The organism is Paenibacillus sp. NPDC057934, assembly GCF_042887565.1.
GTDB lineage: Bacteria > Bacillota > Bacilli > Paenibacillales > Paenibacillaceae > Paenibacillus_AQ.
Window position 1 is genome coordinate 1 of record NZ_JBHVPB010000004.1, and the last position, 115,343, is coordinate 115,343.

At 43.8% G+C, this 115,343-nt stretch carries 87 protein-coding genes, 9 tRNA genes, 1 rRNA gene, 1 other RNA gene and 4 pseudogenes (1 of these 102 running past the window's edge); 91 read left to right on the forward strand and 11 right to left on the reverse strand.

Annotated elements, in window-relative coordinates; genetic code table 11:
• The 17 genes from ACFVRY_RS09980 to ACFVRY_RS10060 form a co-directional block, all read left to right on the forward strand.
• Positions 1–755, forward strand: a 23S ribosomal RNA gene (locus ACFVRY_RS09980); the annotation flags it as partial.
• 79 nt (positions 756–834) lie between these two features.
• A tRNA-Ser gene (locus ACFVRY_RS09985) sits at positions 835–926 on the forward strand.
• A 32-nt stretch (positions 927–958) separates the two neighbouring features.
• Positions 959–1,035 (forward strand) — tRNA-Met (locus ACFVRY_RS09990).
• 8 nt (positions 1,036–1,043) lie between these two features.
• Positions 1,044–1,119: transfer RNA gene (locus ACFVRY_RS09995), tRNA-Val, on the forward strand.
• Positions 1,120–1,147: 28 nt separating this feature from the next.
• Positions 1,148–1,223: transfer RNA gene (locus ACFVRY_RS10000), tRNA-Thr, on the forward strand.
• Positions 1,224–1,239: 16 nt separating this feature from the next.
• Positions 1,240–1,317: transfer RNA gene (locus ACFVRY_RS10005), tRNA-Asp, on the forward strand.
• 83 nt (positions 1,318–1,400) lie between these two features.
• Positions 1,401–1,473: transfer RNA gene (locus ACFVRY_RS10010), tRNA-Phe, on the forward strand.
• A gap of 12 nt (positions 1,474–1,485) precedes the next feature.
• A tRNA-Tyr gene (locus ACFVRY_RS10015) sits at positions 1,486–1,571 on the forward strand.
• A gap of 5 nt (positions 1,572–1,576) precedes the next feature.
• A tRNA-Lys gene (locus ACFVRY_RS10020) sits at positions 1,577–1,649 on the forward strand.
• Positions 1,650–1,802: 153 nt separating this feature from the next.
• Entirely contained in the window at positions 1,803–2,747 is a 945-nt protein-coding gene (locus tag ACFVRY_RS10025) for an NAD(P)/FAD-dependent oxidoreductase (protein WP_387499746.1), read from the forward strand.
• Positions 2,748–2,854: 107 nt separating this feature from the next.
• Entirely contained in the window at positions 2,855–3,949 is a 1,095-nt protein-coding gene (locus tag ACFVRY_RS10030) for a PucR family transcriptional regulator (protein ID WP_387499748.1), read from the forward strand.
• 109 nt (positions 3,950–4,058) lie between these two features.
• A complete protein-coding gene (locus ACFVRY_RS10035) occupies positions 4,059–5,180 on the forward strand; it encodes an ABC transporter ATP-binding protein (RefSeq protein WP_066375779.1) in 1,122 nt (373 codons plus the stop codon).
• 237 nt (positions 5,181–5,417) lie between these two features.
• Positions 5,418–6,356 (forward strand): HPr(Ser) kinase/phosphatase, encoded by a 939-nt coding sequence (gene hprK / locus ACFVRY_RS10040; protein WP_387499750.1) that lies wholly within the window; start codon positions 5,418–5,420, stop codon positions 6,354–6,356.
• 12 nt (positions 6,357–6,368) lie between these two features.
• Positions 6,369–7,400 (forward strand): prolipoprotein diacylglyceryl transferase, encoded by a 1,032-nt coding sequence (gene lgt, locus ACFVRY_RS10045; protein ID WP_387499752.1) that lies wholly within the window; start codon positions 6,369–6,371, stop codon positions 7,398–7,400.
• Between the two features lie 3 nt (positions 7,401–7,403).
• On the forward strand, positions 7,404–8,054 hold the full coding sequence (gene ppaX, locus ACFVRY_RS10050) for a pyrophosphatase PpaX (RefSeq protein WP_387499754.1): 651 nt from the start codon (positions 7,404–7,406) through the stop codon (positions 8,052–8,054).
• Between the two features lie 2 nt (positions 8,055–8,056).
• On the forward strand, positions 8,057–8,566 hold the full coding sequence (locus tag ACFVRY_RS10055; RefSeq protein WP_387499756.1) for an acyltransferase: 510 nt from the start codon (positions 8,057–8,059) through the stop codon (positions 8,564–8,566).
• Positions 8,567–8,675: 109 nt separating this feature from the next.
• Complete coding sequence (locus ACFVRY_RS10060) at positions 8,676–9,833, forward strand: acyltransferase (protein WP_387499758.1); 1,158 nt, start codon at positions 8,676–8,678, stop codon at positions 9,831–9,833.
• A 119-nt stretch (positions 9,834–9,952) separates the two neighbouring features.
• Here the strand turns inward: ACFVRY_RS10060 and gntK are convergent, their stop codons facing one another.
• A complete protein-coding gene (gene gntK / locus ACFVRY_RS10065) occupies positions 9,953–11,497 on the reverse strand; it encodes a gluconokinase (protein ID WP_387499760.1) in 1,545 nt (514 codons plus the stop codon).
• A gap of 434 nt (positions 11,498–11,931) precedes the next feature.
• Between gntK and ACFVRY_RS10070 the strand changes: the two genes are divergently transcribed.
• From ACFVRY_RS10070 to ACFVRY_RS10180, 23 genes and pseudogenes are all read left to right on the forward strand, one after another.
• Positions 11,932–13,137, forward strand: a complete 1,206-nt coding sequence (locus ACFVRY_RS10070; RefSeq protein ID WP_387499762.1) for an ATP phosphoribosyltransferase regulatory subunit — start codon at positions 11,932–11,934, stop codon at positions 13,135–13,137.
• 97 nt (positions 13,138–13,234) lie between these two features.
• On the forward strand, positions 13,235–13,894 hold the full coding sequence (gene hisG, locus ACFVRY_RS10075) for an ATP phosphoribosyltransferase (protein WP_387499764.1): 660 nt from the start codon (positions 13,235–13,237) through the stop codon (positions 13,892–13,894).
• A gap of 24 nt (positions 13,895–13,918) precedes the next feature.
• A complete protein-coding gene (gene hisD / locus ACFVRY_RS10080; RefSeq protein WP_387499767.1) occupies positions 13,919–15,229 on the forward strand; it encodes a histidinol dehydrogenase in 1,311 nt (436 codons plus the stop codon).
• Complete coding sequence (gene hisB, locus ACFVRY_RS10085; RefSeq protein ID WP_066375744.1) at positions 15,216–15,824, forward strand: imidazoleglycerol-phosphate dehydratase HisB; 609 nt, start codon at positions 15,216–15,218, stop codon at positions 15,822–15,824. Before hisD ends, hisB begins: the two co-directional genes overlap by 14 nt.
• Position 15,825: 1 nt before the next feature.
• Complete coding sequence (hisH, locus tag ACFVRY_RS10090; RefSeq protein ID WP_387499769.1) at positions 15,826–16,449, forward strand: imidazole glycerol phosphate synthase subunit HisH; 624 nt, start codon at positions 15,826–15,828, stop codon at positions 16,447–16,449.
• A gap of 90 nt (positions 16,450–16,539) precedes the next feature.
• Entirely contained in the window at positions 16,540–16,668 is a 129-nt protein-coding gene (locus ACFVRY_RS10095; RefSeq protein ID WP_387499771.1) for a hypothetical protein, read from the forward strand.
• A complete protein-coding gene (gene hisA, locus ACFVRY_RS10100) occupies positions 16,637–17,374 on the forward strand; it encodes a 1-(5-phosphoribosyl)-5-[(5-phosphoribosylamino)methylideneamino]imidazole-4-carboxamide isomerase (protein WP_387499773.1) in 738 nt (245 codons plus the stop codon). Before ACFVRY_RS10095 ends, hisA begins: the two co-directional genes overlap by 32 nt.
• Before the next feature lie 18 nt (positions 17,375–17,392).
• Positions 17,393–18,151 carry an imidazole glycerol phosphate synthase subunit HisF gene (hisF, locus tag ACFVRY_RS10105; RefSeq protein ID WP_066375724.1) on the forward strand — a complete coding sequence of 253 codons (759 nt, stop codon included), beginning with the start codon at positions 17,393–17,395 and terminating at the stop codon, positions 18,149–18,151.
• Positions 18,148–18,882 (forward strand): bifunctional phosphoribosyl-AMP cyclohydrolase/phosphoribosyl-ATP diphosphatase HisIE, encoded by a 735-nt coding sequence (hisIE, locus tag ACFVRY_RS10110; protein WP_387499776.1) that lies wholly within the window; start codon positions 18,148–18,150, stop codon positions 18,880–18,882. Before hisF ends, hisIE begins: the two co-directional genes overlap by 4 nt.
• Positions 18,883–18,896: 14 nt before the next feature.
• The gene (hisJ, locus tag ACFVRY_RS10115) at positions 18,897–19,724 is read left to right on the forward strand and encodes a histidinol-phosphatase HisJ (RefSeq protein ID WP_387499778.1); all 828 of its coding nucleotides are present in this window, start codon (positions 18,897–18,899) and stop codon (positions 19,722–19,724) included.
• Positions 19,725–19,749: 25 nt separating this feature from the next.
• Positions 19,750–20,700, forward strand: a complete 951-nt coding sequence (locus ACFVRY_RS10120; RefSeq protein WP_387499780.1) for a ribose-phosphate diphosphokinase — start codon at positions 19,750–19,752, stop codon at positions 20,698–20,700.
• Positions 20,701–20,963: 263 nt separating this feature from the next.
• The gene (locus tag ACFVRY_RS10125; RefSeq protein WP_387499782.1) at positions 20,964–22,706 is read left to right on the forward strand and encodes a tetratricopeptide repeat protein; all 1,743 of its coding nucleotides are present in this window, start codon (positions 20,964–20,966) and stop codon (positions 22,704–22,706) included.
• Between the two features lie 164 nt (positions 22,707–22,870).
• On the forward strand, positions 22,871–23,824 hold the full coding sequence (gene trxB / locus ACFVRY_RS10130) for a thioredoxin-disulfide reductase (protein ID WP_387499784.1): 954 nt from the start codon (positions 22,871–22,873) through the stop codon (positions 23,822–23,824).
• 109 nt (positions 23,825–23,933) lie between these two features.
• Positions 23,934–24,131 (forward strand): annotated as a pseudogene (locus ACFVRY_RS10135) (PAS domain-containing protein); the annotation flags it as partial.
• Between the two features lie 332 nt (positions 24,132–24,463).
• Positions 24,464–25,414: an ROK family glucokinase gene (locus tag ACFVRY_RS10140; RefSeq protein WP_387499786.1), complete on the forward strand. Its 951-nt coding sequence runs from the start codon at positions 24,464–24,466 to the stop codon at positions 25,412–25,414.
• A gap of 57 nt (positions 25,415–25,471) precedes the next feature.
• Positions 25,472–26,371: an RNase adapter RapZ gene (rapZ, locus tag ACFVRY_RS10145; RefSeq protein ID WP_066375696.1), complete on the forward strand. Its 900-nt coding sequence runs from the start codon at positions 25,472–25,474 to the stop codon at positions 26,369–26,371.
• Positions 26,372–26,428: 57 nt separating this feature from the next.
• Positions 26,429–27,397: a gluconeogenesis factor YvcK family protein gene (locus ACFVRY_RS10150; protein WP_387500475.1), complete on the forward strand. Its 969-nt coding sequence runs from the start codon at positions 26,429–26,431 to the stop codon at positions 27,395–27,397.
• A gap of 64 nt (positions 27,398–27,461) precedes the next feature.
• Positions 27,462–28,391, forward strand: coding sequence for a DNA-binding protein WhiA (gene whiA, locus ACFVRY_RS10155; RefSeq protein ID WP_387500476.1), 930 nt, complete (start codon positions 27,462–27,464; stop codon positions 28,389–28,391).
• 98 nt (positions 28,392–28,489) lie between these two features.
• On the forward strand, positions 28,490–28,759 hold the full coding sequence (locus ACFVRY_RS10160; protein ID WP_019914358.1) for an HPr family phosphocarrier protein: 270 nt from the start codon (positions 28,490–28,492) through the stop codon (positions 28,757–28,759).
• 114 nt (positions 28,760–28,873) lie between these two features.
• Positions 28,874–29,398, forward strand: coding sequence for a GNAT family N-acetyltransferase (locus tag ACFVRY_RS10165; protein WP_387499788.1), 525 nt, complete (start codon positions 28,874–28,876; stop codon positions 29,396–29,398).
• Positions 29,399–29,531: 133 nt separating this feature from the next.
• Entirely contained in the window at positions 29,532–30,287 is a 756-nt protein-coding gene (locus ACFVRY_RS10170; RefSeq protein WP_387499790.1) for an SIMPL domain-containing protein, read from the forward strand.
• Between the two features lie 263 nt (positions 30,288–30,550).
• A complete protein-coding gene (locus tag ACFVRY_RS10175) occupies positions 30,551–31,657 on the forward strand; it encodes a PdaC/SigV domain-containing protein (RefSeq protein ID WP_387499792.1) in 1,107 nt (368 codons plus the stop codon).
• Positions 31,658–31,741: 84 nt separating this feature from the next.
• Positions 31,742–32,380: a GDSL-type esterase/lipase family protein gene (locus tag ACFVRY_RS10180; protein ID WP_387499794.1), complete on the forward strand. Its 639-nt coding sequence runs from the start codon at positions 31,742–31,744 to the stop codon at positions 32,378–32,380.
• A 137-nt stretch (positions 32,381–32,517) separates the two neighbouring features.
• Here ACFVRY_RS10180 and clpP read toward each other — a convergent pair whose 3' ends face one another.
• Positions 32,518–33,114: an ATP-dependent Clp endopeptidase proteolytic subunit ClpP gene (gene clpP, locus ACFVRY_RS10185; protein WP_066375669.1), complete on the reverse strand. Its 597-nt coding sequence runs from the start codon at positions 33,112–33,114 to the stop codon at positions 32,518–32,520.
• Positions 33,115–33,304: 190 nt separating this feature from the next.
• Positions 33,305–33,379, reverse strand: a tRNA-Arg gene (locus tag ACFVRY_RS10190).
• A 321-nt stretch (positions 33,380–33,700) separates the two neighbouring features.
• Here ACFVRY_RS10190 and ACFVRY_RS10195 point away from each other — a divergent pair.
• The 10 genes from ACFVRY_RS10195 (at position 33,701) to ssrA (ending at position 45,812) form a co-directional block, all read left to right on the forward strand.
• Positions 33,701–34,753: a sugar-binding transcriptional regulator gene (locus ACFVRY_RS10195; RefSeq protein ID WP_387499797.1), complete on the forward strand. Its 1,053-nt coding sequence runs from the start codon at positions 33,701–33,703 to the stop codon at positions 34,751–34,753.
• 117 nt (positions 34,754–34,870) lie between these two features.
• Positions 34,871–35,881: a type I glyceraldehyde-3-phosphate dehydrogenase gene (gap, locus tag ACFVRY_RS10200; protein WP_066375662.1), complete on the forward strand. Its 1,011-nt coding sequence runs from the start codon at positions 34,871–34,873 to the stop codon at positions 35,879–35,881.
• A gap of 120 nt (positions 35,882–36,001) precedes the next feature.
• Positions 36,002–37,183, forward strand: coding sequence for a phosphoglycerate kinase (locus ACFVRY_RS10205; RefSeq protein ID WP_387499799.1), 1,182 nt, complete (start codon positions 36,002–36,004; stop codon positions 37,181–37,183).
• A 24-nt stretch (positions 37,184–37,207) separates the two neighbouring features.
• Positions 37,208–37,960 (forward strand): triose-phosphate isomerase, encoded by a 753-nt coding sequence (gene tpiA, locus ACFVRY_RS10210; RefSeq protein ID WP_066375656.1) that lies wholly within the window; start codon positions 37,208–37,210, stop codon positions 37,958–37,960.
• A 2-nt stretch (positions 37,961–37,962) separates the two neighbouring features.
• Positions 37,963–39,507, forward strand: coding sequence for a 2,3-bisphosphoglycerate-independent phosphoglycerate mutase (gpmI, locus tag ACFVRY_RS10215; RefSeq protein ID WP_387499802.1), 1,545 nt, complete (start codon positions 37,963–37,965; stop codon positions 39,505–39,507).
• Positions 39,508–39,579: 72 nt separating this feature from the next.
• The gene (gene eno, locus ACFVRY_RS10220; protein ID WP_066375644.1) at positions 39,580–40,866 is read left to right on the forward strand and encodes a phosphopyruvate hydratase; all 1,287 of its coding nucleotides are present in this window, start codon (positions 39,580–39,582) and stop codon (positions 40,864–40,866) included.
• 208 nt (positions 40,867–41,074) lie between these two features.
• The gene (gene secG / locus ACFVRY_RS10225; protein WP_387499804.1) at positions 41,075–41,308 is read left to right on the forward strand and encodes a preprotein translocase subunit SecG; all 234 of its coding nucleotides are present in this window, start codon (positions 41,075–41,077) and stop codon (positions 41,306–41,308) included.
• Positions 41,309–41,571: 263 nt separating this feature from the next.
• The gene (gene rnr, locus ACFVRY_RS10230; RefSeq protein WP_387499806.1) at positions 41,572–44,466 is read left to right on the forward strand and encodes a ribonuclease R; all 2,895 of its coding nucleotides are present in this window, start codon (positions 41,572–41,574) and stop codon (positions 44,464–44,466) included.
• A 307-nt stretch (positions 44,467–44,773) separates the two neighbouring features.
• Positions 44,774–45,253, forward strand: coding sequence for an SsrA-binding protein SmpB (gene smpB, locus ACFVRY_RS10235; protein WP_387499809.1), 480 nt, complete (start codon positions 44,774–44,776; stop codon positions 45,251–45,253).
• A 194-nt stretch (positions 45,254–45,447) separates the two neighbouring features.
• Positions 45,448–45,812, forward strand: a transfer-messenger RNA (tmRNA) gene (gene ssrA / locus ACFVRY_RS10240).
• 537 nt (positions 45,813–46,349) lie between these two features.
• Here the strand turns inward: ssrA and ACFVRY_RS10245 are convergent.
• Positions 46,350–46,664, reverse strand: a complete 315-nt coding sequence (locus tag ACFVRY_RS10245; protein WP_387499812.1) for a hypothetical protein — start codon at positions 46,662–46,664, stop codon at positions 46,350–46,352.
• Between the two features lie 229 nt (positions 46,665–46,893).
• Here ACFVRY_RS10245 and ACFVRY_RS10250 point away from each other — a divergent pair, with 229 nt between their 5' ends.
• From ACFVRY_RS10250 to radC, 6 genes are all read left to right on the forward strand, one after another.
• Positions 46,894–49,875 carry a UvrD-helicase domain-containing protein gene (locus ACFVRY_RS10250; RefSeq protein WP_387499814.1) on the forward strand — a complete coding sequence of 994 codons (2,982 nt, stop codon included), beginning with the start codon at positions 46,894–46,896 and terminating at the stop codon, positions 49,873–49,875.
• A 290-nt stretch (positions 49,876–50,165) separates the two neighbouring features.
• A complete protein-coding gene (locus ACFVRY_RS10255) occupies positions 50,166–51,299 on the forward strand; it encodes a site-specific integrase (RefSeq protein WP_387499816.1) in 1,134 nt (377 codons plus the stop codon).
• Positions 51,300–51,507: 208 nt separating this feature from the next.
• Positions 51,508–53,490: a GTPase gene (locus ACFVRY_RS10260; protein ID WP_387499818.1), complete on the forward strand. Its 1,983-nt coding sequence runs from the start codon at positions 51,508–51,510 to the stop codon at positions 53,488–53,490.
• A gap of 2 nt (positions 53,491–53,492) precedes the next feature.
• Positions 53,493–55,103, forward strand: a complete 1,611-nt coding sequence (locus tag ACFVRY_RS10265; protein ID WP_387499821.1) for a LeoA/HP0731 family dynamin-like GTPase — start codon at positions 53,493–53,495, stop codon at positions 55,101–55,103.
• A 175-nt stretch (positions 55,104–55,278) separates the two neighbouring features.
• Entirely contained in the window at positions 55,279–55,839 is a 561-nt protein-coding gene (locus ACFVRY_RS10270) for a hypothetical protein (protein WP_387499824.1), read from the forward strand.
• 400 nt (positions 55,840–56,239) lie between these two features.
• A complete protein-coding gene (gene radC / locus ACFVRY_RS10275) occupies positions 56,240–56,857 on the forward strand; it encodes a RadC family protein (protein WP_387499827.1) in 618 nt (205 codons plus the stop codon).
• On the opposite strand, the gene ACFVRY_RS10280 is transcribed toward radC, so the two are convergent.
• On the reverse strand, positions 56,854–57,195 hold the full coding sequence (locus tag ACFVRY_RS10280) for a helix-turn-helix domain-containing protein (protein ID WP_387499829.1): 342 nt from the start codon (positions 57,193–57,195) through the stop codon (positions 56,854–56,856). The genes radC and ACFVRY_RS10280 overlap by 4 nt on opposite strands.
• 339 nt (positions 57,196–57,534) lie before the next feature.
• On the opposite strand from ACFVRY_RS10280, the gene ACFVRY_RS10285 reads away from it, so the two are divergent.
• The 20 genes and pseudogenes from ACFVRY_RS10285 to ACFVRY_RS10375 all read left to right on the forward strand — a co-directional run bounded on the left by ACFVRY_RS10285 (position 57,535) and on the right by ACFVRY_RS10375 (position 88,230).
• Positions 57,535–59,040, forward strand: a complete 1,506-nt coding sequence (locus ACFVRY_RS10285; RefSeq protein WP_387499831.1) for a cell envelope integrity TolA family protein — start codon at positions 57,535–57,537, stop codon at positions 59,038–59,040.
• Between the two features lie 142 nt (positions 59,041–59,182).
• Complete coding sequence (locus tag ACFVRY_RS10290) at positions 59,183–60,058, forward strand: hypothetical protein (RefSeq protein ID WP_387499833.1); 876 nt, start codon at positions 59,183–59,185, stop codon at positions 60,056–60,058.
• 149 nt (positions 60,059–60,207) lie between these two features.
• The gene (locus tag ACFVRY_RS10295; RefSeq protein ID WP_387499835.1) at positions 60,208–61,785 is read left to right on the forward strand and encodes a hypothetical protein; all 1,578 of its coding nucleotides are present in this window, start codon (positions 60,208–60,210) and stop codon (positions 61,783–61,785) included.
• 179 nt (positions 61,786–61,964) lie between these two features.
• Positions 61,965–62,543 (forward strand): hypothetical protein, encoded by a 579-nt coding sequence (locus ACFVRY_RS10300; protein ID WP_387499837.1) that lies wholly within the window; start codon positions 61,965–61,967, stop codon positions 62,541–62,543.
• Positions 62,530–64,287, forward strand: a complete 1,758-nt coding sequence (locus tag ACFVRY_RS10305; protein WP_387499839.1) for a DNA primase family protein — start codon at positions 62,530–62,532, stop codon at positions 64,285–64,287. Before ACFVRY_RS10300 ends, ACFVRY_RS10305 begins: the two co-directional genes overlap by 14 nt.
• A 175-nt stretch (positions 64,288–64,462) precedes the next feature.
• Entirely contained in the window at positions 64,463–64,675 is a 213-nt protein-coding gene (locus tag ACFVRY_RS10310; RefSeq protein WP_387499841.1) for a helix-turn-helix transcriptional regulator, read from the forward strand.
• A 142-nt stretch (positions 64,676–64,817) separates the two neighbouring features.
• Positions 64,818–65,930 (forward strand): site-specific integrase, encoded by a 1,113-nt coding sequence (locus tag ACFVRY_RS10315; RefSeq protein WP_387499843.1) that lies wholly within the window; start codon positions 64,818–64,820, stop codon positions 65,928–65,930.
• A 185-nt stretch (positions 65,931–66,115) separates the two neighbouring features.
• Positions 66,116–66,718, forward strand: a complete 603-nt coding sequence (locus tag ACFVRY_RS10320) for a recombinase family protein (RefSeq protein ID WP_387499846.1) — start codon at positions 66,116–66,118, stop codon at positions 66,716–66,718.
• A gap of 212 nt (positions 66,719–66,930) precedes the next feature.
• Positions 66,931–67,215 (forward strand): hypothetical protein, encoded by a 285-nt coding sequence (locus ACFVRY_RS10325; RefSeq protein ID WP_387499849.1) that lies wholly within the window; start codon positions 66,931–66,933, stop codon positions 67,213–67,215.
• A 256-nt stretch (positions 67,216–67,471) separates the two neighbouring features.
• Complete coding sequence (locus ACFVRY_RS10330) at positions 67,472–67,942, forward strand: type II toxin-antitoxin system VapC family toxin (protein WP_387499851.1); 471 nt, start codon at positions 67,472–67,474, stop codon at positions 67,940–67,942.
• Between the two features lie 105 nt (positions 67,943–68,047).
• Entirely contained in the window at positions 68,048–70,561 is a 2,514-nt protein-coding gene (locus tag ACFVRY_RS10335) for a hypothetical protein (protein ID WP_387499853.1), read from the forward strand.
• Positions 70,562–72,060: 1,499 nt separating this feature from the next.
• Positions 72,061–72,315: pseudogene (locus ACFVRY_RS10340) on the forward strand (SMEK domain-containing protein); the annotation flags it as partial.
• A gap of 1,003 nt (positions 72,316–73,318) precedes the next feature.
• Positions 73,319–74,986: a hypothetical protein gene (locus ACFVRY_RS10345; protein ID WP_387499856.1), complete on the forward strand. Its 1,668-nt coding sequence runs from the start codon at positions 73,319–73,321 to the stop codon at positions 74,984–74,986.
• Positions 74,987–75,003: 17 nt separating this feature from the next.
• Positions 75,004–76,599, forward strand: coding sequence for a hypothetical protein (locus ACFVRY_RS10350; protein ID WP_387499859.1), 1,596 nt, complete (start codon positions 75,004–75,006; stop codon positions 76,597–76,599).
• Positions 76,592–81,733 carry an FtsK/SpoIIIE domain-containing protein gene (locus ACFVRY_RS10355; RefSeq protein ID WP_387499861.1) on the forward strand — a complete coding sequence of 1,714 codons (5,142 nt, stop codon included), beginning with the start codon at positions 76,592–76,594 and terminating at the stop codon, positions 81,731–81,733. The genes ACFVRY_RS10350 and ACFVRY_RS10355 overlap by 8 nt, the downstream gene beginning before the upstream one ends.
• Positions 81,730–82,602, forward strand: a complete 873-nt coding sequence (locus ACFVRY_RS10360) for a DUF4007 family protein (protein ID WP_387499863.1) — start codon at positions 81,730–81,732, stop codon at positions 82,600–82,602. Before ACFVRY_RS10355 ends, ACFVRY_RS10360 begins: the two co-directional genes overlap by 4 nt.
• Positions 82,602–85,970 carry a hypothetical protein gene (locus tag ACFVRY_RS10365; RefSeq protein WP_387499865.1) on the forward strand — a complete coding sequence of 1,123 codons (3,369 nt, stop codon included), beginning with the start codon at positions 82,602–82,604 and terminating at the stop codon, positions 85,968–85,970. The genes ACFVRY_RS10360 and ACFVRY_RS10365 overlap by 1 nt, the downstream gene beginning before the upstream one ends.
• Before the next feature lie 2 nt (positions 85,971–85,972).
• Positions 85,973–86,770, forward strand: a complete 798-nt coding sequence (locus ACFVRY_RS10370) for a phosphoadenosine phosphosulfate reductase domain-containing protein (RefSeq protein WP_387499867.1) — start codon at positions 85,973–85,975, stop codon at positions 86,768–86,770.
• 85 nt (positions 86,771–86,855) lie between these two features.
• On the forward strand, positions 86,856–87,257 hold the full coding sequence (locus ACFVRY_RS29390) for a hypothetical protein (protein ID WP_483875147.1): 402 nt from the start codon (positions 86,856–86,858) through the stop codon (positions 87,255–87,257).
• A 22-nt stretch (positions 87,258–87,279) separates the two neighbouring features.
• Positions 87,280–88,230 (forward strand): phosphorothioated DNA-binding restriction endonuclease, encoded by a 951-nt coding sequence (locus tag ACFVRY_RS10375; protein ID WP_387499869.1) that lies wholly within the window; start codon positions 87,280–87,282, stop codon positions 88,228–88,230.
• Between the two features lie 182 nt (positions 88,231–88,412).
• On the opposite strand, the gene ACFVRY_RS10380 is transcribed toward ACFVRY_RS10375, so the two are convergent.
• Positions 88,413–88,745: a helix-turn-helix domain-containing protein gene (locus ACFVRY_RS10380; RefSeq protein WP_387499871.1), complete on the reverse strand. Its 333-nt coding sequence runs from the start codon at positions 88,743–88,745 to the stop codon at positions 88,413–88,415.
• 1,293 nt (positions 88,746–90,038) lie between these two features.
• Positions 90,039–91,098 (reverse strand): annotated as a pseudogene (locus ACFVRY_RS10385) (IS1182 family transposase); the annotation flags it as partial.
• A gap of 363 nt (positions 91,099–91,461) precedes the next feature.
• Here ACFVRY_RS10385 and ACFVRY_RS10390 point away from each other — a divergent pair.
• The 3 genes and pseudogenes from ACFVRY_RS10390 to ACFVRY_RS10400 form a co-directional block, all read left to right on the forward strand.
• Positions 91,462–95,607, forward strand: coding sequence for an S-layer homology domain-containing protein (locus ACFVRY_RS10390; RefSeq protein WP_387499873.1), 4,146 nt, complete (start codon positions 91,462–91,464; stop codon positions 95,605–95,607).
• A gap of 233 nt (positions 95,608–95,840) precedes the next feature.
• Complete coding sequence (locus tag ACFVRY_RS10395; RefSeq protein WP_387499875.1) at positions 95,841–95,978, forward strand: MerR family DNA-binding transcriptional regulator; 138 nt, start codon at positions 95,841–95,843, stop codon at positions 95,976–95,978.
• Positions 95,972–96,544, forward strand: a pseudogene (locus tag ACFVRY_RS10400) (SDR family oxidoreductase); the annotation flags it as partial. The gene ACFVRY_RS10395 and the pseudogene ACFVRY_RS10400, both read left to right, overlap by 7 nt.
• A 98-nt stretch (positions 96,545–96,642) precedes the next feature.
• Here the strand turns inward: ACFVRY_RS10400 and ACFVRY_RS10405 are convergent.
• The gene (locus ACFVRY_RS10405) at positions 96,643–97,371 is read right to left on the reverse strand and encodes a hypothetical protein (RefSeq protein ID WP_387499877.1); all 729 of its coding nucleotides are present in this window, start codon (positions 97,369–97,371) and stop codon (positions 96,643–96,645) included.
• Positions 97,372–97,548: 177 nt separating this feature from the next.
• The gene (locus ACFVRY_RS10410) at positions 97,549–97,908 is read right to left on the reverse strand and encodes a collagen-like protein (protein WP_387499880.1); all 360 of its coding nucleotides are present in this window, start codon (positions 97,906–97,908) and stop codon (positions 97,549–97,551) included.
• Between the two features lie 302 nt (positions 97,909–98,210).
• On the opposite strand from ACFVRY_RS10410, the gene ACFVRY_RS10415 reads away from it, so the two are divergent.
• Positions 98,211–99,002, forward strand: a complete 792-nt coding sequence (locus ACFVRY_RS10415) for a sensor domain-containing protein (RefSeq protein ID WP_387499882.1) — start codon at positions 98,211–98,213, stop codon at positions 99,000–99,002.
• Between the two features lie 419 nt (positions 99,003–99,421).
• Positions 99,422–99,985: a tyrosine-type recombinase/integrase gene (locus ACFVRY_RS10420; protein WP_387499884.1), complete on the forward strand. Its 564-nt coding sequence runs from the start codon at positions 99,422–99,424 to the stop codon at positions 99,983–99,985.
• Between the two features lie 76 nt (positions 99,986–100,061).
• On the opposite strand, the gene ACFVRY_RS10425 is transcribed toward ACFVRY_RS10420, so the two are convergent.
• Entirely contained in the window at positions 100,062–100,745 is a 684-nt protein-coding gene (locus ACFVRY_RS10425) for a universal stress protein (RefSeq protein ID WP_387499886.1), read from the reverse strand.
• A 131-nt stretch (positions 100,746–100,876) separates the two neighbouring features.
• On the opposite strand from ACFVRY_RS10425, the gene ACFVRY_RS10430 reads away from it, so the two are divergent.
• From ACFVRY_RS10430 to ACFVRY_RS10475, 10 genes are all read left to right on the forward strand, one after another.
• The gene (locus tag ACFVRY_RS10430; RefSeq protein WP_387500477.1) at positions 100,877–103,282 is read left to right on the forward strand and encodes a Na+/H+ antiporter subunit A; all 2,406 of its coding nucleotides are present in this window, start codon (positions 100,877–100,879) and stop codon (positions 103,280–103,282) included.
• Positions 103,269–103,691 carry a Na(+)/H(+) antiporter subunit B gene (locus ACFVRY_RS10435; RefSeq protein ID WP_387499888.1) on the forward strand — a complete coding sequence of 141 codons (423 nt, stop codon included), beginning with the start codon at positions 103,269–103,271 and terminating at the stop codon, positions 103,689–103,691. Before ACFVRY_RS10430 ends, ACFVRY_RS10435 begins: the two co-directional genes overlap by 14 nt.
• A 1-nt stretch (position 103,692) precedes the next feature.
• Positions 103,693–104,031, forward strand: coding sequence for a Na(+)/H(+) antiporter subunit C (locus ACFVRY_RS10440; RefSeq protein WP_387499891.1), 339 nt, complete (start codon positions 103,693–103,695; stop codon positions 104,029–104,031).
• On the forward strand, positions 104,024–105,499 hold the full coding sequence (locus ACFVRY_RS10445; protein ID WP_387499893.1) for a Na+/H+ antiporter subunit D: 1,476 nt from the start codon (positions 104,024–104,026) through the stop codon (positions 105,497–105,499). Before ACFVRY_RS10440 ends, ACFVRY_RS10445 begins: the two co-directional genes overlap by 8 nt.
• Positions 105,500–105,514: 15 nt before the next feature.
• Positions 105,515–105,994, forward strand: coding sequence for a Na+/H+ antiporter subunit E (locus tag ACFVRY_RS10450; protein ID WP_387499895.1), 480 nt, complete (start codon positions 105,515–105,517; stop codon positions 105,992–105,994).
• A complete protein-coding gene (locus ACFVRY_RS10455; protein WP_379204881.1) occupies positions 105,991–106,272 on the forward strand; it encodes a Na(+)/H(+) antiporter subunit F1 in 282 nt (93 codons plus the stop codon). The genes ACFVRY_RS10450 and ACFVRY_RS10455 overlap by 4 nt, the downstream gene beginning before the upstream one ends.
• Positions 106,256–106,660 carry a Na+/H+ antiporter subunit G gene (locus ACFVRY_RS10460; protein ID WP_387499897.1) on the forward strand — a complete coding sequence of 135 codons (405 nt, stop codon included), beginning with the start codon at positions 106,256–106,258 and terminating at the stop codon, positions 106,658–106,660. Before ACFVRY_RS10455 ends, ACFVRY_RS10460 begins: the two co-directional genes overlap by 17 nt.
• 54 nt (positions 106,661–106,714) lie before the next feature.
• On the forward strand, positions 106,715–108,550 hold the full coding sequence (locus ACFVRY_RS10465) for a glycerophosphoryl diester phosphodiesterase membrane domain-containing protein (RefSeq protein WP_387499899.1): 1,836 nt from the start codon (positions 106,715–106,717) through the stop codon (positions 108,548–108,550).
• Positions 108,551–109,277: 727 nt separating this feature from the next.
• Complete coding sequence (locus ACFVRY_RS10470) at positions 109,278–112,853, forward strand: SIR2 family protein (RefSeq protein WP_387499902.1); 3,576 nt, start codon at positions 109,278–109,280, stop codon at positions 112,851–112,853.
• Between the two features lie 295 nt (positions 112,854–113,148).
• Positions 113,149–113,841 (forward strand): HipA domain-containing protein, encoded by a 693-nt coding sequence (locus tag ACFVRY_RS10475; RefSeq protein ID WP_387499904.1) that lies wholly within the window; start codon positions 113,149–113,151, stop codon positions 113,839–113,841.
• 96 nt (positions 113,842–113,937) lie between these two features.
• Here ACFVRY_RS10475 and ACFVRY_RS10480 read toward each other — a convergent pair whose 3' ends face one another.
• Positions 113,938–115,343: the 3' portion of a helix-turn-helix domain-containing protein gene (locus ACFVRY_RS10480; protein WP_387499906.1), read on the reverse strand. It continues 385 nt past the right edge of the window; 1,406 of the gene's 1,791 nt are visible here — the last part of the coding sequence; its start codon lies beyond the right edge, outside the window; it ends in the stop codon at positions 113,938–113,940.

Consider the following 115,343-nt stretch of genomic DNA (forward strand, 5'->3'; position numbering starts at 1 on the left):
CAGGAGCGCAAGCTTCTGTGGAGGCGCCGTTGGGATACCACCCTGATCGTATCTAGGTTCTAACCTAGTGCCCTTATCGGGTACGGGGACCGTGTCAGGCGGGCAGTTTGACTGGGGCGGTCGCCTCCTAAAGAGTAACGGAGGCGTTCCAAGGTTCCCTCAGAATGGTTGGAAATCATTCGAAGAGTGCAAAGGCAGAAGGGAGCTTGACTGCGAGACCTACAAGTCGAGCAGGGACGAAAGTCGGACTTAGTGATCCGGTGGTACCGCATGGAAGGGCCATCGCTCAACGGATAAAAGCTACCCTGGGGATAACAGGCTTATCTCCCCCAAGAGTCCACATCGACGGGGAGGTTTGGCACCTCGATGTCGGCTCATCGCATCCTGGGGCTGAAGTAGGTCCCAAGGGTTGGGCTGTTCGCCCATTAAAGCGGTACGCGAGCTGGGTTCAGAACGTCGTGAGACAGTTCGGTCCCTATCTGTCGTGGGCGTAGGAAATTTGAGAGGAGCTGTCCTTAGTACGAGAGGACCGGGATGGACGTACCGCTGGTGCACCAGTTGTTCCGCCAGGAGCATGGCTGGGTAGCTACGTACGGACGGGATAAGCGCTGAAAGCATCTAAGCGTGAAGCCCCCCTCAAGATGAGATTTCCCAATTAGTAAGACCCCTTGAAGACGACGAGGTAGATAGGTTGGAGGTGGAAGTGCAGTAATGCATGGAGCTGACCAATACTAATCGGTCGAGGGCTTATCCTATATGTAGAATGCAGATTCGTTTCGGATTCAGTTTTCAGGCGATCAAGCCTGTATGGATTATATGGAAGAAGTCTTGTTTGGAGAGATACCCAAGTGGCTATAAGGGGACCCTCTGCTAAGGGGTTAGACTGCGTAAGCGGTGCGTGGGTTCGAATCCCACTCTCTCCGCCATTCCAATCCATATCATCATTACTAATTATTGTGGCGGTGTAGCTCAGCTGGCTAGAGCGTACGGTTCATACCCGTGAGGTCGGGGGTTCGATCCCCTTCGCCGCTACCATAATACCTGGAGGCTTAGCTCAGCTGGGAGAGCATCTGCCTTACAAGCAGAGGGTCGGGGGTTCGATCCCCTCAGCCTCCACCATTTTTGATACTGTAATACCTTACACTGTGCCGGTGTAGCTCAATTGGTAGAGCAACTGACTTGTAATCAGTAGGTTGGGGGTTCAAGTCCTCTCGCCGGCACCATTTTTTATCTAATTGTGGAACCGTGGTGTAGTTGGCCTAACATGCCTGCCTGTCACGCAGGAGATCGCGGGTTCGAATCCCGTCGGTTCCGCCATTTATATTAATGAAGTATAGTTTTCCACACAAGAGTGGAAGTGTATAACTATTCCGCTTCATTGTCATGTAAAAATTTCATATGGCTCGGTAGCTCAGTCGGTAGAGCAGAGGACTGAAAATCCTCGTGTCGGCGGTTCGATTCCGTCCCGAGCCACCTTTCTTTCTTGGGGGATTAGCGAAGTGGCCAAACGCATCAGACTGTAAATCTGCTCACGTACGTGTTCGGTGGTTCGAATCCATCATCCCCCACCATTTATGAGCCATTAGCTCAGTTGGTAGAGCACCTGACTTTTAATCAGGGTGTCGAAGGTTCGAGTCCTTCATGGCTCATCCCGATTAGAAAAAGCCATCACCATAAAGGTGATGGCTTTTTTTTGTTTTTCCAGTGAAATTCTGAAAAAAGAATGCAGCAAGCAAGTTTAAAAATCCTGGATTCGTTTAATTATAAGGGTATTCATGCAATGCAGAAACGAGGGGTTTTCCTTGATATATGATGCGATAATTGTTGGTGGTGGGATTGCTGGTTTACAGGCAGCGATTCAGTTGGGACGTTACTCGGCTCACCGTATACTGGTGGTTGACGCCGGGAAGGGACGTTCAAGTTTGTGCCGAAGTTATCATAACATACTGGGATGGCCGGATGGCATATCCGGAGAGGCGCTGCGGGCTAGTGGTAGACGGCAGGCGGAGCGTGTCGGCGTAGAATTTTTGGTAGATGAGATCCTGAAGGCGGAGAAGAAGGAGAACCATTTTCAACTGCAGGGCAGTCAAGGCCGGACCTATCACACGAAGACGATATTGCTGGCAACTGGAGTGTCAGATCGTTTTCCAGACCTACCAGGGTTGATCCCTTTGCTGGGCTGCAGTGTATATGTTTGCCCCGACTGTGATGGGTATGAGATTCAGGACCGACAGACCGTGCTGATGGGTGCGGGAGAAGCCGGGGCGAATATGGCTTTTATTTTACGAGAGCGAACCAGATATTTAACCTATATTAATCATGAGAAAAAAGCGTTAGCCCCTGAATTGCTAAATCGTCTGAATGAAGAGGGCATAATATATATAGAAGAAACTATATCGCGTGTCGACGGACAAACGGATGGAGTAATTACAGGAGTAACTCTAGAGAATGGGACATTTATTCCCGCAGAGCGTGGATTTATTGCTTTTGGGGGAAACCCTGTGCATTCGGAGCTTGCAGCTCAACTGGGTGTCGAATTGCACAAGAACAAGCACATAGAAGCTAATAAGCGCTCAATGACAACCAATGTAGATAATGTATGGGTGGCAGGAGATGTAGCTGTTCATGCAGAACAAGCGACAGTAGCTATGGGTGAGGGTGCCTTGGCCGCGATCTGGATGAATAAGGCTTTAAAGAAATTGAAACGACAAGAGTATAACGATAATCAGAGCGAAGTCGGAATATGACATAAAATTGCACAAGATATTATCGTTCGACCTGTTCTGACACCGCATTATGTATGGAAATATGTTAAAATAGTCGAAAAGAGTAAGAGTGGTGGAGTATGGTGACGATGGATAGCGAGACATTGCGTCAAAAGTTGGAACAGCTCACCGGAAAAAGAACCGGACTCAAGCAGTTAGGGAGGCAGCAATCCGCTTCCCTTTTTGGCATAGGAACGGAAGACACGGATCAACCTGTTATCTCTGAAGGAAGTTTGTGGGTGCCCTTATATGATAATGACGGCCGTATAACGGCAGTTTGGGTAGAACTGGATGGTCTTAGTTCGCGGGAAGTTCAGTTGGTCAATTATGCAGTCCAGAACTTTGCAGTAGCGCTGAAAGCCACAGGATTTCGCGAAGAAGGCGAGGTAGAAGCCCGCCAGCTTAGCAGTTGGTTGAATGCCCAGTTAGAGCAAGAGAAGGATGACGCAGAGATCCCTGATGATATGGCCTTAAAGAGCCGGCTATTCAGCGATATGATTCCTTTTCTCCTAAGTAGTGAAAACGTACACAGTCCTCAGGTATCTTATAGATCGCTGATGAAGCTGCTGCGGAGTTATTTTGAGAATGAGGTTCTGCTTATTCCGCTGCAGGAAAAGGAATGGCTAATTTTAGCGCGAAAGGAACTGCTCACCGGCGGGGATGATAAGGAAGATGAAGAAGAGAATGAGGATGATCTGCTGGCCCAGACTTCAATGGGGCTGCATGAGCTGATTGCCAGTGAATGGGTAGGGATCTTTCATCTAGCGGTAGCACCAGCGGTTGTTCCGGTCAAAGGCTTAACAGGGTCAGTGGCGTTGTTACGGGAAACCATCATTCTAGGACGAATTTTTCAAGTTGGTGAATATATTCATCTGCCGTGGGAGCTGCGCATGGAGCGCCTCGTGAATAGTATTCCTGACACCAGACGACGCAAGCTGCTTGGGCAGATCGGTGACTATACCTCCGTCTTGTCCGACAAGGAGATGCTGCTGACACTGGAGACCTTCTTTGAAATGGACTGTAATGTGAGCGAAACCGCTAAGAAGCTATATATCCACCGCAACACGCTGCTGTATCGACTGGACAAGATCAAACAGGAGACAGGGGCCGATGTCCGGAGCTTTGGAGACGCCGCAATTGTAAAGCTCACCATGCTATTGTATAAAGTGACGAAAAGAAAATAGGTTTTTTGTGAACGTTACAAATAGCCATCCCGGCGTAACTGGGGTAAGATAAATGTACAAGAAACGAATTGATGTTTTAATCCAATAAATGACTCGAGGGGGAAATACAATGGCAGGCGTACGTTTAGAGCATATTTTCAAAAAATACCCGGGTTCTGATAAAGCTACAGTTGAGGATATCAACCTTGATATTAAAGATAAAGAATTTCTAGTACTGGTTGGACCTTCCGGTTGCGGTAAATCCACAACTCTGCGGATGATCGCAGGTCTGGAAGAAATCTCTGAAGGTAAAATGTACATTGGCGACCGTGTCGTGAATGACGTTGCTCCTAAAGACCGCGATATCGCGATGGTTTTCCAATCTTACGCGTTGTACCCGCACATGAGCGTGTACCAAAACATGGCGTTTGGTTTGAAACTGCGTAAAGTGAAGAAAGAAGAAATCGACAAGAAGGTACGTGAAGCTGCGAAGATTCTCGACATCGAGCACTTGCTTGAGCGTAAACCAAAAGCACTCTCCGGTGGTCAACGCCAACGTGTCGCTTTGGGACGTGCAATTGTCCGTGATCCGCAGGTCTTCTTGATGGATGAGCCTCTTTCCAACTTGGATGCTAAACTTCGTGGTCAAATGCGCGCGGAAATCACTAAATTGGTTAAGCGCCTTGAAACTACTTGTATCTACGTAACGCATGACCAAACAGAAGCTATGACGATGGGTGACCGTATCGTAGTTATGTACGATGGTATCATTCAACAAGCTGCTTCTCCGGAAGAGCTTTACAACCAACCTCAAAACCTGTTCGTAGCGGGCTTTATTGGTTCCCCTACAATGAACTTTATTACAGGTACATTGAGCGATGTAAACGGCGCTGTTCGTTTCCGTTCCGATAACCTGGATGTTGAAGTACCAGGTGGAAAAGCTCAAATCGTTCGTAACAAAGGTTTCATCGGTAAAGAAGTGGTTATGGGCGTTCGTCCAGAAGATATCCACGAAGAGCCAGTATTCCTGGAAGCTTCTCCGAACACAATCTTCTCTTCGTTGGTTGATGTTACAGAGAACCTGGGTCACGAAATGCTCTTGTACCTGAGCGGTGTGGGCAACACAACTGTTATTGCCCGTGTAGACGGACGTTCTACAACTCGTGAAGGCAACAAGCCTAAACTCGCGATCGACATGAACAAAGTTCATTTCTTCGACAAAGAATCCGAAAAGAACATTTTGCTGGGATAAGACTTATCCAGTTTTGTGAGCCACCCCTTTGGGGTGGCTTTTTTGTTGGTCTGAGAAGGGGATGTAATCTTCTTCGAAAGGGGATATACCCTTAGTTGGAGGGCTTTAAGATTGCATTCATAGGCATTATCCATTAAGATTAGCAGGAGAATTACCTGCGGATGGAATGGGAATATCATCCTAACCGAACGCGGGATAGCGGAGAAAAAACCGCAGGCGAGGAAAGGAAGAATTCACATGGCTAAGAAGGTAAAAGTATCTGAATTGGTACAGCATTTTCAATTAGAAGTGGTATCGGGACATGAGGGTCTGAAGCGGCCCATCACGGTCGATGACCTCAACCGCCCTGGTCTGGAAATGGCCGGTTATTTTGAATATTACCCTGAAGAACGTGTTCAGCTGCTGGGCAAGACCGAGCTGGCTTTCTTCTCTATGCTTCCGGAGGAAGAGCGGAAGAGCCGTGTTCGGGGGATTTGTAATGACAACACGCCTTGTATTGTAATCACCCGTGCGTTGGAAGTACCACAGGAATTTATTGATATAAGTAATGAAAAGGGATTGCCTGTGTTGCGCAGCTCGATGGCGACTACGATTTTTTCCAGCCGTCTGACGAGTTTCTTGGAAGGTCGGTTGGCTCCTACAGCTACCATTCATGGCGTACTGTGTGACGTGTATGGGGTAGGGATGCTGATTACAGGTAGTAGTGGTATCGGTAAAAGTGAGACAGCGCTTGAGCTTGTAAAACGCGGTCATCGTCTGATTGCCGATGATGCGGTTGAGATTCGCCAAACTTCGGATAACCAGCTTCATGGTACAGCACCGGAACTGATCCGTCACTTGCTGGAGATTCGCGGCGTAGGGATTATCAACGTGATGACGCTATTTGGTGCAGGTGCGATTCGCAATCATAAGCGTATTACGCTAGTGGTCAGACTGGAAGCTTGGCAGCAGGATAAACAATACGATCGCTTGGGACTCGACGAAGAGACGACTCGTATTATCGATACGGATATTCCGCTCGTAACCATTCCGGTTCGTCCGGGACGTAACCTTGCGGTAATTATCGAAGTTGCGGCGATGAACTACCGGTTGAAGCAAATGGGCTTTAATGCCGCCCTACAGTTTACCAACAAATTGACAGCCACCATCTCTGAGGATATGGATGATCTGGACTAGGAGTGTGAGAGAATGTTCCCTTTAGCTTTGGACCCTATAGTCTTTAGAATTGGATCTCTGCCGGTTCACTGGTATGGCTTAATTCTAGGATTGGGCGCACTGGTGGGATTATTTCTGGTCATTCGCGAAGGCAGCCGTTTTGGCATCCCTCAGGAATTCTTTATGGACATGCTCCTGATAGGTGTGCCTTCTTCGATTATCGGTGCCCGTATCTATTATGTAGCTTTTAAATGGGACGACTATAAAGATAACTTTGTGGACGTCTTCAAAATCTGGAACGGTGGTATTGCCATCTACGGCGCGCTAATCGGGGCCATCATATGCGGGATCATCTATTTCCGGTATAAAGGATACCCGTTCTGGCGTATTATCGACATTTGTGCTCCCGGGCTGCTCGCTGGACAGATGATCGGGCGTTGGGGGAACTTTGTGAATCAGGAAGCTTATGGCGGCGTTGTCGAGGAATCTTTCCTTCGCAACAAGCTGCATCTGCCTGACTTCATCGTTAATCAAATGTACATAGGAGATGCTTTCCATCATCCTACCTTCCTCTATGAGTCACTCTGGAGTCTGCTCGGGATCGCAATTCTAATGATATTGCGGCGCCAGAAGTTTGTGCGTGCGGGTGAAATATTCCTGTCTTACTTCATTTGGTACTCCATCGGACGTTTCTTTATTGAGGCCTTGCGTACGGACAGTCTCGGTTACAATGGAAGCAGTGGTCTAGCATCATTCATCAATGGACTGTGGAGTCCGATGAAATGGTTGGGCTTTGAACCCGGGTTCCTGGATCCGAACTACGGAAATATTCGCATTTCTCAGCTGTTGTCCTTGTTAATTATTGTTGCAGCTGTAGTCCTCATTATTATCCGTCGGACCACAGGACAGCCGAAAGCTCATTATTCTGATCCTATTGTTTCAACAAAAGCAGGGAACACAGATGCCGTTGTACCTGACAGCGCAGAGCATACACCACAGCGGGCCCCTAAGGGGTCACAGGCCGGTCTCAAGCCGCCTGCTGAAGAGGATAAGAAGGAGCAGTAAACCTTGAAAATAGAATGCGTTCTTTTTGATCTGGATGGAACGATTGTTGATACGAACGATTTGATTCTGAATTCGTTCATGTATGCACTACAGCACAATAACCTGCCCCCACTGAGCAGAGAAGAGATGATTCCCCACATGGGGACTACGCTTCAGCATCAGATGAGAGTGTTCTCGGGGCTAGAGGATGTAACTGCATTGGAAGCTTCCTACCGTTCCTATAATTACGGTCATCATGATGCTCTGATTCGTTCTTTTCCACATGTGAATGAGACGATGGAAGCATTGGCATGGCGAGGGATCAAGATGGGGATTGTAACCACCAAGATCCGTCCGACGACCATCAAAGCACTAGAAATGTTCGATTTGCTCAAGTACATGGATACTATTGTGACGGTAAACGATGTTACTGAGCCTAAGCCACACCCGGAGCCTGTCCTGACGGCTGTACGTAACCTGAATGCTGATCTCCGCACAACCTTGATGGTGGGCGATAGCATCGTGGATATTCAGTCGGCTAAGGCTGCGGGAGTGTATGCGGCAGCTGTTGCTTGGTCACTCAAGGGCGAGGAGACGCTTAGCAAGTATGGACCGGACTATATCATCCACGACATGAAGGAAATCTGTGATCTCGTGGATCAAGGGACGGATTAATCGTGAGAAATGTGACCCGTTATCCAGTGGAAGGGCATAACTCGTTGTGGTACATTTACCGCACGGTCAGCCCGTGGAAGGGCGTCAAAAACTTTATTTTCATCCAAATTGCCCGTTACTGTCCGATTCTGCCGTTAAAGAACTGGATTTACCGGCATATGCTCGGTATGAAGGTGGGGAAGCATACAGCGTTTGGACTGATGGCGATGGTGGATGTGTTTTTTCCGGAAAAAATAACGGTTGGTGAAAACTCAATCATTGGCTATAACACTACTATTCTGGCGCATGAGTATCTCATTAAGGAATACCGCCTGGGTGAAGTCATTATCGGGGAGAACGTGCTAGTGGGTGCCAATACCACGATCCTTCCCGGAGTGACCATTGGGGATGGGGCGATTATAGCTGCGGGCTCTGTAGTCCACAGAAATGTGCCGGCTGGCGCTTTTGTGGGAGGTAACCCACTTAGAGACCTGAGACCGTCCCAAAGCGCAGAGAGTGTGGAAGAATCGTGAATAACGGCTTGGACCCTGCAGTTGAATATTGCGTGCTTGTGCGCAACACCTGCAGGGTTTTTCGCGTCTTATAAGAATAATGGAAACACATAGCTTAACAGGAGGGAAGATGATGAAGCAAAAAGAAAGGATTCCACAGCTGGATATTTTCCGGGCCATTGCTATTTTTGCGGTGCTAGCGATTCATGCTACTTCGCGTACGTTGGCTGAAACGCTGGGAACCTCCATGTTTCACCCGTTCTTATTTATTAATAAATTCAGTCAGTTTGCAGTACCTTCATTTGTATTCTTGAGCGGGTTTGTCTTGTTCTACAATTACATAGATCGGCCGCTAAGCGGCAAGACGCTTGGGAAATTTTATAGTAGACGGTTAATCTATATCATAGTGCCGTATGTGATGTTCTCGCTGATGTACTTCATTCTGAAAATGACCGCAGGTCACACGTGGAGTCTGCCCCCCATGGAGCTGGCTTCCAAGCTGGGTAAGTATCTGCTCACTGGTACAGCGTATACGCACCTCTATTATGTCATTATCATTATTCAATTCTATGTGTTGTTCCCGCTCATCCTGTGGTGTCTGCAAAAGGTCCGTACCTTGGCGGCTTGGGCTCCGTTAATCGGGCTGGCGCTTCAGTGGGGCTTCGTTGTTCTTAACAAATACATGACCAACCACGGGTACTGGCAATTGACGAAGGGAAGTCTGGCCATCACATACTTCTCTTACTTCTTGCTTGGGGCAGGGGTAGCAGTCTATTACGGATCATTGAAAAAATGGCTGGTTCCTTCCCGTGAAGGCTGGCGATCCGGCAGAGGTGGGGTTTGGGTAGCACTCTGGTTGCTCTGGATCGCTGCAGGTGCGGTTCATGTGGAGTTATGGTTCAATAACTTTACCAAGAAAACAGTCATCAACAGTCTGTGGTATGAGGCATTTTCCAACCTGCATGCACTACTGTCCTGCCTTGTTCTACTACAGCTATCCTTCTTGCTCTACGGGGCTGGCCGCAGTCTGACTGCAAGATTGCTGACCTCCGCAGGCGCTTGCTCGTTCGGAATCTACCTGATCCACCCGGCGCTTCTCTTCTTCTATAGAAAGCTGCCATTCCATGGCGGTTCGCTGGCCTACACTGCAGCCATTGCCGGAGGTTGGCTGGTCGCGTTGATCGTGTCCTGGTTGATTGTCGCTATAGCTTTCCGATATGTGAAGCCAGCATGGATTGTTTTTGGCTCTGCACCGCCGCAGAAGGCGAAACCCGGCGTGCAGAGCTGATCTGCTGATCCGTAGACTACATGAACTGCTGAATACTTCATGGCAGCTTCAAAAGCGCCGTACATCCCTACAGGGGGTGTGCGGCGCTTTCTGGTTACTGTAGAAGGAAGGAGCTGATCCTACTCTCCGGCTTGTTCCCGTTGGAACCCGGCAATGGCCTCGTACTGGCTTTCCAGACTTCTGAATACAGAGATATAGATCGGCAAGAGTTTCTTGTACACCTTGGCATGCTCGGGAATCGGATGATGCTGATGAGTGGAGCCGATCATGTTGAAGACAATGTCCAAGGAATCCGTGCGCCCTATAGCGAGCAGCCCGAGCACAACGGCTCCTAGGCAGGAGCTTTCAAAGCTCTCTGGCACAACCACCTCTTGATCGAATATATCGGCCATCATCTGCCGCCAGAGCGGGGAGCGGGCGAAGCCGCCTGTCGCGAGAATTTGATGCGGACGACCAATGCTTTCCTCCATCGCCAGCAGCACGGTATACATATTTAAGATCACACCTTCCAGCACGGAGCGGATCATATGCTCTTTGTGATGGTTCATCGACAGTCCGAAAAAGGATCCGCGGGCGTCGGGATTCCATAGCGGCGCGCGTTCGCCTGTCAGATAAGGATGAAACAGCAAGCCACCGCTGCCGGGGGGCACCTGCTCGGCAATACGTGTCAGAACCTCGTAGGGATCGATGCCAAGACGCTTCGCGGTCTCTACTTCGGAGGCGGCGAATTCATCGCGTACCCAGCGGAACAGCATGCCGCCATTGTTCACCGGGCCGCCGATGACCCAGTGGTCTGCCGTAAGAGCGTAACAGAAAGTCCTACCTTTGGGATCTGTAATCGGACGATCTACAACGGTTCGGATAGCCCCGCTGGTCCCGATTGTAGCGGCGACAACTCCCGGCTGGATGGCACCTACACCGAGATTGGACAGCACGCCATCACTGGCGCCGACGACGAACCGGGTCGATTGGAGCAAGCCAAGCTTGTCCGCCAGCCCGGGGAGCAGGCCCTGCATGACATGTGTAGTCGGCACAATCTTCGAGAGTCGGTCTTTGGTAATCCCGGCGATATTCAGGGCTTCAGCATCCCAGTCGAGCTGCTCCAAGTTAAGCATCCCAGTCGAAGAGGCGATGGAGTAATCAATAACATATTCGCCGAACAGTTTGACGAATATGTATTCTTTAATGGAAATGAATTTATCCGTCTGCTGGAACACGTCTGGATGATCTTCCCGTAGCCACATCAGCTTGGTAATTGGCGACATGGGATGGATAGGTGTGCCTGTTCGGAGATACAGTTCCTGGCCATGGAGTTCGTTCTTGAGACGTAGCGCACAACCTGCACTACGGTTATCGGCCCAGGTGAAACAGGCCGTTAAGGGATTGCCGCTGCCGTCAATGGCAATAACACTATGCATGGCGGAGCTGAAGGAGACGAACAATACATCGTCCGCCCGGGTCCCGCTCTGTTTCATTACATCCGACACAGTGCGGATGACTGCTTCTAGAATCGCATTCGGGTCCTGCTCTGCCACCGATGGGGACGGCTGGTGAAGCGGGTAGCCGATATTTGCCTGGGCTACAATGCCACCGTTTTCCAGGAAGAGTACCGCTTTGGTGCTAGTCGTCCCGATATCCACGCCAATCATATAGGAATTGCTCATGCTTCAGTCCTTCTTTCCATTGGAAGTACTGCATAAGATACGAACATTTTAAAGGAATTTCATGCAGTCTGAAGAAAATGTATTACGTACACAATTACATAAATCTCTGATGTATTCCTGTATTCTAAGTATAAAGAGGTCGACCGAGCCGGACTCCCTAACGATTTTAGCATACCTTGACAGGGCGGTTCCAACCCCGTTAAGCAAGAGATTCGTATTACGTCTGAACAAAGTGGAAGGTCAGAAAGAGTCGGTGGAAACGGTAAGCTTCAAGAAATCAGACTTGAAAAGCAACAGTTTTACAAGGCACAATTGACGATTTAGAGTAGTACGTGATACGATATTGCAAATACTTTAATTTGCTACCACTTTACCATAGTGAAGTGAGTGGAGTTTATAAATCCCAATGATACCTGATGAGGTGAACCTAGAAGATGTCCAAACCAAAAGGATTCGAGAAGCCGGCCGGCGTGCGTGACTATCTGCCGCATGCGGTATCGAAGCTGCGCAAGATTGAAAGAGACGTGCTGCATTGTATGAGCCGTTGGGGATACCGGCAGATGATCACACCTACGCTGGAATACTACGATACTGTTGGTGTTGCCAGCTCTACATCCGATCAGAAGTTATATAAATTACTGAATAACCGCGGTCAGGCACTGGTGCTACGTTCGGAGATGACTGCACCCGTAGCCCGGGTGGTATCTTCGCTGCTGAAGGATGAGCCACTGCCGCTGCGTCTTTCTTACCATGCTAATGTCTTCCGGGCAATTGAAGAAGAGGCCGGGCGGGAAGCGGAATTTTTCCAGACTGGCGTTGAGCTAGTAGGCGATGATTCCCCAGAGGCAGATGCAGAGGTGGTTGCGCTGGCGATCGCATCGCTGCAGGCTGCAGGAGTGAAGTCTTTCAAAATCGCGATGGGCCATGTCGGTTTCCTAAACGGGCTGTTCCAAGAGGCCGTACCGGGTCTGCCAGAGGCTCAAGAGGAATTAAAGAGTCACCTGCTGAGCCGAGATTATGTCTCCTTCCGTGAGACCCTGCGTCGTCTAGATTTGCCTGAAGCGCAGAAGAATGAGCTTAACGACCTGCTGCGGCTTCGTGGAGGTAAGGAAATATGCAATCAGGCGTTGGAGCTTAGCGGTCACCCGCTGGCCCTTGCCTCCATCGAACATTTATGCAAAGTATGGGAGGTGCTGGAGTCATACGGGGTGTCCCAGCATGTGTTAATCGATCTGACGATGATCGGAGACTTCACTTACTATACTGGAATGACCTTCGAAGGCTATGCTGCCGAACTTGGCTTCCCGGTATGCAGCGGCGGACGTTATGACAATCTACTGCAGCAGTTTGGTCGTCCCGTTCCTTCGACAGGCTTCTCGCTCAAGACGAATCGTATTCTGGACGGTGTTCCTGCAGAGAATGAAACGGAAGAGCTGCCCATTCTGGTACAATACGATGTATCCCGTCGTCAGGAGGGGCTGCAGGAGGCTGCACGATTGCGGTCTGAGGGGCGTGTTGTAGTAACTCGTCTGGTCTCTGGGCAAGAAGATTCTGATAGCCGTGAGGAATCAGGGAATGATAACGCCGGGTTACAGGAAGAAAGATACGAGGAAATCCTTACCTTCGCGGTCGGTTCATGACCTTAAACTATCAATATAATCAACTAGACCTAAATAACTGTCTTGAGTGACAGAAAAAATAACCAATGATCGCACCGGAAATGGAGGCAATTGAACAATGGCGCAGATTTTGAAGGTGGCTATGCCTAAAGGCCGCATTTACAATAAAGCGGCGGAATTATTCCGTCAAGCCGGGCTTCCGATTCCGCCGGATGGCGAAGAATCCCGCAAGCTGGTCGTCCCAATTCCTGAAGCTGGAATGGAGTTCATACTGGCGAAGCCGGTAGATGTTCCTACATATGTCGAATATGGTGTGGCAGACATCGGAATCGTGGGGAAGGATGTTCTGCTGGAAGAGGACCGGGATGTGTACGAACTGCTTGATCTTGGTATTGCACGGTGCCGGATGTCGATTATCGGTTTGCCGAACTGGCAACCAGGCATTCAGCAGCGGGTGGCAACCAAGTACCCTAATGTTGCGTCCCGTTACTTCCGCGAGCAGGGTCAGCAGGTGGAGGTCGTTAAGCTGAACGGCTCTATCGAACTGGCCCCGCTGATCGGACTTGCGGACCGGATCGTCGATATGGTGGAGACCGGACAGACTTTGCGGGATAACGGACTCGTAGAAATGACGAGTATCTTTGAAATTACAAGCCGTCTTGTGGCGAACCGGGTGAGCTACCGGATGAAGAATGCAGAAATCCAGCAGCTTTGCGACCGGCTTCAAAGCGTGATTGCAGGTCCAGTGCTCGAAGTTGGCGTGAACAAGCAGCGTTAGGGATGTCTAAAGGAGGAACCAGCAGTGAAGATCCAATCAAGCAAAGAATTCAATCTTCAGCGGGAAGTTGAATATGGAACGCCGGAGCAGAATAAGGCCGTGAAGGAAATTGTGGCCGATATTAAAAAAGAAGGAGACGCTGCGCTTTTCCGTTACACGGAGCGTCATGACGGCGCCCTCTTGACGCCGGATACACTGCGGGTGAAGCCGGAGGAGCTGGAGGCAGCCTACGGGAAGGTTGAAGCGTCGTTTGTCTCCGCGATCCGCGCTGCGGCAGCCAACATTCGGGCGTTTCATACCCGGCAGAAACGCAACTCCTGGATGGATCTGCAGCCAGATGGTACCATCCTCGGCCAGATCATCCGCCCGCTGAAGCGGGTGGGCGTATACGTTCCAGGCGGGAAGGCGGCTTACCCGTCTTCCGTGCTGATGAACGTCATCCCCGCCCAGATCGCGGGCGTGCCGGAGATTGTGATGGTGACTCCGCCATCTACCGGCGGCAAAGAAGGCATTGACCCTTATATTCTCGTGGCCGCCGCGGAAGCGGGCGTACACGAGATCTACCGTGTCGGCGGTGCGCAGGCGATAGCCGCGCTGGCCTACGGCACGGAGAGCATCGCGCCTGTCGATAAAATCTGCGGCCCCGGTAACATCTACGTCGCGCTGGCGAAGCGCGAGGTGTACGGGGCTGTCGATATCGACAGCATCGCCGGTCCAAGCGAGATTGTCGTGCTGGCGGATGAGACCGCCGAGCCGGCCTATGTCGCTGCTGACCTGCTCTCACAGGCCGAGCATGACGAGATGGCCTCGGCCATTCTGGTGACGCCATCGCAAAGCTTGGCGGAATCGGTTGCCGACGAAGTCGAGCGGCAATTGCAGGTGTTGCCACGGCAGGCCATCGCGCGGGCCTCGGTAGAGAATTACGGTGCGATCATCGTCGTAGAGTCGATGGAGGAGGGCATCTCGGTAGTTAACCGGCTGGCGCCGGAACACCTGGAGATTGTAACTGCCGATCCGATGAGCCTGACCGGGGCCATCGAGAATGCAGGCGCGATTTTCCTGGGCGCGTACAGCTCGGAGCCGGTGGGGGATTATTTTGCGGGGCCGAACCATATCATACCGACCAATGGAACGGCGCGCTTTTCCTCCCCCGTGGATGTGGACGATTTTATCAAGAAATCAAGCCTGATCTACTACAGCAAGGAAGCTTTGCTGCGTGATGGGCAGACGATTATAGAATTGGCGCGCCGTGAAGGGCTGGAAGGTCATGCACGGGCCATTGAAATCAGACTGGAGAACGAACTGAAAGGTGGAAACGGACATGGAGAGCAATAACGGACAGGTGGCACGCGAAGCGGGGTTAAGCCGCACGACGAACGAGACGGACATCAAGCTGTCCTTTGCTGTAGACGGGAACGGAACTTCGGAGCTTGAGACCGGGGTGCCTTTTCTGAACCATATGCTGGATCTCTTCACTAAGCACGGTCAGTTCGACCTTAAGGTTGAAGCGAATGGCGATATTGATATCGACGATCATCACACGGTGGAGGATATCGGTATTTGTTTGGGGCAGGCACTGCGTGAGGCGCTGGGCGATAAGAAGGGAATCAAGCGTTATGCAAGTGTGTTCGTTCCAATGGACGAGGCGCTGGCTCAGGTCGTTATTGATATCAGCAACCGACCTCACTTTGAGTACCGGGCAGAATATCCTTCTCAGCAGGTAGGCAGCTTCTCGACAGAGCTGGTGCATGAATTCCTCTGGAAGCTTGCGCTGGAAGCACGGATTACACTGCATGTCATCGTACACTACGGCTCCAACACGCACCACATGATTGAGGCTGTGTTCAAGGCGCTGGGACGTGCACTGGATGAAGCCACTTTGATTGATCCTCGTGTGAAGGGTGTGCCTTCCACTAAGGGAGTGCTGTAGCATGGCTGTTGCGATCGTCGATTATGGCATGGGCAACCTGCACAGCGTCAGCAAGGCTGTCGAGCGTCTGGGCTGCGAGTCCCTGGTGACGGGTGACCGTGAGCAGATCTTGGCTGCGGACAGCGTTATTCTGCCGGGTGTCGGCGCCTTTGGCGATGCCATGGAGCATTTGCGGGAGAACGGCCTGGATACGGTGGTAAAAGAGGTCGCTGCCGCTGGGCAACCGCTCCTCGGCATTTGCCTCGGCATGCAGCTGTTGTTCAGCAGCAGCCAGGAGCACGGCTCACATGACGGCCTGGATATTCTGCCAGGCTCCGTGGTACGCTTTGCGCCACGTGATGGCTACAAGGTGCCACATATGGGCTGGAATCGCTTGAGCTTCCGTCAGCCGGAGAGTCCACTGCTGGAAGGGCTAGAGGAAGGCCATGTGTATTTCGTCCATTCCTATCATGTGGAAGTGGGCCGGGAGAGCAATCTTTTGGCCGTGACTGATTATGGTCATTCGGTAACGGCAATCGTCGGACAGGGGAATGTCTTCGGTATGCAATTCCACCCGGAGAAGAGCGGGGACCTCGGCGTGCAATTGCTGGGGAATTTTTTGAAGCTTACTAGGGAACGGGTTTAAGGGATTTATAAGCGCTACGGATTATGAGCGTCTGAGAATCAAGTGAGGGCTAAGAGTAAGGTTGCTAAGATCGTGGCCCTGAGGATTAGAATGCTAGTTCCGAGAGTAACGATAACCGTAACAGCTATAACAGCCACAAGCCTGTTGCTGGGCTATAACCATATTGTAACGAGAGCGGTGAGCGTCAATGTCTTCTTTTATAGTGTATCCGGCGATTGATATCCGGGATGGAAAATGCGTCAGATTGCTGCAGGGCGATTACAATCAGGAAACGATCTTCAGCGACAGTCCACTGAAGGTGGCGCAGTCGTGGGAAGCCCAAGGCGGAGAGTTTATCCATCTGGTTGACCTTGACGGAGCGAAGGCTGGGCATCCGGTCAACGATGCCATTATCGGCGCTATTGCTTCCAGCGTGAATGTTCCTGTACAGGTTGGTGGTGGTCTTCGTACCCTTGCCGATGTGGAAAAGCTGCTGGGCCTCGGGGTTAGCCGTTTGATTATCGGGACAGCGGCGATCAATGACCGCGAATTCACGGAAGCGGTGCTGGGCAAATACGGCGACAAGATAGCGATCGGCATTGATGCACGGAACGGCTTCGTAGCCACGCATGGCTGGCTGGAAACCTCGGAGGTGCGTGCGGAGGATCTAGCCAAGGAATTGGCAGCCAAAGGCGCTGAGACCTTTATCTACACTGACATTTCCCGGGATGGCATGATGCAGGGCCCGAACGTGGAAGGCATTCTGTCGATGGCTGTGGCCAGCGGAAAAACAGTGATCGCTTCCGGCGGTGTGACCAGCCTCGATGACCTGCTGCGCTTGAACGTGCATAGCAGCAGTGGTATTGGCGGCGCAATTGTGGGTAAAGCGCTTTACACCGGCAACATCGACCTTGGCGGGGCGCTGAAGGCGCTGGGACAGAAATAGGATTGGGGGCTATCATCAATGTTGGCTAAACGTATCATTCCCTGCCTCGACGTTAAGGACGGGCGGGTAGTCAAAGGCGTCAACTTTGTCAATTTGCGCGACGCTGGTGATCCAGTCGAACTGGCAGCGCTATACGACCGCGAAGGTGCGGATGAGCTGGTATTCCTGGACATCTCTGCTTCAGTAGAAGGTCGGGCGACCATGATTGAAGTGGTAAGGCAGACAGCGGGTGAGATCAGAATTCCTTTTACCGTCGGCGGCGGAATTTCTGCCCCGGAGGATATGAAGCGGCTGCTGCGCGCAGGTGCGGATAAGATTGGTATCAACACTGCGGCTATCACCAATCCGCAGTTAATTTTGGAAGGTGCCCGACGTTTCGGTTCCCAGTGTATTGTCGTGGCTATTGATGCCAAATACAATGATGCTTGGGGCGAGTGGGAAGTGTATACGCATGGCGGACGCAAGCCGACCGGAATCCGTGCACTATCCTGGGCCAAGGAAGCGGAAAAACTGGGTGCAGGTGAAATCCTGCTTACCAGTATGGATGCTGACGGTACAAAGGACGGTTTCGATTTGAAGCTGACAAGCGCCGTCTGCGATCTGCTCAGTATTCCTGTGATTGCCTCGGGTGGTGCTGGGAAGAAGGAGCATTTTTACGATGTATTTACGGAAGGAAAGGCGGACGCCGGGCTGGCCGCTACCATTTTTCACTATAAAGAAATTGCTATTCATGAGTTGAAAACTGATTTGAAGCATAAAGGGGTGGAGATCCGATGAGCCAGGAGCAAGGAAAGAAAGAGCTGACACAACAAGAGGTCTTGGAGGGCATCCGCTGGAACGAAGCAGGTCTGCTGCCTGCAGTCGTTCAGGATGCAAATACGCTGGAGGTTCTAATGTTCGCCTATATGAACGAGGAATCGCTGCGGCTGTCGCTGGAGAGTGGACAGACTTGGTTCTGGAGTCGTTCGCGCAGTGAACTATGGCATAAGGGCGGTACTTCCGGGAACACCCAAGGGATCACTTCCATTCATTATGATTGCGATAGTGACACTCTGTTGGTCAAAGTGGTTCCAGAAGGACCCGCTTGTCATACAGGGGAGAACTCCTGCTTCTTCCGCGAGATTCCGCTTAATCGACCGGCTGCGGTGGGACTGGACGCAGAGAAAGGTGCGCAAGCGGCCAATACTGCAGCCAATCTAACAGACGCTCAGCGCTTCGCGGTGCTAGGCGAACTGGAACGCGTTATTGCCGAGCGGGAAGTGGAACGGCCGGAAGGAGCGTACACAACCTACCTGTTCGATAAAGGCGTCGACAAGATTCTGAAAAAAGTAGGCGAAGAAGCTTCCGAGACGATCATCGCCGCCAAGAATAAAGATAACGCAGAGCTGCGCCTGGAGATCAGTGATCTGATCTACCACCTGCTCGTGCTGCTGCAGGAACGCAAACTGCCGCTGGACGAGATCATGGAAGAACTAAGCGCTCGTCACGAACGCCCACGCCGCGACTAAGGGGGTTCTAAGGGATGCATATCGACTATCATACCCATCATGAACGCTGTGGACATGCTGTGGGTAAGCTTGAGGAGTACGTCAAGCGCGGGATAGAGATGGGTCTGGAACAAATGGGCTTATCTGATCACTTGCCGCTGATTCATGTGGATCCGGATAGCTACTATCCTGAGATGGCTATGCCACTGTCTGAGCTACCCCGCTATGTGGAAGAATGTCTGTCGCTAAAAGAAAGATATCGGGGAATTATTGAGCTGAGAGTAGGCTTAGAGGCTGATTATATCGAGGGCTACGAGGAGCAGATTCGTGAGCTGCTGTCTCCGTACCCTTGGGATTATTTAATTGGATCCGTTCATTTCTTGGGAGAGTGGGATATCACGGATTTCAGGCAAGTTCACGGTTGGGAGGGCAAGGATCCTCTGGACGTTTACCGGAAATATTATGATGCGGTTAGGAAGTCGGCGTTATCGGGATTATATGATATTATAGGACATATGGATGTGATTAAGCGCTTCGGCTATGGGCCGCAAAGCCCTGAAGGGCGTGCTGAGGTGAGGGAGCTTGAACGCAGCGCGTTGCAAGCCATTGCTGAAAGTGGCATCGCCATGGAGCTGAATGCTTCCGGGCTGACTAAGCCCTGCGCCGAGATGTTCCCGGCGGAGCATGTGCTGCAGGAGGCGCTCACGCTTGGAATTCCGCTTACCCTCGGTTCTGATGCTCATAACCCAGCCAAGCTTGGCGAAGGCCTTCAAGGGGCACGCAGGCTGCTGTGGGAGACGGGCTTCCGCGAGTTAGCGGTATTCGAGGGTCGCAAGCGCACATTCGTACCTTTTGAACTATAAAAATATAATCTTGCAGGAGGGCGTCATGCATCATCATCAATTGCGTATTTTTTCCGGTTCGTCGAATCCAAAGCTGGCCGCAAATATTGCGGAACGGTTAGGAGTGGAATTGGGGCAGATCAAGCTGACCCGCTTCAAGAGCGGCGAGATTTACGTGCACTACGAAGAAAGCATCCGGAACTGCGACGTATTTTTGGTGCAATCCCTCTCTCATCCCATCAATGAGATGTTTGTAGAGCTGCTGGTAATGATTGATGCTGCCAAACGCGCATCGGCTCGCACCGTCAATATTATTGTGCCGTATTACGGGTACGCCCGGCAGGAACGCAAGTCCGCACCGCGTGAACCGATCTCGGCTAAAATGGTGGCGGATGTGCTGACCACAGCGGGGGCGAACCGCGTCATTACAATTGATCTGCATGCGGCAGCCATTCAGGGCTTCTTCAATATTCCGGTCGATCATCTGACTGCGCTTGACCTGATCAGCGGATATCTGAAGAATAAGAAGCTTACGGATCTCGTGGTCGTCTCTCCGGATGCCGGACGTGCATCCATGGCCGAAAAGCTGGCGAACCGTCTGGACTCGCCGTTCGCGATCATGATCAAGAAGCGTCCAGCCCATAATGAATCAGTCATTACTCATGTGATCGGCGATGTGGAAGGGCGTACGCCTATTATTATAGAAGATCTGATTGATACGGGAACCACGATTGTTAATGTGGTCGAGGGCTTGAAGGAAAGAGGCGCTAAGGACAGCATCATTTGCGCTACGCATGGCCTGTTCTCCGGGCCAGCATTAGAGAAGCTGGATCATCCTAACATTCAGGAGGTCGTGGTCACCGATTCCATCGCATTGCCTGATAATCACTCCAGCCGGTTCAAAGTGCTGTCTGTTGCCCCTATGCTGGCACAGGCTACACGCATTATCCTGGAAGGTGGCTCCATTGATAAGTTATTCAGAGACGCGGGAATCTAGATTCCCCGTCTTTTTTTATGCGTAATCTCCGTGATTGAGCTCTTAGGCTCTCTCTGAAGGCTTTCTTTTCCTGTTTTTGCAGTCGTAACCCTATTCTCATGATGAGAATCTCCTTGTTACATGTGGTATACTGTGTGAAGACAGTCGGAACCATTACTGGAAACGACAGTGACCTTAAATAAGGAGTGTAGGGCTGCCGCAGGGCGCCACTCTCCTATTTTTCATAAGGATAAGGAAGCTTACAAGGGAGGTGCGTTGCTTCCATGATGGAAACCACTTCAGAGAACGATGCGGCGAACAGCAAGCTGATCCCCGTCACTCTGGATGCCAATTTTTTCTTTGAAAGAGCCGTTCGGTCGCTGGACCGCTTTCAATATGATAAGGCATTAAAACATTTTCGCAAGGCTGTAGAGTACGAACCGGATAATCCGGTGAATCATTGCAATATGGCGGGTATATTATCAGAGATGGGCAAATATGAAGCCTCGAATGATATATTGGCTCAGGTTCTGGAAACAATAGATCCAGGAATGACGGAATGCCATTTCTATATGGCTAATAATTACGCTAATATGGAAAGCTTTGAAGAGGCGGAACGGGCGCTCGTCACCTATCTGGAAGAGGATGCCAAGGGGGATTTCCTGGCTGAATCGGAGGAACTGATGGAACTGCTGCAGTACGAACTGGATCGCCCGGCACCGCTGAACCGGATTAAGAGCCGGGAAGGGGTCGTGGAACATGACCGGGCCCGGGCGCTTCTAGAAGCAGGCCAGTTTACGCAGGCAGTCGGATTGCTGGAAGAGATCGTGAGCGCTACTCCGGACTTTCTCGCTGCACATAACAATTTGGCCCTCGCCTATTTCTATATGGGGCGTTTCGCCAAGGCCCGAGAGTGCATCTCCGAGGTCCTGGAACAAGACTCCGGTAATTTGCATGCTTTGTGCAATCTGGCGATCTTCTTGCAATATGAAGGGGACCGCGATCAGCTCGCCCGGTTGGTACGTATGTTAGAGGCTACAGTTCCCTTCCACCAGGAGCATGTCTTTAAGTTGGCAACGACTATGGGCATTCTGGGGCGCCACCGTGCTGCTTACGGCCACTTCCGCCGTCTGCTGAAGGATGAAGAGGTCGGCGGGGATGCCGGTCTCTACCATTACTGTGCGGCCGCAGCCAGCAACAGCGGTCTTTATGCCGAAGCCCAACGCTGCTGGCGGCAAGTGACCAAGCTGGACCCTGATTCGGTAGTCCCACAGTTCTTCTTAGCTCAGTTGGAGCAAGCCCAGAGTGAAGGAATCGACATGCCGTTGGTGAGCTACAACTACCAATTGCCCTTTCAGGAGCAGTTGAAGCTGTGGAAGGACAACAAGGGTAGTTTTGCGGAGGAAGTGAAGACCAATCCGCTGCTGCGCTCTTCATTCTTCTGGGCATTGCGTTACGGCGATACCAATACGAAGGTGCAGGTCACAGAAGCGCTGCGCTGGATTGACGATGCAGAGATGTCAGAGATTCTGCAAGACCTGCTGAACCAGCAGCCTTTGCAGGAGGAGAGACTGCAGGAGGCCGCTCTGCTTAGTCTGCAGAAGCTGATTGGCAGTGGACCGATAGAGTCAGTGCCGATGCAACAAGATCCAGAACCGGCCCCCTTGTTCCTGAAGGGGCAGCTGGAATGGAAAGAGGACTGGCAGCGGGTCATTGACCAGACCGCCAGCATGATGGACCGGCGCTATGACGCCAGCCAGAAGAAGGACGCCGAGCAGCTCTGGCAGCAATTCATCAGCCGGCTGTACCCGGATGTACCTTACATCCGCCACACTGAGGGCTGGTGTGCCGCCTTGGAGTACCTGACCGCTAAGCATCACAGCCGCCCGGTCACATTCCGTGAAGTCGCGCAGCGATATGGCGTCACTGAATCGATGGTCAGCCGCTATGCCAAGCGGATTGCGGCTGAATGTGAAATCAACGAGGCCCTAGACAGGAGTTTGACTCCGTTTACCGAGAACAGATAAGTGCCTAGTGCTACCGGAGGATGTCTGAAAATATAACAATTTATAGGCATTATGCGATAGATGAGCTTTATTTTTTGACGAGAAAACGGATGTCGATCCTCTTCTTTGGAGGACGGCCAACCCGTTTCTTCTTATAAAACCCTATCTGCGAGGAGGCCACTGTGATGTACAGAACAATTGTAATCGGAACAGGCCCGGCCGGGCTGACTGCCGCTATTTATCTGGCGCGTGCCAACTTGAATCCGTTGGTTATTGAAGGTTTGCAGCCGGGTGGACAGCTGACCACCACTACAGAAGTCGAGAACTTCCCGGGCTTCCCTGAAGGTATACTCGGTCCTGATCTGATGGACAACATGCGTAAGCAGGCTGAACGCTTTGGTGCGGAATTCAAGAATGGTTGGGTGGAGTCCGTGGATTTCTCCCAGCATCCGTTCAAAGTGACGGTGGACGGATTAGGCGTATTAGAGGCGGAAACGGTGATTATCTCTACCGGCGCTTCGGCTAGATATCTGGGTATTCCCGGTGAGCAGGACAACGTGGGGCGCGGGGTTAGCACATGCGCAACCTGTGACGGATTCTTCTTCCGCGGCAAAAAGATTGTCGTGGTTGGCGGCGGCGACTCCGCGATGGAAGAAGCTAGCTTCCTGACCCGGTTTGCTTCCAGTGTTACGCTGGTACACCGCCGAGATGAATTGCGTGCTTCGAAGATCATGCAGGATCGTGCGCGGGACAACAGCAAGGTAGCCTGGGCGCTTAACCGGACACCGCTTGAGGTCACAACAGACGAGTCTGGCGTGAAGGGTTTGACGGTGCGCAACAATGAGACAGGGCAAGAAGAGCTTGTTGAAGCAGACGGTGTATTTATTGCCATCGGGCACACGCCAAATACAGCCTTCCTCGGTGGACAAATTACCACTGATGAAAGTGGGTATATTGTGGTGAATCCAGGTACAACGGAGACGAATATTCCAGGCGTCTTCGCCTGTGGTGATGTGCAGGATAATCGTTACCGTCAAGCGATCTCGGCTGCGGGCACAGGTTGTATGGCTGCAATGGATGCGGAGAAGTTCCTCGAAGGCACCATGGTGCATGACTGGAGCGAGACACTCGATAAATAAGAATATTTGTAATGTAATACAACCGCGTATCGTTGAGGTACGTGGTTTTTTTATGTTTAAATAGAGCTTTAAATCTTTACATGGAGCATAGTCGTCCCCAATCTTTTAAGAGAAGCTGCTGGAAGATTTCAAGGCGAGCCGTAAGGATGCCGAGGATTTCTGGATCGCGATCAAGGACAAATTGATCTATATTCGTTATTTTGCTGTGAGGGATAAGGAGGGTAAATATATGGGCATCTTGGAGTTTACGCAGAATAGTGTCCCTATTCGAGCACTAGAGGGACAGAAACGTATTTTATCGGAGTAACATCAGCATTGCGAGTGGATTATAATATACCAGGGAGTCCTTGTGGCCGAATATATGGCTTTCTTCCCTAGTGGGCAGGGAGTCTTTTTTTAAAATATAAGAATTTATATGTTCTACGCTACAAATTATCCTTGTATTTCTCGCTGAAACGGACACTGTCCCTTAGAGGACGGCAAAGCCGTTTCTACTTGCTAATATAGAATTAATAAGTCTTACAGGGGATATATAACAAAAAGCCGGGTGTGTCGCCTTTCCTTGACCGCAAGGAGGGCTTCTATTATAGTGGGTACGTAGGATTAACTATTTTAGTATAGAAAAAGGTGGCTTGTTACATGTCTGAAAATATCTATGTTGGCGTGGATTTGGGCGGAACCGCAATCAAGGTTGGAATCTGCAATGCCGAGGGGCACCTGCTGCATACTTATGAAGGTCCGACAGGGACCCAAGAAGGCGTCGATACGGTTATCGATAATATCGTAAAGTACGTACGTCAAATCGTTGAAGACTCTCCATACACTTGGGACCAGCTTGCCGGTGTGGGAGCAGGGGTGGCCGGGTTCACAAATATCCGTGAAGGAATCATCATTCTTGCGCCGAACATAGGTTTTCGGGATGTGCCGATCCGTGCCATTCTGGAGGAGCGTTTAAACAAGCCTGTCAAAATAGACAATGATGCCAATGTGGCAGCTCTTGGCGAAGCCTGGAGCGGTGCGGGACGCGGCGTAGAGAATTGCGTTTGCTATACTCTCGGAACCGGTGTCGGCGGTGGCATTATCATTAACGGTAAGATTTATCAAGGCTTCGCAGGCCTGGCTGGTGAGCTGGGACACATTTCTGTTGTGCCGGATCTGGAAGCCATTCAATGTGGCTGCGGCAAGATGGGTTGTCTGGAAACCGTTTCCTCGGCAACGGGAATTATTCGTATGGCTAATGACGCTGTAGCGCGCGGTGATCGCACTTCCCTGTCTATGGTGGAGAAAATCGCTGCTAAGGAAGTATTCGATGCGGCAAAAGCTGGCGACGAAGTTGCGATCCGTATCGTTAACCGTGCTGCTTTCTATCTGGGTAAGTCGATGGCTGCTGTAGCTGCTGTGCTTAACCCTGAGAGCTTTATTGTAGGCGGAGGCGTGTCCAAGGCTGGAGATATTCTATTTGATGAGGTTCGCCGGGTATTCGCTAAGCTGGCGCCTGAACCGCTTCAGGCTGGTGTGAGCATTATCCCTGCAGAGCTGGGTAATGATGCTGGTATTGTTGGCGCCGCAGGCTTACTGCTTCGCTCTTAGATTTGTTCTCGAAGGACCGCCTTTATTCATATAATATCCGATAGGAGGGGACGCTTGATGACGGAACTGGAGGAAGCTCCGACCGGAGGAGCCACCCTGATCATCATTACAGGCATGTCGGGTGCGGGTAAGACAATCGCTGTCCAGAGTCTGGAAGACCTAGGCTTCTTCTGCGTAGATAATTTGCCGCCCGTACTGATCCCGAAATTTGCAGAGCTGATCGAGCAGTCCAAAGGTAAAATCGCCAAGGTCGCGCTCGTCATCGATTTACGGGGCCGGGAGTTCTTTACGGCCCTGTCTGAATCACTCAGTTTTATTAAAGAACAGTTCACCATCGGCTGCGAGATTTTGTTCCTCGACGCGACCGATTCCGTACTTGTCCAGCGTTACAAGGAAAGCCGGCGTCGGCATCCGCTCGCCCCGAAGGGCATGCCACTTGATGGAATCAAGCTGGAGCGTAAAATGCTGGATGAACTGAAGAGTTCAGCCACACAGTACCTGGACACTAGCAGCATGAAGCCAGCGCAGTTGAAGGAGAAGATCGTATCTCGTTTTTCCCACCTAGGAAAAAGCACACTCTCCGTCAACATCACATCATTCGGCTTCAAGTACGGAATACCCATTGATGCAGACCTCGTTTTCGATGTCCGCTTTCTACCCAATCCGCATTATGTGGACCACCTGCGGCCTCACACAGGCCAGGATAGTGATGTCTATGAATACGTAATGAAATGGCCTGAAACGCAGGCGTTCCTGACTAAACTGCTCGATATGCTTCATTTTCTGATTCCCCAGTACCGCAAGGAAGGCAAATCCCAGATTATTATTGGCATTGGCTGTACCGGTGGCAAGCATCGTTCGGTAGCAATATCGGAATATTTGGGTAAAATGCTGGGAGTCAGCGAGACGGAATCCGTAACAGTCAGTCATCGTGATTCCGAGCGTGATCGGCATTAACGAGAGAAGGGATCCATAGTGGCTGAAGAACAAAGACAGCGTCCCCGAATCGTCGTGATGGGCGGCGGGACCGGACTGTCTGTAATGCTTCGCGGTTTGAAGGAAAAGCCGCTTGATATAACGGCTATCGTTACGGTAGCCGATGATGGGGGCAGTTCCGGCATTCTGCGCAGTGAGCTGCAGATGCCCCCTCCAGGCGACATCCGCAATGTCCTGACGGCGATGGCGGATGTGGAACCGCTGATGGCGGATATCATGCGATACCGCTTCAGCAATGGAGAGGGGCTTGCCGGGCATAGCCTCGGCAACCTGATTCTAGCGGCGCTCACTGATATCTCCGGTGACTTCGTCACCGCGGTGCGTGAGCTCAGCAGATTGTTCGCCGTACGTGGACGGGTGCTTCCGGCCGCGGGCGATGCGGTTGTGCTGCATGCCGAAATGGCAGATGGCAGCATTATCACCGGCGAGTCGAAGATTCCGGAAGCCGGTGGTGTCATCAAGCGGGTGTTCTTGGAGCCCGCCAATGTGGAACCGCTGCCCGAAGCGCTACAGGCCATTGAAGAAGCCGATGCGATTCTTCTTGGACCGGGCAGCCTCTACACCAGTATTCTGCCGAACCTGCTTGTGCCGAAGCTAGCCGATGCGGTCGTGAATTCGAGTGCGATCAAGATTTTTGTCTGCAATGTTATGACACAGCCCGGAGAGACGGATAATTACACCGTGAGTGATCACCTCCAGGCTGTCTATGATCATATTGGATTGCATCTGTTCGATTACGTCATCGTGAATGATGGCGAAATTCCGGAGCAGGTGCAGAGTAAATACGCCGAGAAGGGCGCGCGTCCGGTGCAGCTCGACCGGGAGGCGCTTGAAGGCAACCGCTATAAGGTGATTGCCGACAAGCTTGTACTATTTCGGACGTATTTAAGGCATGATACGGATAAGCTAAGCCATCACATTTACCAGCTTGTACAGGACTGGATGACCAGAAAGCCTGTCGGCGACGGATCGGGCCCCGAGGCTTAGGATCAGCTGTCTGCGGAATTTCCTGTAGCGGTAACAAAGTGATATCATGAAAGAGGTGAGATTCTTGTCTTTTGCGGCACTTACCAAAAAAGAGCTGACGATGGTGGAGAGCCAGCCCTGCTGTGAGAAAGCGGAAATGTCAGCCCTGATCCGGATGAACGGTTCGGTGCAGCTTTCAAGCAAAAAGGTGGTTCTTGACATCTCGACGGAGAACGCCGCGATTGCAAGACGGGTATATTCTTTGCTTAAGAAATATTACCAGGTCCATATCGAGCTGCTCGTGCGTAAAAAAATGCGTTTGAAGAAGAATAATGTCTATATCGTTCGAATCCCGAGCCATGTGCAGGAGATATTGAATGATCTAAGAATCGTCTCCGAGGGCTTTATTTTCACGGATGGAATTGATCATGACATTGTCGCCAAGAATTGCTGCAAGCGGGCTTATCTGCGCGGAGCATTCATGGCGGGCGGTTCGGTCAACAACCCGGAGGGTTCCTCTTACCATCTGGAGATTGCTTCTATGTATGAGGAGCATTGCCAGGCGCTGGTGGATCTTGCGGGCGAATTCCACCTAAATGCTCGCTGCATTGAACGTAAAAAAGGCTTCATTCTGTACATCAAGGAAGGCGAGAAAATCATCGAATTTCTTAGCTTGATTGGGGCGCACCAGGCCTTGTTCAAATTTGAGGATGTGCGGATTATGCGCGACATGCGTAATTCCGTCAACCGGATCGTGAATTGCGAAACGGCCAATTTAAACAAAACCATCAGTGCAGCCGTGCGGCAGATTGAGAATATCAAGCTGCTGCAGAGGGAAGTCGGCCTGCAAAGCCTGCCGGATAAGCTGCGTGAAGTGGCAGAAATACGGCTGGCGCACCCGGATATCAACCTCAAGGAGGTTGGAGAGATGTTGAAGGGAACGGTCAGTAAATCGGGCGTAAACCACCGACTGCGGAAGATTGATGAGCTGGCAGATAAGGTAAGAGGCGGCTAAGTATTTTTTTTCTAGTGTGGAATAAGTAATAATGATATAATATTATAAAATTTAATGTGAAATTTTTGGGCAGATCTCAATTAGGGGGTAAGTGTTTCATGACAAAGCACCCGGTAGTTGTACGGCTGAAGACGGGGCTCCATGCTCGGCCGGCAGCATTGTTCGTGCAAGAAGCCAACAAGTTTTCGTCGGAGATTTTCGTGGAAAAAGACGATAAAAAAGTAAACGCTAAGAGCATTATGGGTATCATGAGTCTGGCGATCAGTTCCGGCACGGAGATTTATATTAGCGCAGATGGCGCTGATGCGGATCAAGCTGTAACCGCTTTGACCAGTTTGGTGAGCAAGGAAGAACTGGAGAACCAATAATTGTAAGGCCTTACTTTATATTCGTCAGGACCAAAAGCCCCCTTGTGGGCTTTTTTTCATATTTAAAACTATAAATTTGAATTTATTAGATTATTAATGATGAGGTGTGTAGTTATGGCGGATAATGTAAGATTGGTACCCCCGGGTCTTGAGTATAAAGAGGCCTATCTGGAATTTTACCGGGAATGGGTGGATAGTGGGGAAGATATCGTTCCTTGGGTTGTTGAGAAGGACCCTAGTGATTTTGCAGCGATGTTGCACTTTCTGGAGGAGAACCGCCTAGGCCTGGGTCTGCCGGAAGGCTGGGTGGCAAATTCAACGTTCTGGCTGGTGACTGAAGATGGGCAAGTTGTCGGAGCAGTTAATATCAGGCACACTTTAACCGAGCGAGGGCTTCTCGTCAGTGGGCATATCGGCTATGGGATCAGACCTACGGCCAGACGCAAGGGGTATGCTACGGAGTTGCTAAAGCAGGCACTGGTGAAGGCACGAGAGCTTGGTATTAATAAAGTGCTGGTGCTTTGTGATGCAGTGAATAAAGGATCCGCGAAGACGATTGCAAATAACGACGGCATAGAAGATAAGCCCTACACCGAGGAAGATGGGAATGTCATCCGTCGCTTCTGGATTGAGACCTGAGGGTTAGCTTGAAAGAAATCTGGAATAAGCGATAAATATTTTTGTGTTCAGATATAAAATGATGCAACATTTGCCAACCCGTCCCGTCTAAAGGGTACCAACTAATCAAGAAGGCTGAAAGGGGATAGCAAACATGAATAAAGTAGCTAAATCATTAGGAACAGTAATGCTGGCAGGGAGTTTGTTGATTGGAGGGAGTGCTTTGAGCGCCGTATTCCAAGGAACCGCCACAGCTTATGCGGATGAGGTACAGAAGAATGTAGTGAATGTAGTCGGCAAAGGGGAATTGTCCATCAAGCCGGATATTGTCTATCTGTCCATAGCTGTAGATACCTCAGCAGCAACGGCGCAGGAAGCACAGAAAACGAACGCAGCCAAGATCCAGAAAATCACTACACTACTGAAGAACACTTGGAAGATTGCGGATAAGGACATTCAAAGCACCCAGTTCTATGTACAGCCAAATTATACCTACAATGAAAAAGAAGGACAGCAGGTAAAAGGCTACAACGCTAATCATACATTGGTAGTTGCCTACCGTGACCTGTCAAAAGTAGGAGAGTTATTGGATGCTGCTTCGGCTGCAGGTGCCAACAATATTGGTAATGCACGTTTTGCAGTAGAGGACAGCGCTGCTTTTGAAGCACAGGTTATTGAAAAAGCAATGGCTAACGCCGATGTGAAAGCTGGTGCGATTGCCAAAGCTGCTAAGCGTAGCCTGGGTCAGGTGATCAATGTCAGTCAAAATGATCTTGGCAGCCAGCCGGTATTCTTCGATCAAACTTTAAAAGCGATGGCCGCTTCAGCAGATGCCTCCGGCAACACGTCCGTACAGCCGGGAGAAGTTAAAGTGACTACACAGCTTAATGTAACCTATGAATTGAAATAAACCAGCAGTCGGGTCATGTAATTAACGACAGTCTGTAATCATGAAGGGGCCATCTCCTGCCGCGTGAGCGAAGGGGTGGCCTCTTTTTTGTTGCGGATATTCTATAGAAAGGTGGAAATCTCTCATTTTGTTTAATGAAATGTAATAACACTCGCTATTATGCTGCTAATTTACTAAGGAATTGTAAAGAGAATTGTAACGACTGAATATAACGGGTTCTCTATAATTAAAGGAGTGCAAATGAATCGGAGGGAGAAATGATAATGAGTAAGAAATCGATGAACAATGGACGAAAATGGGGCGTGGGCCTACTGGCGGCGGGGCTGCTACTAGGCGGAGGCTTGTTGCCAGTACATACTATTTTTGCCGCACCTGCTGTGAAGAATCTGAGCAAGGCCGACACAGTGGCTGCTTTGAAATGGAATGGTGCCCTTACACAGCAGACCGGAGTTGTACGAGACGGCCAGGTCTTTGTACCGGTAACTTTTTTGCGTGATGTCGCGAAGCTTCCTGTGACCTACAGTCAAAAGGACAATGCCTATACGATTGGAAAAGGCAGTGCACTGACAAAGCTTCTGGTCTCTCCATATGGGGTTTCCATCACGGTAAATAACTTTTTCATTAACGATTATGAAGGTTTAAACGTCAATAACCGGCTTTATGTACCACTGGGCCTTCTGACCGATTATATGGGTTATAAAGGGGATTGGAACGCACCCACTGGCCGTCTGAACCTCATGGTGAGTCCGCAGAATGCATTGGAAATCACTACGGCCAACTATGCCAAGGGTAGCGAGGATGAGGGGGCTGTCATCAACCTCGATTATCCGCAGGTGAGCGGGCTGGCTAATGCTGATGTGCAACAGAAAATCAATGCTGTGCTGAAGCAGTCGACCATGAGATTCGCGGCTGGGGCCGAAGCGGACATCGCAGACAGGGACCAAGACACCCCTCCCTATGAATATGATGCAGGATATGTGGTGACCTACAATCAGAATGGTGTGCTGAGTCTGCTGCTGAATCAGTATGGCTATAGCGGTGGCGCGCATGGCATGTCCTATCGTCAGGCCTTCACCTTCTCCCTGAAGGATGGGAAACAGCTGCTCTTGCGTGATCTGTTCGGCGCTAATCCCAATTACAAGAAAGATCTGAACACCAAGCTGAGCCAGCGATTCAAAGCCGATGAAAGTTATTTTGGCGGCTTCAAAGGCCTGCAAACGGAGCAAAGTTACTATTTGAAAGACGGCAAGGTGGTTCTCTTCTTCCAACTCTATGAATACACACCGTATGCTGCCGGGTTCCCTGAATTCGCCTTCACTTTCAAGGAATTGCTGCCTAGTGGAACCAGCCCTTTTTCCGCTTTAAAATAGGGCCAAGGACACCTTCCCGTTACCACTTCTATGCAAGGCTCATATGATATATAGAGGTCCAGCATAGAGCGGGGAGGGAGAGTTATGAGCTTTCAGTATACGGCGCTAGGTGATTCCTTGACGACTGGTTTTGGGGCGCTGCCGGGTAACGGATTTGTGCCGGTGTACCGCAGGACAGCGGAGTCCAGGCTGGGTTCCTTCGTGGCCTCGTCCAATCTGGGTGTCAATGGGATGACTACAGCTGAACTGGAACAACGTCTGCGTAGAAGCAACGTCTTCCGGCAATCGGTGAGGGAAGCGGACATTATCACGATGTCTATCGGCGGCAATGACCTAATCCGTGCAGCAAAGTCGGGATCAGGCCCTAATGGGATTTCACCCAGGGTTCTGCAAAAATCTTTGCAGGAATGTCGGCAGAACTTCGGCGGCATCATGAACTCGATTGGACAATTGAAGGCGGGTACACGAGAGCCTTATATCATAAGAATCGTGGGATTGTATAATCCCTACCCCCAGGTTGCAGAAGCGACAGCATGGGTACGTCAGTTCAACCAGTATGCTTCCGGATACAGCAGTCGAGTGGTTGGATTCGCTTCGATCTATGGTGAGTTTGCCGGCAATGAGCGGAGCCTGCTATCCATTGACCATCTTCATCCTAATGGACGGGGATACCGGGTAATTGCGAGCAAGCTGGATGGATTGGGGTACGGAATGCTGTACTAAGGAATTAGCGTAGGTGTGGTTGAAGGTTGTCCTCTTAAAGCGATGAGCTCATGAGCATAAAGTCTGATGGGATATATTAAAAAAGCCCCTGAATCTGCAGATCGCAGATTCAGGGGCTTTTGCATGCTCAAAAGATTTTATACTCCAGGAACCAGTGTCTTCTCAATTACTTTGTCAACAATACCGTACTCGGCAGCATCAGCAGCGCTCATGAAGTAGTCACGGTCCGTATCCTTCTCGATACGCTCCAGCGGTTGGCCAGTACGTTCAGATAGAATACCGTTCAGCTTATCACGCAGCTTCAGGATGCGGCGGGCGCGGATTTCGATATCCGTTGCCTGTCCTTGAGCGCCGCCCAGCGGCTGGTGAATCATGATCTCGCTGTTCGGAAGCGCAAAACGCTTGCCTTTAGCACCTGCGTTCAACAGGAATGCTCCCATGGAAGCAGCCATGCCCACACAAATGGTGGAGACGTCAGGCTTGATGTATTGCATTGTATCAAATATAGCCATACCAGCAGTGATTGATCCGCCAGGACTGTTCACATAGAGGTGAATATCCTTCTCCGGGTCTTCAGCTGCCAGGAACAGCATTTGCGCGATGATGGAATTGGCCACCACGTCATTAACCTCCGTTCCGAGGAAAATGATGCGGTCCTTCAGCAAGCGGGAATAGATGTCATAAGCGCGTTCACCGCGGTTGCTCTGTTCTACTACCATTGGGATATAACTCACGTGGAAAACCTCCTTGGTATTGGCTCTTCGAATGTGTTCATTTTTTACTGTTACCGTAATAACCACATGATAAACAAATTCAAACAAAAAGTCAAAGAAAGTCAAACTTAGTTGCAAAAAAAAAGAGCCACATCATGGCACTTTGGTTAAAAACAATATAGAACTCACAATTGATGATATAAAAAATTAGTGGCGCGCCCGCCAAGAATCGAACTTGGATCTCAGGCTTCGGAGGCCTACGTCATATCCATTGGACCACGGGCGCAACAGAAATTATTATAATACAAGAAGATTACAATTGCAATGTATTAATATCAAAGTATTGGAATCTTTATTTCCTATGGGCATCGTATGGAAATGGTACAAGCCCGTCCTCCCGGCCGATCAACCCATAAAGATGCGGTAAAGCCCTTACATCCCGTGATATATGTATAAGTTGAAAAGAGGTTGTGAATTCTACTCTCGGAAGACTTGCGCTCCCTGCGAAATTTGGTTAGAATAGGGGTGGGACTTAAAAAGTTAACCCGGGACGTTTTAAGACCATGAACGAGGGAATAGAGAAAGACGAAGTTGCAGGAGTGAAAGCATGCGTAATTTATTGGAAATCCAAAAGCAGCTTCTGCCTGATCTCATGGAAACCCTTAAGAGACGGTACACGATTCTTCATCAGATCATGTTGTCCGATATTATCGGGCGCAGAACGCTAGCCGCTTCCCTTGATATGACGGAGCGGGTGCTGCGTGCCGAGACGGATCTTCTGAAATCGCAAGGGCTCATTGAGATCGAGAGCGTAGGCATGCGCATTAGCGATGCCGGTCGCAGACTGCTTGACCTGATGGAGCCGATCGCCAAGAGCCTGTTCGGTCTGGATGATCTAGAAGAGAAAATCCGCACAACCTATGGTCTTAGTAAAGTTATCATAGTACCGGGTGACTGCGAATCGTCACCGTTCACCAAACGCGAGCTTGGACGCGCTGGCGCCAGGGCATTGCTCGGTGTACTGCGTTCAGACGATACCATTGCCGTTACAGGCGGCTCAACATTAGCCGAGATGGCCGATCAGTTGTCCCCCCCGTTATCCCATTCCTATAAGGACGCCTGGTTTGTACCGGCGCGCGGAGGGCTGGGAGAGAGTATGGAGATTCAAGCCAACACCATTGCATCCACGATGGCCAAACGGGTAGGCGCGAATTACCGGTTGCTGCATGTGCCGGATTTACTTGGTGAGGATGCTTATCAGTCCCTTGGGCTGGACTCCAATATTGGAGAGATCGTCGGCATCATCCGTCGCTCACGTATCATTGTGCACGGTATTGGTGACGCCCTGGAGATGACCCGCCGCCGTAATCTGGATGAAGCCACAGTGGCAGAAATTCAGGGAGAAGGAGCGGTAGCCGAATCTTTTGGTTATTACTTTAATGAAGAGGGCAAGGTGGTTCACACCATGCTCACAATGGGACTGCGTCTGGAGGATATCATGCGGACGGAAGTCGTCGTCGGAATTGCCGGCGGCAAACGCAAGGCCAAGGCCATTCACGCGATGCTTCGTTTCGGCCAGGAGGATATCCTGATTACCGATGAGGCCGCTGCGATGGAGATTGGCAGAGAAATCGACAGTGAAGTACAGCTTCCTTTATAGTTTTACAGAAAATGGGGAGCAACGTTAATTATTTTGCATTATACTTAATATTGTTGTCATGACAAGCTTTACGGCCTGTCTTGAATAAATAAAACGAAATCTAGGAGGAACTATTCAATGAGTGTAAAAGTAGGTATTAACGGTTTTGGACGTATTGGACGCCTTGCTTTCCGCCGTATTCAAAATGTAGAAGGTATCGAAGTGGTAGCAATCAATGACTTGACTGACGCTAAGATGCTTGCTCATTTGCTTAAATATGATACAACTCAAGGCACTTTCAAAGGCGATGTTGAAGTGCATGATGGATTCTTCAAAGTAAACGGTAAAGAAGTTAAGGTTCTTGCGAACCGCAACCCAGAAGAATTGCCTTGGGGCGACCTTGGCGTTGACATCGTACTGGAGTGCACAGGCTTCTTCACAACTAAAGAAGCAGCTGAGAAGCACCTGAAAGGTGGAGCTAAGAAAGTAGTTATCTCTGCTCCAGCTACTGGCGACATGAAAACTGTCGTTTACAACGTTAACCATGACATCCTTGATGGTACTGAAACTGTTATCTCCGGTGCTTCTTGCACAACGAACTGCCTAGCTCCAATGGCTAAAGTTCTGAACGACAAGTTCGGTATCGTTGAAGGCTTGATGACTACTATCCACGCATACACTGGCGACCAAAACACTTTGGATGCTCCTCACTCCAAAGGTGACTTCAGACGCGCACGTGCAGCTGCTGAGAACATCATCCCTAACACTACCGGTGCTGCTAAAGCAATCGGTCTGGTTATTCCAGAACTGAAAGGCAAACTCGACGGCGCGGCTCAACGCGTTCCAGTTGCAACTGGTTCCCTGACTGAGCTTGTAACAGTTCTTGATAAGAACGTTACTGTTGAAGAACTGAACGCAGCGATGAAAGAAGCTTCCGATCCAGAAACTTTTGGCTACACTGAAGATGAAATCGTATCTTCCGACGTTAAGGGTATCACTTTCGGTTCCCTGTTCGATGCTACACAAACTAAAGTATTGACTGTTGGCGACAAACAACTGGTTAAAACCGTTGCTTGGTATGACAATGAAATGTCCTACACTGCTCAATTGGTTCGTACTTTGGAGCACTTCGCAAAAATCGCTAAGTAATATCACTTTTATATAAGCATTATCTATAGAGCGGAAACAGATGTTCCTTGTTTCCGCTCTTTCTAAATGCATTCCTTGTAATTCCTGTTCGGATAAACTATGGGTGTGGAGGAAACTGTCATGAACAAAAAGAGTGTACGTGATGTAGAAGTAAAGGGTAAACGGGTATTTGTACGCGTCGATTTCAATGTTCCTGTAGAAGATGGTAAGATTACAGATGATACTCGTATCCGTGAAACGCTGCCTACGATTAAATACTTGATCGAGAACGGTGCAAAGGTCATTTTGGCCAGCCATATGGGCCGTCCTAAAGGTGAATTCGTAGATTCCTTGCGTTTGACAGCTGCTGCTGAGCGTCTGTCCGAGCTACTTGGCAAACCAGTGGCAAAAGCAGATGAAGCAGTTGGCGAAGCCGTTAAAGCCAAAATCGCTGAGCTTGGCGAAGGCGATGTTCTCGTACTTGAGAATGTTCGTTTCTACCCGGGTGAAGAGAAGAACGATCCAGAACTGGCGAAGCAGTTCGCAGAACTGGCTGACCTGTTCGTGAATGACGCATTTGGCGCGGCTCACCGTGCGCATGCATCCACAGAAGGTATCGCTCACTTCCTACCAGCGGTATCTGGTCTGCTTATGGAGAAAGAATTGTCCGTACTTGGTAAAGCATTGTCCAATCCGGAACGTCCTTTCACTGCGATCATCGGTGGTTCCAAAGTAAAAGACAAAATCGACGTGATCGATAACCTGCTGAATCTGGCAGACAATGTTTTGATCGGTGGCGGCTTGTCCTACACTTTCACTAAAGCATTGGGATTTGAAATTGGTATTTCCCTAGTGGACAACGATAAATTGGATACTGCTCTTGGATTCATCGAGAAAGCCAAAGCACTTGGCAAGAACTTCTTGCTTCCAGTTGACGTTGTGGTAGCCGACAAATTCGGCGCTGATGCCAACACGAAGATTGTTCCTTTCAATGAAATTCCAGAAGGCTGGGAAGGTCTTGATATCGGACCAAAAACTCGCGAAATCTATGCTGATGTAATCAAAAACTCCAAGCTGGTTGTATGGAACGGTCCTATGGGCGTATTCGAAATCGACAAGTTTGCAGAAGGTACACTTGCAGTAGCTAATGCTTGCGCAACTACAGAAGGTTACACTGTAATCGGCGGTGGTGATTCCGCAGCGGCAGCAGAGAAATTCCACTTGGCTGACAAAATGGATCACATCTCCACTGGTGGCGGCGCATCCCTGGAATTCATGGAAGGCAAGGCTCTTCCTGGCGTAGAAGCACTTAACGATAAGTAAGACGTAGAAGGAGGCAACCAAGCCATGAGAACACCTATTATCGCTGGCAACTGGAAAATGTTCAAAACTGTTCCGGAAGCAGAGAGCTTTATCGCCGACATCAAAGGCAAAGCAGAAGTAGAAGGCGTAGAGACTGTAATCTGCGCTCCATTCACTAACCTGCCTGCTTTGGTAGCAGCAGTAAAAGGCACTAACATCAAGATTGGCGCACAAAACCTGCACTTCGAAGATAACGGAGCTTACACAGGCGAGATCAGCGGCGTAATGCTTAGCGATCTTGGCGTGGATTATGTTATCATCGGCCACTCCGAGCGTCGTGCTTATTTTGGCGAGACAGACGAAATCGTGAACAAGAAGCTGCACGCAGCATTCCGTCACGGCATTACTCCAATCGTATGTGTTGGCGAAAAGCTCGAAGAGCGTGAAGCTGACCAAACTAAAGACGTTTGTAAAGTTCAAACGGAAGCTGCATTCCAAGGCCTAAGTGCTGAGCAAGCAGCTAAAGTGGTTATCGCTTATGAGCCAATCTGGGCGATTGGTACAGGTAAATCCTCTACTTCCCAAGACGCTAATGAAGTTATTGCCTACATCCGTAGCCTTGTAAAAGGTCTGTATGATGAAGCAACAGCTGAAGCGGTTCGCATTCAATACGGCGGCAGTGTGAAGCCTGAGAATGTAACGGAGTACATGGGTCAAAGCGACATCGACGGCGCTCTCGTCGGCGGTGCCAGTCTTCAACCTGATTCCTTCGTGTCCCTGGTTGAGGGGGCGAAGTAAGAATGTCAGCACCAAGACCTGTAGCTCTTATTATCATGGACGGTTTCGGTCTGCGCGGTACGGATGAAGGCAACGCAGTTGCTCAAGCCAACAAGCCGAATTACGATCGTTACCTGAAACAATATCCGAACACCACGCTAACTGCTTGCGGTGAAGCTGTGGGTCTGCCGGAAGGACAAATGGGGAACTCTGAAGTGGGTCACCTTAACATTGGTGCCGGCCGGATCGTATATCAGGATCTTACCCGTATTGACAAATCGATTCGTGACGGAGAATTCTTCGATAACGAGACGCTTGTTGCGGCAGTAAGAAACGCAAAAACAACCGGTAAAAAGCTTCATCTGTACGCTCTTGTATCCGACGGAGGGGTACATAGCCATATTCAACACTTGTTCGCGATGCTTGATCTAGCGAAGAAGGAAGATATGCACGACGTGTATATCCATGCCTTTATGGATGGCCGCGATGTAGCGCCTGACAGCGGTAAGAAGTTCGTGCAGGATCTTCTTGCGAAGATCGATGAAGTAGGCGTAGGTCAAATTGCTACTGTATCCGGACGTTATTTCGCGATGGACCGCGACAAACGTTGGGAACGGGTAGAGAAGACTTACCGTGCTATGGTGTATGGTGAAGGTCCGAAATACACTGACGCACTTCAAGCGGTCACGGCTTCTTATGAGAATTCCGTCTTTGACGAATTCGTTGAACCAAGTGTAATCGTGGATAGCGAAGGCAAGCCTCTGGCAACGGTAGAAAGCGGAGATTCCGTAGTATTCCTGAACTTCCGTCCAGACCGTGCGATTCAACTGTCGCAAGTCTTCACCAATTCCGATTTCCGCGGTTTCGACCGGGGTCCGTTGTTCCCGCAAGGACTGCATTTCGTATGTCTGACGACATTCAGTGAAACGGTGCAAGGATACGTAGCCTATGCGCCGAAGAACCTGGATAACACGCTCGGTGAAGTGCTAGTACAGAATAACAAGAAGCAATTGCGTATTGCAGAGACTGAAAAGTATCCGCACGTAACCTTCTTCTTCAGCGGTGGCCGCGATGAAGAGCTTCCTGGGGAAACTCGTATTCTGATTAACTCTCCGAAGGTAGCAACCTATGACTTGAAGCCAGAGATGAGCGCATACGAAGTGGCTGCAGCCTGCGTAGCGGAGATCGAAGCCGATAGACAAGATGCTATTATCCTGAACTTCGCCAATCCCGATATGGTTGGACACTCCGGCATGCTGGAGCCGACTATCAAGGCTGTTGAAGTCACAGATGAGTGCGTAGGTAAAGTAGTAGACGCGGTTGTTGCCAAGGGCGGTGTAGCAATTATTATCGCTGACCACGGTAATGCGGATATGGTGTTTGACGAGAACGGTCGTCCGTTCACGGCGCACACTACCAATCCTGTACCGTTTATCCTCACCGATGAAAATGTTGTACTGCGTGATGCGGGTATTCTGGCGGATGTAGCACCAACTATTCTGGATCTAATGGGCCTTCCGCAACCTGCGGAAATGACCGGACAATCCATGATTGCCAGCCGCAAGTAAGTTTTATCCGCGCTGGAATGTTTAATAAAGCAAGATTAAGACTATACCAACGTTAAAAGGAGATTAACTAACATGACTATTATTTCTGACGTATATGCTCGTGAGGTCCTTGACTCCCGCGGTAACCCTACTGTAGAGGTTGACGTTTACCTTGAATCCGGCGCTAAAGGCCGCGCTATCGTTCCTTCCGGTGCTTCCACTGGTGCACACGAAGCTGTAGAACTTCGTGATGGCGACAAATCCCGTTACCTGGGTAAAGGTGTTCTGAAAGCTGTTGAGAACGTAAATGAAATCATCGCTCCAGAAGTTATCGGTATGGATGCTCTTGACCAATTGGGTATCGACAAATTGATGATCGCCCTTGATGGTACTCACAACAAAGGTAAACTCGGCGCTAACGCTATCTTGGCTGTATCCATGGCTGTAGCTCGCGCAGCTGCAGACGCTTTGGATGTACCTTTGTATGTATACCTTGGCGGATTCAACGCTAAAGCTCTTCCAGTACCAATGATGAACATCATCAACGGTGGTGAGCATGCGGACAACAACATCGACGTTCAAGAGTTCATGGTTCTTCCTGTAGGGGCTCCAAGCTTCAAAGAAGCTCTGCGCGTTGGTGCTGAAATCTTCCACAACTTGAAATCCGTACTTAGCTCCAAAGGTTTGAACACAGCTGTAGGTGACGAAGGTGGTTTCGCACCGAACCTTGGTTCCAACGAAGAAGCAATCACTACAATCATCGAAGCGATCGAAAAAGCAGGTTACAAACCAGGTGTTGACGTATTCCTGGGTATGGACGTTGCTTCCACTGAGTTCTACAAAGACGGTAAATACACACTTGCTGGCGAAGGTAAATCTTACACTTCCGCTGAGTATGTTGACCTTCTTGCTTCTTGGGTTGATAAATACCCAATCATCACCATCGAAGACGGTATGTCCGAAGACGACTGGGATGGTTGGAAATTGCTTACTGAGAAATTGGGCGACAAAGTTCAATTGGTTGGTGACGACTTGTTCGTTACAAACACTGAGCGTCTTGCAACAGGTATCGAAAAAGGTATCGGTAACTCCATCTTGGTTAAAGTTAACCAAATTGGTACACTGACTGAAACTTTCGACGCCATTGAAATGGCTAAACGCGCTGGTTACACAGCAGTTATCTCTCACCGTTCCGGTGAATCCGAAGATAGCACCATCGCTGACATCGCAGTTGCGACTAACGCTGGTCAAATCAAAACTGGCGCTCCTTCCCGTACAGACCGTGTTGCTAAATACAACCAATTGCTTCGTATTGAAGACGAACTGGGTGAATTGGCTCAATACAACGGCCTGAAATCCTTCTACAACCTTAAAAGATAATTCACTTCTCTTGCAGAGGTGAACAGAAGACCTGTCGATTTCGGCAGGTCTTTTTTTGATTGTAGACAAATCGCTGGATTTCAAAGGAACTTATGGTCTTACTGGTTGTATTACCCCAGTTGTTATGATAAAATAAAAATGCTGTTTAAGATTCGTGAACCCTAAATGCCTATAGATAATGATGCTTAGACTTAGGAGGTGGAAGTGAATGGATATCTTTTTGAAAGTATTGCTCCTTGTTTTTTCGATCGGTCTGATTGCGGTCGTTCTTCTACAAAAGGGGAAAAGCGCAGGTCTTTCCGGTGCCATCTCCGGCGGTGCTGAGCATCTTTTCGGTAAAACAAAGGCACGTGGTATGGAACTCGTACTGCAACGTGTAACAGTTGGTCTGGCAGCTGGATTCTTCATCATGGCGATTCTTGTTGCTGTATTTATTGACTAGATTTCTTTATAATGTACATGCAAAGCCTTGGCTCTCTTCTGGATGGAACAGAGCGAAGGCTTTTTTTGTTGTATATCTGAATTTTTTGTCCCGACTTAACGTCCAGATTACAGTTCTAGGGATGCCGACGATTGATTTCGTGTATACTAGGGTATGAAGTAGGTGAAGGTAAATTTTACTTGCGGCATATTTATCCTATAGGGACAAGCCATACATATATGCCAGCGGCTACGGAGCCGCGGAGGGCCGAGGTGAAGGAACAAATGATAACACAGGAAATACTACTAGATTTTATGCGCGAAACAGCTTACAAACCTATGACTTACGACGAACTGGTGAGCCATTTCGCTCTGGAAGATAGCAACGAGTTCAAAGCGTTCGAGGAACTGCTGATTGCCTTAGAGCAGGACGGCCGTATGGTGTTGACCCGTCAAAGCCGCTACGGTGTGCCGGAGAGGATGGACCTGCTGCGCGGAAGACTGCAGGCACATGCCAAAGGCTTTGCTTTTCTTATCCCCGATGATCGGGAACATCCTGACGTATACATCCATGCGAACGACCTAAAGGGTGCCATGAATGGCGACATCGTGCTGGTGCGCGTCAGCTCCAAGAGTCCATCCGGTGGACGGATGGAAGGTGAGGTAGTACGGATTGTTAGAAGAGGTGTGCTGCAGACTGTAGGCGTATTCCAAAGCCTGGAGACTTATGGTTTTGTGTTGCCTGATGATAAACGAATCAACCGGGATATTTTTATTCCTAAGGAATCCTTTAATGGTGCGGTGGACGGTGAGAAAGTCGTTGTACGCATCGTGAATTATCCGGAGGGCCGGTCAGCGGCTGAAGGGGAGATTATCGAAATTCTTGGGCATAAGGATGATCCAGGCATCGACATTCTGTCGGTCATCCGCAAGCACCAGCTGCCGGAGGCTTTCCCAGAGGAAGTTATGGCGGAGGCGAACACTGCTCCAGATGCCATTACCGAAGAAGAGATCGTTCAGCAGGGACGGCGTGATCTGCGCGGTCTGAACATTGTTACCATTGACGGTGAAGATGCGAAGGACCTCGATGACGCAGTCAACGTAGAACGGCTCCCGAACGGAAACTACAAACTGGGCGTTCACATTGCGGACGTCGGCTATTATGTGCGTGAGAGCTCAGAGCTCGATAAAGAAGCTTATGACCGCGGATGCAGTGTGTATTTGGTGGATCGGGTAATCCCAATGCTGCCACACCGGTTGTCGAACGGGATTTGCAGCTTGAATCCGCAGGTGGACCGTTTGACGATGTCCTGTGAGATGGAGTTCAACGAGCATATGAAGGTTGTGAAGCATGATGTCTTCACGAGCGTAATTCGTACCAAAGAGCGGATGACTTATAAAAATGTTCGCAGAATTCTGGAAGATGAAGATCCTGAGTTGCTGGAACGTTATAGTCCGCTGATCGAAGACTTCCGTTTGATGAAAGAGTTGGCCATGAAACTGCGCGATGCACGGATGCGGCGCGGGGCAGTGGACTTCGACTTTGAAGAGAGCAAGATCATTGTTGATGAGAACGGCAAAGCTGTAGATATTGTAAAACGGGAACGTTCTGTTGCTGAGCAGATTATCGAAGAATTCATGCTGGCTGCCAATGAGACGGTGGCGGAGCATTTCCACTGGCTGAAGGTTCCTTTCTTATACCGGATTCACGAAGACCCGGACCCGGAGAAGCTACAGAACTTTATGGCTTTTGCGGCCAACTTCGGCCATCATGTCAAAGGCCGTGGCAACTCTGTTCACCCGCGTGCGCTGCAGAACCTCCTGGAGGAGATTCGGGGTACGAAGGAACAGACGGTTATCAGCACGATGATGCTTCGCTCTATGAAGCAGGCTAAATATGATGCGGAAAGCACAGGCCACTTTGGCCTTGCTGCGGAATACTATTCCCACTTCACATCGCCAATTCGCCGATATCCCGATCTGGTCATTCACCGGGTGATGCGCGAGGTGATTGAAGGCGGCGGTGTGCTGACTCCGAAGAGACAGGAATATCTAGCTACCCGTATGCCGGATATTGCCCAGCAGTCCTCTGAGCGCGAACGCGTAGCGGTAGAAGCAGAGCGGGATACCGAACAGCTGAAGAAAGCAGAGTACATGCTGGATAAGGTTGGCGAGGAATTCGACGCCATGATCAGCAGTGTCACTAGCTTCGGGATGTTCATTGAGCTGGAAAATACCGTCGAAGGCCTTATTCGTCTCAGCGCACTGACGGATGATTATTACCACTTCGACGAAGCCCATATGGCACTCATTGGCGAGCGCACCTCCAAGGTGTTCCGCATCGGTGACGAGGTGAAGATTCGGGTCGCCCGTGTGAACATGGACGACCATACGATCGACTTCGAACTCGTCGATATGAAGCCGCGTGCGGCAGGCGAGCGCCGCAGCGGTGGTTTTGGCGGCGGCCGCGGAGGTAAGGGCGGCCGTCCAGGCGGGTTCAACAAGCCGGGCAGCGGTAAGGCTGGCGCTGGTAAAGGCCGTGGCGGCAAAGGCAAGCCCGGATCGGGTGTTACAGCCGATGCCGGCAAGGCAGGCAGAGGTAAGGGCGCGGGTGTTACGGCCGATGCGGGCAAGGCCGGCAAAGGCAAGACAGGCGCGGCTGGTGCACGCGCCTGGGAAATGCCGCGCGGTGCCGAAGGCAGTGCGGCTGGCAGTGGCCGCGGGAAGCGTAAACGCGGCGGTCGTGGGGCCGGCGAGGATGCGAGCCGGGCAGCAGCGGTGCTCGCTCCCGGCGTAAGCACGGGTGCGGAGCGCAGCGACGGCGCCGAGCGTACCGCTGGCGGCGCGAAGGAGCAGGGCCGAAGTGGGGGCATCAACTTCGGCTTTGGGTCTGGCAAAGGCGGCTACAGCGCGCCAGGCAGCGGACATGACCGCAACGGCCGCAGCGACTTCCGCGGCGTAGACGGCAGCACGAAGTTTCGCAGCCGGGAAGACCGCGGCGGCACCAGCTCTGCTGGTGTGGGCGCAGGCGCCGAAGGCAAAGGGCGCCGCAAGAAAAAAGCCAAGGGCGGCGTGTTCATCGGACAAGCCGTGACCCCGGGCAACGTGGAGACCGCGGAACAGGTATCCTCTAAGCGTAAAGACGGCGAGGGCAAGAGCCGTAAGAAGAAAAAGAAATAACTCGCAGCGCAACAGCTGCTGAAAGAATACTTATGAAGACGCTGTTCTCTGCTTGCAGGGAACGGCGTTCTTTTTACAGCAGTAGATAAGTATTTGCTTAGCCCGAAAGAGCCCTAGGTGCAGCGATAAACCTCAATTCCATACTCCTAAGGGACGAAGACACACAAAATTCCAAGACACGAGGAGAAGGTTAAGTAAAAATTGGAGACCGAATTGCCAACTTCCTTGCGCTCCGTGGATTCCATTTGTTACAATATAGATCTGACGTTCGGATGACTTATGAAATATGATTCAAGGAGTGATTCTCATGGGTAAAAAGGCAGACGGGAAAGTGCTCGCCCAGAACAAAAAAGCATCCCATGATTATTTTATCGAGGACACTTTTGAGGCTGGCATGGTGCTGACGGGAACGGAGATCAAATCGCTTCGTAACGGGCGCGCCAATATTGGGGATGCTTTTGCCACGATTCGTAATGGCGAGATTCACATTCACAATATGCATATCAGTCCTTTTGAGCAGGGTAACCGTTCCAATCCTGAAGATCCCACACGTACCCGCAAGTTATTGATGCATAAGGTGCAGATTCACAAGCTGCTTGGTCTATCGAAGCAGGATGGCTACTCCATCGTGCCGCTGAAGATTTACATACGCAATGGCTATGCGAAGCTGCTGATCGGCCTGGGTAAAGGGAAGAAACAGTACGACAAACGTGATACTGCCGCCAAAAAAGATGCACAACGCGATATTCAACGTGCGCTGCGCGAGAAGCAAAAGGTCGCCAGATAACCTCGTTGCTACGCAAATTGGTATGGTTCCAGTTTCAACCTTCAATTCCTTTAACCCACGTGTTAAAGTGTTGATAAATGTGATATACTGTGTAAGTAAAGTAATTGCTTCTAAACAGTCTTCTGATGAAGAAGCTGTGGATTGGATCTCTCTTGCTGGATGATCCGCTTAATCCGAAGCGCCCTTTTTAATGAGGGGCCGTTCTTGGATTCGACGGGGGTAGTTCGAGCATGAGCAGCGAGTAGTGGGGACGCGTCCGCTTCATCAACGCTAAAGCCTATTAAACGGCAAACAACAAAACAACTACGCTTTCGCAGCTTAATAACCTGTGTGCGTGCTTCTACCCTGCATCGCCCATGTGACAGGGATAGGGGCTAACAAGTAGTGGGATACGCCGCTTGGTCTCCGCCTGGGGTCAACGGAAGAAGATAATCAGGCTGACCCAACGTATAGCCGGTTACGGGGCGATACTCGGGTGACATCAAAACTGTGACTACACTCGTAGAAACTTATGTGCCGTTATCTTCGGACAGGGGTTCGACTCCCCTCGGCTCCATCTTAAAACCCGCTCTGAGAGCGGGTTTTTTACGTAAGTAGGTACAAAATGTAGCCCAATTGTAGACACGGATTTTTTGAACTCTTATTTTTGTGAAACTTGTAGACCATTGGTCTACAAGTTTTTGCTGTCTTTTAACCCATATATCAATCTCCAAGACATGAATTGGTAATAAACTTTGTGAGAATATCTCGTATCAGAGGAAGGACTGAAGCCCAAGAGATAAGGATAGTATATACACTAACGTTCTCGTGTTTCAGCGTTATTTTCCACGCTCATTATTCCATATAAGTGTATGCAATTGAGGGAGTACTCTTGCTGATTGCAATTCTTGATCATGTCGGCCCTTACGGAATTAAAGAGTCTTGGAGAAGCAAAGGTAAGTTTTATAAAAGCAGCGAGATAAAAGATTGAACAAAAAGCGGTGATTCTCCATTAGTAGAGAATCACCGCTTTTTCATTTCCGGTTTTGTGTAAGGTAGAAAGTCTTAAGGTAGAATACTAAAGTAAATCTTCTAAGTAAACTATTTAAAATGATTATTAGGAATTTATGATTTTTTCCGAATGGGCTATCCATTTTTTTAATATTTGTTGTTGTTCTTGATTTTGAATTGAACCAGTCTCTAATAATTTTTTTATCTGAGGTAAGTCATATTTCAACTTTATCTTTTCAGCATTTTTATTAGAATAAGCAACTGTTTTTAGATTTAAGCATTGACCTATTTGTTGTTCAACCTCATGAATAGCATCTTCAGCCTCATATGCATAGACCTCTTCATAGCCACTATAATTTTCATAGTAATCTATATCATGCTGAATAGAATAAGAGTATTCAATAACAAAATAAGTTTTCAAAATAGTCCCTCCATTAAAATTGTTCAATTACCTATTATTAGAAATTATATACTATAATAAAAAAAGGAAAAAAAGAATGTGTTTCGAATAAGTCTATTTTAGTAATTCATTGTTAAGAAAAACAAATAGGACTAATGGGTTAATGAGATAAGAGTAAATTGGACATGCCAACTTCTCGCGCTACCCTAGATTTAATATATTGTAAATCGATGAAGGAGAGAGAATTTAAATGTTGATAACTAAACAATTTTTAAAGGATATTCCTTTGAATAAAAAGGAATTTGTGTTGAAAAAAATCCAGATATTTAACAACGAACTATTAAAATGTCGTATGCTATTTGATGTCTCTAATGGATTCTGGGTTAGAAGGGTAGCAGGCACAGATATCTATAAGTTTAGGATTAATAACGGAGATAGAGTTCTATTTACTATAAAAGAAGAACGTGAAGTAGAAAACATAATCTTTCTGCGGTACTGCAATCATGATGAACAAATTAGGAGATCTCGGGATTTAGATCGTAATTTAGATCAAGTTCAAGCTTATGATTTTGAGATGTTATCAGAAAATTATCATGATGATGAAGTAGATACATATATTGAAAGTCACTATAGTGAATATATTAAGCAGAACGCTTATTTGGATGCTTCTCAATTAACAAGTATTATTTTGGAAGATGAGTACATAGCTATGTTGTTGGACGAAAATAATGAAGACTATCTTTATTATTTAAATAATGATCAGTATGATTGTCTAACTATCTTCGATAAACCACTTTTAGTTTATGGAAGTGCCGGTAGCGGAAAATCTATAATTGGTATTCGAAAGCTAATCTTAAATAACAAGGCTGGCATAAAGACTGCTTATATTACATGCTCTCGATATTTAAAAGAACAATCAAAAAACATATTTGAGAAATATAAAGATTCACCATTAGAAATGGTTGATTTTTTAAGCTTAAATGAATATTGTCTCAACAAATTATCTATTTCTAATCAACAAATCGTTCAATTCCCCGAATTTGATTTATGGTATAAGAATGTAAGTCAGTTGGATAGAGGAAAGGTTTTGGATAGTTTATCTGTGTGGTTTGAAATTTCTGGTGTCATCAAGGGAGGCTATGATTATGAATCAGATAAACAAAAAGTTATATCAGAATCTTCCTATATTAAAAAAAGTCAGACTTCTCTTTCTATAGATGATAAGAGAAAGATATATCGAATTGCTTTGAGTTATAATAAATGGTTACAGCAAAATAATTATGTTGATGATAATGACCTAGCGAGGTTATGCATGCAGCAGCATGCGAGCCAGGATGTTTCAGACTATGAGTTTGTCGTAATTGATGAATTCCAAGATATGAGTGAATTACAAATCGTCTTGGTAACTACTTTATCTAAGAATGACGAGGACTATTTAGTGCTGGGAGACGCTAATCAAAACATTTACAGTGGTGTCGATAACATGAATTATCTGAAAAGAAAATTCTATGAAAAATCTACTAAAATAGAAGAACGAGGGTTATACAAAAATTATCGAAGCGTATCTGAAATTGTACGGTTTGTGAATGGACTATCAGAACTGAGGGCAAATCATATCGGAAAACAATCTCGTGATATACCAGAAATACCTATTAGATCAGGGAATCGTCCATTATTCATTCAATACTCAAAAGATGATCGTAAACAACTATTTGAGAAAATGAACGAGAGAGATTATTGTGCAATTGTGGTGGCAACTTCTGAAGAGAGAGATAGAATGCTCCTAGAAGATTATCCTATCAATCGAGTATTTACAATTCATGAAATTAAGGGTCTCGAGTATAAGAACATACTGATGGTAAACATAATATCGAGTTATTTTATGTATTGGGAAAGAATAGTTGATGGTAATGCTAAGAAGAATGAATTCTACAGATTTTTTTATAATTTAATATATATTGCGGCAACCCGAGCACGCGATCAACTCTATGTGATAGAGGACAGGGAAGAAAGTAAATTTATTCCGTTACTCATGCCTTATTTAGATAAAGTGAATCAGTTTGATTTACTGCAATTGCAAATAGAGAGTGAGACAACTGTAAAGGAATGGAGGTCCGAGGCTGAACGTTTAGAAAAAGCTGAGTTATACAAAAAAGCAATAGAAGTATATCGGAAGCTAGGTGATACAGAGGGAGAGATAAGGTGTATTAGTCAGATCAACAATCTCTCTATTCACTATATGAACAGCGCATTAGGAATTAATGAGGAAACTGCTATAAGGATTGAAAACGAGAATGGTCCGTTAAGTGAGGAAGAAATCTATAAGGCGTTACTGAAGATTATCTTAGTTCATAATGTATCATTTATAAACGATAAAATTCAAATTTCCTCTGAGTTTATGAATAGTCAGAACATAAAAGTAATGGATGTATCAGAGATCATTAAGTCTGAAGACATGCCCAAAACATTATCTAAATTAGCGATTACCTCTATTATTGCACCGGATATGAAAAAAAATAAAATCACGTTCCATTTAAAGCTTGTTTCGGGAAATAGTCCAATTCATATTACTGGTTTGGATGGAACTACCTACGATACAATTTATTCCATATATTCTCGCGGTAGTATGACACTAAAATACGCCAGAACCAAAGATAAAGCTATGGAACTCATGATAAAGCATGTTCCTGACGTATTTAAAAGTTCTCATGAGGATGAAAAACTATTGGATTCTATGATTTTAGCTAAGCTTCGAAAACAAGCTGACGATCTTTATGATCAAGGTAGATACTCAGAGGCGATTGTAGAATATGGAAAGGCGCTTGAATTTATAGACACATCCTCTGTTAATTCTATCGCTGCTATTAATGGTTCTATTGGGAATTGTTATCTCCATCTGAATGTACACAATAAAGCGGAGCAGTACTTGGAAAAGGCGATTTCCTTTAAGTCCATCCTTTTGTTCCAGCAATATAATAGTTTAGGTGTTATTAAGATGCGGGATGGTCTACTAAATGAAGCAATAGAACTTTTCAGAAAGTCAATTGCATGCGATTCTACTTATCAAACTGCAAAAAATAATTTAAAAAAGGCAACTCAAATGAAAAAGGAAAAATCGGGTGTATTTACATCCTACGGTATCGCAAAAACTTCTTCTATTTCTATTGGTAGAAATGAGTCTTGTTTTTGTGGGAGTGGGAAAAAATTTAAAAACTGCTGTATGAATCCATAAGAAGTATGTCATTTGTTTTAATTTGGACTAATGCAAATTATAAGCGTAAAGTTATATATTTTGCTTATATATTATATTTGTAGATACCTATGCTGATAGGTAGTCCTCGCGAGAGGCTTATTATTTATGAGAGTTGGACATATCAAATGTCCAACTCTCTATTTTTATTCTTGGGGGTAGAACATAAAGTTTAGATCTAAGAAACGGACACAGTGAACTACAGCAGTAATCGAAAGTCTGTAGACTTCCCGTTTCTTATTCTTAAAAAAATTATAAAGGAGGATAACTAGATGGCTGGTAGCATAAAAAAGATTGGAAAGAAGTACAGAGTAACCAAAGAACTGGGTAAGGACAGGCTTGGTAAGAGATTGAGGGAATATGCTTATGCATATACTGAGTCAGAGGCTAAGAAAATTCTTTCTGAATTTGAATATAATCAACAAAGAAATATTTTGGTCGAGAGTAATAGAATGACGGTATCTGAGTTCTTAGATCATTGGATGGATAATTACGTAAAGTACAATTGTGAAGAAACCACTGCTTATGGGTATCGAAATATTTTGTATAAACATGTGGTGCCATATCTCGGAGTGATTGAACTCCAAAAGCTACAACCCAGGCATATACAGGATTATTATAAGTATCTAATGGATGAGAAGGGCTTGTCTCCAAATACTGTACGAAAGCATCATGCCAATATTCGAAAAGCGCTAGACTATGGACTCAAGCAACAGTTTGTACATAGGAACGTTGCAGATGCTGTTTCTTTGCCCAGATCAAATAAATTTGAAGGGAAAGCTTATACTAAGGAGCAGTTAAGCATACTATTGAATCTTGTAAAAGACACTAAATTAGAACTTCCGGTTTACCTATCGGCATATTTGGGACTGAGAAGATCCGAAATCACTGGGTTAATGTGGGAAAAAGGGGTTGATATGCAAAATCGAATATTGCATATAAAAACAGTAAGGACGAGCGCTGGAAAATCTATAGTTATTAAAAAGCCTAAAACAGACAAGAGTCAAAGAACGCTATATATTGATGATGAGGTTTATGAACTATTGGCAAAGACCAAAGTAAAACAGGATGAATATAAAAAAATGTTTGGAAAAGATTATGTCGATAGTGGTTATGTATTTACTCGTGACGATGGAATTCCATTTCGAGTTAATACGGTAACAGAACAGTTTAGTGATTTTCTTAAAAAAAATAATCTACCAAAAATAAGGCTACACGATCTCCGACATACTTTTGCAAGTATTCTTAATTTTGAAGGTGTTGATTTAAAATCAATCTCCGAGGCCTTAGGGCATTCTGATATCGGAACGACAAATAAAATATACACTCATTTATTTGATAAAACCCACAGAGATACAGTCAGTGCAATGAGCAGAGCATTACGTGGGCAAAAGAGAGAAGAGTGAGTAAAGTGATATTGATAAAGAAAAAATGAAGATTAGTAAAAAATTTACTAATGTAATGAGATGAGTGACGTTAGGGAAACCACCCAAGTCTTATTCTCGATATACTAGACTTGGGTGCTTGCTATTGTAAAAAAGTTACACCTATGATCTTTCAAGGTAGTAATATAGAAAGTAGGATATTACATTTATTGATTTAGGTGGGGTGAAAATGAAGAACTATATGCAGAGCCTTAGCAGAAATGCAGAGAATATATTAAGTGTAATGTCTGCGATTCGGGATATTTCTTTGAAAGAGACGGACAATGAGAAAATAGACCAAGCGATTTCTAGTATACACCAGGAGATCGTCAAAGGCATCGTTCGTATTCAAAGCACAATTGATAAGTTAATGTTGAACGTTGAATGGAATTCATTTAATGTATCTTTCTTTGGCGAAACTAATGCTGGGAAAAGTACTACAATTGGGGCCCTGCTACAGGGGGATGATGAAGGGATTGGTGACGGTCGTAAAGATTTTACACAACGAAAATTGAGTCGGACTTGGAACGGAGTTCACCTTATGGATATGCCTGGTATCGAAGGGAATGAGCGTAAATATGAAGAAGAAATACGAAACTCAGTGACTAAGTCTCATATCATATTTTATGTAACAACAGCAGCTAAAGAACCCGAGGATGGCACACTTCTAAAGATAAAAAAATATTTAAAAGATCAAGCAAAAGTATATATTATTCTTAATATTAGAGCTAGACCTAGTGTGTATACTCGTGTAAAGGAACTTATATCTGAAAATACAAAAGTAGTTCAAGCGCGTACTGAAGATAAAGTGAGGTCTATTATTGGAACACAGTATAAAGGCAGTTTTATGCTCAATTCACACCTTGCCTACATTTCTGTTGGAAAACCAACAAGAGAAGACTTTATAAATGATCGGAGTAAGGCTATATCTATTTTCGGTAGTATTGAACAAGCTTATGATTTCAGTCGATTTGGTGATCTGGAGGATGAAATAAAACGATTATATGAACAAGCGCCTAAAGAAATTGCCGTGAATAATACTTTTAAGCTAGTTCATGCGGTAGAATCAGTGCTATCAAGTATTCTTCGGGAAAAGAAAAATTTTGATACAGATATTAGGTTTCTAAAAACACAAGTTAAAGAAGCAACGTTGAAAGTTGAGCATATTATTAATAAATACAATCAGGAAATAATGTTGGAACTTGACTCTCAGTTAGACTTACTAAAATCTGATATGCAAAGAGTTCTAGGTGATAGCATTGATAAGGAGTATAAAGAGAATGAAATCAAAGGTGTATTAGAAAGAACTAAAAATCAACACGAGGGCAAAATTAAAAAAAGATTAGATGATCACATCTCAAGACTAAGAGAAGACATTACAGATGTTTTAAATGATCTTCGCAAGAGAATTGATCTTGGATTGAAATTTAATGGAATAAAAAATGGTGACATTAATCTGGGAGAAATTATCAGAACAATGCAGTTAAGTTTTGAATATATTTTTGGCCAAATTTTCGATATTGGTTTGACTATAGTTGGTATTGTAACTACTTTTGCGATTAATCCGATTTTGGGAGTTGTTACTATAGTCATTGGAGTGCTTCGAAAATTGTGGGATTGGTTTTTCAATGACCCGGCAAAACGAAAACGTGAAGCCAAGGATAAAGCTTATTTCGAAATAGACAAGAGTGTTAAGAGTATAAAAAAAGAAGTGGCGACTAATATGAGCCGGGAGGTAACCCGATTAGAAAGAAGCGTTAAGATGCAACTAGATACAGTGAATCAATTTGTCAGATCTATTGACAAATTAAGTTATTCATTGTCAGAACAAATTCGGGAACTTAATATATCGCGAATTCAAATTTCAAACTTACTTATCGAATATGTAAGTAGCATAAGACCGCAAATAACCATTCTAGATCTACATTTAAGGCGAGCTGCATGCATCTCGCCAGAATCAATATTTAGTAATCTGGATATTCTTCAACTTCAAAAATTTGAACAGTTTACTTCTATGAACCAAATTTTAAATGAACTTGATATAAGAATTGACAATGAAATTCTTTATTATCTTGGAAAAGATGAATTTCACTACCGAATGCTATCAAGCATTAATGACTATTATGCATCTATAAGTCCGTCACATCCAATTAAACGAGTGAGGAGAGGGTGATCATGATTCAAACTTATACAGAGCAAAAGAAAAGGTTAAAGGACAAACTAATGAACTTAGAACACACACTTAAAGGCTTGAAGATATCTTTGGGGTTGGAGAACTCAGATCTATTAGATAAGATTTCTACAACAATTCAGAACCTCGAAGATGAAAAGTTTATTATCGCCATGTTTGGTGCATTTACCGACGGTAAGTCAACATTACTTTCCGCATTGACAAAAAAACTTGATATTCGTATTGCGCCTGAACCCACCACGGATTCAATTCAAGTATACCCATATGGTGATTATGTCATCGTGGATACTCCGGGATTATTCTCTGATGAAATGTTTCACGATAAAATAACGAAGAAGTATATTTCTGAGGCTAACGTTCTTCTCTATACAGTAGATCCTGTGAATCCTTTGAAGGAAAGTCATCATGCAATTATTCGATGGTTGCTTAGAGATTTAAATAAGATCGATTCCTCAATTTTCATTATTAATAAAATGGATGAGGTGTCAGACTTGGATGATGATGGGGACTTCCTTTATCATAGCAATATTAAAAAAGAGGTAGTGAAAAATACTCTGCAAGAAATCGTTCCTATAGATAAAACACCTAAAATTGTTTGTGTATCAGGTAATCCATTTGATCAGGGACTTGATTATTGGTTTTCTAATGAGGCAGAATACATAAAATTATCCCGAATACAATCATTAGCTTTTGAAATTGAAGACTTTGTAAGTAATTCTAAACAGGGCTTAATAATTAAAGCAGGAATAAGTGTGATCCAAGACGCAGTTCAACAACTACAAACTCAATTGAGAGCGATGAAAGAAGAATTAACCAACCAACTTGAGGTGACACAAAATCAGGAGAGAGAAGTAGAAAAATCTATCGAAAAACTTCAGCGAGACATTTCTCGTAAACATAACCAAATAAAGGAAGATATCATAACGATTCGTGAGGATTTGATGTTTTATATGGACGGTGTAATAAATCGCAAACAACTAGGTTCGCGGATACAGGAGCGCATCGGGAAGGAGGGATACATTCTGCAAGAAAGAATAAATTTAGTAATTCAAAAATATACAGAGCATTTATTTGCTGATCAACAACAACTTCTTCGAGAAGTCGAAACTTCTATGAAGTATCACAATCAGTTACAAGAACAGCTATTAGGTTTTTCTAAAAAGATGGGACTTAATTTGGCATCACATGTAAGCACTCAATCTACAAGAACAATTGCCGATACTATTTTAAAATTACGGGATATGACTCAGGTGAGTATAAAATTTAAACCGTGGGGTGCAATGAAGTGGGCATCACGAATATCCAAATTTATTGCTTGGCTTCCGCTTTTTGTAGATGTAATAACTATGATTAAAAGTGCATATGAAGAATATAAACTCGAAAATGAAAAACAAGATTTGAAACAGCAATTAGAAGAGTTGTTCCGAGATTTCTTAGAGTCTTTCTCACTCGAAGAATATACAGAAACATATTTTCCAAGTGTAAAAGGTACGATTGATGTATTAAAAGCTATTCGTCAATCAAATGAAAAGTATATTGACTTGAAAAGTGAAGTTGAACGAGCAATAAATGAATTGGATATTTATCGAAACTAATTAAAAAAATTGCCGGTGAATTTGAAAAATTTAATAAATTCGATCATTGATCTTTTATAAAGAATTTAGAAGAGACATAGATTTTTTATATGATGTGTTTTACTGAAACACCATCTCGAAAGAGTAAGAATGGAAAATGAAAAGCGTAGTTTTTAACAAAATTGGAGCGTGTTCTATGATGAAGGGCCTATCCGCGATTTTGAGTAAATTCTTTAAATTTTACCGTCAAGCAAACGTCTCAAAATTTGTGAACGAAAATAGTGAATTTAGGGAACTATATCAACCGTTTGTTAATCTATTTATGGAATTATCAATTGAAACAGAAAGGGTAGAAAACGATTTAGAAAAGTTTGATCAAATTGATTTGGAACGTTATGGTAACATAACAGAATTAACTGATAAAATATTCGAAAAGTTGGCAAATGATGAAAGGTTTAATGGGATTCCAGAAATTACATTTTTAGCAGTGGATTACAAGATAAATACTAGAGCCATAAAAAAGTCTAAAAGTGCTGAGGAACGACTACCTTTTCTGGAAAGAAGAGGATTGGTTGGGCGACAAATGATTAAGATTTATATTCAAGAAATGATGAAATTGGCTAAAAAAGCTCAGGTATATGATAAGCCTGGAGAAGAAAGGGAGATTATAGTCAACCTTTTAAATTATTTGCTTGATGAGATGACAAAGGATATCGAATATTATGAAAAAGCTATGGCTAGTTCAGAGAAATACTGATTAATTCTTTCTTTTAGTCTTAAAAAAACTAGGATAAATGCTTAAATCTCCGGGTAGAAAAACCTGCTTTTCAGGGAATGTACAAGAGAACTGCTTCCCATTAAGGTTAGATGTGGAGATACTAGTTGATTTAAATTTTCACTACAATTAATTCTATCTATAGATAACTGACTTATTCAATGAAGGTGTAAATAATGTTTCGCTCAATTGTAGTAATAATCTTTTTGAGATTATAATCTTGAAGAGAGCCGATAAGTAATCCTAAATGAAGGCCGTACACGAAAATGTGTACGGTCTTCATTTTTCTATTTAATATGCGAGAATCAGAGCGCGGTTAGTGGAGTGCAATCTTACCCAGACAAATGTTGATCTAAAATAGAATACTGGAGGTTTTATATTAATGCTAACACAACGACATATTGAACTGAAGTCACTTTTAACCGAATCTTTGCGGGAAAAACAAGGGAGTTATTTAATTGAAGAGTTAATTAATCGCTTTCCTTCTGCCTCTGATCTAGTAGAGGTTACGGAGCAAGAGTTAGTTTCAATAAACGGTGTTGGTCCAAGTAAGGCTCGACAAATTGTAGCAATTTTAAAGTTAGCAAGAACATTGATTATACCTGATATTGAATACCCAGCTATTCGAAAACCTGAAGACGCATTTCATTTACTTGAACCAGAACATCGTTACAATACCAAAGAACACTTTATCTGTCTATATCTTAATACAAAAAATCGTGTGATACACAAGGAAACGATCTCTATAGGTTCTCTTAACGCTTCTATTGTCCATCCACGCGAAGTATTCAAAGTTGGAATTAAACGCTCTTGTGCCTCAATTATCTGCTCTCATTCCCATCCCAGCGGCGATCCTACTCCTTCAAATGAAGACCTGATCATTACTCATCGTTTAATAGAGGCTGGTGAAATTATTGGTATTGATGTATTGGATCATTTGATTATTGCCGGACAAAAATATGTAAGTTTAAAGGAACAAGGATTGATGGTTCGTGCTTAGGCATCTTTGAAGATTAGAAGACGTTTAACAATGTCATATATGGAATTCTGTTCGTCTTCGGAACGGGTGCGTAATTCGAACATAAGTTTGTTTAATGTATCTGAGTTCGAATGTAGGACCCGGTCAGTTTCTGAACGGAATAACTCTACTATATCAACCTCTAGTGCCTGAGCGATTTTATCCAGCATATCTATTGTGGGGCTTCTTATGCCGCGCTCTATCTGTCCAACATATGATGTATTTACACCTGCTATCAAAGCAAGTTTTTCCTGACTAATTCCCCGTTCTTGCCGTAAGACCTTGATTTGAGAACCAACAGCCTCGGAAATTCTACTCAATTTCACTCACCTCTATGCTCAAGATAGAGGTTAAGTGAAATCGAAACAAACCATTATAGTGACTATATATATAAGTTACTATAGTGATTGAAATGCTGTATGCTGTGTTTTATAATTCCATTAACAAGAGAATAGGTCTGTAATCCTAAGGAGGCGCTCTATTATAATCAAATCTAAGTGAATAAAAATTGTCATACGCAATGTAGAAATTATTAATCGAGCGTTTACAGTACCTTTCTAGAAAAATGAAACAATATTGATTGTATAATTTTGGAACAAAATGATACAATATACCTAATTTTTGTCATGTGAATTATATAATATGGGGGAATAAGAGAAATGTGGAAAAAATTTAAGTTATTAATCCCAGGCTTTAGAACAGGTCGATTATGGAAAAAGATAATAGCAAGTATTGCTTATCTTGTGTTCTTATTCTTTTCATTTATGATGATTCTTGGAAGCGGAGACCCTCAAGCATCTTCTAAGGATAATATGATCTCTCGGTGGGAAAACATATCCATTGTGTGCTTGTTAATAATTATTCCGTTTATACTTATAACAAACTTGGGGAATATACGAAAGTTTTTACCGTTATTCAAGAGCAAAAGTATAGGGAAAAAGATTATAGCATGGGTAATTTCTTTTGTAATTTTGTTTATTGGAATGACAACAATAAGTGCCAAACTAAGCAGCCAGCATTCTTTTGAGTATATAGCTATGCAGCAGAAACAGAGAGAGGAGCAGGCTATACATAACGCTAAGGAAAAGGAAGATAAGGAAAAAGAAAAAAAGATAGAATTAGCAGAACAAGCAGCAGCGAAGGTCATTCAAGCATCTGAAGAGCAAGCCAAGAAGGACGCTGAAGAACAAGCAAAAAAAGATGCTGAAGAACAAACCAAGATTATCACAGCCACTAGCGCTCCGACAGAAGAAGCCCAAAAGAAGGAAATTAATACAATAGTAGAAGAGAAGTCGAAAAGTGCTGATAAAGAGGATAGAGAGTCAATAGGATCAAAAGTATCAAATTGGTTTGGCGGAATATTCGGTGGTTCTAAATCTACTACAAATGCCAATATGAATGAAAAAATAGAGAAAAGTATTAATAGTAATCTTAAAAAGGGTGATTCTGAAAAGCTAATGAGCATATATGAATTATCTGATGATCAAATGAAGACATACTTTGTAAGTTATATTAATGAAAAGTATCATAAAGAGCTAATTGAGAATAAGGAAGTATTTGAAGGAAAGAAAGTTGAAAAAGTAAAAAAATTATATAAGAAAATGGAGTTTCTAACTAATCTATCACCTCTAGATAATAGTGATTTAGGCTTGATACTAATGGACACTAAAAAATTCATCGAAGCAAACGAAGCTTTAAAAGAGTTCAATAAGGAACATCCTAAAGTGGGATATGGGATAATTAAGGATATATCTCAAGTTGAGAATCTCGATGTATATGTCAATTATAAAATTAAAAATACAGGCACTAAGATCGGCAATCTTACGATAGAAGATGAAAGCTACTCAGATAATTATTTTGTTACGAGTTATGAATACTCACAGACATTTGGTTATGTTCCTTCGACTGATTGGCAAGCTGTGTTGCGGCTTTCTAGGAATAGCGAGTTATCCGGGGAAGGGGTATATAAAACAAAGGCGGTTGTTTCCAATGCAGTAACGCTTGTTGATAACAAAGGTTTTGAGAAGGAATACTCTGTATATAGGGAGGTATCTCAAGAGGATATTGAGAAATACGACCATGTTAATGACTTGATGGAGCAAGAGACTCAAATTAATGATGATATGAATGAAAGTATTGATCGTATAGTAAATCTTCTACAATAACAAATTTTCGGGAAGGGAGTGCAACAAGATGTTCTATAAAAGTTTTAAAACTATTTTACTAGTACTCATTATATTAACTACATGTAGCTTTATTTCTGAAAGAACTTTTGCAGAAACAGTGAGTAACAATCTAATCCTCTCAATGGATAATAGTAAAAAACAAGCTCTTAATACTTTCTTCAGTAATTTCAGCGAAGTTAACTTTGGTAATTTCAATTCAAAAGGTTATAAAGATTCAGATTTAATCAATTTTTCAATTCTACATAACTATATTAATGCGGATAATAAAATTAAAGTTGAAGGTTCATATTTTACTATCAAGGACTCCTATGTAGCCGAATCTGTTAAAAAGTACTTTGGCTTAACTATTAAGCATCAAAAAACGGACAGATACTCTTATTCTAATGGTACCTACAAATGGCCAGCAGCTTCGGGTGAGCCGTCCCCTAACTTTTCCCAGGCGGTGACAATGTATAAAAATAAAGATGGTTCATACTCAGTGTCTCTAGAAATTTATAATGCTGCTACTGACTATGAAGGGGATAAAATGATTTATAAACCAAAGAATTTATGGGGAAAGGATTTTAAACCTGAACTTATTGGCAGAGCAACAGCGATAATAAAAATGGTTAAAATAAATGATAAGCAGACCTATCAGCTTATACAATATAATTTGAATCAAGATGTTGGCGGTGGAGTTAGTGGAAAGTTTCAGTACATTGATCCTAAGAACTCGCTCAATGAGATTCTTATTAATACAAATGGAAATAATGAGGTTAATATCGAAATTAGTATTAATACCATTAGAGATAAGTCAGCTTTTATTGAACTTTCTGGTACAATGAAAAATAATGTGTTTGAAAGCTCGTTTAATGATGATGGCTGGGGAGAAAAGGGGACGATTATATTAACACTCAAGGGCAATAGTGCTACATTGAAAATAACAGTAAAGCCAAATCAAAACTCGTCGGGATGGGGTATCACATCAGGGACCTATACTTTCACTAAGGTTAGTTAATAGAAAGTAAATTTCAATTTTGGAGAGGATAATATCCTCTTCTTTTTTTATTTTACTTACATAGTAGCTGATCTGAAATTGTTTACAAGGCTTGAACGACCTTACATAATTAAATCTGAACAACGGTAATATAACAGAGACTGAAAGAGGTGGAGAGCATAGTTAATCATTCGATTAGTGACGCTGAAGAGATAGTTGTTGACTACTTTGGTTTTAAACTTAATAACACACAAAAGCTTAAAAATTATAATAATACAATTGATTCAATTGATTTAGGACCGATATTTGAGGAAGTCTGTGATTATCTTGAGATTAACTCGGATTCATTAGGTAGAGCTGTTAAGGAACATGCCTTACATACTCTTTATGAAGAAGCAATTACTTTTTCAAAGGAAGAACTGGAATTTATTAAAGCAAACAATAAAATTTGGTCATTTAATATAAGTTCAATTGTTGAAAATGAATACTTTGAAGATCCAAACGCATTCTTCGAATATTATACAGAGAAGTATCTATGTGATTTGTTTGGTGTTAAATATTCTTCAACTGAGGAGTTGGAAATAGAGAGAGACAGAATAAGAGCCGATTTGATGAAAGGGTTCTTTCCTAAAATGCCGAATACAAAGAAGGGTTTTTCGGATAAAGAGAAGAATTCTGATGAAATTTGGCATGAGTATTCTAAGAAATCGGGTTCGTTATATCGTGTTGTTTTTAAACGTAAATTCAACACAGGTGAGATGACTTTGACAAGGCAAACTGGTCGTATAGTAAATAAAACTGAAAAAAGGGATGACTCTAAAGTATTTTTCAAAAATGCAATTGAAAGTACGGATTTATTCCTAAAAAAGCTATTAGATCAAGCGTCAGAACATGAACTCAAAGAAGAATTGCGGATGTTTGAAAAAGACACAGCTATGTTTTTAATATTTGATGTAGTTCATAAAATAATGAATAGTAATAAACAAAGTAAATATAACAAGAAAGGTTTGGAACTTGTTTCTTCCTTTACTTTAATTGATGACTTTAAGATAAGGGAAGTTTTTCTTTCAGCATTTCATAAAGAAGACGGCCCTTTGATTAAATATCTCTATAGGCAAGGATACGATTATTTTTTTCTTCTTAACTTTATTCTTATTCCTTTCTTAATTAAATTCTTGCGTAACAAGTTGTATTCTCAAGTATCCTCCTTAGAAGATTCTAAGCTTAAACGATGTGGAGTTGATCCTAGTTCATATGATGACCTTAAGAGGCTTCATATAAAGTTAAGCTTAAACAAACTGATTAGGCGACCCAGAAGAGAAACTTTGAATAGTAAAATCAAGATGATGGAAGATATTCGTACTCTCGCAGCCAATGAAAATTCTAAAGAGATTTTCATGGGGCTTTACTCTGAGGTTAAGAGTGTCCGTAGTAGGGTGAATAGAAACAAAAATAATAGGCAAGATTTTATTTCGTTAACTGAGAGTGTTTCTATTAAATGGATGAAGGATAATGTAGAGGAATTGCGAAAAGATACAGCCAATAGAATATGGTGGTTGGCAGAGAGTATGGCAAATGACTTTATAGAGATTACTGGATTGTATGCGGATAGAAAAGAGAAGAGGATAACGTTCAAAGAACTAGTTAAAAGTGTTGACGCTTACTTTAGTCAAATTAGTATAGAGAATTTAGCGGATGAGTATACCAAGTTTCTTAATGAAATAAGAAGTAAAGGATGGCGCATTTAATAAGAGGCCGTAGTTTCTTAATGAAACTACGGTCTCTTTAATGTAGTAATTATTTACATCTTGTTTCATTAATTTACCAAAAAACCTCTCCTCTATACTATGTTTAAGTTGGTGATCGCATTAAGAAAAATTACGCTATTTAGAATTGATCATCACAAAATTAGAAGGAAGTGTTAGAAATGAACACAGAAACCAAAGAACTACTTAATGACTTCGCAGAGACTGAACAGAAGCTCGCTTATAAGATGCTGAAAAAGAAAAAGGATCTTCAATTGCTTGCCAGTAATGGGATTGAGTCATATGCATTTCTTGACAATACAAAACTCGAACAATTTAACCTTATAACTGGATATATTGGTAGAGGGAAAAAGGTATGCCACGTAAGTCACGCTGGTAATAACTACCCTTATATAGAAGGAACGGGTGTATGTCCAGTTAGGGTATGGGTGGATTGTATGGATAAGTCTAATATTAATTTTCACATTAACATTGGTGGGGATTTTATTAATTTATCTAATAGTCAAGAGGTAGGCGAAACTGATGAGTTGTTGATTGTGTTTCTTCAATGCCCTGACTTTGTTCAATTTTCTGTGTTTGATGGAAGGGTAGCATATCAGAAAGTGGGCCATATTTTCACCTCTTCTAAACTAGTAATGGATAAAATGAGAACTATCGCTTTAAGTATGTTGGAATTATCTTTTTCTGGGTTGAATGAATTATTACTTCAATTAGAGGATGATTTCAATGAAGAAATCTAAGAAACTAAATAAATATAATGAAGATTTTTTTTATGAGGAGGATTACTCAGACGTACTTGATGAAATGATTTATTCAGCATCTGGTACATTGGAGAGGGATTCTATTCACTCTAAAAGCATGGAGTTTGTATCCTGGGACTTATCTAATGATGTAAACCATCTTGGATTACTAAGTAGTTCGTATGCTCGGTCTCATGAAACAAATTTCGAGGTTTTTGAAGATTCATTCGATAATATGCTTTCAAAGAAAGAAGTAAGTAGTGATTTCATTGCTAAAAATAATGAAATATTTGGACATCAAGTTAGTGAGAAATCGCAGATGATTCAAAGCTCAGTACCTCCAAACGAACATGAAGGGAAACGACATGTAGAAAAAGATCTTGGGACTGAAGAAAAGAAGATTCCGTTGGACTATGTAGTTAAGACTGAATTTCTTAAAAAGCGCTTCGTACTTTGTTGTGGAGGAACCGTATTCCTTTACGAGGAAGAATACGGATGTTATGAAGAACAAACTGAAGCTAGTCTTCATGTTGCTATAAGGAGATCTCTTACGCCTGAGATGGATGTTAAGTTAAGTAAAACTAAGATGGTAGATGTAGTTCATCGGATCATTAGCAGTCCAGAACTTCAGATCAAACATGAGGATTTTGATCCTCATGTCGATCTGATTAATTTTAAAGACATTGTAATTAACACAAAAACAGGAGAACAATACCATCATAGTCCTCATTATTTATTTACTAGCTATGTTGGTGCTGACTACGGAAAGACAGGTGGTTTTTCACCCATTCATTATGACAATAGGAATATATCAAAAAGTGATTATTTTGCTGAATTCTTGGAAGATTGCACACAAGGTGATATTAGGAAAATTAAATCGCTTCAAGAATTGACGGGATACATCATTAGTAATGAGTGGAGAGCTAAGAAATTTTTTGTGTTACTGGGTCTACCACATACTGGAAAGAGCATTTGGTTGTCGTTATGGCGAGCACTTATCGGACCTAAACATACAACTGCTATGTCATTGAAGCAACTAAGTGATAGTCGATTTATGACAGCAGAACTGTTTCGATCAAAGCTAAATATTACAGCGGAGATGGATGAGAATGGGCCTATAAAAGCTACTGATGTAATTAAAATGATTACAGGAGGAGACTTAATAACTGCTGAGAAAAAGGGGAAAGATCCGTTCCAATTTTACGGGAAAACAAAGCTTGTTGCTGCTGGGAATCATATGCCATTACTGAATAAGTTAGACGGAACTGCCGCTTTTACTGATCGTATTTTATTCGTAATGTTCAACAATACGATTCCTGAAGAATCTAGGGATAAAAATTTATTAGATAAGCTTCTAGCGGAAAAATCCTATATCGTTAATTGGGCGTTAGAGGGGTTGCGCAGACTCAAAGAAAATGAGTTTATATTTACTGAGAGTGATGACGCACAGAAATTTAAACAGCAATACATTAACGAAGTGAATAATGTGCCTAACTTCATAGTAGATCGATGCGTGGTTGAAGTGAATAACCATCGATTGAAAGTACAAAGGAGACATCTTTATCCTGCGTATCTTCTTTACTGTAAGGATAATGGTGAGAGGGCTGTAACAAAAGAAGAATTTTATACTGAGATTAAAAAGACGGGTGCAATCCCAACTAAAGTACGAATAAGTGGCTCGTCTCCATTATGGGGTTATAGAGGGATTGAACTAAGCTCTAAGTATAGTGAAGTTACTCCTTAAAGGAGTACTCGATAATGTCTACATTGTCTACAGTCTTAGCAAATGCTTGTAAACAGTGATGTTTTAATTTAAAAAGGCGTAGACCTTAAAGTCTACTCTTAAGCTACTATAGGCTACAATCAATCGTTAATTCTAAAAATATATTTCCATATTATAAATTTGAGGAGGTATTTAGATGTCAGACAATAATCAATTGTCGTTCTATACAATTACTGATTTATTAGAACTGCTGCCACTCGGACGAAATACTATTTATCGTTTAGTAAGCAGTGATGATTTTCCTAAGATTCGTATCGGGAGAAAAATCATTATTCCAGCCAAGAAATTAGAGGAATGGTTAGAGGCTAACATAGGAACTGAGATTATTATGAGTAGCGCAGTCAAGTAGCTGCTCCAGGTACTGCATAAAGTGATAAGTAAGAAAGGCAAGTGTGAATTTTAGTTTATTCAGTTTAATGATGCAGATCGGGTGGTTGACCAATCTGTATTTATTACTGTTAGCCTAACAGAATTAAAAGGAGGAATGATGGATGGCTGGAAGTATCCAAAAGATTGGTAAGAAGTTCCGAGTGACAAAAGAACTTGGTAAAGATAATGCTGGCAAAAGACTCAGGGAATATGTGTATGCAGCTACTGAAGCTGAGGCAAATAAGCTTTTAACTGAATTTGAATATAATCAGCAAAGGCATACACTAGTGGAAAGTAGCAGAATTACGGTGTTAGAGTTTTTCACCCATTGGATGGATAACTATGTAAAGTATAACTGTGAAGAGACGACTGCATATGGCTACAGAAATATTATTAATAAGCATATAGAGCCATACCTTGGGAAGATTGAATTGCAAAAATTACAGCCATCTCATATACAGCAATACTATAAGCATTTGATGGATGAAAAGGGATTGTCACCAAATACAGTTCATAAACATCATGCCAATATTCGTAAGGCATTGGACTATGGTTTAAAACAACAGTTCCTTTACAGAAATGTTGCGGACGCTGTCTCATTACCTCGAAAGAAAAATTTTGAGGGGAAATCTTATACAAAGGAACAATTGAATGAATTGCTGGAAAAATTGAAGGATAGCAAAATTGAATTGCCAATAAGTCTCTCAGTATTTCTAGGTCTAAGGAGAGAAGAGGTTGTGGGTCTAAGATGGAAGTGGATTGACCTTCAAAATCGAACACTACAAATCCAAGAGGTTAGAACGAGCGCGGGCAAAAATGTCATAATTAAAACACCAAAAACAGATAAAAGTAGAAGAACGCTTTTTATCGGCGATGAACTATATGAACTCTTGCAGAGAACTCAAAATCAGCAAAATGAGTTCAAGAAGATTCTAGGGAAAGAGTATGAGGATAGTGGTTATGTTATAACTCGTTCTGATGGGAAACCGTATAGAGTGAATTCACTTACTGAGCAATTCAAAGAATTTCTTGAAAAGAATGGTCTTCCCCGATTAAGATTACATGATCTGCGTCACTCTTTTGCAAGTGTTCTGTATGATGAGGGGATTGACTTACTGGCTATTTCACAAGCTTTAGGGCATAGTGATATAGGCACAACAAGCAGAATTTACACCCATAGATTCGATAAGACTCATAAAAGTACAATAAGTGCTATGAGTAATGCACTAAGATAAAAGTGACGAAGACAGATTTTAGTTAGAAGCAGGCTTTTACAGCTGCTTCTTTTTCTAATGTCATAAAGCATGCTTTTTGGCACTCTTATAAAGAGCATGTTTTTGTGTGCCAAAACTCCGGTAAATAGCTTTTGGCATATGCCACTAATAACATAGACTTTTTGGCATGAATTCTAGGAGGGGTAATGGTGGAGATGGGATACGGGCGAGTATCAGCTAAGGATCAGAATCCTGAAAGACAACTGGTGAAGTTTCGGGAGATCGGAATTGATGAACGTTATATATTTGTTGATAAACTAAGTGGAAAGGATTTTAATCGACCGCGTTATCAAGCTATGCGTCTAATGATCCGAGAAGGTGATTTGATATACATTGAAGCGCTGGATCGGCTGGGTCGTGACTATGATGGAATCATGGCCGAATGGAAGTACATTACTCGTGAGTTAAGAGCAGATATTGTTTGCTTGGATAATGAGACGTTATTTGATTCAAGAAAGTTTAGAACAATGGGCGATTTCGGAAAAGTGATGGAGGATCAGTTTTTGAGTTTGTTAGCATATGTGGCTGAACAAGAGAGAAAGAAAAATAGGCAACGACAGGCGGAGGGGATTGAAGTTGCTAAAGCGGAAGGTACAAAATTCGGAAGGCCGAAAATTGAGATCAACAGTTTATTTGAGCAAGTATATATTGAATGGAAATTGAAGAAGGTTACTGCGAAAGAAGCAATGAAGCGATTAAATATGAAGCATCGGACTTTTTATAGGCGGGTAAAGGAGTATGAAGATTGAGAGAAAGGAACTCGGGAATGTTATGTTATGATTTAAAGGAGTAAGATCTTTTTAAATAATAAAGTATGACAAGTTTATTAGGGAATCCTTTATAATACTATTGAAGTATCTTCCATAGTATTTAGTAAAATGATGAGGGATGAAGATCGTATAATCATGGTATAATGAATAAGTGAAAGAACATTTAAATTGAAGGTTTGTGAGGTGGGAACATGAAAGAACTTCAAGATCATTCTTTGTTTTTGCAAGAATTTCGAAAGTTAATTGAAGCAAAGAAGTTTATAAATATGATAATTGATGAAGATGAAAAAGGAATTCTTATACGTTTAGAGGAACAATATGACTCTAACCAAAAAGAGAAGACTGATAAATTATTAAAAGGGTTAGAGAAAGCAGAAGGGTTTTTAAAAAAGTATCCTGAATCGATTAGAAATGAATTTCATGCCATTGCTAAACGTGATGGTGAAGAGGATCGGGAAGACACATTAATTAAGTGATTTTTGCAAGCAGACTTAATATAGACTTATTAATTCGAAAAGATGGGTTCTCTAAGCAGCTCTTTTGTGTTTAGAGAACCCATCTTTTTTGAGAAGGGCTATTGTGAATAATGTTTTTTAAAATAGATATGTTAAATATAGTAGTTCCCATATGAAAAATAGTTACTTATTTTGCATTTATTATAATATGGGTTGACAAGCTGGTGTTTTTCGTAATATCATATGGGTGCAGGAATAAATAATGTATACGTCGTTTATGAGTGATTATAATATATGGGAAGCGAGAGTGGGGTCGTTGGGATGTTACTTGCTTGATACAAATATTTGTATCTACTATTTCGATTCAATGCCACAGGTTGTACGGTTTATGAAAGAAACGTTTCAGCAACCTCGAAATGAGCTGGTTCTTTCTGTTGTCACGGAAGCTGAATTATTGTCACACCCATCAGTTCAGACAGATGAATTATTAAAGGAGATGATTTGTGGATTTATAGAAAGTTCTCATGATGTTGTTGAGGTTAGCCGTAGAATTGCAATATTATCTGGAGATATTCGTTCTCATTTCCACCACAAATATAACAGGAAGATAAAGCTTCCGGATGTATTGATTGCAGCAACCGCTATTACCTTAGGTGCAACTTTAGTAAGCAATAATGATAAGGATTTTTTGGATATAAGTTCAGAGTTTGGTCTTGAGTACCTGAATCCTGTTAGACCTCAAGAATAAATACTTCACGGTACATATCTAAGGTAGGTATATAAATTCCTTCGTGGAATTATATATCTACCTATTGTCTTTTGAAATAGTTCTATGTGGGAGGAGTGATTTAACGTGGCAAATGTTCATATTATTGAGGGAGCAAAAGGACGGTTTATCTCTTTTTATAGTCCTTTCCTAAAAAATAAAAAAGGTCATGCTCGTCAAATAAATAAAGGTATAGGGAAGATTAAAGATCAAAAGGTTATTGATAAAATCGTCTCAGATATAGAGAGCATTCTTTCTAATACGGACTACTTAGAATCGTATGAAGGATATTTGATGGCCAAGAGTAAATTTGAAGAGTTTGCGGTTGATGCTGTATTTGTTAATTCTATATTTGATTCCAAGCATCATTCGGAGGCTATATATAATATACTTGAATCTAGAATTCCACTAAAGGAATCTGAACTAACCTACAAAGATCCAGCCGTTGTATTTATAGGGCTGCCTGGTGGGGGGAAATCGACAACAATTAAGCAAATTATAGGTGCATCAAAATCATCTTTTCCTGCTATAATGCAGTCTAATACAACCGTGGGCTTGTTGGAAATATACGTAAAGCAGGATGTGGAAAGCTTAGATGCTGTAGCAGTATGCTTTTCTAAAGTAGTTCTTGAAGAGTTGCTGAATTCTAATCTGTTGAATGCTGTAAGAATGGTTCTATCACATTTAAATGACAGTGTTAATATTGATGATTTAACCTTCAACGAAGAAATAGTTAACGCCTTATACGTGACGGTGACCCAATCAAGTGACAGAAAGACAAAATTACAGTTTGTCTTAAGTAAAGAGTCATTTGATAGTATTGATTTTTACTGTAGATTATCTAGAATTGCAATTGAGATTTGGGAAAGCTTCAAGTTGAAAGTTAAGAAAGGTGAATATGAAAATTTACCTAAAGTTGACGAAACTTTTTCTCTAAATACTGGAATTTCATTTTTTAATAATTTTGAAGAATATGCTGCTGGGGATACCAACCATGAATTGTTCGAAGAATTAAATAATTTAATATTCGATGTGATGAAGACTAATACTAAGAAGATATTGACAGAGTTGATTCAACTCTCCCTCGATGATTCTAAAGACATAGATTTCAGTATTGAAATTGTAGATAATCAAATAGTGAGAATAGACAATTCTAAAAGTTTTGATCTTGAACAAGCCTTAATAGACATAGATTTTCCAAAGTATATTGTACTTCATTTGAAGTATCGAAATAATAATGCGCCGGATGAAAAACTGAAAAGTTTTTATTTTAGATTAATGGAATATATTTCTTCTGCCAGTGAAACTAAAGTTGGACATACATTATTTCCTTTAATTGAGCGTATTAGAATATCAGGTAATTTCAAACCAAATTGGTATGAATCAATTAATAAAAACTATATATTAATTGATTCAGAAGGATTTGGACATGATATTGCAAATAAAGTTATTTCAAATGAATTAAGAGGTATTCTAAATGAATGTAGTAAAATATCGTTTATTCAGAACGGATCACAGTCTATAAACACTGATGCTAAAGAGATAATTAATGAGCTAATTACAAGTGGTGCAATTTATAAAACGACCTTTTGCTTTAATAGACTTGAACAGTTTGACAATAAGTCCAGTACTCTTTTAGAAAATAAGTTTAATTATATTAAAATGGGAATTAAAAATTTATTGACCGCACTGATTAAAGATGAAGAGAATCAAGAAGATAAGATTGTAACTGGAAATGAATTGATTTATGAGGGAATGATAGTTAAAAATACATTACTATTCGAACACCTAGAGGAGACATTTGAAGGCAAAAAAGGGTTCATTCCTGAAAAATCACTCTCCAAATTTAACTCCTTTAAAGAAAAATATCTTAGGTACTTAAATATTGATAAAGAAATCGCTGATGATTTTAAAAATGCAATGTCGGATCTTTATGTTAGCTTTGATTCAGGGTTTAATACAGTTGCTAATCTTGAAGAGCTAATTCGAGGCTTCACTTTTAATAAAAACAATCCGGCCTCTTATTATGGGAATTTTAATTTTAAACTTAATTATGATGCCGACAATTTTGTTCATACATCAGCAACTATTAATAAAGTATTTCGTGACGAGTTTACTCAACTTATTAAAGAGGGTATATGGCAAACCATAAAAGCATTTAATGAAAGAATTGCCTATGATTATGACTCGCGAGAATGGCGTGAATTTAAACCGGAATCTCATTTGACTGGAATACTTCAAAGGAGGATAGTTGCATTTCTTTTGCATCCGGAAAATTTATTCTCAGAAAAAGACATTAAAGATAGAGGTATGTTTGTTGAATTCATTTCACAAATGACCCAAAATTACTTAGTAAGAGCTTTAAGGCAATTGGCAAAAGATCATATTACCTCTGGAGTACTTAAAGAGAAGTGGCTGCTTGCGGCTAATCAAGGAGGAAATGGTTCAACGTTCATAAGAAAGAATATTATTTTAGAAGCTCTTGATGATTATTTTACAATTGATTATTCATCTGGTAAGAGAGACTTTCTATATAAAGACTTAAGGAGGCACGTTTTTGAAAATACCTATATGAAAACGGTAAAGGTCATATATGAGTAAATGGTGAGTATTTATTCTACGGAGATTTTTGTTTTAAAAAGTATAGGATTAATGTAACTAAAGTGTATTTTATTCAAATCTCCTGTCCGATTTCTGTAGACAAAATGTAGACCAATGCTATAATTCGAAGCAATTGAAGATAATACAACATAACAATTAGAAGACCTAAAGTCCTTATTCTATAGGACATCAAGAGATTCAATAACAAACACTAAATTCTTAAGGTATATTAAAGACGACAGTTCGACTCCCCTCGGCTCCATTTAAAAAAACCGCTTAGGTAGCGGTTTTTTTGCTGTCTATAAAAGTATTTGTGGACCAAATGTCTAGATTGGAGGAAATATATAATCCTTTTGCTATTTATAGTATATAAAAAGACGTATTATTCCTATTATTGTATTATATTGAACAAAAATCGTTTTAAATTTAATTATACAAATATGGACTTAATAGCATTGCTTGGAAGGGTTTTCGACTTGGAAGTGCCAAGTAACGTTGAAGCAATTCATGGGTCTTCCAGATGATCGAAAAGTAAAGGATTTTAGCCCTAAAAAGATTATTTCTTTACATGATGAGTGGGTGTCTTTCGCTAATGTGTATTAAACAAAGATGAAAAAGTATTAACAATCATACATTTCCTGATGTTTGATCTTACGAAAGAAGATAAAGACTGTTGGTGGAGTTCAACAACTGCACTCAAAGGCAAAATAGTTGACGAATATTAGGACATACCCATAGAAGCGAATAACAATATAATAATGTTCCATCACAGCGTGGATACAACAATAATGATGCGGAGGATTTGGAACGAAAAGGGATTAGCAGTACTTTTCGTATTCTTTTGGTAAATTCGAAAAAGCCTTTGACCAACGTAGTATTATTTCTTTGTATAATTTTGAGTCCGTATCAAGATTCCACTCCCCTATCGTTGTGTCGAACGTCAAAAGTGAACGGGCATTAGTTTCAACCATAAAACAAAGAGGGTATAGGCGGTGCGCTGCAAACAAGCATAATTTTGCAGTTCTCGCCAATTCACCAGAAACTTATCTTAGAAGATCAAAGGAGATAACTAATGGTTACTTAAGAGATAAATAAATCGGAGATACTCTTTCTGGGCACATATCAAAGCAAGTGGCAGAAGCTAGCGATCACTCAATCGCATTCATAGAAAACGGGGATTTTTCGGACGTGAGAGCCTTTATTACTGTCGCTGCAATAACTCTGGATATGTGTTGAATACGCTTAATATTGGATAGAAATTTGCTGTGGCTTAATCAGGAATTGTTCAAAAAACTTGAAACGAAAGTAAATAAAAAGTATAGGAGTAATATAAATGAACGATCAAATTGTAACGACAGAGATTATATCACTGTTTTCATTCCTAAAATATCACGTAGAGCTTAATACGAAGAACTCTTTCAATGATGTTGGACTATCTTTAGAAACTTTTTTATGGATTTACTAAATAAAATAGGGGGACAACTGGTTGGAAAAATGCAAATGTAAATACTTTTAACTATCCAGCTATTGATTTATTTAACGATAATACAAATCAAGCGATACAGATAACAACAACAGCAAACAAAAAGAAAATTGGTAAAACTATTCAAGTGTACACTCAACACGAATTGAATTACGACTCTTTGATTATTATTAGATTTATTAGTCATTCGAAATTCAAACAAGATAATGTTATATCTGTTGGAATCGAATACATCACACAACTGATTAAAGGGTGCAGTTTTAGATGTTAAAAAAGAGATTCTAAACTTAATAAGAGAAAGTATACCGGTTCAATTACTCGTACCTTATAGCGATTCTAATTGTTTCAAAATAGTATTTAATGTTTTAAACCGAGCGCAATTAGAGATGACATGTATTCAGAAGGTAGTTATGAATACATGGTTAGAGGACTTAAAGATGTTAAATCCTTAATTGCAAGTGGTCAAATTAAGAATACAGATAATAGAACAAAGCCTTTATCATGTTATTCTGAGCCATTACAAATTCGAAAATTATTCAAATGTGCAATAAAGCAAATAAAAATGAGATAGTTTATCTTGATTGGGGGAGCAAGTGTAAAATTGATCAGCTGAAAAAAGAAATAATAGAATGTGCAAATGCTATTAGTAAGACACAAAATATTGAAAAGGAAATAATTAAGTAGAAGAAATTGACCTCATGGTGCCAATCGTCAGTTCAGTGAGGGTTGCTGAATGGAATTGACTTTTTGAAATTATACATTGAACAAATGGTTCGTTGTGTAGTTCTTTCACTGATTTAGACATGGAAGCCAAATTTATTAGAAGCCTGGTTCAATATCGATAAGAATAGGGCAGCGCCTTATGCCACCTCCCCAAATAACCTAATCATCGCCTTACGGCGAATTGTGGATTTGCACAGTCAGGGCTCGGTTCAATATGTAGTATCAGTGAAGACACCTTTCAGGGTGTCTTTTTTCATATTTTTAGAAAATAATCGGGGTATGTCGTGGTTGAAAGCCCTTGATAACACTAGGTTCATAAGCAGTGCTGGCCATGAATAACTCGAGTCTCTCTACTGAGGTTTATTCTCTGCTAATTGAATCACTATGAGTATAAAATATGCTGGGCAATGAAAAATGATTTTTTTGCACATGATATAAACCTATAAGTTTAATTGAACCTATGTGTCAAAAAGTGTATGATTAGGAAGAATACTAGATGCGACTATAGGATTAATGAAACAGGACTTTAGTAGCGAAACGGGAGGGCCCCGATGAATTCATTCGTTCGGTATTTGGATCAATTTAATGTTCTGTCTCCTAACCACGCCAAAATCTATGATGAGTATACAGGGCAAGGGGATAGTCACCACTTCTCGATTGAAACGAAGATCGAGCGTTTTTTACTGTCATGTTTTTCAAAGACGCCATGTAGCGTCATCATGACTGGCAATGCTGGCGATGGGAAAACACGATTATGCCGTGCGGTTTACGAATCATTAACTAATAATAGACTGATGCAGTGGCCAAACAGTGGCATTCTGGAGGTGCCTTTGCACGGCGGTACGGTTGTCATTGTTAAGGACTTATCAGAGCTGAAGGAATCCGACATTTTTGAAGTGCTGCACTTATTACAAATGTTTATCCGGGGTGGCCATAAGGAGAAGCGTTATTATCTGATCGCTGCTAATGAGGGCAAGCTGACCAAGTTTCTGTCTATGCACCCCGAGTTGGGTGAGTTAGCAGACATGGTCAAGGAACGTTTTTGGGACCATAGTAACAACGATTCACAGCTTCACCTTGTCAATTTGCAGGATGTAACGTCTTCGATCTACGCTGAACGGATTATGGAGGAGTGGAATAAAGAGGAATATTGGGCAGAATGCAGTTCATGTGACAAGGTTAACAACTGCATTATTTCGCTAAACCACCGTCGAATGGCCCGGCAGCAAGTAAGGAATAGGCTTGCCGAGCAATACAGACTGTTGGATTGTCTTGGCACTCATCTCACGATGCGGGAAATGTTGATTCATATAAGTTATACGTTAACAGGCGGGCTAACCTGCTCTGATGTCAAGCGTGCAGGTTATCAGGACATTGAAGAACATGCCAAACGAGCCTATTATAACAACTTCTACGGTATTGGGATGCCGGGACTCGAATCTGTAGAACAAGGCGCAGTCCGGTATTTTGGGGAATTGGACCCCGGCCAAATGTCCGTATCGTTCATTGACGATTACTTGCTTCACGGCGACATAAGTGGAGAAGATAGCATAGCACAAAGTCATGCTCGTTTGTTCAATGAAGAACTGGATCTGCTGTTTGGCTATTATCGCAAGCGAATTGAGGCGTATCGTAGTCAAGGAGGCGGTGAGGAGAGCGATATCACGCAATTGATGAGCGGATTCCGCAGAAAATACTTTTTTGAGACGGAAGAAGAAGGTGAGATGCAACGTAAGTTGATTCCTTATGTTCATTTCTATACCTTTATGGAAAGTTTAGAGAGTCGTCAAAAACAGGCTCAATTTCGGCGGGACTTGATTCGTGGTTTGAACTATGCCTTTACGAGAAAGTTGGTTGACGGTGCAGAGACACAGTTGTTTGCTGTGAATGACAATCTGCTCGTGCATCAGGCCTATTCCACGGGACAGGTTACACTTGCTGCAGATGACTCTCGCGAGGATATAGATCATTTGCCATCGCGTTTGCTGCTGACCATCAATCATGAGGTCAAATTAGAGATGAAGCTGCCGGTCTTTGAATATTTGATGAGATTAGCTAATGGCGGCTTGAACTGCACGTTAAAGCAAGAGGTTGATATTTTGCTTAGTACCTTCCGTAACGATCTCATCAGCCATAGCGAGTTGGATGAGTTCCTGCTAGTGGTGTTTGCCCTCGATCCGAGTAAGGGTGTATACGTGCGACGTGAAATCAATATATAGAGCTGGGGGGCTGTGAGATGACATTAGTTGAGGAAAAGGACAGGCTGGATGACTTCACTTCTCAGCTGTCGGCGCATATATGGGGGCATCGCTTCAAGGATGGTCAGCGCGGTCCCGAGTATGTACTGGAATTTTTGAATGTGCTGAGTGGGACCGAGTATTCTTTTGCAAGTGACTGTTATTATCGTCGCCGTTCCATAGGACTGCGCGAGTTTATTTTTGAAGGCGTGAAGGAAGGTAGAGGAGCAGGCAGTACCCTTGTACTGAACGAAGCAAAAAAGGAGAAGTTAGTACAGGCAGTTCAGGAAAACAATGTGTCTGTACTGAAGCAGTTTCTGAGAAATCTAGAGATCGTACTTTATGATACGGATGGCAAAGAGGCTGACCGGTCTTGGTTTGCGCGATCACTATATCCGCTTCATGAATCACTGCTTTATGTTGAACTTCGTAAAAAGAATGGAAGCTATGGCATAGAGCGCAACTTTTTTGCGCGTGGCGGAGAGCTGTACTTTCTTATGTTAGGACACGGTACAGAGCATCATGAAGACCGGCGTGTGTTTATCGAACAGAGATTTCAGCAGCTACTTACACGAAATAAGATTATAGAGAAGGTAGTCGGTAAAATATCTGCTGTATTTGATGATTCAGAGTCTGCTACAGATCGGATTGTGGCACAACTCCGTGCCGATGGCCGGGATGCCCGCACGCCCATACTGCCGAATCAGGCGGAAATTGAGAATAGAGAGCTATTCGAACAATTCGGGGCAGAGATGGAAAGTCTGCTGTTATTAGACATGGACGTTTACGAGATGTTTCATTTGCTCACATCGCTGGTCTGCTTTCAACTGGCCCGTTACATGCATGCTCGTTCTCAATCTGATATGAAGCCTTTGACCTATTTCTTTGATTGTATGGATGGAACCAATATGCATATCTATCGTCAAGCAGCGAAGAGCCTTGAGCAACATGAAGCGATGCTGAAGGAGCGATATTTGGTTGAGTTTGAAAGGAAATCGAGTGAGGCATTAGGGAATAGCGATCAAATTGAGGAATTACTGCCTAAATGGAAGGAAAATCCTGATCTGTTCTACAGCATTATGGGGTTAACCAAATTGCGTGGTCGTAAAGAGGCGATTACGCGGATTTTGTCGAGATGCAAAACCGCGGCTGATGTTCAAACTACGCTCAAGAGCAGCGTTCGTGAGGTAGTCACCTCTCAGCTCGATCAGATACAAGTTACGAGGGTCATTGCCAGGGATGGAGGTTTTGCTACTTATCGCCGAGGTTCAGCATCCAATTACAGGTATACTATCTCGGATAGTTTTCTGCAAATGTTGGTTTTCACGACTATACGGCCGGGAGACAAGATGGAGTTCCACCTGTTTCTGAGTCGCTTATGTACGGATCACGGCATTGTTATTGGCGAGCAGCAAGCTAAAGAAACAGGAATTTATGAAAAATCGGGTTTTAATGTTCGCTACTTTCAAGATAACGAGCGTGCGTTACGAAAGAAACTCAGGCATAATGGTCTACTAATTGAATTTTCCGACGCAACAGCGATGATTCAAAACCCGTATGACTGTTGTAAGCAGGAGGTGGGGACGGATGTTTAATACCACAGGTATGCTGCTCGGAACTTGGATCGTAGAAATAGTGCTTAGCCACTTTGAAACCCAGAAGCTGTCAGGCGGGGATAAGTTGTTTGCGCGTGTCGCCGGTATGGATGAGAATGCTTGGACCGATGTACTAGAGGCTTTTCGTGAGGCGGAGTCACGTTTGACGGTGTATTACCGTCCGATCCTACGGACATTATCCATTGTAGAAGGATATAAGGAGTATGAGTGTCAGGAACATGAGACGAGTACCTGGCTTCGCAATAATAACCCTCAAGGAAGCGCACTGGTCATCTTCATGAACAATCGCGCATCTGAAGCGCAGAGTCTTGAGAATATATTTACTATAGACGAGGCCCGTCTGCTTGATAGCGAAGGACTGGAAGTGTTGTATCGACTGCTTGCAAATCGCTACCGCCTGTATGGCACTGAAATGGAGTCGCTCAAAGCGTTTATGTTGATGTATACAGATCTGGCTGAACCGCAGCTTCGCAATGTGCTTGCTTTTTTGATTGCCGTTATGGAGGATACATCCTTAACCATGATCGATAGCATTCAGCGCAATCTCGACAAACTGCTGCTGTTTCGTGATAAAAAACTATCCTTTAAGCCAATGGAGGGCAAAGCAAGGTTAAAGCGCAATTATCAGCTTTCGCGGTTAGAGCGGGAGGGTCGTGCGGTCAACAAGGAAGATTTTGTCGATAATTTGTATTCTTATATAGAACGGGCGGCGGATGAACAAGAAGTAAACGAGTTGTGGGAGCAGGTAGAACCTGATCGGTTCCGTCAGCAAGCGCTTGACTTCATTCATAACGGATCACTTGAGTTGCTTCAATATGATTTTGATACCATTGCTGCGGCCCTGCATTTCAGACCAGGTAGGAAAAAGTGGAACGAGAAGATCAATGACTTCAAGACGCATATTGCTACCACACAAACGCTTAATGAACAACAAGAGATGCTTATTCGAGATACGCTTGAGGCTATTGAGGTCTCTCCTGATCCGGATATGATTCAAGCTTTTGTAGATGAGTTTGTCATTGAACTACAGGATAATCAAAAGCTGCGTAAGGAGCTTGAGAGAACGATAGTTCGTCAGCGGCAGCATGCAGAATATACAGAGCTGACGGATGCACTGATCCGCGAAAGTGTTTTGCTGTTCGAAGGATTTGAAGGTGAAAGCCTAACGGGAGTCAGCCTAATGCTTCGAATATATGAGGCAAGTGTTAGCGAGCAGCAAGCTGCTGCGCTGCGCTTTCATTTGAATGGAATAGAGAAATTAACGGGATTTGTAACCTTCAAGGCTGATGAGTGGCCAGAGCCAAGTAGCAAACCGAAGAACGAAGTGACTTTACAGCTAGTCATGTGTATGAACGGACAAGAACTGGCCAGCAGCAAATTTAAGCTTGTTAATGCGTTCGACGGCGAGCTAGGAGCAATGCTCGAAAGCCTTGTGTCAGAGAGGCGAATTCCGTATTTTCAGCGATTTGCAGGAGATGATATGCGGACAGAAGACATCCTCGGGAAAATCAAGTCCAACGCTGAGGCTTATGCTATGCAGGGGCAACTTGACGTAGCGGAGGCGGCAGAGTCGTTCTGCGAACTATTGGAAGGATTTCGTACTGAGCTTGAAGTAGCAGTTGATGAAGGTCTGAGCACCATCGATTTCGCTCGTTTGGAGAATGTGCTCGAACAACAGCTGCGGAACGCCGGACAATCTCCTCTAATCGTCAATCATGTCTATCGGTATATGAGCCTTCTGGGTACTTGTGACAGCTATAACTGTAGAGCTGGAGATCGTGTTGGCTGCGCGCAGGAAAGAGTTGTGACGCTACTCAATCCGATTCGTCTGTTAGGCTACTCGAAGCGGCTTGTCAATGTACGCGATGTGCTCAGTAAGTGGTTGGGACAAGATAGTGGTATTGTTGAGGATTTGAGCGATATGGATACGTATTTCCGACAACAGCAGGAGAAAACTTCTAAGCTTGCGCCACACTATTTTGCTAATTACGGGGAGACGGATCAATTCTTAATTGAACGGCAGGAACGTATGGGGGAAGGAGTTTTTACCCCCAATGGGCGAAGCAGCGGAGAAGCGCATCTGGTCGGCACGTTTGGCGATGAATTTCTGCCAACGGTTAAGACTTACCTCGAGGTTTATCCTTATGCGAAAGATTGCCTAGATCTTATTTTTCTATATTGTACACACAGTGATTATGTTAAACGAGCTATTGATATCATTTTTCGTTCCACGAATGTCCGAAAGGTCAAGGCTATTATACACAGCGAAACCCGTGGTGCAGCTATCTACGAGGAGCTTAATATCTGGATGACCCAGGAGGAACGCTATTCGGAGAAGTATTATGCATTTCCCAAGGTTGAGATTAGCGTAATTGCTGAGAACTTGGTCAACAAACTGATGCACACGCTTGATCAAACGCTTTTGGATGCAGACATCGGCATATTGGTGAATTACTTTGGTCAATCACCGAGTGTACAATACAAGCTGGAGAAGGTCGCTGTACACGATTCTGAAAACTGGTTTCACACTATTTATCGGGAGCCGCTCTACCGAAGAGACAATATTAAGAGGGTTAATCTAATCAGTGACAGACTGCCGAAGCTAATGCAGCATTTTTACCGAATGCAGTACATACTGAACAACGGCGGCATGTTGGTTGATGATGAACACTACTTGCTGCGAAATGTAGTTGCGCTTAATCGTCAAGCAGACACGGAGATGCTTGATTATATGCATCAAAAGTTCAATTGGTCGTTTATTATCGATCGTCATCTTGACAAATCTTTGCTTAATTATGTGTCTCCTCAAGCGCAGATTATTAAGTACAAATCTAACGCGGGTAAGAATAAAGGGCTGCGGACACTTATTTCGTCTTCCAAATATATTCGAAGATTAGTTAATGAGCAGAAGGATCATGAATATTTTGATCGACTTTACCAGAAGTTTGCAGGATTGCTCAAGAACGATCAGTTAGATCGTTCCTTGGTTCATCGTGCTATCGAACGAGTTAAAGCAATATCAGGCGGTATCGTATTGAGGGCTATCGGTCCAGGTAAATTCGCCCATGAACTGCTGGCGATCTATCTGTCCACCGAGGCCAGAGCATCAGAGGATGACGAGCTTGTGGTTTGGGCGGTATGTGACGAGTTACCTTGGTTCAGTGAGGCAGGACGCAGACCGGATCTTGTCCGCACGTCCGTACGTCGTGCAGGTGAGAAACTGGAACTTCGTTTCGAACTGGTGGAATTGAAGTTTATTGCCCATACGATATTTGAGAAAGAGCGTTATGATGCAATTAAGCAGGTGCAGGCTGGATTGGACCTATACCGCAATCGTTTCGACTTCTCGCGCAACCCCGCTAGTGCAGAGCTTTGGCGAAAAGAGTTGTTATACTATCTGCTGGAGTACAATGCCTACGAGTTGGGCGAAGGACAACTATTGAAGGATCTACAGAGCATCCCCATTGATCAAATTGAGCTTTCCTTCACTGGTTCAATCGACACGTTTGTATATACTTCAAATTTACTTGAGTTAAGCACTATGGAAGGACACACGGGCGGTTACCAGACGGAGTTGCTGCATCAGGAATTCGTTAACCACATTTATAATCGTTCTTATATTTTAAAGGCTCTAGGAGTACCACAAGAGTTGGAATTACCAAGCTTTGAAGAACCTCAGGGGATGATAGAGTATGTGTCCTTCAAGTTAGGTTTGGAACCAGAGGGACGGCTGAGCAACATGGATTTGTCATCGAGCGCAACTGGACATCACGACATGTCGCCAGGGGTGGTGAACAGTGAGGAAGTTGCTGATGAATCTGATAGTTTTTATGAGAGCAAGGTAGCAGCGTTATCACATGCAGCCGAGAATAGAACAGCGTATGACGATAAGGAGGCTGACGTCTCCAGTCTTCAGCTCATTGCGGCTTCACTAGAAGATTCAGATATACCTGTTCTTCGTTTTCCAGAAGAGGTGGCTTTGTATGGGCTGAAGAAGCACAAAGAGCCTACGGCTGAAGATGTGGATTCATTAGTGGAGGAGTACCAGAAGAAGCTTCGCTACAGCTTTAACTTGATTGGCATTCATATTCGTCTCGTGGATTCGTTTGTGGGTGTCAGTGTTATTCGACTTGTGGTGGAGATTCCACTGGATAAAACATTCCGCAGTATTGAAAGCCGTGCCGAAGATATTTACCTTTGGTTGAAGTTATCTGCTATCCCGCTAATTGCGCTTCGCAATGGTCGTATCAATATTGATATTAATCGTGAAGCGCCGGAAACGGTTTATTTTGAGCGCTTTATGGAACAAGTCAGAGAGCAGTTTCCGTCCTCCAGATTGAAGGGTAAACTCGTTACGCCTATTGGGTTAGGGCAGCTGCGTGAACTGATTACGATGGATTTCTCCAGTTCGAACACCCCGCATTTGTTGATCGGTGGTACGACGGGCAGCGGTAAAAGTGTAACGATGAATGCCATCATTTTGGGATTGATGTGCTTGTATGTCCCAGAAGAAGTACAGTTTATTTTTGTTGATCCGAAAAAGGTGGAGTTCATGCCGTATGTAGGGCTGTCTCACACACGCCAGGTGATTACCGAAATTGAGGAGGCGATCATGGCGTTGGAGCAACTAGTGGAGGAGATGGAGCAACGTTATCGAACTTTCGCAGAGGAAGGTGTATCAAGTATCGACGAGTATGTGGAATTGACAAGTGGCATTATGCCACGGCTCGTCGTAGTTTTTGATGAATTCGCCGATTTCATGGAACGAGAGAAGTCCCTAAGTGGCCGCGTAGAAAGTGCCATACTTAGGTTGGGTTCCAAGGCCCGTGCTGCTGGTATCCATCTGCTCATCTGTACACAAAATCCGAAAGCTGATATCGTACCGACCAATATTCGCAATAATTTGCCTGCTCGGCTTGCGCTTAAGGCAGCGGATCATCATGCTTCCAAAATCATCATTAATGAGGAAGGAGCGGAGACGCTAGGCGGCAAAGGTGACTTCCTGACGAAGCTGAATGCATCGGAAACGTTAAGAGGAAAAAGTCCATTTCTGACGCCAGCAGTGAAGCGAGCATTACTGTTATATTTTCGAAAATCTGGAGGACAGACATGAAATACGGACATCATCAGAGCTTTTATCTTCGGGTAAACTGGTTGGCTAAAGCGTTCAAGATGTGTGATGAAGACCCGAAGTTCTTCTACAGCGAGTTCGGCTTCGAGCGGATCGGTTTGGGTAGAAATATGGTCAAGGCACTACGATATTGGGTCGTGGCGACAACGATCATGCGGGAAGCCAAAGATAAGGAGATCGGGTCGATACATGAACTGACTCCGTTTGGGGAAATAGTCAAGGGTTACGATCGCTTCATCCGGCTTCCGCTTACGTCGACTGCCCTGCATTGTCTGCTGGCGTCCAATCGAGAGCAAGCGACAACCTGGTATTGGTACTTTAACGAATATGGTTATCGTTCAAGCCCCAATGAAGACTTACTCCACGCTCTGGACGAGTGGGTGAAGCAGCATCATCGCGCGGTATCCTTAAATACGTTAAAACGAGATCTGGATTGTCTCAAGCTGATGTATACGGCTCAGGCCAGAGTCGAGGATGATCCTGAAGAGGTTGTTGCGAGTCCGTTGTCCGCCTTACATTTGCTTCACGATACTCGGGAGCAATTTGTGAAACGCAGCCCTGAGCTGACGGAGCTGGATCTAGATGGCCTTTATTTTAACTTGCTACATTATTGTGAGGGACATCAGGTCAATAGTGTGACGCTTGAGGAATTCCTCGTCAAACCAGGACTTTGGGGGAAATTATTCCATCTCTCTTCCAATCAAATATTGGAGGTGCTCGAACGGCTGCAGGAGCTGCCCTTTTATCCTGTTCGCTTCGTGCGTACCAATCAGCTCTACAGCTTAAGTATCGAAACAGAGGATGCGTATGGCTTTCTGTGCAAAGCGTATGCACGGAAGGCGGCTAATTAATGCAAGGATTTCGCGCAAGCATCAATTTACAATTTGATATCTATGACGAAGCACTCTTGGATCGTTATGTGCTGACTGCCTCACACGCTGAGGTGATACTCGGCATTATGGAAGGAGTGACGCATGAAGGGGCCCATGCCCATTTGTTAATCGGCCCCTATGGAACAGGCAAGTCTATACTTGCCACGATCTTGTGTCAGTATCTCTCGAAGTCGTTCGAAAACGACTGGGGCACATCTTTAATGGGGCAAGCGAAGCAACTCGATAGCAGACTTGCGGAGCGTATGAGTGAGGCGCGTAAAACGTCGATAACTTACCTTCCCGTCATCATCAACGGCAGAACAGGGAGTTTACGCAGCATCGTGAATTTTGCGATTCATAGGACACTGCTTGAAAGAGGCATCGACATCAAGACACCAAACGAGGCCCAGAGCGTGTTAAACACCGTGGATCGTTGGAAACGGGATTATCCAGACACGTATACAACGTTCCTCGCATACTTGCAAAGCCGCAGTTGGAGCGAATCGGAGTGGAGTGGTCTGATTAACCATTATGATGAAGAGGTGCTTCGCGACTTTATTGATTTTTATCCTACGGTAACAGCCGGTACACCGTGGTCGATGGATCATGAAGCTGTTTTTCTCGAAAATTTGGAGCAGGTTACCCAGAAACTGAGGGAGTATGGATTTGGATTGTTTGTTGTCTATGATGAGTTCGGTCGTTTCCTACAGTCACTTGACGGTTCTGATGCCATAACCAATATGAGAGATTTGCAGGATTTTGCTGAATTCGTCAGTCATGTGGACAATGTACAACTATTGGTTATTGGTCATAAACATATTCGCCAATATGCGGCTAGCGAGCGAGAGAGCATCCGGGGCGAATTCGAGAAGGTGGAGAAAAGATTCCGATTCTATAGCCTGGAGACTGACGCGGCAACCTTCCTGCGTATTGCACAAGAAGCGATTGCGCCGATCAATCGGCAGCAACTGAAGCTTGATGCTATACAGCATTTGCCGGATCAGGCGTCGAGATTCCCACTTTTTGCGGAGTTGACGAACTATCAGTTGGAGCAGGGTGTTATCCGAATGCTGTATCCGCTGCATCCTGTGACCGTCATGCTGTTACCACAACTTTCGAATATTTTTGGACAAAATGAAAGGACCTTGTACTCCTTTTTGACTGATAACGCACGCTATAGTTTGATCGATCATGTACATCATTCTGATGATTTTTATTATGCAGATCAACTGTTCAATTTCTTCCAGGTGGAATCGGTTGATGACGCTGAACAGCCCAGTCTGCAGCTGTATCATACGATAGCTCCGTATATAACAGGGCAGCAGCCACTACAACGTAGGATCGTCGAATTCCTAACCCTATGGGCGGTGGGGCGGATGGCGCAGAGGCAACCAGCTACACTGCTGTTCATGTCTTTTGCCCTTGGTATGTCTGAAGAGTCGATACGTTCCAATCTGGATGAACTAATGCGTTCTAAGTTAGTACGTTACAATGCTATCCGTGATATGTGGGAGTTATATGATGGTAGCTCTATCGATATTCATGAGGTTGTAGCTTCCCGGATGACGACAACCACGCTTCAAGATAGAGAAAGTCTGGCAATACTGAAGCGCCACCTACCGCTTACATACGTGATGCCTTTTGAATATAATGATGAAGTCGACATGCTGCGTTATGCGGATGTGACCTTTATAACCATAAGTGAATTAAAGAAAGCGGCGGATATAGAGGATTTTGCGGCCGATGATCGCATATGGTTGGTGCTTTATAAGGATGCTGAAGATGTAGAAGACCCTGCTGCTGTTATGCGGGAGTTGGATGCTCCGTATCTTATCGGCTTTCCAAGCTTTACGGCGGAGAGCATCCGTCCGTCTCTAGTACACTATAAAATTCTTGAGGGATTATTGCACGATCCAGCGTTTCTGGCGCAAGATGTTCGAGTGAAAAGTGAACTGTTATATATGCTGCATGAGACAGGACTTCGAATCAAGGCTTTCACGGAGCGGTACTTTGCTTTTGAAGAGATGGAGTGGCAGAGTGGTGACGAGAGAAAGCAGATTAGGGATCTTAGAGGACTTGAAGCGACAGTTACCGAGAGATTACGTTGGACCTATCGGAGCACTCCAATTATTCGTAATGAGTCATTTAACCGGAATCGTATATCTGCCATTCAGCGGCGCGCATTGATTGACGTAGTGGATCGTATAATTAGAGAGCCAGAGGAGGTAAACCTCGGAATATCTGGATACGGACCTAATTATTTGATCTATGCTAGCACGCTCAAAAATAATGGATATAGCTATAACGCGGCAGAAGGCGACGTCGCATGTAACGAAAGACTGACTGCTGTGCGGAACCAATTGCTTCGGCGTCTGGAGCGGTCGCCTGTCGGCAGGCTATCCGATCTCATTCGGATGATGGAGGAGCCTCCTTATGGCATCCGAACGGCTGTTGTACCGCTTCTCTTCGTAGCCCTGCTTCGCGATCACTGGCATCAGCTGTTTTTCTACGCGCATGATATGCTTACAACTCATTTAAGCGGAACCTCCCTATTGGAAATAGTAGAGATGGCCGATGAATATGAGTACCGTTATTATGAATGGACTCCGGAAGAGCAGGAGTGGTTGGCTCAGCTGGGTCACATTTTCGATCTTCAAGAAGAGGCGCGAGTTAGCTTCGTACACTCTTCGGAGGCGCTGTTAAAGTGGCTGCGGTCGCTTCCAAAATATGCTCAAATCAGTAATAGTCATACCTCTTCAGCTAGAGCGGTTCGCGATCACATTCGAGCATCGGAGAGTGATCCATACCTCCATATGAGACTGCTTGCCAGTGATGAAGCTGAGCTATCAGCTGCCCGTGCGGAGCTGGAATCATTTATGGATCGCAATGCCAGAGAACTGGAACAGGGGGTACTGGAAATCACGGGACTGCTGTCGCTGTCTCAACTTCTTCAGAACTTGCCTGGTCTTCGTAGAGAAGCGATTGGTAGAAACAGCAAGCTACTCACTTTCGATCCAGGTAAGACTACCGGTACTGCGCTGATAGATTTGCTTGCAGAGCATCTAGTGGGTGTGCCGCGTACGGAGTGGTCTGACGCTACGCATGATTTGTTTTTAAATCAAGTAAAATACGAGTGGCAGTTGTTGTATATTCAGAATGAAGCAGCAGCAACCTCAGTATTTACTAGCCATGTTCCAATGGAGTTGTCTAAAAAGTCGCTTACGCTCTATGCCAACGTCAAGAACATGTTGAAATATGCGGGTAAAGATATTGCACCCCAGGAAATTGAGGGAATATTGCTTAAGCTTCTTCAAGAGCTGAATGAAACCCCTAGGAGAGGAGAATAGTTATGACAAGGAAGCCGGTTCATGTTGCCATGTACAGTGGAGGAGCTTCCTCTGCTTATGTGGCTTATCATATGGTTCAGACCTATGGTCGTGAGAATTGTCTTCTTTTTTTCACCAATACGCTATGGGAGCACGAAGATAACTATCGCTTCATGCATGAGGTAGCTGATTATTTGGGCATGGAAATTACTTACCGGACTGATGGCAGAACACCAGAGCAGGTGTTTTACGATTATAGATTTATGGGAAACTCGCGATTGGCCAAATGCTCAGAGGAACTGAAGGTGAGACAGACCGTCATCTTCCTAGAGGAACTCAGAAGCGAGCAGGGGCTTGAACCAATTCTTTATTTCGGTATTGGTAGACATGAGCAGCATCGTGCTGAAAATTTGAAGGATTTTTATGCCCATGTGCCGATCGAGCCTGTGGAAACTAGATTCCCACTCATCTCAACATTCCGGGAGGAGGTGGATGCCAAACGAATCATTGAAGAGAAGTGGGGCATTCGGCTGCCTGTCATGTACGAGCTCGGGTTCTCGCATGCTAACTGCGGCGGTAGATGTGTCAGGGGCGGTTTTCAACATTATGCCCATTTGTATCGGATATGGCCGGATGTGTATCGGGAACAGGAGGAGATGGAAGAGGAGTTCCGGCGTCACTTCGACAAGAATGTATCCATTCTGAAGCGTGATGGAGGTCCGTACACCTTGCGTGAATACCGTGAAACCTTGGAGAGGGAAGGCGTGCAGAACTATTTGCTTCAAGAGGACGACACTGTTCCTTGTGTTTGTACGATATAGTGCCCAAATTTTAGAATAACCTGGTTTTAAAATCGTAAACGCTTCGCATAATGATTAGTAATATCAAAAGATAGGACTGAAAATTATGCGAAGTGAAGCGGATTTTTTACATTTGGATAACGGTCAACAAGTGATGATTGCATTTCATCTGCATAAGAAGTGCTTCTCAGTTCGCCATGTCACAACACGCAGAGTATTGGGATATACGGAACGAATTGTCGTTCGGAACGTCTGTTTTCCCGTTTCCGCTTCAGGGCGTTTGCGTGTATTACGAGAAAGAAAAAAGAACGTGCATGCATTCGTACATGGTGAATACGATGAGAATTTGCAAAGTATTGACGGAAGGGAATTTAGGGAGGCCTATTATAATCCCTATCAATTTTCTGCGTTCGTAGATCGAGAAACTTTCGGAGCGATCGGAGCAGCTGACATTGTCTTATGCGAGCAAGGGAAGGTATATTACTGGCGTGTTGGCATGGATAGATAGAGGGGGCTAATAACTTGAACCTATGGGTTCAAGTTATTTTTTTGGTTATGTAACTGTATGGATATGTCTGGTATATTTGCATTGGGTGGTAGCGGTGCAATTAACAGAACAAGAGCTGAAAGAGCGCATAAACAATCTGACCATATGGAGGAAGAAAGAGCAGCGAGCGCCGCATAAGCCGCTGCTGCTTCTACTTGCTTTATCTAGGCTGCAGGCAGGAGAGAAGCGTCTGACTTACGAAGAGACGCGCATCCAGTTAAAAGAGTTACTGATAGAATTCGGACCAAGGCGACGGCGTTATTGTCCGGAGGAGCCCTTTGTGAGACTGACGACAGATGGACTATGGGCACTGAACAAACCCGTGAGCAAAAAACAAATCCAAGAGAAGCTTCTACTCGAGCAGCACATTACGGGAGGATTTGAACCGGAGGTTCTTGTCTTACTTGAGAAGCGCCCCGCTTTGCGACAGGAAGTTGCCGAGCAATTGCTGCATGCTCATTTTCCGGAGACGATGCACCCTGATATATTGGAGGCGGTTGGCTTCGAGCTGGAGCCTACGCCTCGGAAAAAACGCGATCCGCAATTCCGTAATCGGATTTTGACGGCTTATGAATACAGCTGTGCTGTTTGTGGCTTCAATGTCAGATTGGGTAGCCAATTGGTTGCAATCGACGCCGCTCATATTCAGTGGCATCAGGCGGGGGGGCCGGATCAAGAGGAAAATGGTATCGCTTTATGTACATTGCATCATAAGTTGTTTGATCGCGGCGTATTTACGATTACAAATGATCGCAGACTGCTTGTCGCTGAGGAGGCGCATGGCACGAGGGGCTTAGAGGAATGGCTGATGCGTTATCACGGGACGGAAATCCGTAGTCCAATCAGCCCTTTGTATCGGCCCAAGCTGGTCTTTCTGGAGTGGCATGTTCGTGAGGTGTTCAAGGGGCCGGCCAGATATATTTACGGGCAATAATCTATTATGTTAAAACGATGCTTACTGTTGTACCTTATGAAACTAGAAATTTAAGAGGCAGTGTAAAGGGAATTTCTTCAAGGTGATGCGTCAGCAAAAGACAATATCGCTATACAAAAACAACCGTCACTATTAACGAAGCCGGTTGTTTTTGTTGCACACCCTATGGTCTATCTACAATGCTACTTTTCCGGAAAGTCGATAATTGGCTTGATAATTTGGGCTATCAACCTAATTTTCTCCGGGGAGCAGCCTTCCAACATGGCCATGATCTCATTGCGCAAATAATCATCCGAAGCGTTGTTGGAGCCTCGTAACATGTATTCGGGCGATTCTTCCAAAACGCGGCATAGATCGGATAGTCGGTCTAGGCTTATTGGTGTTTTCCCGCGTTCGATTTTACTGATATAGGCATTTGAAACGTCCAGTTTCTCAGCTAGGTTCTCCTGGGTCATTCCTTTTTTTTCGCGTGCGGACTTAATCCGGCGCCCAATGATTCCATAATCGTAGCTCAAGTTTATCACCCACTCTGAATATAGCAAGCCATTGTCCCGGAATACATGTACGTCAAGTTAAATTAAACTTATTGGTCCAATGTTCTCGATGGACTAGTTTATCACGTAGCTGTGCTGACCTCTCAGAAGCTGCCATATGGGTGGGAAGCATGTGCCGTTTTTCGTCTTCTTCCGTTGCTGATCACTTTGCCTAGGTTGCAGCTTTTTGAAACTCCCATTTGGCCTGCCGGCAAGACTAATACAAGAAGCCTGCCTTCATCTGAGAGCTTATCACAAATCGGAATTCTAGAAACATTCTCATGGTGTGTTTCATTTACCTCATCAATGAAGCCGCGGCCACTTCGTAACGACCCGAGTCTCTATTTGTCTGTAGTCGGAATTAAATGGTAAAAGTAAATCCGATCCCAGTTTACGTCGACCATTGGGCCGGACAACATTACAATGATTCAGACATAAATAGGCGTGAACTAATATATGATGATAAGCGATGCCTTTTAATTTGAATATATTGAAATTGTTGGTTTTCTACGAGCTACGACTCTATTCCAAACAAACTTAACCAAGTTCATTCGGCCGTAGGAAGTGGAAAAAGTCCAAGAATGATGAATGAGTAAGAGCGGCTGCAGAGGCCAAAAAGATGGGAACCTCCATTGATTATATAAAGAACGGTGGTCGTATACATGAGTTTGGCTAATAGGCAAAAACTCAAGATAACTTATGAAATAGCCGAAACTGTATTGAGTTTATAAGTAATGACTGTACCTGTGTCCGTAATGACGGTTTTGCTGACACCATTGTAATTAGGACTAGCAAACTTCAGAAGATGGACTATTTCGGTGCCATTATTAATTTGACCAGATTGCCGAAAGAATAAACCTGAAGGAACCCAGAAGTGCAGGCTTGCCTGCCTTACGAAATTTTTCAGAAATTAACCCATGGGAAAGAGGAGCCTGGAGGGAGTGATTTTTTAAAAGGGCGTGCGCAAGCTTAGTATTTTACATCCGACCCAGGAAGTGTATTGGCCGTTATCTGAATAAGGAGCAAGTGAGGGCAGATATTGCTGACATATGAATAAGAGTTACAGTCCCAGTCACATCAGCCTTTTCTGGAACATCAACAGAAATATTAGGCCCAGCTTTTTAAAGGAAGAAGACTTAGGGACTTCAATTTTTATGTAGTTTTGTTCCTTTTGTTAAGAATAGATATTAATATTTTGGAGAGGGCTGACACGCTCACGGAAGTTGCTATCCTCCCAGGCTGCCGGGTCACCACCTTCCGGTGGTTTCACCCACCCAGCAACGGGTAGGTTTTGCAATGCTCTGAGTCGGATGCGTATTGTCGGTAGCCCTTACGGTCTGTCGTTCGGTAATTCAGTTCGTGGCTGGACAGACATACAGATTTTGCTCCGCATCGAATGTAAACGTCCACTTTGGAAACAAGCCTTGCTCGGGATGAAATCTTCGACGTGCAATGACAGAAAAAATCTCTCGCCGCTGTAATCCTCGACAAATGGGTGTGGTTAAATAACCAGAATCCAGTACAACGGCTTCCACTTTAAATCCAAAACGGGTTTGCTAGCGATCTAAATGCGACAAATACGGCACGGAGTCATGGACATTTTCGGGCGTGACATGCACATCTGTAATGAGATTGTATTTGGCATCCACCGTGCAGTGGTCCAGATAAAAGAAGTCTTCGGGTTTGCCATCGCGAATCATATATCCACTGTCTGGATCGGTTTTGCTCACTTTAAGTTCTTTTTCCTCGTTTATTTCCTCTCTCATTTTCAGGATTTTTTTCATGTTCTTTCCGGTCTTCAGCCACGGCAGTATTGAGCTCGTCCCCGTAATCTTTGGCGTTTTGGAGCACTTGTTGTTTGGTGTACTGATTTTGTTAGCGTTGGCTTAGACATGCGTAGAATCGGTCACGAGGACGCGCCTGCCAACCATACGATGCGAAATCGCCTGCAGGACAATTTCATTTACAATATATTGAAATATAGTTGTATCTTTGAACCGGGTCCGCCGATTCCAGCTAATCGTGGTATGGTCAGGAACTTTATCTGTTAGGCCCAGTCCCAAGAACCAGCGGTAGGCCAGATTGCTTTTAATTTCCTGCTCCAATTGGCGTTCGGGACGGACCCAATAAAAGTAACCTAGAAAAATCATTTAAAATAAGACGAAGGGATCAATGGAAGGATAAGTATTATCTGCAGATATAGCGGACGAACTTTTTCATCTATAAAGGAAAAATCAATATATTTATCTACTTTATGCAGCAAATCATCTTGTGGAACCATATCTTCAATAGAAACAAACTCATAAGCTTGTTGTTTTTCTCGCTTGGCATGCAACGTACAGAACACTATCCGTTCAATAAATAGTTACCTATATTATACAACATTAACGCAGTGTCGTACTAAGTAATCAAGACATAAAGAAAAAGGCTGTCGAAACTTTCTCGACAGCCTGAAGACACCCTTCAAGGTGTCTTTTTTATTTTAACGACTGTTTGAACTATACAGGGCGTTAAAAGGCTATAGTAGTGCGGTTCTTAAGGCACGTTGTTAAGACTTAATGCGCCATCGGTGAAGTTTATAACAGATATTTCATAATGAGTCAAGAAGTCAGATGTCCTAAATAGTGCATAGAAAATATTGGTACCATATAGTATATTGAAATTAGTAGAAGAATAAACATTACAAGGGGAATAGTTCATGAAAAAAGGTAGGAATCATTTCATTATCCTAATATTATTGCTGCTGCTAATTAACTCATTTGGGGCTGTGGTCCCAGTAGCTAATGCAGATTCATCCTCAGCGTCTATGGAGCTCTCTCTCCCAGGTAATTTGACAGACTGGGTATTGGACGAAGATGCTGGTTATATCTATGCAATCTCTAGCACGGAAAACAGTCTTTATTTTATAAGGCTTAGTGATTTTAAGATCGAAAAAACGCTGAATATAGGTTCTAGACCATCGTTTCTTGCGAGGGATGGACGGTCTCTGCAGGTTGTTCTTTCCGGGGCGACTATGATCAAGACGGTTGACCTTTCATCTCAACAAATTTCAGACACGATCATAATAAACGCAGTACCTAACTCGGTAGCTGCTACTTCAAACCATCTTTTCTACGGGACCGGTGACGGGAAAGTCTACAAATATGATAAGGCTACCCGAGCGATCAGCTTATTGTTCAGTGATTTTACATATAATAATATAACTTTAGCGGTGGATGAAGCAATCAGTACACTTTACATTGGTAAATTGTCCTCTTATGCCGGAATAACGGCTATTAACGCAGAGACCGGAGTAAAGCTGAGTCAGGATATTGATGATAGTATGGAGATTGGCGGACCTTCTATTTCTCTCAAAAATATATTTATTGATGATCAATCCATATACTTTGGTGGACATCAGTTCAATAAAAAGAATTTAATGGAGACTACAGGAACCTACTCCAGAACGAATAACGATTATTCTTATCTCGAATCTGTAATATTGAATGTGTCAGACTCTTATGTTCTTACCACGCAAGGGGTATACGATAAAGATACTTATAGTCCATTGGTTCTATTCCCCTCTAACAAAAGGTTTGCCTTGCTTGACTCAAACGGCCATGCGTATCTTGCAGGCATAGAGAATTGGTATGATGATGCCAAGATAATTAAACGAATTGATCTTACGATACCAGAAAAGACTACAGCTAAATTCAACACTGATTCTTATTCTATCAGAAGCGATCAATCGATTACTGACTGGGATACTACGGACAATTCCCCTTATATCTATGCCCTTGTGGCAAGCACTAACGAGCTTGTGATAATCAATAAGGAAGACTTGAGTGAAGTAAAGAGGATGTTTATTGGTTCTAACCCACGTAAGATTAAAATTATAGATAACAAGGCTTATGTCATCTTTAAGGGTGAAAATCACATCAATATTATGGATTTGTACGGTGGTATTCCATCCGAAGTAGCCACTGTCAAAATTACCACAAAGCACTACCCGTTTGATGTCTTCCCTGATTATAATAATCGAATTTTGTATGATAGTGGAGTATTTAACGGCGGTATCAGTGTGACCTCAGCAGTCTATACCTCTGTTACGGATGCGGTCTACAATGAAAAAAGCACAGGAATCTATTATCCAGACAGTTATGCATTAGCCCCGGATCAAGAGATTCTTTATGGCGGAGATAATTTCTCACTCTATAAATATAACAGCCAAAATTTTAGATTGCTCGAAAGAAATGATATACAAAGAGGTTCATATGATTCTAAAATCATCCTTGATGGCAACAATCTCTACTTTGGCAATCGCAGGTACGATGCGAGTCAAACTTCCAAACTGTATGGCACCTATCCTGAAAAGATCGTCTACGCGCGTGGTAGTCTCGTGTTCAGCAGTGGTGCTGTCTATGACAGAGATAGTTTTACCAAGAGCTATGATTTGTTAACGTTTATCCGTCACGCCTATGTTGGTGCGGATCATAGCATTTTCATATCGACTGATAAACGGTTATATAGATTTCATGATTTTGAAGAAATGCAGAGCGTCATGAAAGAGGCACGTCGGCCTTCGAACGCCGTTTTCGTGGATGAAGATTTAACCGAAGGTATACTTGACGGGAATTTATCCTTTGAACCGCCGGCTGATCAGGACGGGATTGAAAGCTATGCCGCGTACTACCTTGATCAAAATGGCAATAAGCTTCAGCAAGTAGGAATATATAAAAAGATAGAATTATCAACTGATTCGCTTTTTGTTTATGAGATATCACATTCGACCCTGCCTACAGGAGCGGTAAGTATTGGGGTGTATCCTGTTGTCCGCAGAGACAGTTATGTGAGTGAGAATACGCTTGATGTTCACATCTCAACTCCTATTTATGATGCGCCGACGTATCTACCTGTAGAATTGTCAGTGACAGATACGAATCCGGACATAAATAAATTTTCTGGTACAGTGACATGGAAACCAGGAAAAGCTGAAATGCCGGGAACTCGCTATTACTTGTATTTTATTGATGCACAGGGTGCCGTTGGAGATGAGATAACAGCTGTGAATGGTGGGCAAAAGATGTACACCGTTACGATTCCAATGAAGAATGTTCCGGAGGAGGCCTTTGGAATAGGTGTTTTTATGGAGAGTGATGTTTTCACACCGCCATTCTACAGTATAGCCCTATTGGATGATAAGGTGACACCAGCTATCCCAGCTTCATCCATTACAGTACACAAAAATATGATTCAAGCAGATAATATCGTCGTAAATAACCTTTTACCCGGAGATATTATTCGAGTGTACAACGAGAAACATACTGCCATCCTAGGGGGCGGGATCGTAGATAAGAATCAGAGCATAATTAAGATTATTATTGGGAATCTTGGAACACCTGGGGCAAAGCTTCTCTTAACCCGACAATCCGTCAACAGAAGTGAGAGCGCGGGGACTTTAGTGGTTATTCCTCCTGTTACCAATGATAGTGATGGAGGAACTGGTGGCGGCGGAGGAACTAGCGGCGGCGGAGGAACTGGCGGCGGCGGAGGAACTGGCGGCGGCGGAGGAACTGGTGGCGGTGGAGGAATAGGCGTTGGTGTTGTTCCGAACGCGCCGAGCAATACTGGAGAGAACAACGCTGAAAATACCAAGTTGGTAACTACAATCAAAGAAAACACAGATGGAACCCACTCCTCAATGACAGTAGTGTCATCCGCATTTGTTTCAAAGCTAATAAATGGCCCTGACTTTAAGAAAGATCCTGTGGTTGTTATCAAAGCCGATGAAAAAACGGCAGCTCAAAGCAGTCAATTCCAGTTAGACTTAAGTTTATTAACGAGTATTTCTAATGCTTCGAAGAATGCCGTACTTATTCTGGAGTCAACATCGTACAAAATTCAGATTCCCATGGCTTCCTTGTCCTCATTGCAATCCCGAGACAATGGTTCGGAGCAAAAAGTGGTCATTACGATGTCCCAAGCAGCAGGCGATTACAAGACCAAATTGAGTGCTCAACTCAGCGGCTCTGCCAGTGTTCTGTTGGGAGGTCCGGTGGAATATGAGGTTAAGTTGACAGGAAGCGGTCAGGACCGCATCCTTTCCAGTTTCCCTGATTATGTAAGTCACGTAATGAACTTCAGTGTAAGCAAAGACACAAATGCTGTTTACGCAGGCTTAACCTATGATTCGGTTACAAAAACATACGTCCCCGTTCCGACTACTTGGGAATGGAAGGATGGGATTCTGCAGGTAACACTAAAACGTAAGGGGAATTCCGTATATACTGTTGTTCAAAATCAAGTTGAATTTAATGATTTAAATAGCAGCAATTTGTATAAAGACAGTATCTTAGCGTTAGCGAACCGAAAGGTTATCAACGGATACTCTGACGGAAGCTTCAAGGCAGAATCGGTTGTCACACGTGCTGAATTTGCTACCATGCTCAATCGGGCTTTGGGTGTTATGCCTAAGTTGCAGGCTTCTAAGAGCTTTACGGATGTTACGGATAAAGCTTGGTATGGAATGCAGGTAAATGCATCCGTTGACGCTGGGCTAATTAACGGCTTTACGGACGGCACTTTCCGTCCAAATCAAGAAATTACGCATCAAGAGATGATTGTTATGCTGGTAAATGCTCTGAAATATGGTGAAATGGATGAACAAATAAATAAGACCTCTTTGGTAGAGTTTCCTGATAAGTTGCAGGAATGGGCAAAACCATATTATGCTGCCGCTTCGGATAATGGAATATTGCCTATGAACAGTCCATTCCATTTCCAAACGGACAAGAAAACACAACGCCAAGAAAGTGCATTGCTATTATTCCAATTAATGAAGGTATTGAAGCTTACAAACGCCTAATATAGATGGAGCCGAAATGTGGATTTGCTAAACCATGATTCGGCTCCATATGGAGTATCAGTGAAGACACCTTAACAGGTGTCTTTTTTCATTTTAGCGGCTACTACGGACTAAACGAGGTGTGGCGGTCATTTCTTTGATTTTGAAGCAAAGCCCTCCAGTTGACTTAAACCGTGGTTTAAATTGTATGCTAATCATGTCGACAACAACAGATAACACGGGGAGGCCTCCGGATGAAATATTATTCCATTGGTGAAGTTGCAGCCAAATTCAATATTCCAGAATCAACACTACGTTATTATGAGAAAAAAGGACTGCTGCCGCAGATCGGGCGTGATGATGCAGGGAGAAGATTATTTTCGGAAGAGTGATTATATGCGGACGGCGTGAGGAAGTACTTGAACAGGCGAAACAAGAACTTCCTGCCCTCATTACCCGTGTGTGATTTGAATCATGAATCCGAGCGAGTGGCTTTATTCGATTGGGGATATTTCAATCAGGAAATCACCACCAATATCGAAGCGCCATTCCATTTCTCTATGCTGTTCGCACCATTTTTTGCGGCAAAAGAAGAGGCGGCGATCATTAATGTCACCTCCGGGTTGGCGTTTACACCGTTTGCGATTGCACCGATTTATTCGGCCAGCAAGGCGGCGCTCCATTCGTTTACGATGAGCCTCAGACATCAGCTTTCTGATACGTTGGTAGAAGTCATCGAAGTTGCTCCTCCGGCGGTGAATACGCAGTTAGGTGGGCTAGGGCAGTATACACATGGGGACCATTGGATGACTTCGCGGACGGGATCTTTAAAGAACTTCAAGAAGGGAAGCAGGAGATCGGATAGGGTACTTCTCTGGATCGCCTACGTATGTCACGAGATGAAGTAGATCAATACGTTGGGAATATGTATAAAGCAACAAAAAGCATGATTGAATAATTACAATTATTAAAAGGTATGATCATTGTGCAGGAGCTCTTCAAACGCACCAATCCAACTGGACAAAATCCACAGCCACTAAGGCTGTGGATTTCTAATTAATGTTGACTATTGAAAAGGGGCTCCGTTCTAAGTAAATAGTTACCCCTTACTTCCGCAGTCCAATTTGCAAAGACCTCTCTCCATTGAATACTGTTAAAGAAATCGTCTACGGATTGGTTGTCGGAATCCCAATCAACAAATATATTGAGAGGTGTGATTCCTCCAGCCCAAATTCCGTTATTTACGTCAGTCCCCTTCTCTCTAACTAATAAGATTGGAATTCCGAATTGAAAAGCCATGGCAGGCTCGATTTGAGAAAAAGTCGATCCTTCCCAGAACGGAGTGGTCGTTGGTGGTTGCCCCACATTGGATTGGAGAATTTCGACAAGAAATTTGCGGAAGTTAATCGCGAGCAAACCATAACTTGAAAAAACCAAACGTCGTATATTCGTCAGGATGTTCTCCGGATATTGTTCGCTTACGGGCAACGTGCGGGGAAAGAGCAAAGCCTCTTCAATTTCCGTAATAAGACGGTTCAGAAATTGCCCTTGCAGGTCATTTACTGTATTTGTTGTACTCAAAAATATAGGAATTCGAAAAGCGCGATCTACGCATGCATCAATAGCCGATGATGTGCATTTCTTATGATCAATGGGCGTAGGATTCGATGAGGAGGAGGTCCTTACAGTACCGCGGACAGGAGGGAGTTCCCTTACAATGCTAACAGGAGAAAGTTTTTTCATGGGAATTTGTTGTGCCTTATCCTTAGTTTTTATATTACTCAATTCTCACATCTCCAATGCAAAAGAATCTGGTTAGCCCAATCTATGCACATTAGCCCATTTGTGTTACTGGACTTGAGCTAGAAGGTAAGTTGAGAGGGGGAATACTTATAGAACAATCAATCATAAACGCAAAAAAAGCTCCCTTCCTACTGGAATGGAGCTTTTTCTTAAGTTCAATTAGAAACACGTGAATGATTGAATCAAATTCAAATCCAATCCAGTATACACCCAAAATCTTCCGTTCCACTGAAACCCTGCGACAGAGGTGCGCCCTACGAAGACCGGGAAAAACCAGAATTGATTTCTATTCACGAGCCAAACGTACGTATTCCGAAATAAACAACCGGCAATTGCTCCGGGGTCGACAGCTAAAGGGGCAATCGCAGGTTGCTGAGGGATGAATCCCGGGGGAGGTGAGCTGGGTCCCGCGGTTCCTGGCTGTCCCGGCTGTCCTGACTGTCCAGGGAATCCCGGTTGTCCCGGTATTCCTGGCTGCCCTGGGAACCCAGGGGCACTAGGTGGTGGTAAAAATGACATGATCTTGTCACTCCTTAATTGATGGGCTAAAACATTGTATGTAGGAGCGGAGAGAAGTGAATGGGCGCACTCCATAATTCTTTATGCGCTCCGCAGAGGATGGAACGTTTAGCATGAATTTATAGCATTTGAAGGTGTATGGCATAGCATCTTTGCTTCCAAAAGTTCATCTCACCAGGACTAGTCCTAGCCTAAAGTCTAGGCACAAACACCCCCTAAGACGGTTATGTCGGGCTCATGGGGCGGTTATAATTAATTTATTGAGAAGAACGTGACATATGAAGCAAAGGAGTGTTTGAATAATGAACGCAACAGGGGCGACTGCAAAGGAGCCGACAGGTAAAGTGAACTGGGTGCTTTTTAATCCAAAAACTTATGCAACAATCCTCTATTTTTTACTCTCTCTCCCGTTAGGAATTATCTATCTTACTGTAGCGATAACGGGTATTGCACTATCGATCGCTTTAACTCCATTATTTATCGGAATACCGTTGTTTTTTGGAGTAGCTAAGGTGTTGGATGGGATTATAAAATTTGAACAAAGCATGATTAGACAAATTTTAGGCTTGCCGACTCAGCCTGTTTCCTTTAGCAACAACCAACAGTCTGAGGCTGGGCAGAACTGGTTTATGCGAATGGTGAGAGGTTTTGACGGTGGGTTATTTATTCGAAATTTGCTGCTTGTCTTCCTAAGATTTGTTACAGGTATTTTATTCTTTGTGATTATGGTAACGGTGATTTCATTAGGACTAGGATTTATTGCTCTTCCAGCTGTGCATATAATTTTGATGAATGAAATGCAACTGGATATTTTAGAAAATAGCTTCTTTAGTTATTTCCATATCAATTGGACCTACAATCAGCAATATCTGTTGTACGTAGGTGTTGGTCTTGTCCTTTTTTGGATTGCGCTTCGCGTCGTGAATGGCCTCATGCAAATTCAGCGCAGAATCATGTATGTGGATGAGGCATATCAACGGCCGTTAGTGCCAGTGCAAGCGCCAATGTATGACTCCGTTCAGGCACTATATTATGAGCACCAAGAGGAACAATCCACTCAAGGGTTAATGCAGCCAGCGTATAGAGAGCTTTAGAACATAATAGGTATTATAGAAAATATGGAAGAACCTATGTTTACTAGTGTTTGTACAATAGAACGCACTCCTTAAGATCCCTATGATGGGGGTCTTTTTTTGTGCAAAAGCAGCGAAATGACTTATACGTTGAGCCTCATTGTGTATTGTTTAATGAATAGCTAATGCGTCTGTTTCCAGCGATTCTTATACGCTTGCTGCTGCGTAATGGTCCTAGAATGTTTACGGGTATAATAGCTTGTTGATTAGGTTCTTGTCCGGCTGGATATCATGTTTAATTAAAAGCTTCTTATGTAGTGTTTTTTATTTTTGACAAACTAACTGTCCTTTTTTTTTATTAAATTAAGTGATCTTTTAATTGTTATGTTACTTAATATATGTTAGCCTTAAATTAAGTAACATTATCGGAGGGATTTTCTGTGCAATTTGTTAATCCGATTCGGGACGTAAAAACCATACAAGCGATGAAAGAGGAGCTCCGAAAACACTCTGTAAGGGATCTGTTGCTCTTTGTATTGGGAATTAACACCGGGATTAGTCTTCTTGATTTGCTCAATCTTACTGTACAGGATGTTTGGGATGGCCATAATGCTAAACAGTTTCTTTATATTAAGGATGAGAAGACAGGAGAAGACAAGGCTTATTACTTAAACAGCAAGGTCGGGGAGATACTAAGTGAGTATTTATCTAACGTTGATTGGAAATCTGAGGATTATTTGTTTAAATCCAAAAAGGATTCTGGTCCGATTACCCGTCAGCAGGCGTATCGAATTATTAACCACTCGGCAAGGGAGGTAGGAATATCTGAGAAAATCGGGACCCATACACTGAGAAAGACGTTTGGATACCATGCATACTATAGAGGAGTTGCCATCTCCATCCTAAAGTCGATTTTGCATCATCATTCTACGGCAGAAACATTAAAGTATCTGGGAATCGACAGGGCTGAGAAGAGACCCCTTAAGGTGGATGTTAATTTATAGAATGCCCTGTGTTTTGAAAAGATAAAAAAAATCTCCGCATGGAACATGCGGAGAGGGTGAACTTCTGTATTAACTTTTATTGTGCAGAGTCATCCAGACCCAGTGCTGTATTAATATCTACATTTGTTAGTTCGGTGACAATCCCGTCAGTTACGAGAACATGTAAAGTTGAAGCATCCTTCATAAAACGGAAAATTCCGTTATCGAAATCGGTATCGACTTCTTTGAAGAAAATGCCTTCATATTCCGTTTCTTTTTCGTGACTGAAGCTTAGCTGGTAATGCTCCCCATCTTTAATCAAATAAGCACGAATGCCCTTTTGATAATTGCCTTCTTCATCCCGAATATAACGGGCAACGGAAACGATATGCAGATCGACAAAGGGAATCTCGCGTACCAAAGAATTAATGATTGATCCCTTCGTGATTTGTTCCCATCGGCTGCTTGCTGTCTGGCCAAGAATGATTTGTGTAATGTTGTTATCTCTAGCTACTTCTGCAATGACTTTATAGACAGGGCGGCTTTCGTTATCCTTCATGATAAATTGGGCCGTTGTATGAGCGTGGGCATATTCTTTCCATTGTTCGATATAGAGTAATTTCTCGGCATCCAGTTCGTCGAATGGCTTCGGATCAATGGTCAAAATATACAGCGGAGCTTTCATGATATTAGCGATTGCACAGCCACGTTTGATTAGTCTTTCGCTATTGGGACCATAATAAACGCAAACAAGAATACTCTCATTATATACGTTAATCATTTTAAGTATTTCACCTCAATGCTAGTAGTAGGACTCGTTTAAACTATGTAAGACTATAGTTGAAGTTAACAAAAGAGTCAATATGTAGATACGGAAGCAGAAGTCATGAATAAGGAGGAGTACGCTTGACTATGTTCTATACCTATATTTTTCTCCCGTTGATCAGTGCAATACTTGTTCCCTTCCTTTATAAGTATTTCAATCGCCTAGTACATACGGGATGGTTCGTTTTACTTGTACCTTTATCTATTTTTATCTATTTAGTACAGTATATACCTAGTGTTGCGACCGGTGACACGTATAAATACACATTATCTTGGATTCCGTCCCTTGATATCAATATGATCTCCTATGTGGATGGGCTCAGTCTGTTATTTGGTCTGCTCATCAGCGGCGTGGGTAGCTTGGTCATTATTTATTCTATATTTTATATGTCTAAGGTTCGAGAGGCTCTCCATAACTTCTATATTTATTTGCTCATGTTCATGGGCGCAATGCTGGGGGTTGTATTCTCAGATAACCTCCTAGTCCTGTACGGATTCTGGGAATTAACCAGCGTTTCTTCCTTCTTATTAATCTCCTATTGGTACGAGCGCAAGAGCTCCCGCCAAGGGGCCTTAAAGGCGTTATTAATTACTGTTCTTGGCGGATTCGGCATGTTAGCCGGGTTCATTATGCTGATCATGATGGGTGATACTTACAGCATCCGGGAAATGATTGCGAACCTGGAAGTCATACAAAACCATGTGTTGTTTATCCCTGCCATGCTATGTATTTTGCTCGGTGCATTTACGAAGTCAGCGCAATTTCCATTCGGAATTTGGTTACCGGATGCGATGGAGGCTCCAACTCCGGTGAGCAGTTACCTCCACTCGGCTACGATGGTCAAGGCTGGCATTTATTTAGTGGCTCGTATGACTCCAATTTTCGGGGGGAGCTCTGTGTGGTTCTGGCTTGTGGCTGGAATTGGTCTCATTACGCTACTTTACGGTTCTTTGACAGCGCTGAGGCAGACCGATCTAAAAGCGATGTTAGCATATTCTACAATCAGTCAATTGGGATTGATTATGTGTCTGCTTGGAGTAGGTTCTTTAGCCGTCTATTTCGGACCTGGTGAGAGTGGCACGATCTTTACGGTAGCTACATTTGCCGCCCTATTCCATCTGTTTAATCATTCGACCTTTAAAGGAAGTTTGTTCATGGTTGTCGGTATTATTGACCATGAGACAGGCCGGCGGGATATTCGCTATTTTGGCGGTTTGATGCAAGTCATGCCGATTACGTTCACGATCGCTTTGATTGGCGGTTTATCGATGGCGGGATTACCGCCGTTTAACGGATTTTTGAGTAAGGAAATGTTTTTTGCGGCGGTGAATGAGGTATCTCAGGCCGGTATTTTCGGTTTAGGCAGCATTGGTCTCATATTCCCGATCATCGCCTGGATAGCCAGTATCTTTACCTTTGTTTACTGCATGATTTTTGTATTCAAGACCTTTGGAGGACCATATCGTCCTGAGAAATTGACACGAAAAGTGCATGAAGCGCCTTGGGGAATGCTATTTTCTCCAGCCATCTTGGCATTACTCGTTATACTTATTTTCTTCTTCCCCAATGTATTGGGTAAGTACATTCTCACCCCGGCATTAACATCCATTTTGCCGATGATGCCGCTGACTCCATACGATCTGAAAATCAGTGCATGGCATGGACTCAATATGGAGCTCGTAATGACGTTCGGTGTCATTGTTGTTGGTCTCCTTCTTTTCAAAACATCCAAGCAGTGGATCCAGTTGATGAGAAATTATCCGCAGGGATTAACGTTGAACCATTGGTACAATAAGGGTTTAACAGGTACGGAGAGACTGTCGGAATCCTTAACGAATCGTTATATGACAGGCTCGCTGAGACGTTATCTGATCTACATCTTTTCTTTCTTTGTCATTATATTGATTAGTTCGCTTCTGCTGCTCCATGGTCTCCAGTTCGATTTCTCCAATAATGCAGCTATCAGTATTTTTGATGTCGGGCTTGTGCTCGCGATGGTGATCGCCGCAGGTACTGTCTTATTTGCCGGCAATCGGATTGTGGCTATTGTTGCACTAGGTGCGTTAGGGTATATGGTTTCTATGTTCTTTGTGATCTTTAGAGCTCCTGACCTGGCATTGACGCAAATGGTGGTGGAGACGGTGACAACGGTTCTGTTCCTTCTGTGCTTCTACCATTTACCGAAACTTAAGAAAAGCATCGAACGGATTCCTTTCAAACTGACGAATCTGGTCATCTCGATCGCGATGGGGCTAACCGTGACCGTTCTCGCATTGTCCGCGAATGGGCATAAGTTATTTGAACCCATCACATCCTTTTTTGAAAATGCCTTTGAGCTGGCGGGTGCCAAAAATATTGTCAACGCTATATTAGTGGACTTCCGCGGATTCGATACGATGCTGGAAATATCCGTGTTATCCATTGCTGGACTAGGGGTATATATATTCGTTCATCAGCGTTCCAAAAGGAGGGAACAAAATGAAACCGAATGATGTGATATTGAAAAGTGTAACTCGAGTAGCTGCTGTGATCATATTGACCTTTTCGATCTATTTATTTATGAACGGTCACCATCATCCAGGAGGAGGATTCATTGGGGGACTGAGTATGGCATCATCCATTGTCCTGCTGTATCTTTCTTTTGGAGTCGAGAAGGTAAGGGAAAACATTCGGGTGGATTTCAAAAAGCTTTCTGCGGTGGGAGTGTTGATTGCCGTTGCGACCGGAACAGTGAGCGTGATATTTGGTAAGCCTTTTTTAACCCAGACCTTCGGTCATTTTGATTTACCGATCTTTGGAGATACCGAGCTCGCATCTGCTTTAATTTTTGATACCGGAGTCGCCTTGGCTGTCATAGGCACCGCAGTCAATATTATTCTAAGCATAAGTGAGGATCGTTAATATGGAGACACTAATGGTCATACTGGTCGGTATTTTAATATCCATTGGAACCTATTTGATTCTATCTAAGCAACTGCTGCGGATTGTGCTTGGAGCATCCATTGTGGGCCATGCGGTTAATTTGCTGCTCATTACTTCCAGCGGTCTGAAGACAGGGAGTGCCCCTCTACTGGGAGAGAAAGTCGCGAACTTTACGGATGCTATTCCTCAAGCATTAATTTTAACTGCGATTGTCATTAATTTTGCCGTGACAGCGCTAGTACTAGTTTTATGTTACCGTGCTTATCAAAGCTTCGGGACGGATGACATGGAGCAATTAAGGGGGAATGAGCTTGAATAATTTGTTGATCGCGCCGGTTATCATTCCTCTATTGATGGGGATGGTCCTCATTATATTCCAGAAAAATATAAAGCTACAGCGGATTCTTAGTTTGGGTGCACTGTTGGCTACCAGTGTCATTGCCGTCCTATTGATGAGTCAGATCAGAAACGGCGGAATTCAAACCTTACAATTGGGTGGTTGGAAAGCGCCTTACGGCATTAGCTTCGTGGGTGACATGTTCAGTGCTTTGCTGCTTTTGGCTACCTCCATTGTCTCAGTGTGCTGCTTAATTTACGCTTTTTCATCGATTGGCCGAAAACAAGAAAAACTGTACTTTTATCCTCTATTTTTGTTTTTGATTACAGGTGTCAACGGTTCGTTCTTGACAGGGGATTTATTCAATTTATATGTCTTCTTTGAATTGTTTCTGGTTGCTTCCTATGTGCTAATCACATTGGGGGGAGGCCAGCGGCAGCTTGGCGAGTCGCTCAAATATATTTTTACGAACATTATTGCATCGGCGTTCTTTTTGATCGGAGTAGCCTATTTATATTCTATGACCGGCACATTGAACCTCGCCCATTTATCGATGCGGATTGCAGAGGTTGGTCAGGATGGGTTAATTACTACCGTCGCATTATTATTCCTGATCGTCTTCGCTATGAAAGCTGGACTATTGCTTTTCTTCTGGCTACCTGGATCTTATAGCGTGCCGCCAACGGCAATCGCTGCTATTTTCGCTGCGTTACTCACTAAGGTAGGGATATACGCCATCTTTAGAATGTTTACGCTCATCTTTTATCATGAACCGCAAATTACCCATATGTTTATCGGGATATTAGCCGCTATTACAATGATACTAGGTGGACTCGGAGCGATCGGTTATTGGGATTTGAGAAAAATATTAACCTTCAATGTGGTCATAAGCGTTGGATTTATTATGGCTGGACTCGTCTCTTTAACATCCACCGGCATAGCGGGTTCTATTTATTATTTGATTCACGACATGCTGATTAAAGGGCTTGTATTTATGATTGGGGGAACCATTGTTCATCTCACAGGAACAAGTGACTTGAAGAAAATTAGCGGCTTGATTCGTCATCACCCCGGGTTAGGTTGGATGTTCTTCATCGCAGCTTTGTCTATGGTTGGAATTCCTCCGCTCAGCGGATTTCTTGGCAAAGTATTTACGACGCAAGGCGTCTTTGAAGCGAGGTTTTATTGGCTTGGAGGAATCGGGCTGCTCGCCAGCTTGTTCATTCTATTTTCTATGATCAAATTGTTTATGAACGCTTTTTGGGGTGAAACGATTCTGGGTGTAGAAGAGGAGAAAGGGACAACGAAAGGCTTGTTGCTTCCGATCGCTCTGTTGACGCTGGCTAGTGTTGCTATGGGACTCGGCGCTGAAGCGATTACGGGTTATGTTGCTCAAGCTGCCGAGGAATTGCTCAATCCAAGTTTATATATTCAGGCTGTGTTTGATTAAAGGGGGGAAACAGTCATGCCCGTTCAGGTGCTACTCAACATATTCATTGCCTACTTGTGGATGTTTCTGCAAGAGGATATGAGCATATTAAACTTTATCAGCGGTTACTTCGTTGGTCTGTTTATTTTAATGTGCATCCGCCGTTTCTTTAAAAAGCCGTTTTATCTATTCACGTTAGCCGCAATTGGTAAACTGTTCATTCTCTTTATCCATGAGCTGAATACTTCTGCGATGATGGTCATGAAGCATGTACTCCGTCCTAAAATTGATGTTAAGCCAGGGATTTTCAAGGTGGAAACCGATTTGGAGGGGGACTTGGAAATTACGCTCCTATCTTTATTAATTTGTTTAACACCAGGCTCAGTCATCATGGAGGTAACCCCTGATTCCAAGGTGCTATACATCCACGGTCTGAACATGCCTGAATCCATGGATTCTGTCTTAAAATCAAAATCTGTTTTTGAAAAAGCGATAAAGGATGTGACGAGAAAATGATATTTGAGACGGTGTTGATCACTGCATTATGTCTATTAATGCTGGCTATACTAGCCAATTTATATCGGATTGTAAAAGGGCCCTCCAGTGCAGACCGTGTTCAAGCCTTGGATTCCATTGGTATTAATCTGATCGCCAGTACTGCCGTATTCTCTGTGCTGCTGCACACACATGCCTTTTTTGACCTTATATTATTGATTGGAATCCTTTCGTTTATTGGAACAGTTGCCTTCGCCAGATTTATTGAAAGAGGTGTTGTCATTGAGCGTAAGCGGTGAAATCATCGGGGCCGTCCTCATTCTCATTGGAGCCATTTTCAGCTTAATCAGCGCGATTGGAAATGTGCGTTTGCCCGATGTGTATACAAGGTCTCATGCTGCATCTAAAAGTTCTACGCTTGGCGTACTGTGTGCCCTTGTTGGAACATTGCTGTATTTCTTAATTTCTGATGGTTTCTTCAGCATCCGTCTCATCTTGGGCATCTTCTTTGTATTTTTGACAGCTCCTGTGGCTGCTCATGTGATCTGCCGGGCCGCTTACCGCAGCCAGGTACCGTTAGCTGAGCAGAGCGTCCAAGATGAATTGAAGGACTATTATAAGGCGAATGAGATCGAAACCGCCCAGGTAGAAGATAAGGAAGAATTTGTTGTATATCAGGGGAAATGAAAAAGCGGTCCATCCTCCGTTGAGGGTGGGCTGCTTTTTACAAGCAGGTGTAAAATGATGAGCGAGGTTGCAAAGGTTCCCATACACAAACAAATTGCTGATATTTTTCGGATGCTTGCCTTTTCGTACCGTGAAATATTTATTTTCGAAATTCTGTATAAGCTGCTAACGTTGTTTGTCTTTATTCCAGCCATTTCATCCATATTTCGTGGATTTCTCCGCTTAAGTGGGTTTGCCGGAGCTACCAATTACGAACTGCTGCAATTTGCGATGAGTAAGTATGGATTGTTATGCATGCTGATTCTGCTTCCAATCGCCACACTGCTGATTTTTATAGAGCTATCGGTTCTGATTATTCTCTCGTATTATGGTCAGAAGAGACAGCGGATCGGACTAATTCCGGCGTTTTTGCAGTCGCTTTCCTATCTTCGGTCTCTGTTCAAAATAGGCTTTTTAGGGTTAGTGATCTATCTGCTGCTGTTTCTTCCGCTCGGTGCGGGGGTAGGCACTACGTTACTTCCTGCTTTGGAAATTCCGAATTTTATCACGGGCGAGTTAGTGAAAACAGGCGGAGGAACACTGCTGCTGATTGGCGTGTTTGGGGTCATGTTATTCTTCAATGTTCGCTGGACCTTTTTGCTTCATATTGTGGTGATCGAGGGGGCGGCAAGCTTTCGGAAAGCGGCGAAAAAGAGCGTTGCACTCCTTAAAAAAAGACATCTCCGCATATTAGTGGTTATGCTGTCGGTATTCTTCCTTTACCTGCTCGTTGTCATTCTGTTGATTGTAGCTTTTGTCGGGGCTGTTGGTTTTCTATACTTCCTGTGGGAGCAGCAGTCGGTATTTGCTGGTGTTGTGCGGATCGTCGCTCTGAAGAGTGCTGTACTATCCCTCTACCTGGCAACATTATTTTTACTGCCGCTTTATATTACCACAATTACCCGGTTGTACATGGTGAAGGAGAACCCGAATGATGTCGTGCTGCAGCTCCCTGAGCCGAAGAGTCAGGAAGACCGTTCCATTCAGAATCAAGGATTGCTACACAAGCATAAAAGAAAGATCATCGTGCTGGGCTCAGTTACTGTATTCGCAGCGGCAATTGCTCTTCTGCCAGCCATAGATGGAGTGCAGATGGAGGATCAAAAAGCCCAGATCATGGCCCATAGAGGATATGTTTCGAAGGGGCCGGAAAATACGATTGAGTCCATACAGGGTGCTATTGAGGCGCAGGCAGATTATGCAGAAATTGACGTGTTGGAGACCAAGGACGGAGACCTTGCCGTCATACACGATACCAATTTGAAGCGTCTGACAGGTATCCATGCACAGGTGTATGATCTGACAATTGATGAATTACGACAGTTGCAAGTGAAGCAGGGGAATTTCACAGGACGAATCAGTAGTCTGGCAGAAGTGATGGATGTGGCCAGAGGTAAAATAAAACTAAACATTGAAATCAAAACACATGGAATGGAACAAAATCTGGTGGATACATTTATCCGGATTGTGCGCGAAAATCATTTTGAAAAGGATTGCATTGTGCAATCGCTGGATTATGAAATCGTGCAACAAGTCAAAGCCACGGCGCCTGAGCTTCAGGTGGGTTATATTTTGTTCGCCGGTGTCCCGGATATGGGGCAGATCCATGCCGACTTTGTCGTGATGGAAGAATATATGATCAAAGAATCGGTCATTGCTTCGGCCAAAAGGCATCATAAGCCTATCTATGTCTGGACAGTGAATAACACCGAAAACATGCGACGATTCTTCAGTATGGGTGTGGACGGTATCATAACAGATTACCCCGAGGATGCGATTTCTATTGAAGAAGAACTTAGAACGGGACCGTTGTCGGCGTTGACCCAGTGGCTTAATCATTTGAATTTTTGATTAAAAGATATTTTGGATCTACAGCACAAGACATTAAATGCATAATTGAAATTCTCGCAATCTCTGCATGAGCAGCTTGCGGAGCTTTAATTTAAATCAGACTCGATTAAATTTTTATCTCAATTACAAATCAATGGGCGGGAGCTCCTTTGCACAGGCCAGTGGTCGTCCTCTTCATTTGACTGAAAATTTTTTAATAGCGCTTATATAAGCTCTATGTTGGCAGAATTAATTACAAGAATCACTAGTTAGAATTATGGGGAGGTCTACAGCATCTACTTCTTGAGGGGGTCGCGCTAAAGGGACATGATAGTTGGAGCTATTGGCTTTACATCACACTCCGGGAATTTGGGATTTGTAAAGTCATGGCTTGGCTCCATGTGGTGTATCAGAAAAACGGACCTATGATTTGGCTGCTTCTTTTCTTGTTGTTAGCTGAAGCTTCGCTTTCATAATGGATTCTCTGTTATTTTAGATAAACCGGGCGACAACGTCTTCAATCTTCCGACAACTTATATTCTTTCAAAGTAATAACTTACACGGGAAGATTGGGAACTATGATAAAATATTAAGGCGGATTTATGATTTATAGACTCTGAAGTGCATGGTCTTCACGGGTGTTTTATTTTCAAATGGACTTTTTAGAGGCAGACATAAAAGGATACCAAAGAATGGTGGAACTTGGCTTTTAAGTTGGTTTATTCTGAAATGAAACACGATAAGGGGGATGGATAAAGTAATGGCGGAGAAAACATCAATAGAGTTAGAACAATATCTTAAACAAATCATCGAAAGTCTGAGGGCGAATCGTTGCGCTGTGCTCGTAGGAGCTGGATTTAGTAGGAATGCAGATAGTGGATCACTCTTTGCGCCTACGTTTCCCACATGGAATGAACTAGCTGATACATTTTATGAAAAGCTGAATTCCTGTAAGCCTGAAGGAATTCAGTACCTTAGTCCACTCTCTCTCGCGGAACAGGTTGAAGCCGCTTATGGACGTTCTGTATTAAACCAACTGCTGATTTCTAGGATCCCTGATGCCCAGTACAGTCCTTCTATATTACATACCAAACTACTTAATCTTCCCTGGAGAGATATATTCACCACTAATTATGACACCTTGCTTGAGCGTGCCTGTCAAGAAATAACAAGTAAACGTTTCAATATAATCACCTGTAAGGAAGACTTGGTATCCAGTTCAGATGCTCCTCGAATTGTTAAACTTCATGGAACGTTTCCCTCACATCGACCTTTTATTATTACCTCCGAAGACTATCGTCGATATCCACGGGAATTTGCCCCATTTATTAATACTGTACAGCAGTCATTACTTGAGAATACTCTTTGTTTAATCGGTTTTTCAGGAGATGACCCCAACTTTAATCAGTGGGTCGGCTGGATACATGATAATCTGGGGCTAGAAAATTCCCCTCAAATTTACCTTTTTTCTCATGAAGATTATCCTCATGCTCAGAAAAAACTTTTAGATCGAAAGAAAGTAGTTGTTCTTAACATCGCTTCATTTGCACCTGAAGGCAATCCTCGCGAAAAATATGAAGGTTTACTTAATCATCTTTTGGAAAGTGTTCGCACCGCCCAACCAACTTGGCCTGGAATTTACAGTCTTCACGAGGTGGAACAAGCACCTTTCTCAAAGACCATATTGCTCCTTCAAAAGATACGTAAAGCATATCCGGGATGGATAGTTCCTCCTTATGCTATACGGAATCAAGTTGGATTTTTGAGAAGGAAAGTAGAAGAATTGCTGTGCTCCGTTATAAAGGAACCACAAGAAAATGAACTTTCTCTATTGTTTGAATATGACTGGTTACGGGAGAAATGTTTACGCCCTCCTTTCCAGTGGGAGCTGGAATTTTATCAATTAATTTTGGAGCGTAATCTTGGCACTACCACCGACGATCAACAAATGTGTCTGTCTATCCAGATTTCTCTCTTACGTGATCTACGTGAAAGTGGTGATAATGAGGGTTGGAACACACTATTTAAACAGATTCAATCTCAGTCAGTCATGATGCAAGACGAGCAGTTGAATCGTTTATCTTATGAACTTTGTTTGTCTTATACGTTTAATTTTGACTATAAAGAGTTGCAGATACATCTTAATTTATGGAATGTTAACGAACAATCCCCTGAGTGGGTGTTACGAAAGTCAGGGCTATTAGCTGAGTGCAACGAACTGCTACAGGCACAAGAACTGCTACAAAATTCACTTGTACTAGTAAGGAGACAACTACAAAGCAATGAACAAAGTCTGCTGTTGCTCTCTTATGAGAGTGCATTAATGTCCTTGAAGGGCCATATTGAACAGGCGATCTCTATAGAGAAGGACTATGGGCAACCTTGGGGTGAGCTGTCGGATACTGAGGTTGAACGCCGTCAAATGCATAAAAAATTTACAACAGATTGGAATACAGAAGACGAACGGTTTCAGTTACTTCTGACTGTGCCTAGTCAAGATTTCCGAGCTAAGGGTGAACAACCTTCCTTTGATTTTGGACGGCGCACACTTTCGTTTACTACTGGGGAAGATAAAGATATTCTTACTGCGTATGCCTTCCTTCGTTTCCGTGAAGAGACTGGCCATCCTTTCCGGATCCATAATGTTACTAGCGGAAATAAAGCTGCGGTTGGAGCGGTAGAGCGAATCGCACCCTATTCATTTGTGTGGTCTATTGTTACAATTGCGCGCGCAAATGAGGAAAAAGCAGTTGAAGCCGTATTATCCCGAACAGCTCTTTATAAAATGTCCGCATCAACAGCAAACGAGCTGTGTAGAATTTATATAGATGCGCTTCGTCGCACTAAGGGAGAGCTTCAAACTGCCGATTATTTTTTTTCAAAAAGCTTTGCAGAATTTGCCGCAGGAGTACTGCCACTGCTATTATCACAGCTTTGTTGTAAGTGTACATTACCTGTTCTTGATGAGTTACTTCAGTTTTTGCTCGAGATTTATGAAAGTGATCGTCGTTTGCACTATAAAAAAATAGATAAGCTGACCTGGCGATTGATAGATGCATTTACAAAGGCACAGCAGATGGATCATATTTCCATTCTATTAAGTTTCCCTATGCCCCTCCGAGAAGCGGGAATGGTACACGACTTCCCAGATCCATTAGCTTTCTTAGATATTCCAACTAATAAGCCTGACCCACGTAAAGAAGCCTTCCCTGGGATAGAGAACATTTTGACTCAAGCGTTATCTACCTCTGAGCTGCAATTGCCAGCACTTGAACGCCTTGCTATTCTTTCATGCAATGGAATCTTAACTGGAGATCAGGATGAGCGACTAGGAACGTTGCTTTGGGAAGATGGTTTTGTAAAATTAGCGAATTTTAACCGAATGTTTAGCTTAATGTTGCCACATCCAATCGAGATAAACCCTAAAGAAATTATGAGGACATTGTTGTTAACCGATTTACAGGAACGAGCAAACGAAAAAAAAACTTCTATTTCGGATCGTGATTCTTTGCTGGATGAATTCCGTAGCGGAGTCTTTCATGAGATATTCACTATACAGGACATTCCTGCACTTTTGCTAATCTGTGAAGCTATACAAAATCGTCTCGTTCATCATTTTGGGAAAACCAGCTTCTTCAACACGGATAGTATTGCACGCATACAATTGTTTCATCTTGTAAAAACGTTAACCCGCTTATTACTTATCTCAATTGAGTGGTATCCTTCGACTTCAGAACGTGAAATCATGGAGCGAATTTTAGATGTATTGCGGAAAAACCAACTTACGCATCCGAGTTTAGAATTTCTATGGGCGAAAAAGTGTGATGTAACAATCGATGTTAACGATACTTTACTTTTCCATCTGTTTAAGGGAAGCTCTTATCAAAAGCTAGCTTTATTTGATACAGCTATCCTGTCAATCGAGTATAAAGAAAAGGGTGTTATGACTCAGGAAGAAATTCAGCAGCTGCTTACTTTGATTGCTCAACAGATTTTATGGCGTAATAACGAGCACTTGGTTTCCGCGATCAATGTGATGCATGAGGCAATTCGACTTGCTCCTGAAATCATATCGTCTGAGATCGAAGACTCCTTGTTGATGGGACTACATTGTCTACAGAAAGAGAGTATGGTTACTGAAATAGATGAGATGTTTGTAGCTGTTCCGAAAGGCGAGCTTCGTGTTGCATCCGTTCGATTGGCTCATATAATGATTCGAAATTTTAGTGCGAAGAACATACCAATGCCTGAAGTGTTAAGACAATGGGAAAAAATTTATAACTGCCCCAATGAATTTTCTGAAATTCGCAATGCGTTCGATTGATAAAGAAGTATGAATTTGAGTAGATAATAGATGGGATAGTTTCTTACTTCAAGCCATTATAATCCGGCTATTCATTTCAGTATAGTTAAGGGAATTCTGACTCCCTTCGGCTCCATATGGAGTAAAGTAAAGACACCTTTGAGGGTGTCTTTTTTTCATCTATTGGTGTTAACGGTAGTACTAGGTCAATCAATAGGGGCACTCTGTCAGAAAAATCGAGATTCTGTTGTCTGTTTGGAACCTTTGACGAATGTAAGATTTCCGACGTTTTATAAATGATTAGCTGAAATGGAAAATGGGAAACGTATGGGGAAAAGCTAATAAATTTGGCTATAAAGGTTTGGCAGAATGGGTAGCATACGAAATGACCAAACGTTCAAATATTCATCCCCAGTTAGTAGTTCCTTGTAGTCAGTGTATATTGAGAGAAAACGACAGTATTGATTATCAGGGGTGTTACTCTGAAGATTTCCTCCTACCAGGGGAGAGTCTTATTTCTTTGCATCGAATTTTGGAAAGTTACGGTATTAAGTTTGATGACGTACTTCGTGATCAAAGCACACGTGATGCGGTACTTTTCATTGTTGAATTTCTTCGCGATAAGATAAATTTGGATACTTTAGAGTACTTCCCAATAATGTTGGGACTGGATGCTTTTTTGTTGAATGAAGACCGTCACTTGAACAATATTGCTTTTATACATGGGCCAACGGGATATAGACATTGCCCATATTTTGATCATGGCTTGAGTTTACTATCAGATATAACGGATTATCCATTCAGTATGCCTACAGATGTGGCTTTAAGGAATGTGAAGGCCAAACCATTTAGTAAAGACTTTTCGAAACAAGCACGTGCTCTGGAGACAACCCTTCGATTTGATCACTCCTCAGTCTTACAATTTATAGAGCAACATGATGAAGAACTGGGGAGAGTCTCGATGATCCTGAGATTGCAAATACGCAAATATGAGTTTTTATTTGTTTGAAGCCAACCCTCGAAACCAGTGGAGCCATCTAGTAAAGTTCCAGCACCCATATTAGAAAAAAGGAGCTTGGACAAAAGCTCCTTCTTGACCTTCTTATTAATTCTCCCTACCCTCCAATATTCTCTCAGCTAACTCATCTCCACAGTACTCCAGATCCATAATGGACTGAAATAAATCGGCTTGCAGCTGTCGTTGCTCCCTCGTCCAGGCTTGTTTGGGGGAGCTGAAAGCTGCCAGAGCTTTTGGGTCGGTCAGACTGTTCTGGAAATTCTGAAGCTGAGCATAAATCTCATTGTAGATATCCGTCATTTGATTTAAGTATTTGTTCATTGAAGACGTTGTTCCCAAAGTTGAAAGGCAATGATTCAAATATACTGCCGCACTTCTTCTAGCATCGGTCAGAGCCATCATACAAAAGTGATTGACACCTAACCTTCTGGCAAAATCCTGATCGTTCGCATGTTGATACCATTGTTCATCGAGCAAGCCTTCCTGCCATTCTTGCAGGGCTTGGTATCCCAGTTTATATCCTCTATTTTCCGGGTCCTTCATGGAGTCCAGTTTGGCCTGGAGTGAAGTGTAAAGATTCTCTAGAGCGGATGGCTTAACTGATTCGCCGTTAAAACGAATGATGACGAATGGCCAGTGGTCCACATTCAGATATCCCTTGGTGGTTTTCATGTACTCCTGAAATTCTGGGTCGTCTTTAAGCTCTTCAAAGGTCTCCTCGTCAAAATAGCTACGGCAAAGTAAAGTTTTCCCACCATCCAGGTAGCCGGTGATGACCCCCCATTCGTGAGCTACACGGAGGTTGATGGCTATCGGCAACTCATGTTTTCTGATGCTGGTCATAATCATCTGCTTCTCCAGTTTACGTTCCTCGGGTGTGATGCGGTCTGCCCAGCTAACCTGAAGTCCGTAGGCTTTGAATGCCAGGCTGGCATAGTCGTAACCCACAATTCCATCAGCAGAGCTATAGTCCCAAACGGGGTTAAAAGCGATCCTCCAGCATGCTCCTGAAGCACCCATCACCGTTTCATAGGTTGTTTCTTGTCCCATGGTCTTCAATGAAAGACAAAGAGCACCTGCCCAGGAACAATCCATTCCTTGACCAAAACCAAGACGTTCCACGTTCTCTACAATATAATAATCATTCTGGGAGTCGCTTCTAAACAGGCGAGAACGATCCGGTGCGTAATGAATTCTATCGCCCTCCGGGCAGCTTATTGCATGAATACCCATGGCGTTAACATATACAAGCAAAAGGAAATCGTCTCCGGTATTGTCGATCAGGCTAGGGAACAGTTCGTGATTTGCGGTAAAATGTTCCCATTTAAAGTATTCATAATGTTTCATCTTGCTTAAGATATTTTGATTTTTTTGTTCATTGCCATAGGCAGCAAACACAATCTCCAGTTCTTTTGGCTGCAATGGATAACCCTCAGTTTTGAGATCAAGTACTAATTGGTTATTTTGCTGAACATAAGTAGCATAAGTCCCGG

Coding starts and splice junctions, on each gene's coding strand:
- ACFVRY_RS10030 (WP_387499748.1), top strand. CDS start 2,855: ATGGATAGCGAGACATTGCGTCAAAAGTTGGAACAGCTCACCGGAAAA.
- ACFVRY_RS10035 (WP_066375779.1), top strand. CDS start 4,059: ATGGCAGGCGTACGTTTAGAGCATATTTTCAAAAAATACCCGGGTTCT.
- hprK (WP_387499750.1), top strand. CDS start 5,418: ATGGCTAAGAAGGTAAAAGTATCTGAATTGGTACAGCATTTTCAATTA.
- lgt (WP_387499752.1), top strand. CDS start 6,369: ATGTTCCCTTTAGCTTTGGACCCTATAGTCTTTAGAATTGGATCTCTG.
- ACFVRY_RS10060 (WP_387499758.1), top strand. CDS start 8,676: ATGATGAAGCAAAAAGAAAGGATTCCACAGCTGGATATTTTCCGGGCC.
- gntK (WP_387499760.1), bottom strand. CDS start 11,497: ATGAGCAATTCCTATATGATTGGCGTGGATATCGGGACGACTAGCACC.
- ACFVRY_RS10070 (WP_387499762.1), top strand. CDS start 11,932: ATGTCCAAACCAAAAGGATTCGAGAAGCCGGCCGGCGTGCGTGACTAT.
- hisG (WP_387499764.1), top strand. CDS start 13,235: ATGGCGCAGATTTTGAAGGTGGCTATGCCTAAAGGCCGCATTTACAAT.
- hisB (WP_066375744.1), top strand. CDS start 15,216: ATGGAGAGCAATAACGGACAGGTGGCACGCGAAGCGGGGTTAAGCCGC.
- hisH (WP_387499769.1), top strand. CDS start 15,826: ATGGCTGTTGCGATCGTCGATTATGGCATGGGCAACCTGCACAGCGTC.
- ACFVRY_RS10095 (WP_387499771.1), top strand. CDS start 16,540: ATGCTAGTTCCGAGAGTAACGATAACCGTAACAGCTATAACAGCCACA.
- hisA (WP_387499773.1), top strand. CDS start 16,637: ATGTCTTCTTTTATAGTGTATCCGGCGATTGATATCCGGGATGGAAAA.
- hisF (WP_066375724.1), top strand. CDS start 17,393: ATGTTGGCTAAACGTATCATTCCCTGCCTCGACGTTAAGGACGGGCGG.
- hisIE (WP_387499776.1), top strand. CDS start 18,148: ATGAGCCAGGAGCAAGGAAAGAAAGAGCTGACACAACAAGAGGTCTTG.
- hisJ (WP_387499778.1), top strand. CDS start 18,897: ATGCATATCGACTATCATACCCATCATGAACGCTGTGGACATGCTGTG.
- ACFVRY_RS10120 (WP_387499780.1), top strand. CDS start 19,750: ATGCATCATCATCAATTGCGTATTTTTTCCGGTTCGTCGAATCCAAAG.
- ACFVRY_RS10125 (WP_387499782.1), top strand. CDS start 20,964: ATGATGGAAACCACTTCAGAGAACGATGCGGCGAACAGCAAGCTGATC.
- trxB (WP_387499784.1), top strand. CDS start 22,871: ATGTACAGAACAATTGTAATCGGAACAGGCCCGGCCGGGCTGACTGCC.
- ACFVRY_RS10140 (WP_387499786.1), top strand. CDS start 24,464: ATGTCTGAAAATATCTATGTTGGCGTGGATTTGGGCGGAACCGCAATC.
- rapZ (WP_066375696.1), top strand. CDS start 25,472: ATGACGGAACTGGAGGAAGCTCCGACCGGAGGAGCCACCCTGATCATC.
- ACFVRY_RS10150 (WP_387500475.1), top strand. CDS start 26,429: ATGGGCGGCGGGACCGGACTGTCTGTAATGCTTCGCGGTTTGAAGGAA.
- ACFVRY_RS10160 (WP_019914358.1), top strand. CDS start 28,490: ATGACAAAGCACCCGGTAGTTGTACGGCTGAAGACGGGGCTCCATGCT.
- ACFVRY_RS10165 (WP_387499788.1), top strand. CDS start 28,874: ATGGCGGATAATGTAAGATTGGTACCCCCGGGTCTTGAGTATAAAGAG.
- ACFVRY_RS10170 (WP_387499790.1), top strand. CDS start 29,532: ATGAATAAAGTAGCTAAATCATTAGGAACAGTAATGCTGGCAGGGAGT.
- ACFVRY_RS10175 (WP_387499792.1), top strand. CDS start 30,551: ATGAGTAAGAAATCGATGAACAATGGACGAAAATGGGGCGTGGGCCTA.
- ACFVRY_RS10180 (WP_387499794.1), top strand. CDS start 31,742: ATGAGCTTTCAGTATACGGCGCTAGGTGATTCCTTGACGACTGGTTTT.
- ACFVRY_RS10195 (WP_387499797.1), top strand. CDS start 33,701: ATGCGTAATTTATTGGAAATCCAAAAGCAGCTTCTGCCTGATCTCATG.
- gap (WP_066375662.1), top strand. CDS start 34,871: ATGAGTGTAAAAGTAGGTATTAACGGTTTTGGACGTATTGGACGCCTT.
- ACFVRY_RS10205 (WP_387499799.1), top strand. CDS start 36,002: ATGAACAAAAAGAGTGTACGTGATGTAGAAGTAAAGGGTAAACGGGTA.
- tpiA (WP_066375656.1), top strand. CDS start 37,208: ATGAGAACACCTATTATCGCTGGCAACTGGAAAATGTTCAAAACTGTT.
- gpmI (WP_387499802.1), top strand. CDS start 37,963: ATGTCAGCACCAAGACCTGTAGCTCTTATTATCATGGACGGTTTCGGT.
- eno (WP_066375644.1), top strand. CDS start 39,580: ATGACTATTATTTCTGACGTATATGCTCGTGAGGTCCTTGACTCCCGC.
- secG (WP_387499804.1), top strand. CDS start 41,075: ATGGATATCTTTTTGAAAGTATTGCTCCTTGTTTTTTCGATCGGTCTG.
- rnr (WP_387499806.1), top strand. CDS start 41,572: ATGATAACACAGGAAATACTACTAGATTTTATGCGCGAAACAGCTTAC.
- smpB (WP_387499809.1), top strand. CDS start 44,774: ATGGGTAAAAAGGCAGACGGGAAAGTGCTCGCCCAGAACAAAAAAGCA.
- ACFVRY_RS10250 (WP_387499814.1), top strand. CDS start 46,894: ATGTTGATAACTAAACAATTTTTAAAGGATATTCCTTTGAATAAAAAG.
- ACFVRY_RS10255 (WP_387499816.1), top strand. CDS start 50,166: ATGGCTGGTAGCATAAAAAAGATTGGAAAGAAGTACAGAGTAACCAAA.
- ACFVRY_RS10260 (WP_387499818.1), top strand. CDS start 51,508: ATGAAGAACTATATGCAGAGCCTTAGCAGAAATGCAGAGAATATATTA.
- ACFVRY_RS10265 (WP_387499821.1), top strand. CDS start 53,493: ATGATTCAAACTTATACAGAGCAAAAGAAAAGGTTAAAGGACAAACTA.
- ACFVRY_RS10270 (WP_387499824.1), top strand. CDS start 55,279: ATGATGAAGGGCCTATCCGCGATTTTGAGTAAATTCTTTAAATTTTAC.
- radC (WP_387499827.1), top strand. CDS start 56,240: ATGCTAACACAACGACATATTGAACTGAAGTCACTTTTAACCGAATCT.
- ACFVRY_RS10285 (WP_387499831.1), top strand. CDS start 57,535: ATGTGGAAAAAATTTAAGTTATTAATCCCAGGCTTTAGAACAGGTCGA.
- ACFVRY_RS10290 (WP_387499833.1), top strand. CDS start 59,183: ATGGATAATAGTAAAAAACAAGCTCTTAATACTTTCTTCAGTAATTTC.
- ACFVRY_RS10300 (WP_387499837.1), top strand. CDS start 61,965: ATGAACACAGAAACCAAAGAACTACTTAATGACTTCGCAGAGACTGAA.
- ACFVRY_RS10305 (WP_387499839.1), top strand. CDS start 62,530: ATGAAGAAATCTAAGAAACTAAATAAATATAATGAAGATTTTTTTTAT.
- ACFVRY_RS10310 (WP_387499841.1), top strand. CDS start 64,463: ATGTCAGACAATAATCAATTGTCGTTCTATACAATTACTGATTTATTA.
- ACFVRY_RS10315 (WP_387499843.1), top strand. CDS start 64,818: ATGGCTGGAAGTATCCAAAAGATTGGTAAGAAGTTCCGAGTGACAAAA.
- ACFVRY_RS10320 (WP_387499846.1), top strand. CDS start 66,116: ATGGTGGAGATGGGATACGGGCGAGTATCAGCTAAGGATCAGAATCCT.
- ACFVRY_RS10325 (WP_387499849.1), top strand. CDS start 66,931: ATGAAAGAACTTCAAGATCATTCTTTGTTTTTGCAAGAATTTCGAAAG.
- ACFVRY_RS10330 (WP_387499851.1), top strand. CDS start 67,472: ATGAGTGATTATAATATATGGGAAGCGAGAGTGGGGTCGTTGGGATGT.
- ACFVRY_RS10345 (WP_387499856.1), top strand. CDS start 73,319: ATGAATTCATTCGTTCGGTATTTGGATCAATTTAATGTTCTGTCTCCT.
- ACFVRY_RS10350 (WP_387499859.1), top strand. CDS start 75,004: ATGACATTAGTTGAGGAAAAGGACAGGCTGGATGACTTCACTTCTCAG.
- ACFVRY_RS10355 (WP_387499861.1), top strand. CDS start 76,592: ATGTTTAATACCACAGGTATGCTGCTCGGAACTTGGATCGTAGAAATA.
- ACFVRY_RS10360 (WP_387499863.1), top strand. CDS start 81,730: ATGAAATACGGACATCATCAGAGCTTTTATCTTCGGGTAAACTGGTTG.
- ACFVRY_RS10365 (WP_387499865.1), top strand. CDS start 82,602: ATGCAAGGATTTCGCGCAAGCATCAATTTACAATTTGATATCTATGAC.
- ACFVRY_RS10370 (WP_387499867.1), top strand. CDS start 85,973: ATGACAAGGAAGCCGGTTCATGTTGCCATGTACAGTGGAGGAGCTTCC.
- ACFVRY_RS29390 (WP_483875147.1), top strand. CDS start 86,856: ATGCGAAGTGAAGCGGATTTTTTACATTTGGATAACGGTCAACAAGTG.
- ACFVRY_RS10375 (WP_387499869.1), top strand. CDS start 87,280: ATGGGTTCAAGTTATTTTTTTGGTTATGTAACTGTATGGATATGTCTG.
- ACFVRY_RS10390 (WP_387499873.1), top strand. CDS start 91,462: ATGAAAAAAGGTAGGAATCATTTCATTATCCTAATATTATTGCTGCTG.
- ACFVRY_RS10395 (WP_387499875.1), top strand. CDS start 95,841: ATGAAATATTATTCCATTGGTGAAGTTGCAGCCAAATTCAATATTCCA.
- ACFVRY_RS10410 (WP_387499880.1), bottom strand. CDS start 97,908: ATGTCATTTTTACCACCACCTAGTGCCCCTGGGTTCCCAGGGCAGCCA.
- ACFVRY_RS10415 (WP_387499882.1), top strand. CDS start 98,211: ATGAACGCAACAGGGGCGACTGCAAAGGAGCCGACAGGTAAAGTGAAC.
- ACFVRY_RS10425 (WP_387499886.1), bottom strand. CDS start 100,745: ATGATTAACGTATATAATGAGAGTATTCTTGTTTGCGTTTATTATGGT.
- ACFVRY_RS10430 (WP_387500477.1), top strand. CDS start 100,877: ATGTTCTATACCTATATTTTTCTCCCGTTGATCAGTGCAATACTTGTT.
- ACFVRY_RS10435 (WP_387499888.1), top strand. CDS start 103,269: ATGAAACCGAATGATGTGATATTGAAAAGTGTAACTCGAGTAGCTGCT.
- ACFVRY_RS10440 (WP_387499891.1), top strand. CDS start 103,693: ATGGAGACACTAATGGTCATACTGGTCGGTATTTTAATATCCATTGGA.
- ACFVRY_RS10450 (WP_387499895.1), top strand. CDS start 105,515: ATGCCCGTTCAGGTGCTACTCAACATATTCATTGCCTACTTGTGGATG.
- ACFVRY_RS10455 (WP_379204881.1), top strand. CDS start 105,991: ATGATATTTGAGACGGTGTTGATCACTGCATTATGTCTATTAATGCTG.
- ACFVRY_RS10465 (WP_387499899.1), top strand. CDS start 106,715: ATGATGAGCGAGGTTGCAAAGGTTCCCATACACAAACAAATTGCTGAT.
- ACFVRY_RS10470 (WP_387499902.1), top strand. CDS start 109,278: ATGGATAAAGTAATGGCGGAGAAAACATCAATAGAGTTAGAACAATAT.
- ACFVRY_RS10475 (WP_387499904.1), top strand. CDS start 113,149: ATGGGAAACGTATGGGGAAAAGCTAATAAATTTGGCTATAAAGGTTTG.